Source organism: Natronoarchaeum rubrum, from assembly GCF_024494695.1.
This window is the reverse complement of the sequence record NZ_JANHDP010000001.1, coordinates 612,928-723,020: the sequence shown is the minus strand read 5'-3', so window position 1 is coordinate 723,020 and position 110,093 is coordinate 612,928. Positions and strand designations below refer to the sequence as shown.

The following is a 110,093-nucleotide window of genomic DNA, read 5'->3' as shown; positions in this document are numbered from 1 at the left end:
CGACGTCAGCGACGACCCGAACGCCGAGGAGAAGTTCAAGAAAGCCCAGAAAGCCAAGGAGGTACTGACCGACGAGGAGAAGCGCAACGCCTACGACCGCCTCGGCCACGAGCGCTTCCAGGAAGCCGAGAAGCACGGCGGCTTCGACGGCGGTCGCGGCGGCGGTGGCGCGGGCGGCCCGTTCGGCGGCGGTGCGGGGGGACCGTTCGGCGGCGGCGGTGGCGGTGCCGGCGGTCCCTTCGGCGGCGCGGGCGGCGGAGGCGGCGGCATGGGCGACATCTTCGACCAGATTTTCGGCGGCGGTGGCGGCGGTCGCGGCCGCGGCGACTCCGGCCGGGGCGCCGACCTCCGGACGACACTGGAACTCGACCTCGAGGAAGCCTACGAGGGCGTCCAGAAGGAAGTGACCGTGCGCCGCCCCGAGAACTGCGACACCTGCGACGGCGCCGGCCACCCGCCGGACGCCGACGCACGAACCTGCCCGGAGTGTGAGGGCCGCGGGCAGGTCACGCAGGTCCAGCAGACGCCGCTCGGGCGCGTCCAGCAGACCCAGACCTGTCGGCGCTGCTCGGGACAGGGCGAACTGTACGAGGAAACCTGCAGCGACTGCGGCGGCGACGGACAGGTGACCAAGACGTCGACGCTGACCGTCGACATCCCCGCCGGCATCCAGGACGGTCAGACGCTCCGGATGGAGAACGAGGGCGAACCCGGCGACACCCGCCGACAGAACGGCGACCTGCTGATCGAGGTGTCGGTCGCGGACCACCCCGACTTCGAGCGCGACGGCGACGACCTCCAGCACCGCGAGCCGATCTCGTTCCCGCAGGCGACCTTCGGCGACACGATCGAGGTGCCGACGCTCGACGGCCCCGTCGAGATGGACGTTCCCGAGGGCACCCAGAGCGGGGAGACGTTCCGCCTGGAGAACAAGGGGATGCCGCGGCTCCGCGGTCGAGGCCAGGGCGATCTCTACGTGCAGGTCCAGATCGTCACGCCCGACTCGCTCAACGAGGACCAGCGCGAGGCGCTGGAGCAGTTCGCCGAAGCCGGCGGCGAGGAGATCGAGGTCGAGACCGGGTTCTTCGAGAAGATCAAGAACTCCTTCTGAGCGGGTTTCGGCCGTCGCAGTTCCCGTTTTTCGGTCTCCGACGTTTGCGGTAGCGACGGGTCCGCGACCGCCGGGTCGAGCGCCCGTAAACGGTAATTAACCGGCAAGTAGCCGGCGAGTAACTATGGGGAAACCGGGTGTTCCGACGGACGAGGGAACACGCGACATGACCGATACCGACCCCGATGCCGCAGGCGCCCCGACCGGCAGCGTTCTCGTGACCGGCCCGGCGCCGGAGCGATTCGAGCGCGCGACCGAACTCGTGACCGACGAGGTCGTCGTCGTCCCGGGGGTCGACGACCGCCTCGACGAGTCGCTCGCGACGGCGGACGCCGACGTCGCTGTCGTGCCCGAGAGCGGCGGCGCAGAGCCGCTCTCCGAGCTCGGTATTTCGGTCTCGGACCGGGTCGCTCGTCGGAGCGAGCCGGACGTCCTGGTGAGCGGCGACGCGCTCGCCGACGCGGGATCGGTCTGCCCGTTCACGCTGTTCCGCTTCCTCCACTTGCTACGGTGGCGCGTGGCGGGCACCGGCGGTCGGCTCGTGTGTACCCTCGGGGATGCGGTCGATCCGATCACGATCGAGACGATCGACGAGGTGTTCGACGAGCGCGTCCGGCTGGAGTCGATCCGGGACCGCCGACGCGTCGGCGGACTCCTGCCGTGACGCCCGCTCGTCGCTGACCGGTGCGTGCCGCCGGGGACACGGGGGTGGCCCCGGCGGGAATCTGCGCTCTTTTGACGGCGGCGTCCGAACGACCGCGCATGGAGAGTCTCGACGACGTCGTCGCGCGGGAGCGGCACTCGCAGGACCTCGCCGTCCGGGCCGCGGGTGAACCGGAGCGAACGTACACGTACCACCGATTCTGTACGACCGCCTGGAAGACGGGCAACTTCCTGCGACACCTCGGCGTCGGCGACGGCGTCGCCGTCGGCGTCGCGGCCGATCCGGTCCCCCAGTCGCTGCTGGCGTTCTTCGGCACGGCGCTGCTGGGCGGACGGACGCGATTCGATCCGCCGACCGAGTTCGACGGTCGCGCCGTGGTCGCCCGGAGTGAGGCCGTCGAGGCGTACGAACTGCCGGCAGGCGGTCAGCGCGTCGGCTACGGCGACGATCCGGCGGATCCCGCGACGCGGTACTTCGAGGAGGAGGTGTGGAGCGAGAATCCCTCTTTTCCGCCGGTCGATCGCGACCCGTCGACGCCGGCACTCGAAGACGCCGACCGCCGGTATTCCCACGCCGAACTCGTCGACGCCGCGGTCGAGGTGGCGTCGGAGTTCGGGCTCGACGCCGACGACGCAGTGGCGGTCCGCGCCTCGCTCGCCGATCCCCGGACGGTCGTCGCGGGCGCGCTGGCGCCGCTGATCGCCGGCGGTTCCGTGCTGTTCCCCGACGAGGACGCGCAGGGCGACGTCGCCGTCGCGCCGGTGGGCGACGCGGCGGACGCCCCCGAGTCGCGGTCGATCTCGCTCGACGACGTTTCGCTCTGAGCGGCGGCGTCCGGACGCCGCGGTGACGCCGAAACCGCTCAGCGCTTCGACCGGATCGCTTCCAGCGCCTCCGGATTCTCGATGCTGGAGAGGTCGCCCGGATCCTCGCCGGCGTAGGCCGCCGCCATCGCCCGGCGGATGATTTTCCCGCTCTGGGTTTTGGGGAACTCGTCGACGAACAGCACGTCGCGCGGGCGGAACGGTTTGCCCAGCTCGGTACCGACGTGCTCGCGGAGTTCGAGCCGGAGATCCTCGGTTCCTTGCCTATCGGATTCGAGTACCACGTAGGACACGACCGCTTGCCCGGTCGTCTCGTCGGGGACGCCGACGGCGGCGGCCTGGTTGACGGCGCCGTGGTCGATCAGCGCGCCCTCCACCTCGGCGGGGCCGACCTTGCGCCCGGCGACGTTGATCGCGTCGTCGGCCCGTCCGTGGAGGAACCAGAACCCGTCGTCGTCGACCTGCGCCCAGTCGCCGTGATCCCAGAGGCCATCCCAACTCGACCAGTACTCCTCGAGATAGCGCTCGTCGCCGCTCCACAGCGACTTCGTCATGGAGGGACAGGAGTCCCGGGCGACCAGAAAGCCCTGCTCGCCGTCGGCGGCGACCGATTCGCCCGACGAGTCGACCACGTCGACGGCCATCCCGAGCCCCGGCCCGCCGAGGGTGCAGGGCTTGAGCGACTGGGTCGGCATCGGCATCAGGAAACAGCCCATGATCTCGGTGCCGCCGGAGATGTTGATGATCGGGCACTCTCCGTTCCCCACGTGCTCGTAGAACCAGCGCCAGGACTCGGGATCCCAGGGTTCGCCGGTCGAGCCGAGCAGGCGCAGGCTGGAGAGGTCGTGGTCGTCCACCCAGTCCTCGCCGTGCTTGCGCAGCGCCCGGATCGCCGTCGGCGAGACGCCGAACGCCGTCACGTCGTGGTGATCGATCATCTCCCAGAAGCGGTCGGGATCGGGGTAGTCCGGCGCGCCCTCGTAGAGCACGACGGTGCCGCCGAAGGCGTGGTTGCCCAGCAGCGTCCAGGGGCCCATCATCCAGCCGATGTCAGACACCCAGAAAAAGCGGTCGTCGGGCTCGTGATCGAAGCCGAAGTAGATCTCCTTGGCGGCCTGCAGCAGCGCCCCGGCGTGCGTGTGGACGATCCCCTTCGGCTCGCCGGTCGTCCCCGACGAGTACAGCAGCATCGATTCCTGATCGCTCGGGAGCGACTTGGTTTCGTACTCGTCGTCCTGCGGGTCGACGGCGTGTTTCCACCACTGGTCGCGCTCGTCGCGCCACGGGATGTCGGCGGCGACGTCCGGGTCGCCCGATCCCAGCCGGTCGTAGACGATCGTGTCCTCGACGTGGCCCGCCTGTCCGATCGCCTCGTCGGCGGTGTCCTTGAGGAAGACGGGGTCGCCCCGGCGGTAGAACCCGTCCGCAGTAAATAGCACCGAGCACTCGGCGTCGTCGATCCGGGTCGCGACGGCGTCGACGCCGAAGCCCGAGAAGATCGGGACGGCGACCGCGCCGACTTTCAGGCAGCCGTAGAGAATCGGGACGACCGCGGGCACCATCGGCATGTAGATGCCAACGGTGTCGCCGGTGTCGATCCCGCGAGCCTCCAGCGCGTTGGCGACCCGGTTCGTCTCGGCGGCGAGGTCGGCGAAGGTGATCTCTCGAACCTCGCCGCCCTCGCCCTCCCAGAGCACGGCGACGTCGTCGCGCGCCTCGGCGTCGGCGGCGTGGCGGTCGACGACGTTGTGGGCCGCGTTGATCCGGCCGCCGGGGTACCAGTCGGTGAACTGCGGCCCCTCGGCGTCGTCGCGTACTTGATCGTACTCTTCGTAGAACTCGACGCCGAGGTAGTCGACGATCTCGTCCCAGAACCAGTCGATCCCCGACGCTTCCTCGCCCGCCACGTCGCCGGTCGTGCGGGCGATCAACTCGTCGTAGTCGTCGATGCCGTACTCCTGCATGAACTCGGAGACGTTCGTCGACTCGACGAACGCCTCGGTGGGCTCGTGGACGACCTCGTCGACGTCGCTGAGAGATGGCATGGCGTACGCGCAAATTTTGCACGAACGATTAAGAAGTTTCGCGCCGCCGATCGGTCCGCGGCCGCGCGGAGCGGATCGCCCCACGAACGGCCACCGCCGTCGGTAACGTCTTTGTCGCGGAGCGAGTAGTACCGGACATGTACGTCCGGGACGCGAAGAACCGCGAGGAGGTGTGGCTCTTGGATCACATCGAGGAGATGGGCCTCGACGCGACCGCGTTTCGCTCGCGCGACTACGTGATCGCGATCGACGAGCGGTCCGGGACGAAAGCCGGCTTCGGACGGATCCGCATCCACAAGCCCGACGACGGCGAACGCTGCGAGCTCACGAGCATCGGCGTCCTGACGGGCTGGCGCGAGCAGGGCGTCGGCGCGCACGTGCTCGAACGGCTGATCGAGCAGGCCCGCGATCAGGGGTTCGAGCGCGTCTACAGCCTCACCGACGAGCCGGGGTATCTCGCGCAGTTCGGGTTCCAGAGCGTCGCCGCCGAGGAACTGCCCGAGAAGCTACGAGAGCGTCTCGACGCCAAGCGCGAGGCGAGCGCGCCGGACGCGACGCCGGTCGTCGTCGACGTCGACGAGTTCGAGATGCCCGACCGGCTGCGCGAGCGGTTCAAGCACGCCGACGAGGAGGAGACCGAGTCCGACCCCGACGAGAACGCCGAGGACTTCGGCATCGATCCCGAATCGGCGACCTACAAGTACGACACCGGTCGCTGAGCGGGGAGGAGAGCGCAAAATCGCACGTCGGAGGGCCGCAGATCAGCGGTTGCGGAACGGCGTTTTCGACCCGGGTACGTCTTCGGTCCGGGGCGCGGCGTCGTGACGCCGCCGTTCAGGTCGAGAGAACGGCCGCGAGAACGGACGTGTCGTCGACGCCCGCGGTCGCTTCTTCTTTCTTCTCTTCTGCTCTGGTTCGGTTGCGGCGGTAGTTCCACGTCATACCAGAACCGAGGGGACGGGGAGTTAAGAATCAATTGTCGGGGTGACAAATTGGAGGATAGTTCACGACAGACGAGAGCGGGGCGCTGTAGTGGGTTGAGGGAAGATTTGGGATTACGAAAGCCGTCGGATCGGCGGATGTGGAAGATTCTAGTTGATAGTTTTTCCGGGAACCTGTCGGAATGCGAGTCGGTATCGACGGTCTGGATCGATCGCTCACCCTGCCTCGGGCTCCTCGCCGATGCCGTACTTGAACGCGATCCAGCCGATCACGCTGATAAAGAGGATCGGCGGCAGCATCACGAACACCCACAGCGGCTTGAGCCCCCATTGCAGGACGAGCGCGACGCTGGTCAGTCCGAGCACGAGGAACGGGAGGATCGCCAGCGTGGCGCGCAGGCGACTCGTTCCCGGCCCGTCCTCGGCGTCGTCGACGTCGGGAATGGGAGCGTCCATCAGTCGACCTTCGGTCGTCCGGCGGCAAAAACGAACCGGTCGGCGGCGTCCGGACGCCGCCGTCGGGTCGCGCGTCGCGACGAGTTCGGCGTCGACGGTCGCCAATCCTTAAGCCGGCACCATCCATCGTGATAAACAATGTTCGATTCCGACGACTTGGAGGAGATCCGTTCCAAGAAGGAGGAGTGGGAGGCCGAGCAGGTCGACCCCACCGTGGAACGGTTCGGCGAGCGCCAGGAGCAGTTCAGGACCGATACCGGGGGCCAGCCCGTCGACCGGCTGTACACGCCCGCCGACGTCGCCGAGCAGGACTACGACGAGGAGATTGGCTTCCCCGGCGAGGAGCCCTACACCCGCGGCGTCTACCCGACGGGCTATCGCGGGCGGCTCTGGACGATGCGCCAGTACGCGGGGATGGGCACCGCCGAGGAGACCAACGAGCGCTTCCGCTACCTGCTCGATCAGGGTCAGACCGGACTCTCGATGGCGTTCGATCTGCCGACCCAGATGGGGTACGACTCGGACGACCCGATGGCCAGCGGCGAGGTCGGCAAGTCCGGCGTCGCCATCGACTCGCTCCGGGACTTCGAGACCGTCTTCGAGGGCATCGACCTCTCGGAGGTTTCGACGAGCATGACGATCAACGCGCCCGCGTCGGTGCTGCTGGCGATGTACATCGCGCTCGGGGACCAGCAGGGCGTCGATCGCGAGGAACTGCGAGGGACCATCCAGAACGACGTGCTCAAGGAGTACGTCGCACGGAACACCTACATCTACCCGCCCGAGCAGTCGATGCGGATCATCACCGACGTGTTCGACTTCTGCGCCGCCGAGACGCCGAAGTTCAACACCATCTCGATCTCGGGGTACCACATCCGCGAAGCCGGCGCCACGGCCGCCCAGGAGATCGCGTTCACGCTCGCCAACGGCATCGAGTACGTCGAAGCGGCGCTGGAGGCCGGACTCGACGTCGACGAGTTCGCCCCGCAGCTCTCGTTCTTTTTCGCCTCGTACAACAACATCCTCGAGGAGGTCGCGAAGTTCCGCGCCGCCCGGCGGATGTGGGCGAAAATCATGGACGAACGGTTCGACGCCGAAGATCCCAAATCGAAGCAGCTGAAGTTCCACACCCAGACCGCCGGCTCGACGCTGACCGCCCAGCAGATCGAGAACAACGTCGTTCGCGTGGCGTATCAGGCGTTGGCGGCGGTGCTGGGGGGCACCCAGAGCCTCCACACCAACGGGAAAGACGAGGCGCTCGCGCTTCCCACGGAGGAATCGGTGCGGACCGCCCTCCGTACCCAGCAGATCCTCGCCCACGAGTCCGGTGCCGCCGACACGATCGACCCGCTGGGCGGGAGCTACTACGTCGAGTCGCTCACCGACGATCTGGAGGACGAAGCCTTCGAGCTCATCGACGAGGTCGACGAGCGCGGCGGGATGCTCCGGGCGATCGATCAGCAGTGGGTCCAGCGCGAGATCCAGGACGTCGCCTACGACCGCCAGCAGAACGTCGAGTCGGGCGACCGGATCATCGTCGGCGTCAACGAGTTCCAGATCGAAGAAGAAGAACAGGCGATGGACCTGGAAGAGGTCACCGAGGAGGACGAGCGCCGGCAAGTCGAACGGCTGGAGTCGGTGCGCGAAGAGCGCGACGACGAGGTCGTCGAGGACCGGCTGGCGGCCGTCCGCGACGCCGCTCAGAGCGAGCAGAACCTGATGCCGCCGCTGATCGACGCGGTGAAAGCCTACGCGACGGTCGGCGAGATCTGTAACGTGTTGCGCGACGAGTTCGGCGAGTATCAGGGCGGCGGGGCCGTTTGAGCGTCCCGCTTGTCTCCGGTCGGCGGCGTTCGGTCACCCACCCAGGGCCAGTGGCGCCACGACGTTGAGCACGAGATCGGTCGCGAGGTGGGCGGCGATCGCTCCGACGAGTCCTCGGCGCCAGTAGAGCCATCCGAAGACGACGCCTGCGAGCCCGTTCAGCGTCAACGTCCGGACGACGACGGCGGCGGTCATCTCGAAGGTCAGGGCGGCGGCCGAGAGGTGAAGCGCACCGAACCCAACCGCGCTCGCGACGATCGCACCCCAGACGATCGACTGCGATGCGTCGGTCCCGTCCGGCCGATTCCCCCGAAATATAGTCGTCGCGACCCACACCAGCCCGGTGAGCAGGCCGAACCGCAACAACAGCTCCTCCGTGATGCCGCCGTACAGCACGAGCAGCCAACTCCGCCACTGAGCGGGCGCTTCAACGTTCCCAGCCGTCGACACACGCGGTGCGAACACCCACGCGTCCAGCGCGATCAGCGCAACTCCCACGAGTGCGCCCGCTGTCGCCGGTACGAGCAACGGCTGCGAGCGCAGGCTGGGCTTCCACCTGTCGAACGTCGGCGCGTCGAATCCGATCGCCGGACCGGCGCGGAGCCCCACGATCACGGCGCCCGTGACCAGCAACCCGTTCGTGAACACGAACCCCGCGGCGACCGCGATCGGTTCGCCACCCGACTGAAGGGCCAGCACGTACGGAGCCCCGGCGAGCACGCCGAGGACGCCGACAGCTGTCAGGAGCGCGAACGGGCGTCGATCGACGGGAAAGGAACCGCCTGCGGACCGCGTCGCGACATCGCTTCTCCCTGCCGCTGCCGTCGCCGTCCTCGAGTCGTTTCTGCCGTGGATGTACAGAAACAGCGGGACGTAGATGATCCAGCTTCCGAGGACGACGGCGACCGTGGCCGACTGACTCGCCGGGACGTTCGTCGTCACGGTGTCGAGAGCGCCGACGATCGCCACGATCCCGAACAGGACGAGCGCCCCCGGACTGTCCAGCCAGTCGTAGACGACACCGACGAGCGATCCGACGATCGTTCCGATCGCCAGCCGGAACGCCGGTCCGACGATCGCCGTGATCCAGAACACGATCTCCGGGGAGAGATCTGTGCGACCGGCTGGCATCGCAGTCCGGAAATCCGCGATCACCTCGGCGCGGCCGAGCACGAGCGTCACCAGGACGAACGCCCCGGTCGCGACACCGACGGCGCTGCCAGCGACGACGCCCGCGCCAGCGGGATCGTTGTCGCTCATCGCCACTCAGTCCAGGCTGACGGCGGTCCCGTAGGCGATGATCTCGGCGCCCTTGCTGACGACCTCGGCGGAGTCGAACCGGACGTTGACCACCGCGTCCGCGCCGAGCTCTTCGGCGTCCTGTCGCATTCGGTCGAGAGCTTCCTCGCGCGCCTCCGACATCAGCGACGAGTAGGACTTGAGCTCCCCGCCAGTCACGTTCCGCAGCGACTGGGTGATGTCTCGACCGACGTTCCGGGCCTTGACAGTGTTGCCCCGCGCGACGCCGAGTACTTCCTCGATATCGCTGCCGGGGACCGTTTCGGTCGTGGTGATCTCCATACTATTATATGTATTTTGAAACTATATAACTTTTAATTGTCATTTCGGGGCAAAACGCCCGATCGCCGGATTGGGACCCGAACTGTGAACTTCCCTCGGGATGTCGGTTCTCGTATGCACTTCGACCACGCCGGGATCGCGACGAACGATCTCGACGCCGCGGCGGAGCTGTACGGCGAGCTACTGGGCGCCCCGGTCGCCCACGAGGAAGAACTCGACGGGCTTCGGATCGCGTTTCTCGATCTGGGCGACGGCTTCTTCGAGTTGCTCGAACCGATCAAACACGCCACCGTCGCGCGCTTTCTCGACAAGCACGGCCCCGGCGTTCACCATCTGGCGGTGGCGACCGACGACATCGAAGCGGCGCTGGAGACCGCACGAGAGATGGGCATCGACCTGATCGACGAGGAGCCGCGAGAAGGTGCTTGGGGGCACGACGTGGCGTTTCTGCATCCCGACGACACGGGCGGCGTGCTGATCGAGTTCGTCGAGCACTAGCAGCAGTTGGTACTACGATTTCCGTATTCAGAGGGCGGCGTGAAACTCGCGTTCAGTACAGGATGCAAACCGTTCGCTTACTCCGAGATCCTACTGTACAAAGCGCCAACGACGACGACACCAATCAGAACCGCACCAATCCATCGGACGAGGCTGCCATAGGCGAACAGTGGCAGCGCAACGAGTGAAATGAACGCCAGTGATAGTCGGATTAGTTCGGGACCTTCGACAGCGAGATAGACCACTCCAGCGACGACAAGGCCAATCCCTAGCGCAGCGAGAAGTGACATGAATCCGAACGAGTCTCGAAATGTGAGGCCGACAATAGCAAACACGAGACCAATAAGGACAATACTCGACTCGGAGAGCGTGGGGGAACTCCTGTGCTTTTGGAGGGCGTCCATAGAGTTCATGTCAACCATTATTGCTTAAATATCTGCCGTTCAGTAGGCACACGGGGCTCCCGAACCACGCGATCCATTTTCAACCGCATTTCCGAATACGGAACCGCGCTAGCCACTACTGCTGGGAGTACGCGATCACGTCTGAACGCCTCGAAAGCTCTTACTGCGCTTCTGGCGACTGCTGGTCCGGACGACTACTCCTCGAAAGCCCTCGGCACGCTCCGGTCGCGCGGCTCGCTTCGCTCCGCTTCGGTGCTACTTCGCCGATTTTCCCGGAGCGCGGCTCGCCCTTTTAGTCCGCCAGAAACCGACCGCAACCTCCACCTCCCCAACCTGTTCCGCGCCCACGGAGGGGCGCGAGAGCCCTCGCGCGCGTTGCTCACGCGCGCCGGGTGATCTGATCAGCCCTTGATGTTACACACCGGGAACGTCCGGGCGACCTTGTCGCCGATCCCCAGCGCGTCGGAGACGCGCACCACCTCGTCGACGTCTTTGTAGACGCCAGGCGCTTCCTCAGCCACCGTGGCGCCGCTCTGGGCCTTGACGTAGATCTGTTGCTGTTCTTCGAGATCGTCCTGCACGTCGCCGCCCCAGAACTCGTTTTTCGCCTGCGTCCGGGACATCAGTCGGCCGGCGCCGTGAGCCGTCGAGCCGAACGTCTCGGCCATCGACTGGTCGCCGCCCCGGAGGACGTAGCTGCCCGCGCCCATGCTGCCGGGGATGATGATCGGCTGGCCGACATCGCGGTACGCCGCGGGCACCTCGGGGTGGCCGGCGGGGAACGCCCGCGTCGCGCCCTTTCGGTGGACGTACAGGCTCTTCTCCTCGCCGTCGACCTCGTGGGTCTCCTTCTTGGCGATGTTGTGGGCGACGTCGTACAGCAGCTGCATCTCCATCTGCTCCCACGTCCGGTCGAACACCTTCTCGAACACCCGGCGCGTGCGGTGCATGATGAGCTGCCGGTTCACCCACGCGAAGTTGATCGCCGCGCACATCGCGCCGTAGTACTCCTCGGCGAGCTGCGAGCCGGCGGGCGCCGACGCGAGTTCCTTGTCGGGCAGCTGGTCCAGCAGTCCCGAGTGGGTCTTCTCGATCTCTCGGAGGTAGTCGTTGCAGGTCTGGTGCCCGAGACCTCGGCTCCCGCAGTGGATCAGCACGACGATCTGGTCCTCTTCGAGGTCGAACTCGTCGGCGACGTCCTGGCGGAACACGTCGGTGACGCGCTGGACTTCGAGGAAGTGGTTCCCGCTGCCGAGGCTTCCGAGCTGGTTTTTCCCGCGGTCCTTGGCCTTCTGGGAGATCGCGCTCGGATCGGCGTCGGGACGCCGCCCTTCGTCTTCGCAGGCCCGGAGGTCGTCCTCGACGCCGTACCCCTCCTCGACGGCCCACTCGACGCCGCGCTCCAGCACCGCTTCGACCGTGTCGATTCCGCTCTCGACGATGCCGCCGCCGCCGAGTCCCGACGGAACGTTCGCAAAGAGCGCGTCGACGAGCTCCTCTTCCTTGCCCTGCACGTCGTCGTACGTGAGGTTCGTCGTCATCATCCGGACGCCGCAGTTGATGTCGTAGCCGACCGCGCCCGGCGAGATGCAGCCGTCTTCGGCGTCGAGCGCGCCGACGCCGCCGACCGGGAAGCCGTACCCCTGGTGGCCGTCCGGCATGCAGATGGCGTACTTCGAGATCCCGGGCAGGTGGGTCGCGTTCTTGAGTTGCTGGAGCGTCTTGTCCTCAGAAATCTCGTCGAGCAACTGCTCGCTGGCGAGCACGCGCGCCGGCGCGCGCATCTCTCCCTCCTGTGGAATCTCCCAGACGTAGTCCCGCAGTTTGTGCAGGGTGATACCGTCGGCGTCGTAGGTGGTCATACCCGTATATCGCCTCGCAGCACCGGAATAGGTTTCGAGTCGTCGCCGCACCGACGTGTCGTCGGTCGGTGACGGACGGACAGACGCCGTCAGTCGTCTCCGGGCACGCCAGCGCGCCCGGACGCCTCGGCGTCCTCCGTGGGTTCGCGCAGCCAGTTGTCGACCGCCAGCGGGCCGCTCCCCGTGATAAGGAGCATCGACACCATGCCGTACAGGGTGACGTGGGCAAGCACCGGATCGTCCGGCAGTCCGAACAGCGTCAGCGTGAACATCAGAAATGCGACGGCGGCGCCGCCGCGCGTGAACACGCCGAGGAACAGCGCGACGCCGAGCGCGAGCTCGGTCAGACCCGCGCCGAGCACCCAGAGTCCGGCGTCGACGGGCACGACCGCCGTGAGGTCGTACTTCGCGACGACCGCCAGTCCCGTGCCGGGCGCGAGCAGCTTCTCGACGATCCCGAGGTACGCGAACGCGATCCCGAGACCGGCCCGGACCACCGTCGGCGCGTAGCGCTCGTAGGGCTCGATCACTCCGTCGAACCAGTCCGCAAGTCCGTAGACGGGGTCGAAGCGCCCGTAGATCGTCCCCGGCGTCCCGGCGACCTGCTTGAGCATGTGATCCGCGCTGGGCCGGCCGCTGCCGACCAGCACGATCGCGATGAACCCCGGAATGTACTCGAACGCGAGCAGCAGGTCGGGGGCGAACGGCAGCGCGACGAGGTAGGCGAGTAACCCGATCGCCGCCACGGCCCGCGTTGCGAGGCCGAAGAGGAGCAGGAAGCCGACCGCGACCTGGAACACGCGCACCGACCACATCACTTCGGGGCTGAAGAAGTAGCCCGCGAAGCCCGCGCCCACGAGGGGAAGCCCCAGCGAGAGCCGGAGCATCCACGGGACCAGATCGCGATACCCCGACAGCGTCTCGCGGAGCACGGCCAGATCAGTCCGGGCCGGGCGGAATCGCAGGTACGCGACCGCGCCGGCCAGCGTCGCGACGGCGCCGCCGCCGACCAGCGCCAGATTGAGCGGCTCGGAGAGCACGTCGACGGCGAACGCCAGCCCGGCCTGTCCCTCTTGCTCGTCGGAGACGTACCTGACGTGGGCCGCCGCGGGCTGAACGAGCAGCCACAGCGCCGCAACGATCGCTCCCGCGTACCCCGCCATATGACGGTTCATGGCCGGTACTTGGGGAGCCAGAGTAAAACGTGATCCGCTTCGGGACGCCCGAACGCGGACCCCGCGCCGAAACTCAGACGTCGAAGACGACGTACGCGCGCCAGCCGTCCGCCGTTTCCGCGATCTCCATCTCGGAGTAGGTGACGGCCTTGATCTCGCGGGCCGACACCACAGACAGCGGGACGCCGCGGGCCGATCCGTGCAGTTCGAACTCGCCGCTTCGCTCGGCGATCTCGACCTCGTTGTCGACCGGCAGCACGCCGCGCACGTCGCGCTGGTAGATCAGTTCGTCGAGATAGTCAAAGAGCAACGCCTCCCGGCTTTCGGCGTCGACGCGCACGTCGAAGCGCTCGCCCTCTCCGGGGACGTCGTCGCACATCGCCGCGGCCAGCCCGTCCGCGACGGCCCCGGCGACGGCGTCGAACGTCGGTCCCTCGGCCTCGACGGCCACGTCGGCCGTGTGATCGCGCAACTCGTAGCTCACTGCGCTAACGGACGGGAGTGGCGACCGTCAATCGGTCGGTTCGGCGGCGGCGCACCGGATCGTCAGTCAGCGGATCGCAGCGAGTCTGCCGGTGTGTTGCCGAGCGAAGCGAGGCAACGCCCGGCAATCGACCGGAGGGAGATTGCCGGTGGAATTATATTCGCGTCCCGAATACGTACCGGTAGTGAGCGTCAACGTCGACACGAGCGTCGTCGCCCCCGGCAGCGACGACCGCCTGGAGGACGCCTGGGACCTCAAGGAGACCATTCGCCAGTCCGACGGGGTGCTCAAGCAGCGCCGCAGCTTCTTCGCCGACGCCTACCGACGATCCACGGTCCACCTGCTGGTCGACGGCGACGACCTCGTGGGTTTCGCGGCGGTACGCCGGGACGGCTACATCCTGTTTCTCGCGGTCGCGCCCGGCTATCGCGGCGAGGGGTTCGGCAAGCGACTCGTCGCCACCGTGGCGGAGGAACACGACTCGGTGACCTGCCACGCCCGCGCGACGAACGACAGCGCCCTGCAGTTCTACGAGTCGCTGGGCTTCGAGATCAAGCGCCGCATCGACGCCTACTACGAGGACGGCGGCGACGCCTACTACCTCAAACTCGGCGACGACGCGGGCCTCGCGAGCAAGCTCAGCGATCTCGTCCGGCGCCGATAGTCTCGCGGCTCAGCGACTCGCTGTGCGCTGCCGTCGGGCGTCCTCGATCACGTCGATCGCAGTCTCGATGTCGTCGACGAAGAACAGTTCCGCGTCTCCGTCGTCGGTTTCGATGCGGAGTCGCGCCCGCAGGCCGCCGCCGAACAGCGCTTCGAGCGGACTGCGGAGGATGGCCCCGAGCGACCGGCGGGCTGGTTCGGTCGTAACGGTCTCGATCGCCTCCAGCGGCGCGTCGACGTGCTTGCCACCGAGCGTGTCGTCGAACGAGTGCGGGCGAAACCCCACGCGCCGGTCGGTTACGAACAGCTTCCCGCCGACCGCCCGGCGCCGGTTCTGGGTGTGGTTCGCGCGCGCCTCGAATCGCACCGCCTCGTCGTCGTCGAGATCGAACTCGTCCCGAGACGGCTCGCCCAGTAGCCGCATGAACACGTCGAGCGCCGACATGATCGCCACACCGGGCGCTTACAAGTTGAATTTATCGACGTTCCTCGGCAGGAATCCCCGTCGGAGCGCGCCGGTCATGGGCTTCACGCCTCCTGCGGTCGACATCGTTACTACTACCGAGTCGAAAGAGCGCCCGTGGACGAGACGATCGAGTGGCTGCGCGGGCGTCCGTACTACGAGGGCCAGATCGCGGACCGGCGCGTCGTCCCCGGAAGTGACGCCGACCTCGCAGCTCTCGACGTCGAGGATCGGCTGGCGGACGCGCTGGCCGACCGGGGTATCGAGTCGGCGTACGCGCATCAGGCCGATGCGATCGAGAAGATCCGCGACGGGCGCAACGCCGTGCTGGCGACGCCGACCGCGAGCGGCAAGAGCCTCGCGTACACCGTCCCGGCGTTCGAGCGGGCGCTGGACCGCCGGGCGACGACGCTGTATATCGCCCCGCAGGTCGCGCTGATCAACGATCAGGCCGAGACGCTGTCGGATCTGGCTCACGACCTGGGCTTCGCCAGCGGCGTCACCGTCGACCGGTACACCGGTCGGCTCTCGAAATCCGAGAAGGAAAGCGTCCGCGACCGGCAGCCCACCGTACTGCTGACGACGCCCGACATGCTCCACTACGGCATCCTGCCCCACGGCCACCGGCTGTGGGACTGGTTCTTCCAGCGCCTCGAAACCGTGGTGATCGACGAAGTTCACGAGTACCGCGGCGTGTTCGGCAGTCAGGTCGCGCTCGTGATGCGCCGACTCCAGCGCCTGTGCGAGCGGTTCGATTCGGATCCGCAGTTCGTCTGTTGCTCGGCGACGATCGCCAACCCCGCCGAGCACGCCGGGAACGTGACCGGCCAGCCCGCCGACTCGTTTTCGGTCGTCGACGAGGACGCTTCGGCGTCCGGCCCGACCCACTGGCTGCTGTGGAACCCGCCGGAGTACGAACGCGAGAATCAGGGTTCCGGTCATCGGCGCTCGAACCACGTCGAGGCCAAACGCCTGTTCGTCGACCTCGTCGGCAAGGGCTACCAGACGGTCGTATTCACGCGGGCGCGCCAGACCGCCGAGCGCTACGCGAGCGACAGCGCCGAGGAACTGCGAGACCGCGGCTTTTCGGACGAGGCCGCAGGCGTCACCGCGTATCAGGCAGCGCTCAGACGCGAGCGTCGCGACGAGATCGAGGCCGGGCTCCACGACGGCGACATTCGGGGCGCCTGGAGCACGAACGCGCTCGAACTCGGCGTCGACATCGGCGGGCTCGACGCCGTGATTCTGGACGGCTACCCCGGGACGAAGATGGCGACGTGGCAGCAGGCCGGGCGCGCGGGACGGGGAACAGATCCCTCGCTCGTCGCGCTGGTCGCCGGCGAGGACCAGCTCGACCAGTACGTGATGCGCACGCCCGAGGAGCTGTTTTCCGGCGATCCCGAGCACGCCGTCGCCAACCCCGAGAACGACCAGCTCGTCCCGCCGCACGTCCTCGCAGCGGCGCGCGAGAACTGGCTCTCGGCCGGCGACGAGCGCCACTTCGGCGCCCAGTTTCCGGACGTCGTCGCGGAGCTGGAGTCCGTCGGCGACCTCGAGCGCCGGACGACCAACGAGGGCGTCCGCTGGACGGCCGACGTCGACGGCAGCCCGCACCACGAGATGAGCCTGCGCTCGATCGACGATCGCGAGATCCAGCTCCTCGACGCGCGCTCGGGCGACGCCATCGCCAGTCTGCCGTTCGGCGACGCGCTCCGGGACGCCCATCCCGGCGCGATCTACCACCACCAGGGCCAGCGCTACGAGGTGACCGAACTCGATCTGGAGCGGGATCTCGCGGAGCTCTCGCCGACGTGGACGGACTACCATACGCGCGTCCTGCACGACAAGGAGATCACCGTTGAGCGCGACATCGACGAGCGACGGCTTTCCGACCGCGACACCGTTGAGCAAAGCTCAACGAGCCCTGACTCGGCTTCGCCTCGTCAGGATGACGTGACGGTTCGCTTCGCGGAGGTGACGATGCGCAAGCAGATCACCGGCTTCGAGCGCCGCGACGCCAAGCGCGGCGAGCCGATCGCCCGCGAGACGCTGAACCTACCGGAGACGACGCTCCGGACGCGCGCGCTGTACTTCACCCAGCCCGATTCGATGCAGGCCGATCTCCGGGCGACTGCGACGGATTTGGAGGACACGTTCGAGGGCGCGATCCACGCCGCCGAGCACGCGCTCATCTCGCTGTTCCCGCTGCAGGTGCTGTGTGACCGGCGCGACATCGGGGGCCTGTCGACGCCCCGGCATCCCCACACCGGCGAGAGCACGATCTTCGTCTACGACGGCTACCCCGGCGGGGTCGGGCTGACGCGCGAGGGGTACCAGCGCCTGCCGGAGATGCTCGGCCGCACGCGAGAGCTGCTCGCGGAGTGTCCCTGCGACGACGGCTGTCCGAGCTGCGTGCAGTCGCCCCACTGCGGGAACGCCAACGACCCGCTCTCGAAGGGGCTGGCGCTGGATCTGGTCGATCGGCTGCTCGATCCTCAGTAAGTTACGGCTTGCTCGAATACCTCGGGACCGGAACAGCGGCGACCAACACCGCGAAAGTCCCACCCGCGATGCCTGACTGATCAGCCGACACGGGCGGGACTGAAAGGGGCTGCCGGCTCCGGGAAGACGGGCGACCGTAGCACGCGAGCGAAGCGAGCACGCGCACGGAGCCCCTCGACCGAAGCCGGCGGGGGCTTTCGTGGTGGTCGTGACACTACCGGAAGGCGCATCTCACGATCAAACGCTTCGTACTGCTCCGGTCCTCGCAACTTCTTTCAACACCACGCTCCCTTTGACTGGTATGAATCCGCTGTGGGCCGCGCTGGTCGGCGGCGTCGTCGCGCTGCTCGCGGTGTCGGCGATCGCGATCGTTCGCGTCGACCGGCCCGGCGGGGCGTGGGGGCGCCGCCTCCGCTCTCGCCTCCTGCTCGGCGTCCCCTGGGGGACGCTCGTCTCCGTGGCGTTCGTCCTCGCGGTGTACCTGTTCCTCCAGCGAGGGTACTGGTACTGGTTCGACCCCGTGACGATCCCGTTCCGGTCGTGGTCGTATCTCTACCCGACGGGATGGCTCGCATCGGGCTTTTCCCACGCCGGCCCCGGCCATCTGCGGGGTAACCTCCGGGCGACGCTCGTGCTCGCGCCGATCGCCGAGTACGCGTGGGGGCACTTGCCCCAGGAGCGAGGCAGCAACTCGTTCGACTCGTGGCGCACGAACCCCTGGATCAGGGCGTTCGTGATCTTCCCGGCCGCGGTGCTCGGTCTCGGACTGCTGACCAGTCTGTTCGCGCTCGGCCCCGTCATCGGCTTTTCGGGCGTCGTGTTCGCGTTCGCCGGGTTCGCCCTGGTCCACTACCCCGTCGCGACGGTGGTCGCACTGCTGGTCTCCAGCGTCGTCTCGACGGTCGTCCCGGCGCTGCTCGACCCGGTCGTGTCGGTGACGGTCTCGGCGAGCCCGCCCTCGCCGCCGTCGTGGGCCGGGATCGCGATCCAGGGCCACGCGCTCGGGCTCTTTCTCGGGCTGGTGCTCGGGCTGGCGGTGCTGTACCGCCGCGAGGGGCGGCCGAGCGCCGCGCGCGTCTGGCTCGCCGCGCTCGTGTTCGCCGTCGTACAGGGGCTCTGGGCCGTCTACTGGTTCCGCGGCGGCGGGACGTACGTCCTGTACCGCGGCGTCGGCGTCGCGCTCGTGCTGTTGCTCGCGCTGCTGGTCACCGTCGCCGCCGTGGCGTCCGATCGGCCGCTGGTTTCCCGAAAGCGAACGCTGATCGATCCATTTTCGCCCTTGCAGACGGCGCTATCGATCGCGTTGATCACCGGACTGTCGCTCGTCGTGTACCTGGGCGTCGGTCCGGCGTTCGTCGGCAGCGTCAGCGTGGCTGTCGCGATAACAGTCGGGATACAGATACTATACACGATGGTCGTGTGGGTAGCTGGCTCCGACCGGTCGCCGTTCGGAGGGATCACCCGCCGCCACGTCGCCATCACTGCCGTCCTGATCGGTCTGGCGGTGCTGGCCGGGCCGGGGATCGTCCCAAACCTCGTCACCGTCGGCGACGACGCCGTCCCCGAGGGCGAAGCCGTCGACGTCGAGGACTACACCGTCACGTACGCCGAGAACGTCACCAATCAGATGGTGTCCGTGATCGAGATCGAGGCGGCCGGCGAGACGACCGCGGTCAAGACCAGCGGGGTGATCGTCACCAGCGAGCAGCGGCACCTCTGGTTGCGTCAGGCATCGAGCCAACGACTCGCCTACACCGGGGAGGTACGCTTCCGACTCGGCGGCGTCGGCTGGAGCGAGCGGGTCGTCGCCACCCGCCAGGGCTGGACCGCGGCGGGCAACGACACGGCCTATCAGGTGTGGCTCGATTCCGCCAGCGGTCCGAAGCGCCACGCGTTCGCGTCAGAAAGCTACACGGCCGAACCGCGGATCGACAACCGCTCGGTGTCGGTCGTCCCGGAGGAAGGGGAGTTCTACCTCCGGGTCGAGCGCGACAACGGGTCACTCGGTCGCGTCGCGATTCCGGACGCCGGCGCCGTTGCGGACGCGGGCGGGGTGACGTTCTCGACCGAGCGTCGCGACGGCCGACTCGTCGTCACGGCCGAGCGAGGCGGCACCAGCGTCGCCGTAGCCCGCGAGGAAGTGTACCGGTAGTCAGGACCACTCGATCCGGAAGACCTCGGCGTCGAGCGCCTCGCTGTCGGCGTCGTGGAACTCGAACTGGCGCTCGATGTCCAGCTCCGCGCGGAACGCGTGCGTGACCTCGCCCCCGTTGTCGTCGGCGAACGCCTCGACGAACTCGGCGCTGTCCTCGTTGTGGATCGAATACGACACCGCCGCAATCTCGCTGGCGGTCTCCAGAAACGCCCGGTCGGCGTGTTCGTTACCATCCTGAGCGCCGAAGGGCGGGTTCATCACGACGGTTGCGTCCTCGACCGCCAGCGGCGCTCGGGTGGCGTCGGCTTGCACCCACCCGATCTCGGCGGCCGTACCGACCCGCCGCTCGTTCTCCCTGGCGGTTCCCAGCGCGGCGCGGTCGACGTCGACGCCGACGACCCTGTGCGGGCCCCGGAGCGCGGCGCCGAGCGCGAGCATCCCCGTTCCCGTCCCGAGGTCGACGACCGTCCGATCCTCGACGTCGCCCTGCAGGTCCGCGACGTGGATCAGGTGGGCCGCCAGCTCCGGCGGCGTGGGGTACTGTTCGAGTTCGGCGCTCGGGCTCTCGAAGCCCGCCACGACCGCCAGCTGCTGGGCGAGCTGCCGCTTCGTACTCATGTCCGACGCTCGCACGCGGCCGTCGGTCCGTCGTCCTGTGCCTGCCCCGCGGCGGCGTCGGTTCGCACCGGCGCGACGCCGTCGCCGCGGCGTCGTACGATCGGTCGGTCGACGAGGGGCGTCCGCGTGATGGTCATACTGGACGACCATACACGGTGTGAATTCAAAAACGTTGGTACATGCTCAGGAGTCATTTTATTTCCGCTCCTCTGATCACAGAAGGCTGGTTGGAGACGGTCCCTGTGGCGCGTCTCCGGGGCGAGCGCGATCACGATGAACCAATTATTAAGAGGGTGCCACTCGATCGCACGTCCATGGACTGTCCGCGCTGTTCGGGTACGCTCGAGACGTACGCGCTGTTCGGTCGCGAGGCCGAAGGCTGCGAGAAGTGCGGCTACGTGGGGGTCGCCGTGAGCCACGAGAGCAAGCCTGATGAACTGGAATCCTGGCAGGAGGCGCTCGATCGCTTCAAAAAAAGTAACTGAGTGTCGTTCGTCGCGCCGACTGCTTACTCGTCTGCCGCCGCTTCGGCTTCCGCGCCGCCGCTCGTCGCCTGCTCTTCTTCGTCGGAGCGTGCGGCCACGAGGCCACCGCGCGCGACGCTGTAGAGGGGCTCGTCGGCGTGGCTGACGCCGCTGATCGAGAACGGAATGTTGGCGTCCTGCAGGTGGTCGCGGAACAGCGCCTCGAACCCGTCGGGGCTGGAGGTGCCGCCCGTGACGACGACCGGCACGTCGAGGCCCTCCTCGACGTCCTCGTCGTCGACTTCCTCGACGATCTTCTCGATGACGTAGTCGAGCAGGTTCTCGTAGTAGATCGACAGCGCGCCTTCGACGCCGCCGACGTCCGTCTCGAAGTCGAGTTCGAAGTCCTCCTCCTTGATGGAGGTGACCTTGTCGACCGGCGTGCCGGTCGCCTGCGCGGCCTGCTCGTCGACCCAGTCGCCGCCGCGGGCGACCGAGAACTTCATGACCGGCACCGCGTAGTACGCCAGACAGACGTTCGTCATCCCGGCGCCGAAGCTGATGCCCAGCCCGGTGAAGTCGTTGTCGGCGAGTTCGCTGTAGATGACGGACATCCCCTCGTTGATCGGCTCGGCGTCGTACCCCATGTCGTCGATGAACGACTCCAGAGTCTTCTGGTGATACAGGGTCGAGATGTCCGAGTCCATCGGGTCCGCGGGCGAGGAGAAGTACAGCTTCTCGTTGGGATGGTTCGGTTCGCCGACGACCTGCTCGATGATCAGTTTCATCATCGGGATCGCGGACTTCTCGTCGGACGACAGGATGCCGTGCTGCATCGGGCGGCGCGTCTCCCGATTGAAGATGTTCGCGAAGTTCAGGGCGTCGTCACCGACGACGTACACCTTGTCGTCCTTCCGGATGTGGAGGACTTCGCTCCGCGAAAGCATCTGTTCCGCCATGTCGGAGTAGTCAATCTCCACGAAGGAGTTACGCTGCTGGACGAATACTGTGTCGTTCCCATCCTGCTGTGCCGACAGGATGTTCATCGTGCCGACGTCTAGGCCTTTCGCCATATCCGGAACAACCTGTCCCACGTACAATAAAACTATGTGAAATAATTGCGTAACTTTCTGGTAAGAAAACATGTCCGAACGAAGGGAGCCGGCGTCGGGATGCCGGCGAGACCGCGGTCCAGTCAGCGACGGAGCGCGCTCCGGACCCGATCGAGCAGGCCCGAGCCGCCGATACCGGCGACGATCCCTTCGTCGTCGTCGGCCGCTTCCTCCTTGCGGCGCTTCTCGCGCAGTTCTTTGAGCTTGTTCGTCTGGTCGTCGACCGTCGACTCCGAGGTGGCGGTCTTCTTATCGCCGCCCTTGAGCTGGCGGAGTCCGCTGACCTGATCGTCGACGCTGCCTTCCTGTCGGGTGGTGGTCGCCTCGACGTCGACGCCGGAGGCGTCGAACTCCGGGCCGGTGGAGAACTCCAGGCGCTTGGACTCGTGTTTCTCGACGCCGCCCCACGAGAGGTCGACGCCCTCCATCGCGTCCTCGATGTCATCCTCGATCTGTTCGGTCGTGTAGGTGGTCTCCTCGTCCTCGTCGTCCTCGACGGGGTCGATGTCGGCCGGGCCGGGGCGGGCGCGCGCCAGTTGGTGAGCGATCAGCGCCGCGCCGGTCGAAGCCGTGATGACGGTCATCCCCAGCGCGTACACCGCAGTCACCTGGATGCTGTAGTCGGCCGCCTCGGCGACGTTCCAGTTGCTCGGGTACACCTGCCAGAACGCGACGACCGAAAGCAGCGTGATCGCCCAGCCGCCCGACGCGCTCAATGTCGCGCGCCGTTCGACCGGCAGCAGCACGACGAGGCTCAACATCAGCGTCGGCACCGACAGCATCCCGAGCGCGAACGACAGCGCTCGGCGGGACCAGAACGCGCCGGTCCCGTACTCGAACGCGCCCGACCACGCGAACAGGCCGAGCCCGGTCACCGCGAAGGCGATGCCGACGAAGAACAACCCGAACCCGAGATAGACGTCCGTCTCCGCGTCCGGTTCGCCGAGGTACTGTTCGTAGAGCTCGAACAGTTTGTTGTCGGGGAGCTCCCCCGTCGCGTCCTCTGTCATTGACGCCGATTACTTACCCCATGGTCATGACTGTTCTGCTAATTATTTCCTGTTTGGTAGGATGGACGAACGGCGTCGGGCGCGGCGGCTGGTGAAGAGCGGCGATCGGAGAAAAACGACGATGGAGAACGAACGGCGTCTGACTACCAGGTGCCGTGGAACGTGTCGAAGCTGAGTTCGTCCAGCGGCTTGTTGCCGACGGCGATCTCGTACTCGCCGGGTGTCAAGAGCGGCTTGTGGAACTGCGGGCCGTCGTCGGTCGTGATCCGCGGGCAGCCGGTGTTGACGAAGGCGTCGAAGCCGAAGTTGCGCAGCCGATCCGGCGTCACCTCGTCCATCGTGATGAGGTAGGCGTTCTCGTTCTCGTCGAGAATCTTCTCGGCTTGGTCCATGCGGCCCTGGCCGATCTTCGTGCAGAAGATGACGCCCCACGTCTCGGCGTCCATCGCCTTGTGGACGGTGGCGTAGCGCTGCTTGAGGAACTTCTCGGTGTCGGCGATCGTCACGACGTTGTTGACGGGGTCGCCGATGACGACTTTCTTGTCGGGGTGTTCCATCGCCAGCCCGAGCGGGTGGAACTTCCCGCCGCCGACGTACAGCACCTGGTCCGCGGGGACGTCCGCGGAGGCGTAGTTACAGCCCAGCACCTGCCCCTCGTGGGTGAGCCGCTCGTCGCCGCGGCGGGTCTGGACCTCGTAGCCACGGTCTTCGAGCCAGTCGGCCATGTCGTCGAACCGGTTCATGTGCTGGGCCGTGGTGACGAGGCCGACCTCGGGATCGTCTTCGGGGTCGGCGAGTTTCTCCTCGGCCTCCTCCATGATCGGCAGCACGTCGACGTTCGAGAACAGCGGCACGTAGATGATCTTCTCCGATTCCTTCATCGGGCTGTGCCCGAAGTGGACGAACACGTCGGTCCGCCGCATCAGGAACGTGTCGAGGTCGCAGGCGCCGTAACACGGCTGGCCCGACAGCATGATCGTCACGTCGTCGTCGACGAGCTCGCGCAGATCGTCGGCCACTCGCGGCCCGCGGCGCTTGAGCCCCTCGGGGAACTGCAAGCCGACCTTCTCGGCGTCGCGCTCCTCGACCGCCGTTACGATGCGGTCGAGTTCGTAGTCCCACTCCCGGTCGTGCTTGAGCGACATCCCCGTGTTCCGGAGGTCGCCCTCGCTGTACGTCTGCTCGCTCATTGCACCTTCGTAGCGACTCACGACGTATAACACGTACGTTACTGAAGCGAGGGTGACGACGCCTGGCGGACTCCCGCCTCGGCGAGCATGCGGCCAGCCCGGCCGCGGACGCCGGGATTCAAGCGCTTGGGACGCTTGCGTCCGTCCATGACGAAGTCCGACGTTCCGCTCGAACACAAGACGATCAGCCCGCCCGACGACGCCGACGGCCCGCATCCGGCCGTCTTCGTGTTTCACGGCCGCGGCGCCGACGAGACCGACTTGCTGCCGGTCGCCCAGCGGTTCCCCGACGAGCTGTTCGTCGTCAGCTTCCGCGCTCCCGACCGCCTTCAGGGCGGATACACCTGGTACGACCTCGACCTCTCCGCCGGGGGGCTCCACCAGAGCCAGCCCGACGCCGAGGAGTTCCGCCGGAGCCTCGATCTGATCGACGAGTCGATCGACGCCGCCGTCGAGGCGTACGACCTCGATCCCGATCGGCTGGGCCTGCTCGGCTTCAGCCAGGGGGCGATATCGACGTTCGCGCTGCTGCTCGAACATCCCGGCCGGTTCGCGTGGGCCGCCGGACTTCACGGCTACCTGCCCGAGTCTCACGCCGACCTGACGCCCGAGGGTATCGAGGGGACGCCGGTGTTCGTCGGCGCCGGGCAGCAGGATCAGATCATCCCGCCCGCCCGCGCCGAGAACGCCGCCATCCGGCTGAGCGAAGTGGGCTACGCCGTCGACTCGAACACCTACGACGTCGGCCACGGGATCGGGCCGGACGAACTCCAAGACCTGCTGGCGTGGCTCGACGACAGGCTGGCGTGATTTTCTCCGGCAGTCCACGCGTCGGCGTCACCCGGTCTGACCGTACTCCTCCCCCACGCGGACCCGCAACGCGCCCGGGACCACCGAGAACGCCACCGTATCGAACCGTCGGATCTCGCCGTCGAGGCTGAACGTCACCGGATCCCCGCCGAGGTGTTCGAACTCGATCGCGCTCGCTTTGAGCGTCGTGACGTGCTCGGTGTCCTGCCCGAGCAGTCGCTGGGCGACGGTCTCGGCGACGGCGTCGCTCGGCGGCATCCGCTCGCCGATCGTCACGTCGAGCAGCCCGTCTTCGGCGTCCGCCGGCGCGCCCTCGCTGCCGAACTCCCGGAGGTTGCCCACCAGCACGGTCAACGCTTCGCCGCGCCAGGTGATGCCGTCGTCGCCGGTCGCGTCCTCGACGGTCGACTCCTCGAGGGCCGCGTCGTCGGCGTCCGCCTCGACCGCGACGCGCAGCCCGTCGAACGCCAGCGTCTCCTGGACGCCGCCGATGACGAACGCGAGCGACCCGAACCGCCGCTTGAGATCGTGGGTGGCGGCCGCGCTGGCCTCCGCCGGCAGCCCGGCGATCGCCGACATCACGAACGGCTCGTCGCCCGCGACGCCGAGGTCGATGCGCCGCGTCTCGCCGGTCTCGGCGAGGTCGAACCCGTCGACGAGCGACTGGACGCCGAGGTGCTCGGCGACGATGTTCTCGGTCCCGGACGGGACCACGGACAGCGTCACGTCGTCGAGCGAGTCGGCGTCGTACAGCCCCTCCACGACCTCGTGGAGCGTCCCGTCGCCGCCACAGACCGCGAGCAGGTCGACGCCGTCGGCGGCCGCGCGCTCGGCGAGTTCGATCGCGTGGCCCGCCCGTTCGGTCTCGACGACGTCGAACCCGCGCTCGGCGGCGAGGTCGCGCACCCGCTCGACGTGGTCGGCGCGGCCGCTCGTCGGGTTCAGGATCGCGCGCCGATTCTCGGCGGAGCGGTCGCCATCCTCGTCCGGCGAGTCCTCACTCGACGTTGGGACCATCACGCGTACGCACGACGCCGCCGGACAAAAACGGCGGGCGGCGTCGCACCCCGGAACGGCGACTGCACCGTCGCGACCGCCCCGATCAGTCGCCGCGAAGCCGCCGCAGCGGCTTCAGCACGACCGGGACGTAGTCCTCGTGGGGGTCGTACTTCCGGAACAGCAGGCTGTTTGTCATCACCGAGACGCTGGAGCCGGTCATCGCCAGCCCCGCGAGCGCGGGATTGAGCAGGCCCAGCGAGGCGATCGGCAGCAGCGACGCGTTGTAGGCAAAGGCCCAGAACAGGTTCTGGCGCACCTTCTGCAGCGTCGCCTCGGAGATCCGGATCGCCTTCAGCACGTCGGCGGGATCGTCGCGCATCAGCGTCACGTCGGCGCTCTCGATGGCCACGTCGGTGCCGCTGCCGACCGCGATGCCGACGTGGGCCGCGGTGAGCGCGGGCGCGTCGTTGACGCCGTCGCCGACCATGATCGCTCGCGTGCCGTCCGCCTGGATCTCGTCGACGGCGTCGGCCTTGTCCTCGGGCAGCACCTCGGCGTACACGTTCTCGGGATCGATTCCGAGTTCCTCGGCGACCGCGTGGGCCGTCCGCTCGTTGTCGCCGGTGAGCATCACCGTCTCCAGCCCGCGCTCGTGCAGCTCGGCGACCGTCTCCTTCGCGCTGTCCCGAACCGTGTCGGCGGTCGCGATCACGCCGATGAGTTCTCCATCGAGCGCGACCAGCATCGCAGTCTTGCCCTCGCGCTCCAGGCGCTCCATCGTCTCCTCGGCGGGCTCGGGGTTGACGCCGTTGTCCCGCATGAGCTTGCGGTTGCCCACCAGCGCCTCGCCGCGGGGCGTCTCTGCGCGGACGCCGTGGCCCGGCACGTTCTCGAAGTTCTCGGGGTCGTCGACGTCGACGCCGCGGTCCTCGGCGCCCGCGACGATGGCTTCGGCGAGCGGGTGCTCGGAGCCGGACTCGACCGTCGCAGCGACCGAGAGCACGAGCGACTCGTCGGCTTCCTGCTCGACGAGCCCGCCATCTGCCGCCCGATCACCATCTCCCCCGTCCGCCGCAATGCCACCCCGAACCGACTCCACGTCCGTCAGGCGCATGTCGCCGTGGGTGAGCGTCCCGGTCTTGTCGAACACGACGACGTCGACGCCGCGCACGCGTTCGAGCACGTCCGCGCCTTTGAACAGGACGCCGTTGGTCGCGCTGATCGTCGAACCGACCATCGTCGCGGCGGGCGTCGCCAGCCCCAGCGCGCAGGGGCAGGCGATCAGGATCGCGCTCGCGAGCACGACCATCGAGAACTCCAGCGTCGAGATGCCGCCCGCGACGGGGCCGCCGCCGACGGGCTCCCAGAGGGGCAGCCAGTCGACGAAGCCGGTCAGCGCCTCGGGGAACGCGAACCAGACGAGCGCCCAGAAGATCGCGTTGGCGATCACCGCCGGGACGAAGTACGCCGAGACGGTGTCGACCAGCCGCTGGACGTCGGGCTGGCGCGCCTGGGCCTCCTTGACGCGCTGGACGATCTGCTGGATCGCGGTGTCCTCGCCGACCTGCGTGGCCTCGACGAGCAGGACGCCGTTCTCGTTGATCGTCGAGCCGACGACCTCGTCGCCCTCCTCCTTCTCGACGGGGACGGACTCGCCGGTGACCATCGACTCGTCGACCGCGCTCTGACCGTCGACGACGACGCCGTCCGTGGGAATCTTCTCGCCCGGTCGGACCTTCATCACGTCGCCGACCTCGATATCCTCGACGGGGACGGACTTCTCCTCGCCGTCCTCGACGAGCGTCGCCTCGTCGGCTTCGAGTTCGAGCAGCTTGCGCAGCGCGTCGCTAGCCTGGGCCTTCGAGCGCGCTTCGAGCCAGTTGCCCAGCGTGATGAACCAGAGGATCACCGCGACGGCCTCGAAGTACAGGCCGGCGTCGGCGATCAGGTCGAGCAGGACGGCCGTGCTGAACAGGTACGCCGTCGAGGAGCCGACCGCGACCAGCGTATCCATGTTCGCCCGACCGCTGTTCTTGGCGGCCTTGTACGCGCCGACGATGAACTCCCGACCGAGCGTCGCCATCAGGACGGTCGCGAGCGCGAACTCGATCCAGCCGACGCCGACGCCGGCGATCGTCTCGGGCACGACGTTGACGCCGAACATCTCGACCATCACCAGCAGGAACGGCGCCGCGAGCACGCCGCCGCCGATCACGAGGCGTCGCTGGCGGGCGAGTTCGCGCTGGGCGGCCGACTCGCGCTGTTCGCTGTCGGTGTCGCCCTCCGCGCCGGTCTGGGGGCGATCGGGCTCGTAGCCCGCCGCCTCGATCGCGTCGTACACCGCTTCGAGGTCGGCGTCGACGGGGTTGTACCGGACCTGCGCCTCGTCGGTCGCGAAGTTGACGCTGGCGTCGATCACGCCCGGCACGCCCTCGATGGCCTCCTCGTTGCTCTCCGCGCAGGAGGCACAGGACATGCCGGCGATTCCGACCGTCTCCGTCGCGCTGTCGGCCGAGTATCCCGCGTCGTCGATGGCGTCGTAGATCTCGGCCAGCGATACTGCCTCGGGATCGTACTCGACGGTGCCCTCGTCGGTCGCGAAGTTGGCGTTGACCGACTCGACGCCGTCGAGTCCGCCGACGGACTCCTCGATCGACGAGGAGCACGTCGCACACGACATCCCGGTTATCTCGAGGTGTGCTGTTTCCGTACTCATCACTTGTCTCTAGATACGGGCTATAGTTTGAAGCGGGTTTCCCCTAACGAACTTCGGTTCTCGTGGCGAACGAAGCTAACGAATTGGTCTTTCTCGCCGATCTGAACCCGCGGTGTCGCGGGAGGAACTGGGAATTTCGATATACTCGTCGGCGAGCGCCATCCCGAACGCCGGCTAGTCGGGCGTGTTCAGCTCTCGGCCCCGTCTTGCAGTTCGGCGTACCGTTCCCGAAACAGCGACTCGCAGGACTCGCAGCAGACGAAGTACTGCCGGTCGTCGAGTTCGAGCGAGAGCCCGTCGTCGTCGACCTCCTTCCCGCACTCCACGCAGGAGATGGCGAACTCGCCCCTGCGGAGATCCGGGTTCCACGACGACTCGACGACGCCGCCGACGTCGTAGGACAGCACGTCCTGGCCCTCCAGCAGGTCAGAGAACAGGCGCCGGACCTCGGGCTCGCCGGCGTGGACGTGGGTCAGCACTCGCCCGCTCTCCGTCCGGATGACGTGCTCGACGACGTCGATATCCCGGAGCTCGTCGGCCAGCGCTTCGGCGTCGCCGGGCGCGAGCTGGACCTCGACGAGCCGGGCGTCCTGGGTCGCCAGCATCGACTGGTCGACGGCGACGGTGAACCGTTCGAGGATGCCGAGTTCGCGCATGCGCTCGACGCGCTCGGAGACGGTCGGCGCCGTCAGCCCGACGCGGTCGGCGATCTCGCGGTACGATCGGCTGGCGTCTTCGATCAGCAGTTCCAGTATCTCGGCGTCGGTCTCGTCGAGCGCCACGGTTGCTTCGAGGTTGCGGATCGAGCGCGAAACGTGTTTGGGTCCGTGCGGAGCCGTCCCGCGGCCATCGTAGCGGTCACGCCAGCAGGTGCTCGACGTTCGCGTACCGCCCGGCCTGCCAGCCGGTGACGAGCGCGACGACGCCCCCGAGCACGATCGCGAGCGCGAGCCCGGCGGCGTAGATCAGCGGCGACGGCTGGAGGAGCGCCTCGAATCCGACGACCCGCTCGGCGAGGCGATTCAGTCCGACGGCGAGCGGGCGCGTCGCGGCGGCGCCGACGAGCCCGCCGAGGACGCCGATGACCAGTCCCTGAGCGCCGATCGTCCCCGCGAGCACGCCGCGCGAGAGCCCGATCGCGCGGAGCGCGGCGAGTTCGTCGCGCTGCTGGTAGGCCACGAGCGCGAACAGGTTGATCGTCAGGACGGCGCCGCCGAGGATGGCGAAGCCGACCAGCGTGACGCCGCTGGCGAGCACGAGCGTGCGCTCCTGAAGTAGTTTCTCGACCTGCTCGTCGCCCGTCCGGACGTCGTAGGCGGGGTACTCGGCCGCGAGCTCGTCCCGAACCGCGGCGGGGTCGGCGCCCTCCACCGTATCGGCCATGACGAACGTCGCCCGATCCGTCCCGGCGGTCCCGGTCATCGCCTGGAGGTCGGTGATCGGGACGGTGGCGGCGGGCGAGCCCAGGAACTGCGAGTAATGCGAGGAGAGTCCGACGACGGTGACCTCGTGGAGGCTCGCCCTGGTGGAGCCGACGTAGACGGCGTCGCCGACGCCGACGCCCAGCGTCTCGGCGGTCCGCGGGTCGAGAACGATCTCCTCTCGCGTCGGCTCGTAGGGGCTCGCCGCGGCGTAGTCCTCGTCGTCGAGCACGAACCCGCTGCCGCGCTCGAAGGCGAAGCCCTCGTGCGTTCGCCGCGTGCCGACGGCCGGAACGCGCCGGAGGTCCGACCGCTCGGCCCCGACGTACAGCCCGTGCAACGCAACCGGTTCGGCGACGCGGACGTCCTCGCGCGCCTGCACGTTCGACGCCACTTCGTGGGCGTCGACGATCGGGTTCTCGGTGCCGCTCGCGGCCGGATCGATCGGGTCGTTCGACACCCAGAGATCGCGGTCGGCCTGCTCTAACCCCTCCTCGCCCTTGTCGACGACGCCGGCGCCGAGGCTGGCCAGCAGCGTCACCGAGAGCACCGCGAGCGCGACGGCCAGCACGGTGAGCGCGGTGCGTCCCGGCGCCCGGCGGAGCTGCGCGAACGCCAGTCCGAGGACCGCGCGCATTCGGACGAGAGCGCCGCGGACGCTCACCGTCCCACCTCGTCGAGCACGCTCGTTCGCGCGGCCACCACGAGCGGGTACGGGACGGCGACCAGTCCCGAGACGAGGGCGACGGCGAAGGCGTAGGGAACGAACAGCGGGTGGATCACGGCGACGGTTCTGGTGGCGACGGTCGCCCCGGCGACGGCGTCGACGGCGAGGACGCCCAGCACGCCGCCGACGATCCCCAGAACGGCGCCCAGCAGCGTCGTCACCAGCGTCGAGACGCCGACGACGGCGAGTCGGCTGTGGGTCGGGAAGCCGACTGCCTCCAGCACGGCGAGCATTCGGCGATCCTCGTTGACCGTGATCCCCATCGTCGTCGCGACGAACGCCGCGCAGATCGCGACGCCGACGACCAGCGCGATCAGGCTGGTGGCGAAGGCCAGCCCGTCGTCGAACAGCTGCGAGGGGTCGGTGCCGTCGGCGGTCTCGACGGTGGCGTTCGGATAGGCGTCTCCGGCGGCCGCTTCGGTCGCCTCGGCGTCGCCCCACACCAGCACTCTGTCGGCGAGCTCGCCCGCGCTCGCGCCGGAGATCGACTGAAGCTCGCTCAAGTGGACCAGCGCCACGGGCACGTCGGCGTCGCGCTCGTTGCCCGTCGCGGCGTCGACGCCGGCGACCGTAAACGTCGTCCGATCGGTCGCGGTCCTGTTCCCGACGACGCGAAACGCCTCGCCTTCGGCGGCGTCGAGCCGATCCGCCGCAGCCCGCGAGAGTACAATCTCGCCCGTCCGCTGGCCGTCGTAGGTCCCGTTCGCGTACTGTGGATCGCCGGGTTCGAGTCCGGCCGTCGACAGCCCCGCGACGGTGCGCTCCTCGTCGTCGGGGACGACGCCCACGAGGGCGACGAGTCCCGATGATCGACTCTCGGCGGCGGACTCCCCGCTCTCGGCGTCGGACACCTCGCTATCGGCGCCCTCCAGTCGCACCGTCTCGACGAGCACGGGCGACGCGTGGTCGACGCCCCCACGGTTGCGGATCGCGGCGGCGCGCTCGTTGGCGGCGCCGAGCTGCACCGGCTCGACGCCGCCGACGTCCGAGAGCGTCTCGCCCTGCTGGGGGACCACGGTGGCGTCGGCGTCGGTCTCGGTTACGACGCCGGCGGTCGCCAGCGCCAGCGCGATTCCGGTCACGACCAGCAGGATCGAGATCGTCAGCGCGACCGCGCCGGTCGACGCCGCCATCCGGCCGGTCCTGGTCGTCGTCGCCTGCTTCCAGAGCCGCGTCGCCGAGAGCCCGACGAGCCCCCGCCAGCGCGAGCGCCGCCTGTCGCCGGCGTCATCCCGCATCGTCGATCACCATGCCGTCGCGGAGCCGGACGACGTCGTCGGCGATCGCCAGCGTCGCGCTGTCGTGAGAGGCGACCAGCACGGCCCGGTCGTCGCCCAGCGAGGTCAGCAGTTCGAGCACTTCGGCGCCCGTCGCGGTGTCGAGTTCGCCGGTCGGCTCGTCGGCGACGATCACGTCGGGATCGGTCGACAGCGACCGCGCGATCGCGACGCGCTGGCGCTCCCCGCCGCTCAGTTCGCCGGGGAGGTGCGTCGTCCGGTCGCCGAGACCGACCTGCTCCAGCAGCCGCTCGGCCCGCTCGCGGCGCTTCGACCGCGGGACGCCGGCCTGCACGAGCGGGAGCGCGACGTTCGCCCGCGCCGTCAGCGACGGGAGCAGGTGGAACCGCTGGAACACGATCCCGACGTGATCACGCCGGATCTGGACGCGCTCGCGGGCCGAGAGAGCGGTGAGGTCGGTCCCCAGCAGCTCGACGGTCCCTGAGGTCGGGACCAGCAGCCCCGACACGGCGTGCAGGATCGTGGACTTGCCGCTGCCGCTCGGGCCCTTCAGCCCGACGATCGTCCCGGGCTGGACGTCCAGCGAGACGTCTCGGAGCGCCGTCAGTGTCCGCTCGTTGCCGGAGCCGAACCGGCTGCTGTCGGTCCCGTACTCGTGGGTGACGTCGTCGAGCCGGACGGCGGCAGTCGATTCGCCCTCGTCCGGCGACGCGGACTGGCCGCGCCCCGAGCGATCGAGTATTCTCACGGAGTCACTCACTGCAGCGGAGAGCGACGCCGTACATTGTATCTCTGCGCTTATCCGGACGGCGGCGGGGTTAACCTCTCTCTCCTCGGCGCTCGGGACGTCGGTTCGAGGTTGTTCACTCCGCTAGAGCGTGCTTACCCCGATCAAACGGTTGGAAACGAAACAGGTCGAACGGGCACTCGTACCGTTCCAACTGGTCACAAACGCGTACCCATCCGTGGACCACGTCCGATCGGGACGCAACCGAACGTCGGGGTCGCGGTACTATCTGCAGCAGAGTTCGGCGTCGAGGCCGCGACTCGGTGGTCGCACGACTTCTCCTCCTTGCGCGCTCAGACGTGCCGATCGAGCGCCCGCACGGCGGCCGAAAGCAGCTTCTCGACGGTCAGGTCCTCGTCGGTGATCGTCGTCCGGAGCGGCTCCCTGTCGGGGTACTCGATCACGGCGCTGCAGACGATGTCCTCGGAGAGATCGCAGTCGCAGTCGCGGCCCAGCAGCGGAACGGCGTCGCCGCCGCAGGTCGGGCAGTAGGTGTCTACGGTGACGGTTCCGTCGTCGGATTCGATGGAGGTCGGCATCGGTGTGCTGGTGCCGACCGGGTAGGCAACTGGTACATACCTTGTGGCCAGTGAGCGATCGCGGACATCGTGCTCGCCGTCCCAACCGCTAGTAAAAGAGGTGTCTACTGCCGTCCCTCACACCGAGGGCCGCTCGACGGCATCGAGTTGCTCCATCAGGCCGAGCGTGTCGAGCTGGAGCCAGCGCTCCGCGATTTTCCCGTCCTCGACGCGCGTGAACACCATGTTCTGCACCTCGATAGAGTTCCCCGTCGGCTCGATCCCCTGGAACGGCCCCTCGTGAGTTCCGCGGAGCGTCACGCGCATCGCGACCGTGTCTCCCTCGGTGACGGTATCCTCGACCGTCGCCTCGAAGTTCTCGAAGGCGTTCAGGAACTCCCGCATCTTCTCGACGTCGGCGTCTCGGCCCCGAACATCCTCGCCGAACGGGCCGTGCTCGACGTAGTCGTCCGCTAGCAGGTCTTCCAGGTGGTCGAGATTCCCCTTCGTCGCCACCTCCTCGGGGTACTGTCGCGCGATCTGTTCGATATCGTCTGTAGTTCTTTGAGACATGATTCTCTCCCGCGCCCGTTCGGATCCCCTCAGCACCGGCGGGCGTCGTGTAACGATAGGTCGTGTGGGGCGTTAACAGTTATCGAGGATCCCGGACAGGACATCACCGTCGATTCCGCTGTTCGATCGCTCGAAGCGGGCGTCGGTCCCGTTCAGGACTGCCGGTAGATCAGGTTGCGCTGGATCTCGTTGGCGCCCTCGTAGATCACCGGGATGCGAACGTCGCGGTACACCCGCGCGATCCGGCGGTCGGTCAGCACCGAGCGACCGCCGTGGAACTGCATCCCCTGCTCGGCGCAGTCGGTCGCCACTTCGGTCGTTTTCGTCTTGGCCATCGCGGCCCAGAGGCCGGGGTCCTCACCCTGCTCGACCTTCTCGGCGGCGCGCCACGCGAGCGCGCGGGCGCTCTCGAACTCCAGTCGCATGTCCGCGAGGCCGTGCTGGACGGCCTGGAAGTCGCTGATCGATCGGCCGAACTGCTCGCGGCCCTCCGCGAACTCCCAGGCCTCCTCGATCGCTGCGGCGGCCAGCCCGAGGCCGTGGCCCGACACGACGACGCGGCCGTGGTTGAAGAACTCCGCGAGCATCCAGAAGCCGGCGCCCTCGGCGCCGACGAGGTTCTCCTCGGGGATGCGGCAGTCGTCGAAGACGATGTGGGCCTGCTTGCTCGCTCGGAAGCCCATCTTCTCGGGGATGTGCTCGGCCTCGTACCCCTCGGCGTCGGTCGGGACGATGAACATCGAGTGGTTGCCGTAGCGGTTCTCTTCGTCGTCGCCGGTCCGGGCGTAGACGGTGAGCCAGTCGCCCTCGACGCCGTTGCCGATCCAGTACTTCTCGCCGTTGAGCACGTACTCGTCGCCGTCTTTCTCGGCGCGGGTCTGCATCCCCGCGAGGTCGCTGCCGGTTTCGGGCTCCGACACGGCGAGGCCGGTGATCTGGTCGCCCTCGGCGACCGGGCGGAGATACTCCTCGTGCTGTTCCTCGTTGCCGTACTCCTCGACGATCTCGGCGCCGAAGCTCGCGAGCTGGAGCGTCAGCGCGATGCCGGCGTCCGCCCGATAAAACTCCTCGGCGATCGCGAGCACTTCGGTCAGCGAGAGGCCCCGCCCGCCCAGGTCTTCGCTGATGTCCTGGGCCACCAGCCCGGCCTCCTGCCCGGCTTCGAGGATGTCGTGAGGGTACTCACCCTTGCGGAAGTACTCCTCGGCGTTGGGGGCGATGTGTTCCTCGGCGAACTCGCGGGCTTCCTGTTTGACGTCGTGCGCGTGTTCCGGCACGATGGTCTCGTCCAGCAGTTCCATGTCTCCGACGAAGGGAGCGACCCCGATATATCTCAGGGAACGCATAGCACGGTGCGAACGATTTGTTTTCCGGTCCGGCGGTCGGTTTCGAGTGCCCCCGCAGTCGCCAGCTCTCGAATCCAGCCTACGGAGCGGCGTCTTGACGCCGCGTCACTCCCGCAGCAACGACTCTTCGTCGCGGCGTCCGGACGCCGCAGTGAAGGTTCGATGCGACGGCGTCGGGACGCCGCGGCAGCCGCGGCGTCGACGCCACGTCCTGACGGTGTTCAGGGACTGTACTCGCGCTGGCCGCCGGCGTCGCCGCCAGAGTTGCCGCGGCTGAACAGGAACAGCGCGAACAGTAGCGGCGAGAGGAACGCCACGATGAACGCCGCGCCGATCATCTGGAGCATCGGCGGGATGCCGCCCGAGCCGCCGGACTCCTCGCCGCCGTCGCCACCGCCGCCGCCGCCAGCCTGCTCGGAGACATCGCCGACCGCGACGCCGCCTTTCATTCCGGCACCGACGTGGGGTTCACAGATGTACCGGTACTGTCCGTCCTCCTCGAACGTGTGCTCGAACGTCGCCCCCTCCTCGCTCAGCAGGTCGCTGCCGAACGCGTCGCCGCCTTCGTGGACGACGTTGTGGGGGACGCCCTCGCCGGTCCACTCCCAGGTGACGGTTGTACCGGGATCGACCCAGATCGCCGGCGGATCGAACAGGAACCCGTTGCCGGCGCCGACCGCGACGGTGACCGAGTCCTGCCCGCGCAGGTCCTGCGTGCTCTGGTAGTTGCTGACGTCCGAGAACCAGTCGCCCCAGTCGGGACCCTCCCCGGCGTCGCCGCCGGACTCGTTGCCGGACTCGTTTTGCTGTGCGAGCGCCGAGCCGCTGCCGGCGACGCTCGCAGCGCCGAGTGCGGTGCCGGCACCGAGCGTCCGCCGGAGTGCGCTGCGACGAGTAAACCGAGGACCGCCGTCCCTATCGCTGTCGTCCATAGCTGAGGTTTGTCGGCCCACGGCTAATACATTTTTAAATTCTCCCGCGCCGTTCGCCTCCCGTTCCCCCGCTTCCGGAGTCACAACGACCAACTACGTTCCCACGTTACCGACCGATATGGTTCTGAAAGAATCCGATCCGGCGCTGGAGGCCGGCGACGCGGCGCCCGAGTTCGAGTTGCCCGGCGTCGACGGCGGCACGTACTCTCCCTCGTCGTTCGACGACTCCGAGGCGCTGCTGGTAGTGTTCACCTGCAACCACTGCCCGTACGCGCAGGCGAAGTTCGAGCACCTCAACGAACTGGCGGCGTCGTACGACGACCTCGCCGTGGTCGGAATCAACTCCAACGACGCCGAGGAGTATCCCGACGACTCCTTCGACGCGATGCAGGAGTACGTCGAGGAGGGCCGGGTCGCCTACGACGCCTATCTCCGGGACGAGAGTCAGGAGGTCGCCCGCGCGTACGGCGCCGTCTGTACGCCCGATCCGTTCCTGTTCCGCAAGGACGAGGGAGAGTTCCGACTCGTCTACCAGGGCCGACTCGACGACGCGATGAATCCCGACGAGGAGGCGACCGAGTTCTACGTCCGCGACGCGGTCGAGTCGATCCTCGCCGGCGAGCCCGTCGAGCAGGAGTGGCTCCGGTCCCAGGGCTGCTCGATCAAGTGGCGAGACTGAGCGCGGGTGAGTTGTCGCGCCGTCTCAAACCCCAGCTAGGACGCCGATCCGGCGGTTCGACCGGCAAACCGAGCGTGACGTTGGCGTCGGTCGGAAGTTCCCACCCGCGAATCCTTTTTAGTGGGGCCGCTCCAACTACGGACGATGACGGTAGACGAACGTGCCGAGGAGCTCGCCTCCGACCTCGGTGTCGACAAAGAGGAGGTCAAAGAGGACCTGGAGAATCTGGTCGAGTACAGCGTGCCGATCGACGAGGCCGTTCAGAGCCTCCGTCGAAAGTACGGCGACGGAGGCGACGGCTCCGGCGGCACGCGCTCCAAGGACAGCATCGACGAGATCACAACCGCCGACGGCAACGTCACGGTCACCGCGCGCGTGCTCAACGTCGGCAAGCGGTCGATCCGCTATCAGGGATCGGATCAGGTGATCTTCGAGGGCGTCCTCGCCGACGCGTCGGGGACGATCGACTACACGGCCTGGCAGGACTTCGGCCTCTCGCCGGGCGACACGATCACCGCCGGGAACGCCGGCGTCCGCGAGTGGGACGGTAGCCCCGAGCTCAACCTCGGCGAGTCGACCAGCGTCGCCTTCGAGGAGGAAACTCTCGAAGTGCCCTACGAGATCGGCGGCGACGCCGAACTGGTCGATATCGAGACGGGCGACCGCGGCGTCGACGTGGAGGTGCGCGTCTCGGAGGTCGAGCGCCGGACGATCGACGGCCGCGACGGCGAGACGGAGATCCTCAGCGGCGTGCTCGCCGACGAGACCGCCAAGCTGCCGTTCACCGACTGGGATCCCCATCCCGAGATCGAGGAGGGCGCCTCGGTCCGGATCGAGAACACGTACGTCCGCGAGTACCGCGGCGTCCCCTCGATCAACGTCTCGGAGTTCTCGACGGTCGAGGCGCTCGCCGACGACGTGCCGGTCAGCGAGAGCGGCACCCGACTGCCGATTCGCGAGGCCGTCGAGGCCGGCGGCGTCTACGACGTCGAGGCGGTGGGGCACATCATCTCGATCCGCGACGGGTCGGGGCTGATCCAGCGCTGTCCCGAGTGCGGCCGGGTCATCCAGAAGGGTCAGTGCCGAACCCACGGCGACGTGGACGGCGAGGACGACCTGCGCGTCAAGGCGATCCTCGACGACGGCACCGGCACCGTCACCGCCGTGCTCGACGACGAGATCACCGAGCAGGTCTACGGCGGCGACCTGGAGGACGCCCGCGAGCAGGCCCGAGAGGCGATGGACCAGACCGTGGTCGCGGACACGATCCGCGAGCGCGTCGTCGGCCGGGAGTACCGCGTCCGCGGCCACCTCTCGGTCGACGAGTACGGCGCGAACTTGGACGCCAGCAGCTTCGCCGAGGTCGAGGACGACCCCGCGGATCGCGCTGCCGACCTGCTCAGCGAGGTGGACGCATGAGCGCGAACGGCGAGGACGGCGACGACCAGAGCGGCGCGGGCCGCCGCGAGGTCGCTTACCGGCTGTTCGCCGCGGAGTACGACGACGCGACGCTCGACCACTCCGAGAGCGACGAGGAGCGCGCCCCCAACTACGTCGTGACGCCGACGGGCGCTCGCGTGAACCGGCTGTTCGCCGTCGGCGTCCTCACCGAGATCGAGGAAGTCAACGAGGAGGTGCTGCGCGCCCGGATCGTCGACCCGACGGGCGCCTTCGTCGTCTACGCCGGGCAGTACCAGCCCGACGAGATGGCCTTTCTCGAACGGACCGACCCGCCGGCGTTCCTCGCCGTGACGGGGAAAGCCCGAACCTTCCAGCCCGACGACTCCGATCGCGTGTACACGTCGGTCCGCCCGGAAAGCATCAACGAGGTCGACGCCGAGACGCGCGACCGCTGGGCGGTTCAGGCCGCCGAGCAGACTCTCGAACGCGTCGCCACGATGGCGACCGCGCTGGAGCAGCCCGAGCGCGGCGACGAGCTGGCCGAGCACCTGCGCGACCGCGGCGTCGACGCCGGCCTCGCCAGCGGCGTCGCACTCGCGATCGATCACTACGGGACGACGCCGGAGTACCTCGCGGCCGTCCGCGATCTCGCGATCGAGGCCGCCGAGGTCGTCGCCGGCGACCGCGACGAGGCCGGCCAGCTCGGCGTGCGGCCGGGCGACGGCGACGGTAGCGTCGATCCCGGCGATCTGATCGACCTCGTCGACGCCGTTCCCGAGGTGGGGACGACCGGTTCGGCAGCCGCGAGCGGCGAGGCTGCGGCGACTGACGCCGAAGCGGAGTCGGCATCGACCGACGTGGGAACGGAATCCGTGTCGACCGACACGGAAGCCGAACCGGCATCGACCGACGCGGAAGCGGACTCCGCGCCGACGGATGCGCAAACGGAATCGACCGCGACCGACGCCGACGCGGCGACGGCGTCCACCGGATCCGACTCCGGGGCGTCGGCGTCGGCCGACTCGACTGCCGAGGAGTCCACCGCCGCCGACCCCGCGGCTGCGACCGCCCCGACTTCCGAGGCCGAAACGACCGGCGACGCCGAAACCAGCGCCGAGGACGAGCCGGACGACGAGGACGCGGACCGCCTCGACGACTTCGAGCCCGGCGGCATCGGTGAGGCAGACGACGAGTCGGATGCGGGCGCCGACGTCGAAGCTGACGACGCATCTCTCGAGACGGGCGATGCGTCCGTCGAGACGAACGGCACAACTGCGGACGCCGATCAGGCGGCCGAAACGCCGGTCGGCGGCGACGAGATGTACGAGTTCTCCGAGGAGGAACGTGCGGAGATCGAGGAGGAGTACGGCACCGAGTTCTCGACCGGCACGGAGGTCGCCGAACCCGGCGAAGCAGACATCGAGACGCCCGATCCTGACGAGGCGGCCGAAAGCGAGGTCGACGTCTCGGAAACCGACGAAACCGTCGCCGAGGGCGAAGCGGTCGCCGAGGAGGCGGCCGAACCGGTGTCGGAAGCCGAAACCGCCCAGAAGTCTGAGGACGCCGGCGCGGCGTCCGGCGAGGTCGAACCGGACGAGGAACCGGCCGACGACGCCGAACCGACGGACGACGCCGAACCGACGGACGAATCGGCGGACCCCGCCGAGCCGTCGATTCCGGACGATGTCTCGCTGACCGACGTGGTCGTCGAGACGATGCGGGAGATGGACGACGGCGACGGCGTCGAGCGCGGCGACCTGATCGACGAAGTGATCGGCGACACCGGCATGACCGAGCCCGACGTCGAGGACGCCATCGAGGAGGCCCTGATGGGCGGGCGCTGCTACGAGCCGACCGACGACACGCTCAAGCCCATCTGATGGCGCTCGTCGAGCCGATTCCCGGGGCACCGGCCGCGACCGCCGACCTCGGCGAGGAGCGCGGGCTCGTGATCGCGGACGTTCACGCCGGCGTCGAGGCCGCCTTTCGATCGGAGCGGGGCATCAACCTGGAGAGCCGCGCCGAGGAGCGCCGCGAGCGCGTGCTCGACCTCGTCGAACGGACCGACGCCGATCGGCTCGTGGTGCTGGGCGACTTTATGCACTCGATCGGCGGCCCCGGCGGCGCCGAGCGCGGCGAAATCGAGGTGCTCGTCGAGTCGCTGCCCGACGGCGTCGCCGTCACCCTGGTAAAGGGGAACCACGACGGCGACATCGAGTCGTGGATCGAGGGCGTCGACGTCACCGACGGCGCCGGGGTGCGCATCGGCGCCGTCGGCTTCGTCCACGGCCACACCTGGCCGGCCCCGGAGGTGCTCTCGGCCGACGTAGTCTGTATCGGCCACGAGCACCCCTGCGTCCGCCTCGAAGACGAGGTCGGCGGCAGTCGCGTCGAGCGCGTCTGGCTGCGCGGCCCGCTCGACCGCACCGCCGTCGCGGACCGACTCGACGGCGTCGAGTGGACCGATCCGGAGCTGATCGCGTTCCCGGCGTACAACGACCTCGTGGGCGGGACGTGGGTCAACGTCGCCGGGGACGACTTTCTGGCGCCGTTCTTGCCGCAGGGGTTGGCTGACGGGCAGGCGTACCTGCTCGACGGGACGCGGCTCGGGGCGTACGGCGATATCTGACGGCCCGCGAGAACCGTACGTCCGGGCAAAATATGAGGGACTATTAGTTCGATTGTTCTGATTATGGGCAATCCTTAACCGTTGTTGTTCGTCAACTTCCCACATGGTGTTCACAGATCCGCACACGCCGTCGGAGAAACGCTACGAGTGTACCGAGTGTCTCAACAGGACGACCGGCGAAGCGGTCGGCGAGTGTCCCGAGTGCGGCGGCACGGTCCGAAACGTGGCCGTCGGGCGGTGGTGAGCGCCAGCGGCGCTTCACGACGCCGCTGATCTGTTCTCTCCATCTAACCGTTTTCTCGGAATCATGTGTACGAATGCCCTGTATTTTCGAAAGTAGTTGCATAATCGACGAACTGCTAGGAACAGATATAGCCGCTCGTCGCGAACTGGTATTCGAGTACCATGCGCGGAGATCCGTACACCCCCGTCCGACCGACCTACGAGTGCACCCGCTGCGAAATGCGGACGACGACGGACACCAGCGGCGTCTGTCCTCGCTGTGGCGCCCAGACGATCAATATCGCGGTCGCTCGCGAGTGATCGGACTGTCGATCCCCTCGAACGTTCTTACAGCGTCCATCCGCGACAGAAGTTGTGGGTGGCAAGCACCTTCCCGTCGTCGGTGATGTAGACGCCGACGCCGCCGCTCTCCCAGCGCTCCCGGAGCATGTTCTCGCGGTGGCCCGTGGAGTTCATCCACTGGCCGACCAGCGCCGTCGCCAGTTCCTCGTCGCTCTCGTAGGTCTCGACGGCGCCGCTGTCGGTCTCGACCGGTCGCCCCGCCCACGAGAGCGCGATGTTCTCGCCGTAGGCGCGACAGCCCGACGCGACCTCCCGGTACCGATCGAACGGCCCCTGCCCGTCGGGATTAGTGTGCGAGAAGTAGTCCCGGTCGGCCATGTCCTCGCTGTGGGCGCGCGAGACCGACGCCGCCGTCGGATTCCACTCCAGCGGGTCGAGCCCCCGCTCGGTTCGGCGCTCGTTGACCTTCTCGTGGACCAGTCGCTCGACGGTTCCGCTGTCGATCTCGACGCTCCCGTCGGTGTAGCCGGATTCGTTCGGATCGCCCGGTGCCATCTCGGCGCCGTCGTCGAGCGGGTCGGGAAGGCCGACGGCGCCGGGATCGACTCCGACGCCGACGGCCTGGAGCACGAACGCGGACGCGACGACGAACAGCGCCGCCACGACGACGAGTTTCACCAGTCCGAGAGCGACCGCCACCAGCGAGGTCACCAGTCGGTACGCGATCCGGAGCGGCGCGGCGAGCAGTCGGACGAACGTCGAGTCGGAGGTCATAGGGCGGGTAGCGGACGGCGGGGCGCTGATGTCGATCGGCGGCGCTGGCGGTCGTCGCGGCCGGTAGCGGTCCGTCGCCGCCGCCGATACCGGGCCGGCGTTGCGCCCCGGAATCCCGAATCGCTCTACGAGAAAACCGGCCTTGAGTATGTGGTCGTTACTCGCCCGCTGACCGAGATTCGCCTCGAACGACGAGCGCGAGAAGACGCCGCTCGACGGGGTAACGCGCCGCCGAGCGCCGAACAAATGGCTTAACCGCGTCCCGACCCTACTCGCCCGCGATGACGGAGGGGGAGATCGCACCCGATCCGGCGGCGTTCGCGCGCCTCGGACCGGACGTTCGCGCGGCGCTGTCCGAGCGGGGATTCGAGACGCCGACCGAGCCCCAGCGTCGGGCGATCCCGCCGCTTGCGGCCGGCGAGAACGCGCTGGTGATCGCGCCCACGGGGACCGGCAAGACCGAGACCGCGATGTTGCCGGTGTTCGACGCCATCGCGGAGCGGCGGAGGGCGGCCGCTGCCGAGACCGAAGCTGAAGCCGATCCCTACGAGGGGTTCGCCGCGCTGTATATCACGCCGCTGCGCGCGCTGAACCGTGATATGCGCGAGCGACTGGAGTGGTGGGGCAAGCAGTTGGACGTCGAGGTCGACGTGCGTCACGGCGACACGACCGACTACCAGCGCCAGAAGCAGGCGTCGGACCCGCCGGACGTGCTCGTCACGACGCCGGAGACGCTGCAGGCGATGTTTACCGGGTCGAAACTCCGCAAAGCGCTGTCGACGATCGACCACGTCGTGATCGACGAGGTCCACGAACTGGCGGCGTCGAAGCGCGGCGCCCAGCTCTCGATCGCGCTGGAGCGCCTGCGCGAGGTGGCGGGACCGTTCCAGCGGATCGGCCTCTCGGCGACGGTGGGTGATCCTCAGGAGGTCGCCGACTTCCTCACGGGCGGCCGGCCCTGCGCGATTCGGGAGGTCGACGTCGGGAGCCGGATCGACCTCGCGGTCAGAGAGCCCGAGATCACCGACGCCGACGAGACGCTTTCGGGGCAGCTGATGACCTCGGCCGAGATCGCCAGCCACGTCCGGGCGATCGCCGAGATCGTCGACGAGAACGAGTCGACCCTGATCTTCGTCAACACCCGACAAACTGCAGAGGCGCTGGGATCGCGGTTCAAAGCGATCGGACCGGACGGCTCGGCAGACGCTCCCGGCGCCGAGGTCTCGGTCGGCGTTCACCACGGCTCGCTCTCGAAGGAGGCCCGGATCGACGTCGAGGACCGGTTCAAGGCCGGCGAGATCGACGCCTTGCTGTGTACCTCCTCGATGGAGTTGGGGATCGACGTGGGCCACGTCGACCACGTCGTCCAGTACTCCAGCCCCCGGCAGGTCACCCGAATCCTCCAGCGCGTCGGGCGCGCGGGCCACCGCAGCGACCAGATCTCGCGCGGGACGATCCTCACGACCCGACCGGACGACACGTTCGAGGCGCTGGCGATCGCCCGCCGCGCGAAGGCCGGCGAGGTCGAGCGCCTGCCGATCCACGAGGGCAGTCTCGACGCCGTCGCGAACCAGATCGTCGCGCTGGCGATGGGCCACGAGGAGATCGGCGCCCGCGAAGCCTACGATATCGTCACCGCGGCGTACCCGTTCCGGAACCTTCCGGAGGAGACGTTCCGCGAAGTCGTCCGCGAACTGGCGGACAACCGGGTGATCTGGCTCGAAGAGGAGTACGACCGGATCGAGAAGACCGGCGGCACCTGGCAGTACGTGTACGCCAACCTCTCGATGATCCCCGACGAGGAGACCTACGAGGTCCACGACGTCGCCAGCGGCCGCCAGATCGGCACGTTAGACGAGCGGTTCGTCGTCAACTTCGCCCAGCCCGGCGAGGTGTTCATCCAGCGCGGCGAGATGTGGCGGATCACGACGATCGACGACGAGGAAAGCGAGGTGAAGGTCTCGCCGATCGAGGATCCCGCCGGCGAGGTGCCGTCCTGGATCGGCCAGGAGATCCCGGTCCCCGAGGCAGTTGCCGGCGAGGTGGGCGAGATGCGCCGCGTCGCAGGACCGCAGTTTTCCCGGGGTCCGTCTGAGAGCGGAATTGTGGACGCCGCCGCGGTCGCGGGTGAGTTCACCGGGCGCTATCCGACCGACCAGTTCACCGCGAGCGAAGCCTTAGAGCAGGTTCGGCGTCACGTCGAGGCGGGGTCGCCGTTGCCGACCGACGACCGAATTCTGATCGAGCGTCAGGGCCGGACCGTCGTGGTGAACGCCTGTCTGGGCCACACTGTCAACGAGACGCTGGGCCGGCTGCTGTCGTCGATGCTGGGCCAGCGTAGCGGGTCGTCGGTCGGGCTGGAGGTCGACCCGTACCGGATCGAACTCGAAGTGCCGACCAGCATCTCGACGCCGGAGATCGTCGAGGTATTGGAGGAGACCGACCCCGACCACGTCAGGGCGATCATCGAGCTGAGCCTCAAGAACTCCGACGCGCTGAAGTTCCGGCTCGCGCAGGTCGCCGAGCAGTTCGGCCGAATCAAGCGCTGGCAGGGCGACGCGAGCGTCTCCCAGAACCGCCTGCTGGCGGCGCTCGAAGATACCCCCGTCTACGAGGAGGCCGTCCGCGAGGTGTTCCACGAGGACTTGGCGGTCGACGCCGCCGGCGAGGTGCTGGACGCGATCCAGTCGAGCGAACTCGTCGTCGAGACCGTCGGCGGCCACACGCCGATCGGTGCCGGCGGGCGCTCGTCGGGCCAAGAGTTGCTCTCCCCGGAGAACGCCGACGCGAGCGTCATCGAGACGGTCCGCGAGCGCATCCAGAACGATCGGGTGATCCTGCTGTGTCTCCACTGCACCGACTGGAAGACCTCGAAGCCGGTGCGCAGGGTGCGCGACCGGCCGACGTGTCCCGAGTGCGGCTCGACCCGGATCGCCGCGCTGAATCCGTGGGCCGACGAGGTGGTACAGGCGGTCCGCTCGCAGGATAAAAACGAGGAGCAAGAGGAGATGACCGAGCGGGCGTTTCGGTCCGGGAGTCTCGTTCAGAGCCACGGCAAGCAAGCCGTCATCGCGCTGGCGGCCCGCGGCGTCGGGCCGCACAACGCCGCCCGGATCATCAACAAGCTCCGGGAGGACGAGGACGCGTTCTACCGGGACATTCTGGAGCAGGAACGGCAGTACGCGCGGACGCAGTCGTTCTGGGACTGACCGACCGCGAGCGGTTCGCCCGATTGGAAATTCGTCGTCGGTGTTCGTGCTCGCGCGCGGATCGATCAGTCAACTATGATCCGTCCGCGAGAACGACCAGCTACGTGTCGTGTGGCGATCCGAGTCCGAGAGCGTTTATCTACCCGTGCTAACGAATCTCGAGACAATGGACCTCCTCTTCATCGACGAGAACGGCGATCGGGGAGTCGTGCGGCGAGATCGGTCGGTAGAGTACGACGGCGATATCGCGGGTGAGGTGCAGACAGTGGTCTCGAACGTCGAAACGGCGATCGATAGTCCCGATCCCTCACCGGAGAAGGTCTACGAGGAGTTGGTTATCGAGCTTCCTCGAAGATGCCACGTCGTCGAAACGCGGATTCGAGAGCATTGATCGGTGCTCGTGGCGATCAGCTGTTCCGCCGCTGAACGCAGGTCTCGCGACGGTCCCGGAGAAGAATCCGCGTTACTACCGCCCGTTACTGCAGATAGCCCAGTTCCTCCAGTTGCTGCTTCCGCGCGCCGCTGATGTCGACCTCTTCGCTCGTCTCGGCGCGCTCGAACGAGTCGAGCCACTCGTCGAGTTGCTCTTCCATCTCCGTCACCATCTCGGGGCGCTCGTTCTCCAGACTCGACCGCTCGGCCGAGTCCTCGGCGACGTGATACAGCTCTCTGGTGCCGTCAGAGCCGCGGATGAACTTGTACTCCTCCGTGCGCACAGCTCGGAGCGACCGGTCGAAGCGGTAGACGTACTCGGGCAGCTCGCCCACCTGACGCTCCAGCGCGGCCATCGTCGGCTGAGGGTTCATGTACTCGGCGTAAAGTTCCTCGCGCGGTTCGGCGTCGGCGTCCGGATGGACCGACCGGCCCTGGAACCGCTCGCGGGCGTCGGGTGCGTCGACGCCGGCGGCGTCAAGCAGCGTCGGCACGAGATCGACGAGGCTCGTCAGGTCGTCGACCTCGTCGCCGTCCTCGAAGCCGGGGCCGCAGATCACGAGCGGGACGTGCAACAGTGTGTCGTACAGGCAGTACTGGTGGTCCATCATCCCGTGGTCGCCGACGTTCTCGCCGTGGTCGCCGACGACGACGAGGATCGTGTCTTCCCACTCGCCCGCGGCGACGAGCGCGTCGCGAAGCGCGGCGATCTGATCGTCGAGCGATGCGATCTCGGCGCGGTACAGCGCCCGGAGCACGTCGAACTCCTCGCTGGAGTGGTTGACGTTGCCGACGAGGTACTCCCAGGGATCCTGTTCGAGCGCCGTCGCGTCGGCGTAGTCGACGTCGTCGGGCAGGAACGTCTCGGCGTACTCGCGGGCCGGTTCGTACTCCAGGTGCGGTTCGATGCAGTTCGCGAACAGGAAGAACGGGCGGTCGTCGTTTCGGCCGCCGAGCCAGTCGTCGATCAGGTCGACCGTTCGCCCGGCACCGCTGTCGCGCCGAGCGTACGCCAGGCGAGCGTACGCCGCGTTGACGGCGTTACGTATCGGATTGCCGGACATCGCGCGTTCGAGAAGCCCTTGCGAGCGCTCCTCGTCTTGCACCTGGACCATCTCCCAGAGCATGTTGCCGTCGCCGGGGAGCAGCTGCCAGGCCTTCCGCAACCGGTCGAAGCCGCGTCCGAACCCGAACTCGTCGGTGATCCAGGTGTTGTTGGTGACGCCGAACGTCTCGTAGCCGGCGTCTCCGAGCAGTTCGGGGAGCGTCGGCAGCGCGCCGTCGAGGTGTTCGTGGCCCGAGTACGCCCCGTGCTTGGAGGGGTAACAGCCCGTGAACATCGATCCGTGCGAGGGTAGCGTCCACGGCGCCGCCGAAAACGCCCGAGTGTAGCGGGTGCCGGCCTCCCCGAGTTCCGCGACCGTCGGGGCGGTAGAAGATGTCACGTCGCTGTCCCGTGCAGTATCCATCACGACGACCGCGATATTCGGTGAGTCTCGCATAGGTTACAGGTGCGCTACGACGGATGCCCTGTAAGCCGTTATTGGGCTAAAAGTAGGTTCGCACCCCGTTCTATAATATATACTGACGCTTGTAGCCGATTGGTTTCGGTGCCGTCCGGCGTGGCGAGGATTGGTTCCCGTGGTGTGGTGCCGTGGAGCACGTCACGCGGGCGGGTCCAAGTTCAGCCGGTCGAGCTGATGCTCGGGCGCGTCGAGGGCCTCGAGGCCCGCGACCAGTTCCGCCCGTAGTCGCTCGCGCTCCTCGGTGCGCTCGTCGGCGAGGTTCGTCTCCTGGGTCGGATCGTCGCGAACGTCGAACAGCAACGGCTCGTCGAGCTGAGCGTAGCTGTCGGCCGCGAACCGCCAGACTGGACCGTCGGCGTGGGCGACGAACCCGCCGGCCTCGGCGTCGGTCTTCGGCGTCGTCGGCAGCGGGAACCCCCGGGCGTTCATCATCGTCGTCGAGTGGCAGTAGCTCTCGACCGACGGGTCACAGGGGTGGAGGTACGTGTACTCGCCGTCGGTGACGTTGACCGCCGATCCCCAGTAGCCGTACAGCGCCCGATCGCGGTGGGCGTGGAGATCATCGGCGTCGGCATCACCCGCGAGCAAGGGCAGGAGACTCCGGCTGTGGACGCGATCGGCGGCCTCGGCGTCGATACCGAGCAGATCCAGCACGGTCGCGTACAGGTCGACCGCCGAGGTGAGCGACGCGATCCGCTCGCCGTTGTGCGCGCCCTCGGGATGCCAGACGAACAGCGGCGTCCGCGCGAGCACGTCGTACACCGGCGGCTCGTTCTTCCCGACCCAGCCGTGCTCGCCGAGCAGGAAGCCGTGATCGCTCGTGACGATAACCGCGGTGTCGTCCCACAGCTCCTCGTCGTCTAACGCGTCGAGCACGCGCCCGAACCACTCGTCGGCCATGGTGACCTTGCCGGCGAACTGGGAGCGGACGAATTCGAGCTGGCGGTCGGAGAGTTGGCTTTGCCCTTCGTCGACCGGGCCGTAGTACGGCCAGACGTCGAGGTCGGGGTCGCGCGGGTCCTCGTCGGTGTACATGGAGGCGTACGGCTCCGGACAGTGGAACGGCTCGTGGACGTCGAAGCTGTCGACGTAGCAGAGCCACCGGTCCCACTCCCGGTTTGCGCGAAGCCACTCCGCGGCCCGCGAGAACAGCCGCGGTGCGAACGCGTTGCGCTCGTCGTCCTCGACGCCGCGCCGGGCGGCGTTCCGGGCGTACACCGACCGGTTGACGTAGCCGACGCCGCCGGGCGGGTCGGTCTCGCGATCGAGGGTCTGGTCGAGCAGGCGATCGTCGGGCTGTCTGGGGGCGGTCTGCCAGGCGTCGTACTCGTGGCCCCGCACGAACTCGAAGCCCGTGTAGTCCTCGTAGTAGCCGTGGGCGCCGTGCTGGAAGTAGTGGAAGTGATCGGTGATCAACTGGGTCAGGACGCCGTCGTCGCGCGCGACCCGTGCGAGGTGGTCGTCGGAGGGCTCGATCGGCCCCCAGGAGCGCCAGAGGAACTCCTGGACGCCGGCGTGCCACTCGCGCCGGGCGGGCATGCACGGCAGGCTCCCGGCGTAGTGAGTGTCGAACGTCGCGGCGCGCTCGGCGAACCGGTCGAGGTTCGGCGTCTCGACGCCGTAGTCGACGCAGTGGGGCTCGTCGGCGTACGCGCCGAGGAAGTCCCGGCGTAAGCTGTCGATCGAGAGCAGGAGGACGTTCGTCACGGTTCGTCCTCCGGAGGGATCTCGGTGTCGTCGCTCGACGCCGTTTCGACGCCGTCGAGCACCGTCGCGAACTCCGCGCCGGTCCGCAGGTCGCCGTCGACGAGCACGAACGGCCCGGCCCGGCAGGCGTCGCAGCGCTCCCGACAGGGTGCGATCGAGAGCTCGATCCCTCGCCGGCGCGCGGCGGTTCGACACTCCGCGGTGACGTTTCGCAGGCAGCACTCGACCGTCGGTACCATGGTCGACAGTTCGACGCCGCGGCTGTTAAACGGCCGCCGCGGAATCGCCGATTTCACCGCGTTGACCTGTCGGTAAGCTCTATACGTGGCGGTTGGCTTTTTGCCCGCTCGCGTCGGGGCCTCCCACGGGGGAGACCAATGGACGACGATACACGCACGCGACCGACCGGCGACGACGAAGGAAAGGACGTGATCGACGCCAGCGGCGAGCTCATCGGCGAGGTGTCCGAGCACCGCGGCGACACGCTCGTCGTCGACGCCGATCCGTCGATCACCGACCAGATCAAGTCGGTGCTGGGCTGGGGCGAGACGGACGACGTCTACCGCATCGACGAGACGGAGATCGACCGGATCTCGGACAACGCGGTCCACGTCCGGACGACCGAGCACGAGGATCCCGGCGGACGCGCGGGCGCCTCGGACGCCGGCGCCACCGAGACCAGCCCCGGCGGCGCGGCGACCGAGGCAGGCAGAACCACGACCGACGACGATCGGTCGCCGACGGGCAGGCAGACGGTCGACGATCGCTCGGACGACGAGCCGATGCCCGGCGAGACGACGGAGGGCGACGACGTGACCGGGACGGGAGACAGGACGATGGACGAAGGGTCCCACGGCGACGCCGGACACGACGACAGGGAGGGGCTCACAGACGACGAACTCCGGGAGGCCGGCGAGAGCGACACCGCCGAGGGTGTGCCCGACGACGAGCGCCGCCTGACGGACGACGACGCCGACGATTCGGATGACGGGCATCTGAGCGGCGACGATGACGACGACTCCGACGATGGCGTCCTGAGCGACGACGATGACGACGACTCTAGCAGGCACTGACCCCCTCGGCGCGCGCTCGCCGCTGGTCGATCCGCAACCTCCTTACTTCGGGTCGCCGTACGGTGGCACATGAACTTCGCGCCCGGGGCCTGGAAGTACGCCCTGTTCCCGCTGCTCGGTGCGTTTCCCGCGCTGTTTATCACTCCGGGCGCGACCGTCGGACTGCTCGCGATCGGCGGCGCCGTGCTGTTTTTCTACCGCGATCCCGAGCGGACGGCGCCACTCTCCGGCGTCGCAGCGCCGGCCGACGGCAAGGTATCGGTGCTCCGCGAAGAAGGCGACCGTGTTCGCGTCGGCGTGTTCATGAACGTCTGGGACGTCCACGTCAATCGCGCACCCATCGGCGGGACGGTCGAGACCGTCGAGCACGTTCCCGGCGCACACAGGCCGGCGTTCGCCAAGGAATCCGACCGCAACGAGCGCGTCCGGATCGAGTTCGAGGAGCACGAGGTTACGCTGGTCGCGGGGGCGTTCGCCCGCCGCATTCACCCCTATCTGGAGGCGGGCGAGACGGTCGAGCGCGGCGACCGGATCGGCCACATCTCCTTCGGCAGTCGCGCGGACATCCTACTGCCGCCGGCGTTCGATCGCGACGACCTGGCCGTCGAGCGCGGCGAGAAAGTGACCGCGGGCGAGACGGTGCTCGCGCGCCGCGGCGGCTTCGAGCTGGCTGAGGGCGCCGAACAGGCTGACGCCGACGCGGCGGCTGCCGACACGCCGGCTGCCGACGCCGACGGTGAGACCGACGCCGACGACGGGGCCGACGACCAGTCGGGCGAGCAACACGGCCTCGTCGACGACCGGTCGGCGACGGCCGACGCAGACGACGAGGGCGGAGACGACGACAGCCGGATCGAGGCGTCGGAACGGACCGGGATCGGGATGGTCGACGAACGGGAGTAAGGAGAGCAAAGGCGGTCGAAAAACGGCGTCAGCACTCGGCCTGCGATGTCGCTAGTAGCTCGCGAGCGTCGGCTCGACGCTCTCGATGGCGCGTTCGAAGTGGTCGGCGCCGATCACGATCTCGTCTGCGCGCTCGTCGGCTTCCTCCGGCCCCAGCTCCTCGGCCATCTCGCGGATCGCCAGCATCGACGCCTCGCGAACGACCGCTTCGAGGTCGGCGCCGGTGTACCCCTCCAGATCGTCGGCGAGGGCGTCCAGATCCACGTCGTCGGCGAACGGCTTCCCGCGGCCGTGGACCTCGACGATCGCGCGGCGGCCATCCTCGTCGGGTTCGGGCACCTCGACGTGCGTGTCGAGGCGACCGGGGCGGAGCAGCGCGGGGTCGATGGCGTCTTTGCGGTTCGTCGCCGCGAGCACGACGAGGTTCGGGTTCTCGACGAGCCCGTCGAGCTCCGTCAGCAGCTGCGAGACGACGCGCTCGGTCACCTCGTGGCTGTCCTCGCGCTGGGCCGCGATGGCGTCGATCTCGTCGAAGAAGACGATCGAGGGCGCCGACGTGCGAGCGCGCTCGAACACCTCGCGGACGGCCTTCTCGGACTCGCCGACGTAGCGATCGAGTAGTTCGGGGCCGTTGACGTGGACGAAGTTCACCTCGCTCTCGCCGGCGAGCGCGCGGGCCAGCAGCGTCTTGCCGGTGCCCGGCGGGCCGTACAGCAGGACGCCGCTGGGCGGTTCGGTGTTGGTCTCGGCAAAGAGGCGTTCGTACGCCAGCGGCCACTCGACGGCCTCGCGCAGGGTCTGCTTGGCGTCGTCGAGCCCGCCCACGTCGTCGTAGCCGACGTCCGGCGTCTCGGCGACGAACTCGCGCATCGCGGAGGGGTCGATCGCGGCCATCGCGGCGTCGAAGTCGGCTTTCGTCACTTCGAGGTCGGCCTCCGCGAGATCGTCGGCCTCGCCGCGGATCCGCCGGAGCGCGAGCATCGCCGCCTCCGAAACGAGCGCGTCGACGTCGGCGCCGACGAAGCCGTGGGTGCGCTCGGCCAGCGTGTCGACCGAGACGTCTTCCGCCAGCGGCATCCCACGAGTGTGAACCTGGAAGATCTCGCGGCGCCCCTCGACGCCGGGGACGCCGATCTCGATCTCGCGGTCGAAGCGGCCGCCGCGGCGCAGCGCCGGGTCGATAGCGTCGACGCGGTTCGTCGCGCCGATGACGATCACGTCGCCACGCGAGTCGAGCCCGTCCATCAGCGAGAGCAGTTGGGCGACGACGCGGTTCTCGACGTCGCCGGCGTCGTCGCGCTCGCCGGCGATCGAGTCGATCTCGTCGAAGAAGATGATCGTCGGCGCGTTCTCCGCGGCGGTCTCGAAGATCTCGCGGATGCGCTCCTCGCTCTCACCCTTGTACTTCGACATGATCTCCGGGCCGGAGACGTTGATGAACTGCGCGTTCACCTCGTTGGCGACGGCCTTGGCGATCAGCGTCTTGCCGGTGCCTGGCGGCCCGTACAGCAGGACGCCCTTGGGCGGGTCGACGCCGAGCCGGCGGAACAGATCCGGCTGGTCCAGCGGTAGCTCGATCATCTCGCGGACCTGCTCTAGCTCGTCGTCGAGCCCGCCGATGTCCTCGTAGCTGACCGCGGTGGGCGCCGTCGCCGCCGGCTCGTCGGCGTCGCCGGACGCCCCGTCCGGTTTGCCACCGCTCGCCGAACTGTCGGCCGACTGGCCGTCGGACGACCCGTCGTTCGACCGCGTGCCGTCGCTCGACGCCGACACGCCGCCGCTGTCGCTCGTCGCGTCGTTGTCCACCGATACGACCGTGTGGTCGGTCACGCGAACCGGCTCGTGGGGCGTGGTCGACTCGACGGTGAAGGGTTGGTCGGCGATCCGCTCCAGTCGAACCTGCTCGCCCTCGCTCACCGGCCGGTCGTGGAGCGTCTTCGTCGCGACGCGCTGGATCACTTGCTCGTCGACGTCGGACAGCGACGCCGGCGGCGACAGCGTCACCGACACCGCCTCCTCCAGCGAACCGTGCCGGACCGAGACGGTGTCGCCGATGCTGACGCCCGCATTGGCCCGCGTGTCGGCGTCGATCAGTACGGCGTCGACCGGAACGTCGTCGCCGGCGGGCCACACCTTCGTCGCGGTGACGCGGTCGCCCTCGATCACGACGGTGTCGCCGCTGAGCACGCTCAACTCGTTCCGCGCGGCGTCCGAGAGCCGCGCGACCCCGCGCCCGGCGTCGCGCTTCTGGGCGCCTTTCACCGTCAGCGAGATCCCGCCGCCGTCCTGCTCGCTCATGGCCCAGTTTTGCCGCCGGGCGGCCTTGAAGGATTCCCCTCGCCGTCCGGGCGTCGCGGTCGGGATCGTGCGCCGGTTGCGCGCCGCGGCGACGCCGACGCTCGGCTACTCCTCGCCGTCCCAGTAGTCGACGGCGTCCTCCTGCCGGTAGTAGCCTTCGAGCGTCCGCTCGTCGGTGCCGCCGGGCGCGGCGCCGTCGAGCACGCCGACTTTCTCGGAGTCCGGATAGACGAGCACCTCGGGCGTCGCCATCGTCGAGATCATCAGGTACCGGAGCGGCTCCTCGGAGTCGTTGATGATCCTGTGGGCGCCGTCCTCGCCGGCCGGCAGCGCGACGTAGTCGCCCGCGTCCAGCGACAGCTCCTTGTCGTCCCCGCGAAGCCGGCCCGTCCCGTCGAGCACGTAGAGCGCCTCTTCGTTGGCCGTGTGGTAGTGGTAGGGCCAGGATTTCTTTCCCGGCGGGAGCTCGTAGAGGCTACAGCCCAGTTCGTCACCGCCCGCCGCGTCGGCGAGGCGTTTGCGCCTGTACTCGGCGTCGCCGCGGTCGACCGAGGCCCAGTCGAGCTCCGACTCGTTTACCTTTCCCATGATGGTTGCTGGTACCGAGTTGTAAAATCTCTGTCCGAATCGGCAGTCGTGAGCGTACCGATCGAGTTCGCCGCCGGGGCAGTCGTGAGCTTACCGATCGACCCCGCCCATGATCGTATCGAGACTTCCCAGCGACGCGATCAGGTCGGCGACGTAGCCGCCGGTGCCGAACTCCGGCAGGGATTGCAGGTTCGAGAAGGAGGGGCCGCGGATCTTGAACCGAGCAGGCTTGTCGGTGCCGTCGGCGCGGATGTAGATGCCGAGTTCGCCCTTCGCGGCCTCCACGGCGCGGTAGATTTCGGTGTCGGGGTCGGGCTTGATCGTCCGCGGGACGTTGCTCTGGATGTTGCGCTCGTCCTCGGGCCAGTCCTCAAGCAGATCGACGCACTGTTCGATGATCTTGGCCGATTCTGCGACCTCGTCCAGTCGGACCAGCAGTCGGGAGTAGTTATCACAGCCCTCGCGGACGACGACGTCCCAGTCGAGTTCGTCGTAGTAGCCGTAGGGGTCGTCGCGCCGAAGATCGTAGTCGATTCCCGAGCCGCGGGCGACCGGTCCGGTGACGCCGTAGTTCTTCGCGGTCTCGGGGTCGAAGATTCCGGTATCGACGGCCCGCGCCTGGAGGATCTCGTTGTTCGACAACAGGTTGTGGTACTCCTCCATCCGTCGGGGCAGCTCGTCGAGGAACTCGCGGACCTTCTCGAAGAACTCCTCGCGGGGCTCGGGCAGGTCCCAGGCGACCCCGCCGAGTCGGAAGTAGTTGAACATCAGGCGCTGGCCGGTCAGATCTTCGAGAATGTTCTGGACGACCTCCCGATCGTTGATTGCGTACATGAACGTCGCGGTGAAGTCGCCGACGATGTCGAGCGCGTACGCGGCGGTCGCCAACAGGTGGCTGAGCGTCCGGCTCAACTCGGCGCTCATCGTCCGGATCACCTGCGCGTACTCGGGGACCTCGAGGTCGGCGAGATCCTCGGCGACGCGGGCGTAGGCCCACTCGTTGCAGAGCCCGGCGCCGCCCCAGTCCCAGCGGTCGGGGTAGGGCATGATCTGGTGGCGGTAGGTACCCTGCTGGCACATCTGCTCCTCGCAGCGGTGGATGTAGCCGATGTCGGGTTCGACGTCGACCACCTGCTCGCCGTCGAGCACCGTTTCGAGGTGCATCACGCCGTGCGTCGCGGGGTGGTGGGGACCGATGTTGAGCAGCATCGTCTCGGTCCCCTCGTCCCCGCCCTCGACGCGGCGATCTTCCTCCAGCGGGTTGGCGTTCTCGCTGTACGCGACCAGCTGCGGGCGATCCTGCGCGTAGTCCTCGCGCAGCGGGTGGCCCTGCCAGGTTTCGGGCAGGAGGATCCGCCGGAGGTCGGGGTGGTCGTCGTACTCGATGCCCAGAAGATCGTACGCCTCGCGCTCGTGCCAGTCGGCGGTTCGGAAGACGGGTTCGGCGCTCTCGCTGACGGGGGCGTCCGTCGGCGTCGGGACGACCACGCTGACCTCTCTGGTGGGATCGTCGTAGCTCCGGAGGTGATAGATCGTCTCGAACCGGTCCCCGTACTGCTGGGCCGTCGCACAGGCGAGGTGGTCGAAACCGGCCTCCTCTTTGAGCGTCGAAAGCACCGCCTGCACTTCGTCGGGGCGGATCACGAACCCCTCGGCGTTGACGTGGGTCTCGCGGTCGAGGACGTGCTCGTCCAGCAGGCTCTCCAGATCGTCGTAGTCGACGCCCCGTCGGTCCGCCGCGGCCGCGCTGGCGTCGTGTTCGAGACTCATGTTCGGATCACGCTCGGTCGATACGCTGACCTACGCGACGATACGGGTTCGTCTTGCTGCCTCAAAGGCGAGGTTATTTTAAAAGAGACGACCATGAGACGGCCGTGAGATACGTCAGGCTGGCGCTGGCGCTGCCGCCGGAGCGGCGTCACCCGATGCACCAGTTCGTCGTCGAGAGCGACGAGCACGGCGCCTCCCGGCAGCTCTCTTGGAGCGTCTCGGTCGACGGAACGATCTCGACGGTGTTCCGCGTCGAGGGGAGTCCCGACCGCTACGTCGACGCGCTGGAGACGGTCGATTCGATCCGCACCTACCACGTCGCGGCGTCCACGAGCGGCTTTTATCTCTACGTTCGCGAGGATCTTCCCGAGAGCGAGTTCGAACTCGCGACCGCGCTGGACCGCGACGGCCTGCTGATCGTCCCGCCGATCACGTACCGCGAGGACGGCTGCGCGGAGTTCTCGCTGGCAGGGGGTTCGGCCGCGGTGCAGGAGGCCGTCGACGCCGTGCCGGAGTCGATCGACGTCGACGTGCTCGAAATCGGCCAGTACAGGGGGCAGCCGTTCGACCGCGGCGGCGGCCTGACCGACCGGCAGCGCGAGGCCGTCCGCGCCGCCGTCGACTCCGGCTACTACGAGTCGCCACGCGAGGGAACCGTCGAGGACGTCGCCGCGGCGCTGTCGTGTTCGCCCGGTACCGCCGCAGAACACCTCCGGAAGGCCGAGGCGGCCGTGATGAGCGCAGTCGCCGGCGATCGCCCGGACCTGCCGGGACTGTGATACCTCGTCGTCGAACGAGCGACGAGACGTCGCCGATCGGACGACGACGCCGGAGAAACGACTTTACGGACTGCGATTCGAACGTGTGACATGGTGGTTCAGACCGAGCGCGACGAGATTACCTGGTACGAGTGCGAGGAGTGTGGCCTGCTGTTCGACGACGAGGGCGACGCGGGCAAACACGAGGAACACTGCAACGCAGAGGAGCCCTCGTACCTGCAGTAGCGGCGCGACGCCTCCGGCAGCGAGCAGTTACTCCGCCAGCCGCTCGCGGTGCTCGTCGGCCAGGTCCGCGGCCTGCGCTTTGGTCTGGGTCGTCTCCCAGCGTACGTTCGGGTCGGATCGGTACGACAGCGCGCTCTTGACGACGTCCCTGAGCATCCCCGTCTCGACGGCGACGGCCTCCCCGTCGGCGTCGCCGAACTCCGCGACGCCGTAGCGGTTCGGCGCGTCGCGGACCGCCGACCGATCGAGGTCGCGCCACTGTTTTCGGAGCGGCATCACTCGTCCTCGACGTATTCGGAGTCGATCCAGCCGTCGGACGCACCGCCGTCGTCATCATCGTCGGAGTCCTCGACAGACGCCGCTTCAGCATCGCCGGACGCCGCTGCGGCATCGCTGTCGTCCGGCGCCGCGTCGGCGTCGCGCTCGTGGGATGCGGCGCCGTCACCGTCCTCTGTCTCTGCAGCGGCGTCGTCGCCGTCGACGGCGTCCTCGCCGACGATCTCGTAGGACTGCTCGGAGAGTTCGTCCTCGGCGAACACGAACACCCGGCCGCGCGCGACCTCGGGATCGGCGTCGACGATGACCGAGTGACCGTCGGCGCGGGTGGTGACGCCGGGAAACAGCTCTTCTTCCTCGCCGGGGTCGACGAACACGCGGCCGACGCCGGTCGTCTCCAGGATGTCGTCGTGGGTGTTCCGGTCGTTGACGTAGGTCAGCACGCCCTCGGTGCCATCGGGATCGGTGACGAGGATCTGGACCAGCTTTCCGGGAGCCGTCTTGACCGTCCCCGCGGCTTTCTTCGGCGGGCCGTGGTAGAACACCTCCCGTCCGTCGAGGTACTCGACGGCGATGCCGTCCTCCGAAAGCTCCACCCCGATCGTCGACGGGGCGACCGTGTTGCGCGCGCTCATGTCGTCGCATTCGGCCGGGGCCGGGAAAAGCGCCGCGTTCGGCGGCGGCATCGCCGCGGACGCCACGGCGTCGTGATGCGCGCCGACCGCCAGCGGTAAATATTCGCTTCGGCGAGTAGAGGTATGAACGGACGAGCGGAGGCCCCGGCGGCGGGGACGGTGCTGAACGCCCTGGCCTGCGGGAAGGGCTCGGCGTTCGCGATCGACGCGTACACGACGGCCGAGGTGACGCTCGCCGACGAGTCGGGCGTCGAGGGCGAGATCGACGGCGCGCCCGACGCCGACACCCGGCTGATCGAGCGTTGCGTCGAACTCGCGACCGAGCGCTACGGCGACGGGCAGGGCGGGACCGTGCGCACCGAGAGCGAGGTGCCGATGGCGTCGGGACTCAAGAGTTCGAGCGCGGCCGCGAACGCGACCGTGCTCGCGACGCTCGACGCGCTCGGCGTCGCCGACGAGATCGAACGCGAGGAGGCCTGTCTGCTCGGCGTCGAGGCGGCCCGCGACGTCGGCGTCACCGTCACGGGAGCGTTCGACGACGCCTCGGCGTCGATGCTCGGCGGCGTCACCGTCACCGACAACGGGAGCGACGAACTGCTCGCCCGCGAGACCGTCGACTGGGACGTGCTGGTGTACACGCCGCCCGAGCAGGCGTTCAGCGCCGACGCCGACGTCGAGCGCTGCAAGCGGATCGCCCCGATCGCCGAGTTGGTCGCCGACCTCGCGCTCGACGGCCGGTACGGCCTCGCGATGACGGTCAACGGGTTCGCGTTCAGCGCTGCACTGGAGTTTCCCACCGCGCCGGCAGTCGAGGCGCTGCCCGACGCCGACGGCGTCTCGCTGTCCGGCACCGGCCCCAGCGTCGTCGCGGTGGGCGACCGAAAGGCACTCCAAGGAGTACGGGAGAGATGGGACAACAGGCGTGGGACAACATGGCTAACGACGACACAATCCACGGGCGCGCGGACGAGATGAGCTTAGAGGAGCTCCGCGAGGAGATCAGAGACATCGACCAAGGGATCGTCGAGTTGATCGCGCGACGCACCTACGTCGCCGACACGATCGCGCAGGTCAAAGAGGATCAGGGCCTCCCGACGACCGACGAGTCCCAGGAGGCCGCGGTGATGGAGCGGGCCGGCGAGAACGCCGACCAGTTCGACGTCGATCGCAACCTCGTCAAGGCGATCTTCCGGCTGTTGATCGAGTTGAACAAGGCCGAGCAGCGCGAATCCCGCTGAGGAACCGCCCCGGACGGTGGTGTTCTCGATGGTCGTCCGACGAACCTCGTCGGCGCGCTACCCGAACTGCACAACACTTCTGTGGCTCGGTGTCGACGGTATCGACGACAATGACCGACCCGGAACTCGACGCGTTCGATCACGAACGACACATGCGACGAGCCTTCGACCTCGCGCGCGAAGCCGCGGACCGCGGCGACGAGCCGTTCGGTTCCGTACTGGTGCGCGACGACGAGGTCGTCGCGACGGCGTCGAACCGCATCGTGACCGAATCGGACCTGCGGCGCCACCCGGAACTCGATCTCGCGAAGACGGCCCACCGCGATTTCTCGCCCGACGAGCGCGCTCGCACGGTGATGTACACGAGCACCGAACCGTGTCCGATGTGCGCGGGCGGGCTTCGGACGGCCGGCCTGGCTCGCGTCGTCTACGGCGTCGGCGCCGACGAGATCGTCGAGTTTGCGGGCGGCGAACCGTCAGTCCGCACAGCGACGATCCTCGACGGCGAGACAGACGTGACCGGGCCGCTGCTCAACGAGGAAGCGCGCGCGATCCACGAGGAGTTCGACTGGTAGGCCGTTCAGAGCACCTGTCGACTCAGACGGCGTGCTGGGGGATCTCGCCCCACTCGTCGAGCAGGTAGCCCAGCGCGAGCCCGTAGAACACGTGGTACAGCATCGAGACGACGAGGAACACTCCGATGCCGAGCGGCCCGGTGCTCGGCAGGAACACCATCACGAACGCGATCCAGTAGATCAGCGCGTACGTCACGCCGCGGGCGTACCGCGGCTCTTCTGGCGGGAGGTAGGCGCCGACGACGAGGAACTGGATCGGCAGGAACAGCGTGCCGCCCATGACGAACAGCGCGATGCCCAGCGCCAGGCTCGGTCCCAGCCCGAGGAACGAGCCGAACGTCGAAAACCGGACGATCGGGGCGGTGCTAAACAGATCCAGCAGCGCGGGGAGTCCCACGAGCACCGGGAGCATCGCCACCATCCCAACGAAGCCGCTGAGCATTGCGATCCCGATCAGGCGGAGCGTGATGGGGACCTCCGCCGCCCTCGCGGCCTCTCCGGCCGATACCGACCCGACGTTGGACTGTTCCGAACTCATGCGTGTAACAGATTTGCACTCCATAACGATAAATCAGGATGGTCGTGCGAGCGGCCGACGAACGCCCGGCGGTCCGCCGGCGCGCTTTCACCCGATCGGCGGCGTCGACTACCGGACATCCGAAACGTCGCCCTCGTCACCGCCGCCGGCGTCGTCGCCGGTCATCTCGTCGGTTTCCTCGCCGGCCGCGGACGCCACCTCGTCGGCGTCGATGACCGAGCTGAGCTGACTCTCGTCGACGGCGTCGTTCAGCGTTCCCGGATCGGTCACGGCGCTCAGGCCCCGCTCGTCGACCGCCGATTTGACCGCCCCGGCGTCGATCGCCGACTCGACGTTCTCCTCGTTCGCGGACGATTTTAGCGCTCGCCGGACCGCGACGTAGCCGACCAGCGCGGCGCCGCCGGTCGCCACCGCGCCGGGGACGCCGTAGCGCTTGTACCCGAACTTGACCGCCTTCTTTCCGATCGTGTAGGCGCCGATCATACTCACACGTCGGGTCCATGCGGGCAAGAGTTCGGGGCCACAGTGTGTAGGTCTGGTGCGGGCCCCCGATCGCTCGTCGCGGCGTGACGCCGCGTCGTCGGCCGATCGCGCACCTAGCCATATTGCAGAGCGCCTCGATAGCTTCCGTATGGACCTGTCATCACCGGGCAACCTCGACCAGATCGAGCCGGGCGTGTTGATCCTCGTGGGATTCGTGCTGTTCATCATCCCGGAGCCCGCGACGTCGGCGCTCGGCGCGGGACTGCTGTTGCTGGGCGCCAGCTGGTGGGTCTACGAGTGGGGCCGCTAGTAGAAGCGCTCGACCGACCGCCCGGTCACTCGCCCGGCGACGGCGTCCCGTCGAACGTCGTGTCGGGCGCGGCGTCGACGTCGAACAACCGATCCTCGGCGGGCGTCCGCTCGGCCAGCGAGTCCTGGAGACGCGAAGCGACCTCCTCGCGTAGCTCGGCCGCCAGTCCGACGTCGATGTCGACCGCCTGGGCGTCCTGTCCGGTGAGGCTGCGCGAGCCGGCGGTGTCGATCGTCAGCGTCGCGAGGTCGCGCCGGCGCTGGAAGATCGTCTGGCTGTCCAGCACCGTCTGCACACGGTAGTACGGCACGACGGTCGTCGTCCGGTTCCAGAAGCCCGCTCGGGTCACGACGTGATCGTCGCCGAGCGCGTAGCCGAGGTTGCGCCACTTGAGGTGGGCGGCGACGGGGATCAGCGGAACGGCGGCGAACAGCGCGTACCAGTACAGCTGGGTCGTCGTCGCGCGATCGGCGAGGAACGCCGCGCCGATCAGCACCGCGAGAACGATGCTGTACCGGGCGACGTACCGCATCCGGGCGCGCTTGGGCGGGCGCTCGAACGACGGGTCGCCGAAGCGCTCGACCGACTGGGCCAGGTCGATCACCCGCTCGCGCCTGGCCAGCGGGACCGCCGACTGCGAGCCGCCGGCCTGACCGGGCGAGGAACCCGCCGTCTCGATCGAGAGCGACGCGTAGCCGACGAGCCGCTGGAGGACGTTCTCGGCCATCGACACCGTCTGGACCTTACCGAGCGGGATCGTCCCGCTGTAGCGCTCGATCAGTCCCCGGTCGTACCTGAGTTCGTCGCCCCGCCGGACGAGCGTGAACCCGTAGTAGTTCAGCACCGCGACGACGCCGCTGGCCAGCGCCGTCACGGCGTAGAGCGCGATCGCGGCCAGCGGCGCGACGACGAACGCGGGCCCGGCTACCAACATCTGCTCGGCGACTGCCGGCCCGAACAGCGGCGCCAGCACCGTCACGAGCGGCAGGAATCGCAGGTCGATCGACACCAGCCCCAGCATCGTCAGCTCGCGGTCCGAGATCGCGAACAGCTGTTCGACATCCGCTTTCTCGTCCGCGCGCTCGTCGTCGGACGCCGCGTCGCGGTCGGCTTTGCCCGTCTCGTCCCGAGCGACGAGGCGCTTTCGGCGGCCGATCTCGTTCTGTAGGCGATCGGCCTCGTCGACGTCGACGTACCGGAGCTGGGCCTCCGCCGAGCTCCCGCCGGCGGTCTCGACTGTCACTTCGGCGAGCCCCAGCACGCGCTGGATCACGTTCCGGCTGATCGAGACGTTCTGAACGCGGCGGTAGGGAATCTCCCGGTCGCGCGTCGAGAGCACGCCCGACCGGAGGTCGAACGTCGTCTCGGTCAGGTCGTACTCGAAGCGCTGGTAGTACAGCACCTCCCAGACGACGACGGCGACGAGGAGCGTTCCGACGATCCCCAGCAGCCCCGCGGCCTGCAGCCCGTCGCCCGAGAGGAGCGTCCCCGAGAACGCGAAGATGACGAGAAAGCCCACGAACTGCCAGACGCGCTGGGCCGCCCGATAGGGGATCGACAGCGGGTGCAGCGTCGTCATACGGCGTCGTCACCGTCCGCGAGGATCGCCAACTGCTTGAGCCGCTCCTGCATGTCGTCGGCCCGCTCGGACGTCAACCCGGGGATCGTCACGTCGGCGCCGCGCGTCCCCGCGGTGTAGACGACCGACGACGCGAGTCCCACCGACCGCTCGACGGGGCCGCGGCTGGCGTCGACGTGCTGGATCCGGACGTAGGGGACGACCGTTCGCACGCGCGTCAGGACGCCGCGTTCCAGGTACAGCGCGTCCTCGCGGACCTCGTAGGTCCAGATCCGGTAGCGAAGGATCGAGTGGATCATCACGAGCGTTCCGACGATCGCGAACGTCGCCGCCCCGATCCAGCCGGCGCCCGCGACGAAGAACGACGCGACCGCGCCGACGATGACCGAGAGGATCGCCGCCGACAGCAGTCCCTGGAGCACCCAGACGATCCGGACGCGGGAGTCCAGCCCCCGCGGCTCGATCGTCAGATCCGACGCCGTCACGTCGTTCGCGACCCGCTCGTCCGGGACGATCGAGTCCCTCGGTTCGGCGTCGTCGTGCACGTCGCCGGAGGCGTCGAAATCGGATGCTTCGGCTCCGCTCGTCGACGGTTCGTCGACTACCTCGTCGTCGGCCGGCGCCGCTTCCTCGGACGTCTGGGACGATCCGTCCGCCGAATCGTCGTCGGTCGGCGTTTCGTCGTCCCGGCCGCTCGACGCCGTCTCCGACGGTTCGTTGCCGCTCATGTCGGATTCTGGGGGTGCCTGCCGTAAATATCCCCGCCGTCGGGCACCGGTTGACCCGTGGCTTTTTGTTCGCCTCGCGAGACCGCGAAGCCATGCCGGGCGAGTTGTTCCCCGACAGGATCGAGACCGAGCGCCTCGTACTCGAACCGCTGACGACCGAGCACGTCGACACCGTCGAGTTCTACGAGCTCTGCTCGTCCGATCCGGGGATCGAGGACGTGACCGAGTATCTCACCTGGGACCCCCACGAGACGGTCCGTGAGACGCTCGGATTCCTCGAATCGGTCGAGGAGCGGATCGCCGAAGCCGGGGGGATCGACTACGTGATTCGACCGGCTGCAGGCGAGGACGGTGCGGGCGAGATCGCGGGCGCTGCAGCGATCCTGATCGACTGGGACCGACGAACGGCGACCCTCGGAACCTGGCTCCGAAAGCGGTTCTGGGGCAGGGGCTACTCGGGCGAGCGTGCCGCCGCGATGATGGAACTGGCCTTCGACCGGCTGGATCTCGACGTCGTCGAGGTCACACACTGGGCTGACAACGACAAGTCACGCCGTGCCATCGAGAAATACGTCGAGCGCCACGGCGGCCGTCACGAAGGCAAACTTCGGAACCACGACGCGTTTAACGGCGAGCCGATCACCCAGCACCGGTACACCGTCACGCAGGCCGAGTACGAGGCCTCCGGCGGCGGCCCAGGCGTGCTCGACGCATAGCGCCGCCGATCACACCGCCGCGTCGCCGGTCACGTGCTCGAATAGCCGCCGTCGGCCGTGAGTGCGTGGCCCGTGACGAACGACGCCGCGTCGCTGGCGAGGAAGGCGACGCAGTCCGCGATCTCCTCGGGCTCGCCGAGCCGCCGGAGCGGGTAGTCCTCGATCATCTCCTCGCGTGCGGCCTCGGGATCCTCGCGCCCCGCGAAGAACGCCTCCGTGAGCTGCGTGTCGACGAACCCGGGACAGACCGCGTTGGCGCGCACGCCCGCCGGACCAGCCTCCGCGGCGACGGCCCGGGTGAAGTTGATCACGGCCGCCTTCGTCAGCGCGTACACCGACTGGTAGGGGAAGCCGAGCATCCCGCCGACCGACGCCATGTTGATGATCGAGCCCGATCCCTGTTCTTTCATCACCGGCAGCGCGGCGTGACAGCCGTTCCACGTCCCGTTGATGTTCACGTCGACGACGTAGTCCCGAACCGAAGCGTCGGTGTCCTCGACCGACGACGGCGGGTGGCCGATACCGGCGTTGTTGACCAGCACGTCGAGTCCGCGCTCCGCGGCGACCTCGTCGACGACCTCGTGGAACCGGTCGCCGTCGGTCACGTCGAGCTCGAAGCTCGTCGCCTCACCGTCGTCGTCGCGGATCGACACCGCCGTCGCCTCGGCCGCGTCGGCGTCGACGTCCGTCGAGACGACCGTCGCTCCCGCCTCGGCGCAGCGCAGCGCGGTCGACTCGCCGATTCCCGTCCCCGATCCCGTGATCAGCACCGTCTTGTCATCGAGTCGCATACGTCGGCGTCACGCCGAAGCACAATAAACTTTGAACCGGTGGCAAAGAGAAAGGCAACGGGGTTCTTCGAGGGTGGTTAAACATATTACACCTATGGTTTCTACGCGTGAAGAAGTCCTTATCGCAACATCAATCTTAACGTACCAAGAAAGGACATTATTGAAATAGACGTTATGATTTGGAGTGATAATGGATCATATGGATTGGCTAATACTTGCGCACCAACAAATGCGGCAGAGAGAATAGAACATATTTGGACTATGTTAAGTGAGGAATTTGTATTAGCCGTGTCCGGTGAGGTTGTAGACTTTACCAGTAGAGGATTTTCTATCTCCTTTTTATCACTCACTTTGACAATCATGACTGATCCCTCATGGCTTTCTGGATTTCTTTCCTCTTGAGAATTGTCTGTCATCTTGCTCATTCTCCTGCCATGGAGTGGAATTGATTAATTGAGTGAACTATAAACAGATTGATGCTACACTGACCAATACCATCACATTCTGTTGATAGCCTCACTACACTGTCCTCACTAACAAAACTAGGCCACAAACACGCTTCTATATTCATTTTGCCATTTCTATGATATTTAATAGAGATACTACATGAATGCTTCTCATAGTAGTTCTTATCATCGGGGAAGACTGCATATGCCTCAGTACAATCCCAGTCATTAGTAAGGGAGATTGCATCATCCTCTTTTGAATTCCTATTGAGGTCTTTCTCGATTATACTAAGTATTTTCTTCCAAGTTCTGCCAAATTCTATGTCATAACCCGTGATATCTTTAGGCTTGATGGACACACGATTATGAAACTGGCAGTATTCATCAAGCGATTTAAGCGATTTCAATACCTCAGGGGATTGAACAAGGTGGAGATCATTAGCTTTAGACAAGTCTTCATAGGTAATCTCGTCTAAGGAGATATCCGAGGCTTCTATATCTAAGAAACTCTCCAAGGTATTCTTAATCTTCTGACAGCAGTTCCTGATTGCCCTCTGGTCCTTTGAGAAGGACTGTAGTCGAGCTTCCCAAACCCTCTCTAGATCGTCCTCGAAAGCGCTAAGCGGTTCATTCTGATCATAAAGATCATATATGTGTGCCTGGATACTTTGCCAAGTTACCTCAAAGTCACGAGCAGTTTGCTTTTCAGCACGTATCCTACTCGGAGACGGATCAAAGAGGTACTTTCTGTAAGTCAAATACTTATCTACAACCTCTTTTATGGTTTTTCGCCTTTTTATAGCATGGAGATTATTAATAGCATCTGGAAAGTACTTTAGGCGATACTGATCAAATTCTATTGGAACTATCTCATCACTCACATCAGAAGTGTCTGGGTCTGCCCAGCTTCCACAAGGAGAGGATATGTACGTTTGAGCTGTTGGTGGCATACGTCATCGTTAGCACTGGTATAATAAAATCCCTAAGCCAGAATTTTAATTGGGTTCTATCACTTCCTCCTGCTGTGTTCCTGATTAAAGTTGATCGGGACTTTTAAATAGTAGATGTCCCCCTCAGCTACAGTACAGTACCGTGCTTCTTGTCGGGCAGATCCTTCTCGACGTCCTCGTAGAACGCGAAACGGGCGGCCAGCTCTGCCCGCAGCTCGCTCGGCGGGACGATCTCGTCGATCACCACCTCGCTGGCCATGCGGTGGACGTCGATGTCCTCGCGATACTCCTCCCGGAGTTCGGCTTCCCGCTCCGCGCGCTCGTCCTCGTCGTCGATCTCGGCGAGTTTGTTGGCGTAGACGGCGTTGATCGCCGCCTCGGGACCCATAATCCCGATCTCCCCCGACGGGAGCGCGATCACGCTCTCGGGATCGTACGCCGGGCCGCCCATCGCGTAGATGCCGGCGCCGTAGGCCTTGCGCGTGACGACCGTCTGCTGGGGCACCGTCGCAGACGACGTGGCGTAGATGAACCGTTTGCCCTGTTCGAGGATACCCTCCTTCTCGACCTGCGAGCCGGCCATAAAGCCCGGCGTGTCACAGAGGTAGAGCAGCGGAACGTTGTACGCGTCGGCGGTCCAGATGAACTGTGCAGCCTTCTCGGCGGCGTCGGGGAAGATCGCGCCGGCGCGCTCGGCGGGCTGGTTGGCGACGATCCCGATCGGTCGGCCGTCGATCCGGGCGAACCCGGTGACGATCTCGGCGCCGTAGCCCGATCGCAACTCGAAGAAGGAGTCGCCGTCGACGAGGCGCTCGATCACCCGGTTCACGTCGTACCCCTCGTTGGGTCGGTCGGGGACGACGGCGTCGATCCCGTCCGGCGACTTTACGGGCGCGACCGTCTCGGACTTCGGCGGTCGCTCGTCGGCGTTGTCCGGGAGATACGTGAGCAGTTGCGCGACCAGTTCGCGGGCGTGCTCCTCGTCTTCCGCGATCAGGTCGGCGCTGCCCGACTCCTCCATGTGGACGCGCGGTCCCCCGAGCTCGTTTAGATCGATCTGCTCGCCGGTGACCATCTCGACCATCCGCGGGCTGGCGATCGCCATCGCGCTCATTCCCTCGACCATCACGGTGAAGTCGGCGAACACCGGCGTGTACGCCGCCCCGGCGATGCAGGGACCGTACAGCACGCAGATCTGTGGGACTCGACCGGAGAGCATCGAGTGGTTGTAGTAGTACTTCCCGATCCCCTCGCGGTTGGCGAAGAAGCCGGTCTGCTGGTCGATCCGGCCGCCCGAGGAGTCCATCAGGTAGAGGACCGGGCGGCCGCTTTTGAGCGCGCGCTGTTGCATCCGCAGGAACTTCTCGACGCCGCGCTCGGCCATCGAGCCGGCCTTCACGGTGAAGTCGTTGGCCATGAAGTGGAGCGACCGGCCCTCGAACTCGGCGGCGCCGGTCAACAGCCCGTCGGCGGGCAGTCGATCGTTCGGATCGTACTCCTCGACGTCCGGGCTGTCGGGATGCCAGGCATCGAAGTTAGCGAACTGTCCGTCCTCGAACCCGACGCCCTCCTCGCCGAACCAGAGATCGAGCCGATCCCGAACGAACAGCTTCCCCTGTTCGTCGAGGCGCTCGCGGTACTTCTCCGGCCCGCCGGCTTCGATCTCTTCGATCTCTTCGAGGAGCTGTCGCTCGCGCTCCGTCGGGCCGAGTTCCTCGCCGCCGTCGCTCCCCGTCGCCGTCGCCGAGCCCGGCGAATCCGATGGCTCGTCCGGCGAGCGCGTCGCTGACGGCGACGCCGCGTCGTCGACGTACACCTCCACCGATTCCTCGACGTGGCTCGACAGCGCCGCGGCGATGGCCGCGGCCTCGTCGTCGGTCGCGTCCGCCCCGATGCGAACTTTCACGTCACCGTGTGCGCGGAGAGCCGGTAAAACAGTTTTCCCGGTCGCGTTACTCCGGCGGCTCCTGATCTTGCTGCTCGGGTTTCCAGCCCAGTTCGATCTCGACCGACTCGTGGTCGCCGCGCAGTAGCGACGAGCGCTCGACGATGTCGATCTGGTAGTTGATCGAGTCCGGCGGGGACAGATGCACCGACTTGTTGCCGGCATGAACGGTCGTGTCGCTGGATTCGAACGCGTCCGCGAGCTCCCGGAGCCGGTCGGCGATATCGTCCCGAGTCTTGGTGTCCGTGTAGGAAGTCCGATCCGCCATAGTGGGAACGGGGGACGTGGGCCAGATTGTAATACGCGGGCTAGGGCTCCGAAAGCAACGCCGATATCGCTCGGACGGATGGCACCGAGAACGGTAGCATATCAAAGACGGAACGAAAATTCCGGGCCGGTCCCGGCGTCCTGTTCCGCCCCACATCAGCGGGTCGCGCGGACGTCCTCTCTCCGAACAGTGCGGCTCCCGAATCCCCCGATTCGGGCGGACGCACCCGGCGTCCGGCTTCGAGATAGCGCCTGATTCGACATTGTAATAGAGCGTCTACGCTCCGGTAGGGACTGATTTCCCAGTCGACGAGCGGGGTCGGTTTCGTGACAGTTCATTCCGCCTATTCAATGTAGGTTGTTTTATAAGTCTGGACGAAGATGCTCCGACCGACGAATGAGTCCTCCAGCAATCGAAACCCAAAACCTGACGCGGCAGTTCGGCGACGTGCTCGCGGTGGACAGCCTCGATCTCACCGTCCGATCGGGTGAGATCTACGGCTTCCTCGGGCCCAACGGGGCCGGAAAGTCGACGACGATCAACATGCTGCTCGATTACATTCGCCCGACGGATGGGACGGCGACGGTGCTCGGCCTGGACGCCCAGTCCGACATCAAGGAGATCCACCAGCGCGTCGGCGTCCTGCCGGACGACGTCGGGCTGTACGACCGGCTCACTGCGCGCAAGCACGTCGAGTTCGCGATCGACGTGAAAGAGACCGACGACGATCCCCAGGCCCTCCTCGAACGCGTCGGGCTCGCCGACGCCGCCGACCGGAAGGCCGGCGGGTTCTCGAAAGGGATGGGCCAGCGCCTTCGTCTCGCGATGGCGCTGGTCGGCGATCCTGAACTGTTGATCCTCGACGAGCCGACCTCCGGGCTCGACCCGAACGGCGCGCGCGAGCTCCGCGAGATCGTTCGCGAGGAGAACGAGCGCGGCACCACCGTGTTCTTCTCCAGTCACATCCTCGGGCAGGTCGAGGCGGTCTGTGACCGCGTCGGTATCATGAACGAGGGACAGATGGTCGTCGAGGACTCGATCGAAGGCCTCCGTGACGAAGTCGGGTCGGACACCCAGCTCACGGTTCAGGTCGGCGGCCAGCCCGACGGCGTCGCCGGCTCGCTGCGCGACCTCGACGCCGTCACCAGCGTCTCGATCGAGGGCTCGACGATCCGGGTCGGCCTCTCGGAGCGCGGGAGCAAGACGGCGGTGCTCTCGGCGATCGAGGACGCCGGTCTCACGGTCGACGACTTCTCGACCGAACAGGCCAGTCTCGACGACCTGTTCGCGAGCTACACGTCCAAGGGCGTAGACACCAGCGCGGAGCCCGCGGAGGTGGACGCATGAGCGGAGCTAACGCCTGGATCGACGTCGCGAAGAAGGACTTCGCCGACGCCGCGCGCTCGAAGATGCTGTGGGTGCTGTCGGCGCTGATGATCGTGTTCGTCGGAATCGCTTCGTACGCGCCGAAGGCGCTCGGCGGCGATCCGGACATCGCGGCGGCGCTGAACTTCATGAGTACGCCGATGCTGCTGTTGATCCCGATTCTCGCCATGATCGTCGGCTACATGTCGATCGTCGGCGAACGTGATACGGGTAGCATTCGGATGTTGCTCTCGCTTCCCATCGTCAGAGGCGAAGTCGTTCTCGGGAAGGTTCTGGGCCGGCTCGGCGTCCTCGCGGTGCCGACGCTGCTCGGCTTCGGCGTCGGCGCCGTCGTGATGTTCGCCGTGTACGGCGAACTCCCCGCAGGATCGTTCTTCGAGTTCCTCGTGTTCACGCTACTGGTCGCCATGCTGTACACCGTCTTCGCGGTCAGCATTTCGGCCAGTGTCAACTCCCGTGGCAAGGCGATGGGGCTGGCCGCGGGCACCATCATCCTCTTCCAGTATCTCTGGTCTGCCATCCCGATCGGCATTTATTATCTCCTGAACGGGACAGTCAGAATCACCGGCGGTGTGCCCGATTGGTTCCAGTTCCTTTCGACGGCGACGCCCTCGGCGTCGCTCCAGAAGTTCCTGCTCATGTTCTTCGACTTCGGCTTCGGGGGCTCGCTGGGGTCCCTGCAGGCTGGTAGCGAGGCACCGATCTACCTGCAAAACTGGTTCAGCGGCATCATCGCCCTGCTGTGGATCGTCGTCCCGCTGGCGATCGGCTACGTGCGGTTCCAGCGCACGACGATCAGTTAAGCTCCTCCGGAAGCTCCCGGATCAATTTCTCGTTACCGACGTACAGCGGCGTCCGCTGGTGAAGCCGTGCAGCGGTCACGTCGAGAATCGACCGCTCGCCGTCGGACGCCGCACCGCCCGCGGCGCGCGCGACGTACGCGATCGGGTTCGCCTCGAACTGCAGGCGGAGCTTTCCTTCCTCGCGCGACTCCAGGGTTGGGTAGGCGAACACGCCGCCGTAGCGCAGCACCTGGTTGACGTCGCCGACGAGCGCGCCGCCGTAGCGCAGTTTCAGCTCCTCGCGGGCGTCGTCGGCGTACCGCTGGAACGCCGGGGGCCACTCGTCGTCGCCGCCGCCGAACCCGAACACGGTCGGATCGTCGGGCAGCTCGAAGCCCTCGCGGAGCGGTTCACGCTCGCCGTCGACGATCTCGTACTCCGCGACCGTCTCACCGCGAGCCTGGATCATCGTGATCGTCGGTCCGTAGACGACGAAGCCGGCGCCGATCATGTCTCGTCCCGCCGCGGGGAGCTCGTCGTCGTAGACGCCGACGATCGTCCCCACGAGGTTGTTCGAGACGAGGTTCGAAGAGCCATCCAGCGGGTCGACCGTGAGGCTCACGCCCGAGCCGCAGTCGATCGGCTCGGCGCGCTCCTCGCTGGCGTAGGCGCCGACGCCGTCGATAGCGCCGAGACGGTCGGCCAGAAGGCGGTCGAACCACCGGTCGGCTTCGAGTTGCTGGTCGCCGCTCGGGTTCTCGGCATCTGTTTCGCCGCGGCGTCCGCGGATCGCGTCGCGGAGTTCCGGCGTGGCGTCGGCGACCGTCGCGAACACCTCGTCGACGATCCGGTCGTAGCGGTCGGCGTCGGTCGGCGCGAGCTGCTCGCTCACGATTCCACCTCCGAGAGCGCCGCTTCTGCGGTCTGTTCCTCGAAGATCACCTTTTCGAGCGCGTCGAGGATGCGCTCGGGATTCTCGCGCTGCCAGACGTTGCGGCCGACCGCGAGCCCGGCGCCGCCGGCGTCGATCACCGACTCGACGCTCTCCAGGAACTGGTAGTCGTCGACCTTCGAGCCGCCGCTCATCACGACTTTGGTGTCGCCCGCGGCGTCGACAGCCCACTCCATGCCCGTCTTGCTACCCGGGTACTTCACCTTCGCCACGTCGGCGCCGAGTTCGAGACCGATCCGCGAGGCGTAGGCGATCACCTCGTCTTTGGTGTCGTTCTTGAGGCCCTGACCGCGGGCGTACGACCACATCACGACCGGGAGGTCGTGGTCGCGCGCGGACTCCTGGGCGTCGCGGAACTCCTCGAACATTTCCGGCTCGCGGTTCGACCCCGGATAGACTGTGTAGCCGACCGCGTCGGCCCCGAGCTCGGCGGCGTACTCGACCGACCAGTTCTTCGGAGAGTAGGGCTCGCCCATCCAGAGGTTACTCGTCCCGTTGAGCTTCGCGAGGAGAGCCACGTCGTCTTCGTAGGAGGGGTAGTACGTCTCCGCGACGCCCTTCTGGACCGCCATCGCCGTCACCGCGTCGTGGGTCGCAGCCTCGAACACCGTCTCGGGGTCGAGCGTCTCGGGAACGGCCTCGAAGTCGGTCGGCCCGTGCTCTAACCCGTGGTCCATCGCGAGGATCAGTACCTTCCCGTCGCGCGCGATCGCCTCGTCGGTCAGCGGGAACATCTATTTCGAAATCCAATCATGCAGTATATATAGATGCCGGTCGAACCGCAAAACCATAATACGGTGTAGGAGGCGGTTAGAATCTTTATAGAGGATTCTAATTGCGCAATATCGCCTAAACTCGCATTACTACGAACGTAGTTAATAACCGGTCTGACTACCCGTCGACGTAGTTCGACGCGGCGTCGACCCACTCACGAACCGTCTCGGTCGGCAGGTCGAGTACTTTGCCGACGTGCTCCGGATCGGCGGTCGCCAGCCGCCGCGCGCTCGTCACGCTGGCGTCGACCAGCGTCGCGGCGACGTCCTCGTCGAGTCCGGGAATCGCGGTGACGGGATCGGCTCGCGCTTCGCGGCGCCACGCGGACTCCCGGGCCCGTGCGGAGCCGCTCCCGTCGGTCTCCGCGGCGTCGCCGACGTCGTCGGGCGTCCAGTCCCCGTCGGTGAGGGGGTCGTCAGACGCCGCGTCTGCCGATGCGTTCGCGTCGTCGCGTGTGTCGTCACCCGCGGGTTGCCAGTCACCCGCGGTTAGGACGGGGCGATCGTCGTCCCGAGACGCGTTCTCGTCCCGCGCCGCAGCGTCGTCGCGCTCCCAGTCGTCGTCCGTGAGCGCCGTCTCGTCGCCATCGTCGCTCTCGGTGCCGCTCGACGCCGCGTCGTCCTCGCGCCAGTCGCTGCTGGCGGCGACCCACTCGCGCTCGTCGTCCTGAAGGTGCCGAACGTTCTGCGAGCGCCGGTCGAGGTGGTGCTCCTCGCCGTCGAACGTCCACGGCAGCGAGTGCCACCGCCGGATCTTCGTCGCCACGCCAGCGTTGATGCCGGCGTCGACGAGTAGCTGATAGGACACCCGCTTCTCGCGGACGTCGGCGACCGTCACCGACTCCGCTGCGAGCGTGGACGCCGTCGCCGGGCCGACGTACCGGAGTTCGAGCAACTCCTCGTCGGCGTCTTCCGTTCGTGTCACGGCCCTCACCGGGTTGTGGAACGATGTTTCCCCGGGTTCTTGAAACTTTCTCCAGCCGTTCCGGGGACGGGACGGCGTCTGACACCGATTCGTTGCGTTACCGGTCAGCGGGAACAAACGTTTATCGCACTCGCGTCACACGTTCACGCATGGTCCGGACACTCGATTCGGTCTCGCGCGTCGGCGTCGTCGGCGCGGGCACGATGGGCAGTGGCATCGCACAGGTCGCGGCGACCGCCGGTTACGACGTGGTGATGCGCGACGTCGAGCGAGCGTACGTCGACGGCGGATTCGACTCGATCGACGACAGCCTCGGCCGTCTGGTCGACAGGGGCGCGCTCGGCGAAAGCGACGCCGAGGCGGCGCGCGAGCGCATCGAGGGGACGACGGAGCTCGCCGATCTCGCGGACTGCGATCTCGTCGTCGAGGCCGTCGTCGAGGACATGGACGTCAAGCAGGACGTGTTCGACGACCTCGAAGAACACGTCGACGAGGACGTGCTGCTCGGGACGAACACCAGCACGCTCTCGATCACTCGGATCGCGAGCGCGACCCACAGCCCCGAGCGGGTCGTCGGCCTGCACTTCATGAACCCCGTTCCGGTGATGGACGGCGTCGAGGTCGTGGTCGGCGAGAAGACGAGCGACGGCGCGGTCGACCTGGCGCACGCGTTCTCCGAGGATCTGGACAAGGAGACGTGGGAAGCCGACGACAAGCCCGGGTTCGTCACCAACCGCATCCTGATGCCGTGGCTCAACGAGGGCATCCGCGCGTTCGACGAAGGCGTCGCGACCAAGGACGACATCGACCGCGGGATGAAACTCGGAACCAACGTCCCGATGGGTCCCTTGGAGCTGGCCGACCACATCGGGCTGGACGTCGTGCTCCACGCCTCCGAGACGCTGCAGGAGGAACTGGGCGATCGATACCGCCCGGCGTATCTCCTCCGGCGCAAGGTCGACGCCGGCGACCTCGGCAAAAAGACCGGTGAGGGGTTTTACGTCTACGACGGCTGACGGCGCGGTCACTGCAGGCGGCGCCGCCGCAAGTATATAAAAAGACCCGCCATTCTCAGGGTCGTAGAATCGCGTCCAGGTTTATCGCCGTACTGGTCCCTCCTGGTAACTAGGAGACGTGTCCACATGGTACCAGTATCTGCAATACTGCTTTCGACAGTACTCGAGGCGATACCGGCCGCCCCGCTCCTGTCGGCGGAGGTCGCGAGCCGAGTCCAGTTCGGCTGGACGATCAGCGTCCACATACTGTTCGCCTCGCTGTCGATCGGACTGGCACCGTTCATCGTATACTTCACCTGGAAAGACGTCAGGACTGGCGACCCGCGGTACGCCCGCCTTCGGGAGTTCTGGGTGAAGCTGTTCGGCATCGGGTTCGTCATGGGGACGGTCACCGGGATCCCGATGAGTTTCCAGTTCGGCACGAACTTCCCCGTGTTCGCCGAGGCAGCGGGCGAGATGATCGGCGGGCCGCTCGCGTTCGAGGCCAAGATGGCCTTCTTCCTCGAAGCCGTCTTCCTCGGCGTCCTGCTGTTCGGCCGCGAGCGCGTTTCCGATCGGACCTTCGTGCTGTCGTCGGTGCTGACCGGCGTCGGCGCGTGGCTCTCGGGCTTCTGGATCCTCGTCGTCAACGCCTGGATGCAGACGCCGCAGGGCTTCGAACTCGTCGAGCGCAACGGGATGGAGGTCGCTCAGCTGACCGATCCGGTCGCCGCCTTCCTGACGCCGCGGCTCCCGTGGATGTACGTCCACATGATCAACGCCTCGGTGATCTCCGTCACGCTGCTGGTCGCCGGCGTCTCGGCGTACTTCGTCTGGCGGAAGCGAAACTCCGAGGCGTGGAACACGGCGCTGCGCGCCGCCGTCGTCCTCCTGTTGCTCACCGCGCCGCTACAGGCGGTCCACGGCGACGCCTACGGCCGGCACGTCGCCGACACTCAAGAACAGAAGTTCGCCGCGATGGAGGCTCACTACGATACGGGACAGGCGGACCTCCACCTCATCGCCATCCCGAAGAGCGTCGACTCGCTGACTGACCCGCGGACCGACAACCTCTGGACGATCAGCCTCCCGGCGATGGGATCGTTCCTCGCGAGCGGCGGCGACTTCTCCGAGGAGGTGGTCGGATTACACGAGTACGACGACAACCCGCCCGTCGCCCTGGTGTTCTGGTCGTTCCGCTTCATGGTCGGGCTCGGGTTCCTCTTTATCGGGCTCGCCCTCTGGGGCGGCAATCTCCTGCGCAAGGGGCGGTTGTCCGAGAGCGACCGCTACTTGCGAGCGATGACGTTGGCGACGCCGCTGGGGTTCGCAGCACTCCTGACCGGGTGGTACGTCACGGAGATCGGGAGACAACCGTGGGTGATACAGGGCGTCCTCAAGACGCAAGACGCCGCCTCGACGACGCTCACCGGGGCCGAGGCGACCACGACACTCGTGGCGTTCGTGGCGCTCTACATCGTCTTGCTCGCCGCGTTCGGCTTCGCATTCAAGTGGCTGATTGAGGGCGAACTCGTTCGGCTGGGCGTGCGCGAGGAGTCGGACACCGACCGGCCGCGGCTTCCCCTGGTGAGTTCCGATGATTAGCCCGCTGATGCTCTCGACCGAGCAGTACCTGGTCCCGTCGCTCCCGACGATCTGGTTCGGCGTCGTCATGTTCACGCTCGCGATGTACGTCGCCCTCGACGGGTTCGACTTCGGGATCGGGATGCTCTACGCGACACGCGACGAGCACGACCGCGAGACCCTGCTCGCGGCGTTCGGGCCTGTCTGGGACGCCAACGAGGTGTGGCTGGTCGCTTTCGGGACGACCCTGCTCGCGGCGTTTCCGCCGATCTACTCGCGACTGCTCAGCGAGCACTACCTGCTCGCCATCGCCGTCGTGATGGGGCTGGTGTTCCGCGGCGTCTCGCCCGAACTCCGGGAACAGCGCGAGGACGAGCTCTGGCAGCAAACGTGCGATCGACTGTTCGTCTTCGGGAGCACGATCACGCCGCTCCTGCTCGGGACGCTCGTCGGGAGCTGGATCTTCGGGACGCCCGCCCTCAGCGCACCGAGTCTCCTGACGGGGATCGGCCTGGTCGCGCTCTCGCTGGCGAGCGGCGCGGCCTTCGTCGCCGCGAAGACGCGAGGCTCGCTCGCCGCCGAGATGGCACGGTACGGGACGGTGTCGACGCTCGCGTATCTCGGCGGCGTCGTCGTCCTCCTCGCGGTCGTTCTCTGGACGGACCCCGTCGGCGTACGGGGCCTACTACTGACGCCGTCGGCAGTTGCCGTGGTGATCGGGAGCGTCGCACTGGGTCTCGGCGGTATCGTCCTCGCCCGACTGGGCCGTCATCGGCTCTGGTTCGCCAGCACGTTGGGGCTCTCTGCCTTGCTGGTCGCTCTCGTCGCCCGGTTGCTGTATCCGACGATCTACCCGGCCAGCGGGCTCACGGTAGAGGCCGCCGTGGTGTCGCCGCTCGCACTCAACCTCGTCACCGTGCTCGGCCTGCCGGTGCTGTTGCTCGTGCTGTGGTACTTCAAGTTCCTCTACGGCGTCTTCGCTGGGCCGATCGACGAACAGGGGGCCGAGGGCGGCTACTAGCTGAAGCCTACCGAAGTCGTTCTCCGGGGAATCTCGGCAGAAACACCGGCGAGGTGTTTTGCGAGCACGAGTAACGATCCGGCGCGCCAACGGTCAGCATCCCCTGTGGACAGTGATTATCACCGTCCCGCCACGATACGGTAGTATGGATGCCGAGCGGTCGTCCGACGATGGCTTCGTCGCGTTCTTCAGAAGCTACACGCAGACGTGGGTCCACGCGGTCGCGACCGCGGGGTTGACCGCGTTCGGACTGTTGACGTTCGTCAACCGATGGTTCGTCGCGCTCGCGCTGGCGTCCTATCTCCTCCCGCCCGCGGCGCTGTACCTCGCCCACGGGGCTGCGGCGGCAGACGTGGTCGAAGGCCGTCGCGACGCCGGCTCGACCGCCGACGAGAGCGATCCCGCGAACCGGGTCGATCGGCACCGGGCGGAATCAGGGCCGGCCGAACCGGGCGGAGGTGACGCCGAGCCGGCGGACGAAGATGCCAGGGAAACGAGTGAGGACGCCGATCCGACGACCGACGATGCCGAACCGCAGCGCCAGTGGACGCGGACGAACGGCCCCACCGACGCCGACCTCGAGGCTGTCGCGATCACCGACGGCGGCGCCTGTGCCGTCGGCGACGGCGGCGTCGTCCTCGCCGAGCGGGAGGATGAGTGGACCGTCGTGCTGGCGGACGGCCCCGCGGCGCAGGGCGAGGACCTCGTCGGCGCCGCCGCTACCGACGACGGCGCCGCGGTCTGGATCGCGGGGGACAGCGGCGCGCTCGGGCGGATCGTCGCCGACGGCTGGCAACACGTCGACTACACGGCCCCCGCAGGCATCACGGACAACTGGTCGGGCGTCGCCGTCGGTGGGTCCGCGGGCGAGGAGACGATCCTACTGATCAACGGCTCCGGAGAAGTGCTCCGCGGCGAGTTCGGTGACGACGGCCCGTCGTGGGCGTCGCCGGTGACGCCGGGGAGCGGGTCGAGCCTGAGCGGCGTCGAACTGGTCGACGCCGCGCTGGCCTACTGCTGTGACACGAACGACGGCGTCTTCGAGACGACCGACGCCGGCAGGTCGTTCGAGCGCGTCGGCGTGGACGGCGCGGGCGGGACGCTGACGGATCTGGCGGCGAGCGAGCGAGACGACTGCTTGGTCGCGGCCGACGACGGCGTCGTCCACCGCTACGACGGCCGCACGTGGACGCCGGATCGGCTCTTCGACGACGAGTTGACCGGGATCGCCCGGGACGGGGAGTACGCCGTGACCTGCGGCGAGGACGCCGTCTTCGAGCGATCGGTACCGGACGCCGATTGGGAGCGCCGCACGTTCGAGAACGACGCGTTCGAGGGCGTCGACAGCCGTGGCGGCCGCGCTGTCGCGGTCGGCGAGGACGGCGTCGTCGTCAGCAGGTGAGGAGCGATCGGCGGCGCCGATTTGGCCCGACGCTTTTCACTCGGCGCGTGGGAGTTCCGGTATGGTCCTCAAACGACTCTTCGGATCGAAGACGAGCCGCTCGGTCACCGTCATCTCGGCGCTCGCACAGGCCGCGCGGGAGTTCAGGCGGGGCGACAGCAAGGCCGGCGCGCTGCTGGTCGCGCTCGGAGCGCTCGCGTACCGATCGACCGTGGCCAGCATCCTCGCGCAGGGCTTTCTCTGGTGGTACCGACGCCGCGGCAGCGCCGCCGAGAGCGCGGGCGCGTCGGAGGAGATAGAGTCCGTGATGCCCTGACGCCGGCGCCGGCCGCAACGCCGCTCAGTCGCCGCCGTTCTCGCCCGCGAGCGCCTCTTCGCGGAGCCGCTCTGCGCGGTCGGTTTCGACGCGCAGGTCCGGAACCTCGACGGTGTTCCGGTCCTCGTCGACCGCGACGTAGACGATGTACGAATCCGCGGTCGGCTCCGTCTCGCCGGTCGTCGGGTTCTCGCGGTACGTCTTGACTCGCACCCGGACGCTCGACGTCCCGGCGGCGTAGACGTACGCCTCGATCAGTGCGGTGTCGCCGACCTGGATCGGGCGCTCGAAGTCGACCTGACTCATCCGCGCGGTGACGCAGGTCTCGCCCGCGAAGCGCATCGCCGACATCGCGCCGACCTCGTCCATCCACTTCATCACGTTCCCGCCGTGGGCCGTATCGAGCATGTTGGCGTGGTTGGGCTGGACCATCGACCGGTTCTCGATGTACGTCTCCGTCAGCCTCGTCGTCATGTACGCTCGTTCCCTGCGGGCACGAAAGACTGCACCGGATCGGGGCGACGACGCGCCGGATTAGGGACGGCGACGGTGCCGAAACACTGCAGCGGCGTCGGGGTCGAGGCTCGTCACACGACGCCGCAGGCGAGTTGGCGTTTCGGCGTTCGACAAGCGTAAAACCCCGCCGAGTGTACGACGCAGTAGATGACAGAGCCTGCGGAGTCGGATCCCGCGTCGCCGGACGCCGACGCGCCCGGCAGCGTGAGCGTGGTCGGCACCGCCCACGTGTCGGCCGAGAGCGCCGAGCGGGTCGAATCGGAGATCCGCGAGCGCCGGCCCGACGTCGTCGCCGTGGAACTCGACGAGGGGCGCTACCGCCAGATGAAAGGCGAGGCGCCCGAGGACATCGAGGCCAAGGACCTGCTGGGCGGCAACACCGTGTTCCAGTTTCTCGCCTACTGGATGCTCTCCTACGTCCAGACGCAGATGGGCGATCGCTTCGATATCGAACCCGGCGCCGACATGAAGGCCGCCATCGAGACGGCCGAGGAGTTCGGACTCGGCGTCGCGCTGGTCGACCGGGACATTCAGGTGACGATGCAGCGGTTCTGGACCAGACTCTCGCTCGGCGAGAAGTTCAAGCTCGTCGGCGGGCTCGCTGTCGGCATCACCGACCCGCTGACGCTCGGGATCGTCGGCGGTGCCGGCATCGGGATGATACTGGGCGCCGTGTTCGGTCAGTTCCTCGCGCCGGCGCTGGGGCTGGGCGGCCTGTTCGCGCTCGGCGTGACGAGCGCCGCGGCCCTCCAGATCCTCGGTGGCCTCGTCGGCGGCGCGGCGGTCGGCCTCGGCGTCGGCCTGTTCGCGTTGCCCTCGATCCGCCCGCCGGGGTCGCTCGCGGACACGTTCGACGCGTTCACCTTTCGCCTGCTCGTCGGCGCCGTCGGCGGCGCCGTCGCGGGGCTCGCACTCGCGGTTGCGGACCCGCTTCCCGCGGGCATCCTCGGGTCGGGAACGTTCCTGACCGTCGGCGAGACGGTGATTCGGCTGCTTTCGGGCGCAGCGCTGGGCGGCCTCGTCGGGCTCGCGGTCGGCGCCGTCGCCGGCTTCGTACTTTCGACCGGCGTCGAGGACGCCGACGATATGGATCTCGACGACGACTTCGACATCGAGGATCTGACCGACGGCGACGTCGTCACCGCGATGATGGAGGAGTTCCGTCGCTTCAGCCCGCGGGGCGCCGAGGCGCTGATCGACGAGCGCGACGCATTCATCGCCCACAAGCTCCACGCGCTACGGGAGCAGGGTCACACCGTCGTCGCGGTCGTCGGCGCCGGCCACCGCGCCGGCATCGAGCGCTACCTCGACCATCCCGAGGAGCTGCCCGAAATCGAGTCGATATCGGAAACGGCGTCCGGACGCCGCTTCTCGATCGGCAAGATCGTCGGCTACCTGTTCACGCTGGGCTTCGCGGCCTTTTTCGTCCTCCTGTTGATGGCCGGCGTTCAGGACACGTTCCTGCTGAAGCTGTTCGGCGCGTGGTTCCTGATCAACGGCGTCTTCGCGTTCGGGATGGCCCGGCTCGCCGGCGCGCGCTGGTCGAGCGCGGGCGTCGGCGGCGCGGTCGCCTGGCTCACCAGCATCAACCCGCTGCTCGCGCCGGGCTGGTTCGCGGGCTACGTCGAACTGCGACATCGCCCCGTGAACGTCGGCGACATCCAGCAGCTCAATCAGATCCTCGACGACACCGAGAGTCCGATCCCCGACCTGATCGGGCGAATGTTCGACGTGCCGCTGTTCCGGCTGATCATGATCGTCGCGATGACGAACATCGGCAGCATCGTCGCCAGCTTCCTGTTCCTGACCGTCGTCATCCCGGCGATGGCGCCGGAGATCGGCGGCGTCAGCGGCGTCATGTCCGAACTGGTCGCAGGCGCGCGCAACAGCGCCGAACTGATCGCGGAGCTGGTGACCTGAGATGGCGGGCGCACGCAGATCCGGACGACGCGGCGGCCAGTCGCTGTCCTTTAGCAACCGCGAACTGCGGGATCTCGCAGTCGCGTGGACCGTGCTCTCGGCCGCGTTCGCCGTCTTCCTGACCGGGCCGTCGGCGATCGGCGCCGCCGGGTTCGTCGACGTTGTCGTCCTCTGTATCGTGACGGTCGGCGTCGGCTTCATGCTCCACGAGCTCGCCCACAAGGTCGTCGCGGTCCGGTTCGGCCAGCTCGCCGAGTTCCGGGCCGACTACAGCATGCTATTCCTGGCGCTGATGGGCGCGTTCATCGGGTTCATCTTCGCCGCGCCGGGCGCCGTCTACCACCGCGGCCGGATCACGCCCCGCGAGAACGGGCTGATCGCCGTCGCCGGGCCGGTGACGAACCTGCTACTGGCGGCGATCTTCCTTCCTCTCGCGTTCGCGCCGATCGAGTTCCTCGCGAGCGTCGGCGCGTTCGGCGTGTTCATCAACGTCTTTCTCGCCGCGTTCAACATGATCCCGTTCGGCCCGCTCGACGGGAAAACGGTGATCGCGTGGAGCAAGCTGGTCTTTGTTGCGGTGTTCGGCGTGTCCGCCGTCGCGGCGTACTTAGCGTTCACGCGACTCGGCTGGCTGCCGGTGTAAAAGAGACGCGGCGGCGTCCTGCCGTTTTTTCGACTGACGGCTCAGTAGTTCTTGAACAGCAGCGCGCGCACGTCGTCTTTCGTGTTGGCCGTCTCGGTCGAGCCGTCCGGGAGATCGACCTCGTAGCGCGCGTCGCCCGACCCCTCGCGCCACTTCTCCTCGTGGGTGTCGAGCAGTTGCATCATCGTGTTCAGGCGATCGCCGCCGCCGCCCGGCGTCGGCGCCGCGGCCGGTTCGGCGTCTTCGTCTTCGGTATCGTCGGCGTCCGCATCCTCGTCTTCGGCATCCTCGGCGTCTTCGGCGTCCTCGTCGGTGTCTTCGGCGTCGGATTCTGCATCGGACTCCTCGTCGACTGGCGCGCCGGCTTCGTCACCGGTTTCGGGGTCGGCGTCCTCCGCGTTCTCTTCGTCCGATTCGTCGGCGGTGTCGGTGCCCTCGGTTGCGTCCCCGGGATCGTCCGCAGATCCGTCGTCGGCCGAGCCCTCGTCGACGCTGTCACCGATTTCTTGGGTAGCCGGTGCGCCCGAATCGGCGGCGTCGAGATCGGCCGCCGCTCCCTCTCTGCTGTCGATCAGGAACTGGAGCGCGTCTGTTAGGCGCACGTGTCCGTAGACGACGTCTTCCTCTAGCTCCCCGCGCAGATCCTCGAGATACTCGCGTTGGTCGTCCGTGATTTCTATCTCCGGCATGCACGTCTCTCCGGATCGGACCTATAAATAATCTAGCGGGAGTTCGACGGTTCTGCGACCGCGGCGCGTTACTCGTGGGACGAACGGCCCGTTCGGATCAGATGTGACCGTTCTCCTCGAGTTCTTCGAGGACGTCGTCGACGAACCCGTCGGCCGAGTCGTAGGGGAAGTCCCCGCCGGAGAGCTTGGTGTTCAGCTCCATGGCGGTCATCGAGAAGTCGCCCGACTCGAACTTGGTGCCCGGACCGTTCGGCAGCGCGGGGACCAGGTCCATCGGACTGGAGATCGGGTAGTCAGCGCCCTCGAAGGCGTCGATCATCTGCTCTCGGAGTTCGGCTTTGTCTGCCATGTGAAAACAGTCGTACCGCGATAAATATTAAACTTTGGTGTAGTTGGGCGGTCGGCGGGTCGCGCCCGCGCGAGGCGGGCCTTTATGCTACCGCCGGGACAAGCGGGCGCCATGAAACGTCAGCAGGCGTTCCTGCTCGGCTGTATCGCGGTGGCGGCGGTCGTCTCGCTGGCGGTCGTCCTCCCCTTTATCGAGTACGTGCTCGGTGCGGTCGTGCTCGCGTATCTGTTGATGCCGCTGCACGGGCGGCTGTCGGACCGCGTCGGCGGCCGGCTCTCAGCGGTGCTGTTGATCCTGTCGTCGGTCGTCGCCGTGGTCGTCCCGCTGCTGTTCGTCGCGCTGCGGCTGTACCGCGACATGCGGGCGCTGGCGAGGGGCAACATCGATCTCCAGATCGCCGCCGTCGAGGCCACGCTCGCGGAGGAGTTCGGCATCGAGGTGAAGGTCGAACCGCTGCTCCAGACGGCGGGGCAGGATGCGCTTGACCTGCTGAGCGGAAGCGTGGGAGACGTGTTCGCCACCGCGATGCACACCGGGATGGGCTTCGGACTGCTCTTTTTCCTCGTCTACTACACGCTCCGCGACGGTCCCGCGCTCGTCGAGTGGACCAAGGAACACTCGCCGCTCTCGCGGGAAATCTCCGACGAGCTGTACGGGCAGATCGAGCAGACGACCTGGGGCGTCGTGATCGGGCACCTCGTCGTCGCGGTGATTCAGGGGCTCATCGGCGGTCTCGGGCTGTGGCTGGCGGGCATCCCGAAAGTGGTCTTCTGGACGTTCGTGATGATCATCCTCGGCCTCCTGCCGCTGATCGGCGCCTTCGCCGTCTGGGGCGCGGCGTCCGCCTATCTCGTCGCGATCGGCGACACCGCGAACGGCCTGCTGCTGGCGGCCTACGGCCTGCTGGTGGTCAGCTCGGTCGACAACTTCGTCCGGCCGATCGTGATCGATCGCCGCGCGAATCTCAATCCCGGGCTGATCCTGCTGGGCGTGTTCGGCGGCGTCTACGTGCTCGGGTTCGTCGGGCTGTTCGTCGGCCCGGTCGTACTGGGCGTCCTCACCGCCACCGTCAAGACGTACGTCGAAGGGTACGAGAAAGTGATCGAGCCAGTTCCGGACGACGACGCCGCGGACGACGAGTCGGTGTCGCCGGACGCCGCCCCCCGGTCGAGCGAGAGCACGGACGGAACCGGCGGGATGCCGGAGACGGACGGACTAACCGACGGCGTCGACTCCGTCGAGTGATGGGCCGTCGCCGCTGACCGGACTCCCGGCGCTCAGGCGTCCGGTGCGAGATCCTCGGCCCACTCCAGCGCGTCCGCGATGTCGTGGACCGGCGGCGAGCAGGTAAAGGAGCGACAGGCGTACAGCGTCGGCCGGTCGTCGACGTGCTCGCGCTCGGCCCAGATCGGCGGCGCTTCGTCGAGATCGAGCCGTTCGAGCCACTCCTCCAGTTCGTCGTCTGTCGCGGGCCGGGGCGCAATCAGTCGATCGGGGAGGTACGTCTCGGCGAGTCGCTCGCGCCACTCTTCGGGGAATCGTTCGCCGGCGGCGGTCAGTTCGAGCGAACCAGTGTCGAGCCGGTCGGCACAGAGCAGGAGCGACGTGTACTCCATCGGACTGGAGGTCGCGCGCTGGCCGTGGGTTTCGACGACCGTCTCGGCGATCTCGCCGAACCGGTCGTGGCCGACGAACTGATCGAGCGAGAGCAACACGTCGACGGCGACGCCGAGACTCGACGGCGTCGACTGGTCGCGCAGCTCCTGCGGGCGGGTCACGAGCGACTCGCCGCTCGCGGGCGTGTAGTAGATCGTCCCCTCGTCGGCGTCCCAGAACTCCCGCTCGATCGCGCGCGCAAGCTTCAGGGCGAACGCGAGGTGATCGACGTCGCCGGAGGTCTGGAACAGGTCGAACGCGCCCCGTGCGAGGAAGGCGTAGTCCTCCAGGTAGCCGTCGATCTTGACGTCGCCGTCCTTGAACCGGCGCGATAGCCGCTGGGATTCGGCGTCCCACAGTTTTCCGCGGACGAACGCCAGCGCGTCGTCGGCCAGCGACGACCAGCGATCGTCGAGCACGAACCCGCCCTCCGCGAGCGCCGAAATGAGAAGACCGTTCCAGCCGGCGAGCACCTTCTCGTCGCGGCGCGGCCGGACGCGCTCTTCCCGGGCGTCGTAGAGCTGTTCGCGGGCGCGTTCCAGCCGGTCGCGGACCTCGCCCTCGTCGAGGTCGTGCTCGTCGGCCAGCGTCTCGACGCTCTCCGAGAGAGTCAGCACCGTCCGGCCGCCCTCGAAGTTGCCCGAGTCGGTGACGCCGAAGCGATCGATCGCGAGGTCGGCGAGTTCGTCGTCGACGGCGTCGCGCACCTCTGCGGGCGTCCAGACGTAGAACTTCCCTTCCTCGCCCTCGCTCTGGGCGTCGAGCGTGCTGTAGAACCCGCCCCGATCACGCCCGCCGACGCCGTCGGGGTGGGTCAGTTCGCGCTCGACGAACTCGAACGTGTCCTCGGCGACGCGGGCGTAGCGCTCCTCGCCCGTGGCCTGATACCCCGCGAGGTACGCTCGCGGGAGTTCGGCGTTGTCGTACAGCATCTTCTCGAAGTGCGGCACGATCCACTCGCGGTCGGTCGCGTACCGGTGGAAGCCGCCGCCGACGTGGTCGTACATCCCCCGATCGGCCATCGCGTCGAGCGTCTCGCGGGCGACCTCGCGGTACGCGTCCTCGCCGGTCCGGTCGTACGCTCGCAGGAGAAGGTGGATTCGCGAGGGATGGGGGAACTTCGGGCCGTCCGAGCCGAACCCGCCGTGGTCGCGGTCGGCCGCCCTGACCGCGGTGCTGGCCGCGTCGGTCAGGGCGCTCTCGTCGGGGCGTTCGCCGGGCTGGTCTGGCGTCTCCTCGAGTTGGCCCTTCGCGGCCTGGGTCCACTGCTCGGCGCGGTTCTCCATCTCCTCGCGGTCCTCGCCCCAGGAGTTCGCGATGTTGTCGAGCAGGTTGGTGAAGCCGGGCGCGCCGCGCTTGGGCTCCTTGGGGAAGTAGGTCCCGACGTAGAACGGCTTCCCCTCGGGCGTCAGCCACGCCGAGAGCGGCCAGCCGCCGCGGCCGCTGACCAGCTGGCAAACCGTCTGGTACACCGAGTCCAGATCGGGGCGCTCCTCGCGGTCGACCTTGATCGGGACGAAGTTCTCGTTGAGCTGCTCGGCGACGGCTTCGTCCTCGAAGCTCTCCTCCTCCATGACGTGACACCAGTGACACGCCGAGTAGCCGACCGACAGGAAGATCGGGACGTCGCGCTCGCGGGCGGCTTCGAGCGCCTGCTCGTCCCAGGGCTGCCAGTTGACCGGGTTGTCGGCGTGCTGCCGGAGGTACGGGCTCTCCTCCTCGTCGAGCCGATTGCGATCGGTGGGGGCGTCGCTCATGGCTCCACGTACGGCGTTTGACGGTAAAAGGCCGTCCTCATCGGACGCGACGGCGTCAGCGAGACGCCGCTTTCGCCGCGGCGCCGGGTCCCGCACAGCGGCGCCTCCGCCGCGGCGTCACGACGCCGATGCGAAGCGACCCACCGCTCAGTCGACGAACGCCGACTCGGCGTCGGCGTCGCGCGCGTACTCGACGAACGCGAACCCGTCGCGCTCGTCGCGTTCGAGTTCGACCCACAGCCCGCGGTCCCAGTCCGGGAAGTACGTGTCACCGTCGTACCGTTCGTGGACCTCGGTCAGCATCAGTCGGTCGGCGTCGGGCAGGAACTGCTCGTACACCGTCGCGCCGCCGATCACGAAGGCGCGCTCGTCGGGACTCTCATCGGCATCCTCGTCGGCGGCGTCGTTCCGCCGGTCGAGCGCGTTCTCCGCCGCGGCGAGCGCGGCATCGGTGTCGTCGACGACGATCACGTCCTCGGGCGCGTCGACGCCGCTCCGACTGAGCACGACGTTCGTCCGGTCGGGCAGCGGCCCGCCGAGATCCTCGGCGATGCTCTCGTAGGTCACGCGGCCCATGATCACCGGGTGGCCCGTCGTCGCGCGCTTGAAGTGCGCCAGATCCTCGGGGATGTGCCAGGCCATCTCCCCCTCGACGCCGATGACGCCGTTCTCCGCGACCGCCGCGATGACGACCAGCTCCATCTACTCGGCCACCTTGAACGAGATGCCGGGGTGTGAGTCGTAGTCCCGCAGTTCGACGTCCTCGTACGCCAACTCGTCCAGCGGCTTGTCGGCGACGTGGATCTCGGGGCGATCGAGCGGCTCGCGGGCGAGCTGTTCGAGCAGGCCCGGAACGTGGTCGTACCCCTCGCCCTCGGGCGCCGTCGCTTCGAGCCATGACTTCACGTCGCGGTACTCCTCGTCGGACTCGACGGCGGCGAGGCGCTCCTTGAGCGCCGAGAGGTTCTCCTCGTACCACGCGCCCCGGTCGCCCTTCCCGCAGTAGATGTGGGAGTCGACGACGGTGTGGGCGAACTTGCCGACCTCGAAGCCGGTGCGCTGGGCGATCGCGGTCGCCAGCAGCGAGTACGCCGCGATGTTGAACGGAACCCCGAGCGCGACGTCGCCCGAGCGCTGCGTGAGGTGGACGTTCAGGCGGTCTCCCTGCACGTTGAACACGAACGAGTAGTGACACGGCGGCAGCGTCGAGACGGCCGCGTTCGCAGGGTGCCACGCGTTGACGACGATCCGGCGCGAGCGGGGGTTCTCCCGCAACTGGTCGAGCGCGTACTGGATCTGGTCGAACGTCCGCTCGTCCTCGTTGACCCAGCGGTGGTCCTCGTCGGGCCACGTCTCGCCGTCCAGACCCTCCTCGGGGTAGGGGAAGCGGCGCCAGAATCGTCCGTAGGCGGTGTCGAGGCGCCCCTCGTCGTCGGCCCACGCGTCCCAGATGCCGGTCTCCTCGCGGAGCGATCGGATGTGTTCCTCGCCGGAGAGATACCAGAGGAACTCGTGAATCAGCGAGTTCCACCGGTAGCCGTCCATCTGCTTGGTCGTCAGGAGGGGAAAGCCCTCCCGAAGGTCGACCTCGTAGTGACGGCTGAACGCCGAGACGGTGTCGACCCCCGTCCGGTTGGGCTTGTACGCGCCCTCCGTGAGGACGGAGTCGACGAGATCCAGGTACTCCTGCATTAGCGACTAGGTGCCGGTCGGGCCTCAAAGTAGGTGTCGGTCGGCGCGCGCGAAACGAGTTCCGCGATCGCGCCGCGCGGCTCGATCGCTTCGGACCTGTCACGGATCGAGCGGCTCGCAGGCAACAGTTGATGCCCTCTGCGAGCGTATACTCACCATGGTATCGACCACAACGACCACCGAATTCGACGAGACCATCGCAAGTGCCTGCCGGACCGCAGTCGGCGACTCCCTGCGGACGGTGATCTACTTCACGCCTGACAGCTTCGACGTGCTGTACGTTCGGGACGACCTCTACGACGGGGAAGAGGAGGCCGTCCGGCGCGTCAAGGAGTTGTTCGTCGAGAACGAGCGGATCGGGTTCGGCGACGCCGAGACCTACCGGAAGCTGACCCCCGAACCGAACGTCGAACCCGACGTCGGCGAGTACCAGTTCACGATGCGCATCTTCGAGTACGGTTTCCTCAGCCGCGTGATCGAGGGTGACCGGGGAGTGCTCACTACCACGGACGGCCTCCAGATCGACGCGTTCAAAGAACTCGCCGTCACGCTCCGGAAACTCCTCGCGGAGGCGTGATCCGCCCCGCGGCATCGGCCTTTGCCCGCTCAGGCTGTCGGCGGATGTTCGAGGTCGAACCGCTCTTTCAGCGCCACGGTGACGCCGTTGGTCCAGCCGAACCCGTCCTGCAGGGGGTACTCCCCGCCGCCGGCGCGAAGCGTCGTGTCGCAGACGTTGTACTTCTCGACTAACTTTCCGGTCCGATCGAACACGTCCTCGACCAGCCGAACCCAGCGCGTCGCGATCTCTCGTGCGAGGTCGTCGTGCCCGTACCGCTCCAGTCCGATCACGGCGAGCCAGTGGAGGGGCGCCCAACCGTTCGGCGCGTCCCACTGTTGGCCAGTCTCGGAGAGCGTCGTGACCAACCCGCCCTCGCGGAGGAACTTCGACTCGAGCGCGTCCGCGACCGCGTCGGCCTGCTCGTCGTCTGCGAGGCCGAAGAAAAGTGGCGAGATGGCCGCGAGCGTCCACGTTTCGGATCGCCGGTCCGCGGACACGTCGTAGTCGAAGTAGAAACCCGCGTCCGCGTCCCAGCAGTGCTCGTTGACGGCGTCGGCCCTGGAAGTGGCCGCCGCCGCGTAGCGGCCGGCCCTGTCGTCGTCGCCCGCGGCGTCGAACCACCGCGCGAGCGACGACTCGACGCCGTACAACGTCGCGTTGAGATCGACGGGGACCAGATCCGTAGTGCGAATCGTCGTCAAGTCGTCGCCGCGACACCACCGCCCGCTGAAGTCCCAGCCAGATTCGCAGGCGGCTCGTACGTCTCTAAAGAGGTCCGCGTCGTCGCGGTCGGTCGCCCGCTCGGCGAGCGCCACGTCTTCCCGGTAGGACTCGGGGCGCGGCGTCGCGGCGTCGTCCCAGTAGCGGTTGAGCGTCCCGTCGGCCAGGGTAACGACTCGCCGAGTCGACGACGAGGGAGCGCTCAGAGATTCCCGGCCGTCCATCCAGAACTCGTACTCGCGTTCGAGCACCCGGAGGTGCGGTTCGACGGCGTCGAACCCGCACTCGCGTTCGAGCACCCCCAGTAGCGAGGCGAACATCGGCGGCTGGGAGCGCGTTCGGTAGTACTCGCGGTTCGCGTTGGGGACGTGCCCGTACTCCTCGATCAGCCACGCGAAGTTCTCGACGAGGTCTTCGACTCTTTCGAGGTTCCCGCAGGCCGCGAGCCCCTCCGCGGTGAAATAGCTGTCCCAGTAGTACAGTTCGCGAAATCGCCCGCCGGGCGTGACGTACGGTTCCGGGACCCGGATCAGAGATCCGCGCTTGGCGGCGATCGAGGCCGGCTCTACGACGAGCAGCGGCCAGAGTCGACGGACGTGTTCCTCGACGGTGTCGGCATCCGTCGGAACCCCCGACGCTGCGGTCTGGGGCTGCCTGAAGTGGTCCTCGACGAAGGACTCTAGATCGAACCCGGAGTCGTCGCGTCGCACCTCGAACCGACGGCGGATCTCCTCCGGGTCCGTCAGAGGAACGCTGTCGACGAAGGTCTTCGAGTCATCGAACGTGCCGCCGCGCTGCACCGCCTCGAAGAGGGCGCCGTCGAGGTGAGCGGGTACATCCATCGTTCGGTATAGTTGCGGGGTGGTAGTTCATACTTTCGGCTAGTTACTAACACCTGTTGTAAACTAATCTGCCTCGGAAGTCGGATCCGGGTCGTCCGATCACCAGCACGATCTTGTACACTCCGAACCGGTGAAACAGCAACCTTTACACTACCGTGCGTACCCGTTCCGGGTATGACAGAGACCGTACTGCTGGTCGGCGGCGGCGGCCGGGAGCACGCGATCGCGCGCGCACTGTCCGAGTCCGACGCAGCCCTGTACGCTTGCGCCGGCAACCGGAACCCCGGCATCGCCGAGATCGCCGCGGGCGTCGAGACGCTCGACACGACCGATCCCGAAGCGGTCGTCGAGTACGCCGAATCGGTCGACGCGACGCTCGCCGTGGTCGGTCCCGAGGCGCCGCTGGCCGCGGGCGTGGCCGACGCGCTCGACGACGCCGGCGTCTACGCCTTCGGCCCGCAGGAAGCCGAAGCCCGGATCGAGACGGACAAGTCGTTCCAGCGCGAATTCATGGCCGAGAACGACGTCTCGGGCTGTCCGGACTTCGAGGTCTTCGAGGACGGCGAGGCCGCCTGCGAGTATATCGACGAGTACGACGGCGACCTCGTGATCAAACCCGCCGGCCTCACCGGCGGGAAGGGCGTGAAAGTCATCGGCGATCAGGTCACCGCCGAGGAAGGGAAAGAGTACATCCGCGAGTCCGAGTACGATCGGATCGTCCTCGAGGAGCGGCTAGTCGGCGAGGAGTTCACGGTTCAGGGCTTCGTCGCCAACGGTTCCCTGCGGATCACGCCGGCCGTGCAGGACCACAAGCGCGCCTACGAGGGTGACGAAGGGCCCAACACCGGCGGGATGGGCAGTTACAGCGACGCCTCGTTCCAGTTGCCGTTCATGCACGAGGGCGACTCCGCCGAGGCGCTGGCGATCATGCGCGAGGTCGTCGACGCGCTCGATGGCTACAAGGGCGTCCTCTACGGCCAGTTCATGCTCACCGCGGACGGCATCAAGGTCGTCGAGTTCAACGCGCGCTTCGGCGACCCCGAGGCGATGAACACGCTGCCGGTGCTGGAGACGGACTTCCTCGACGTGCTGGTCGCGGCCCGCGAGGGCGAGGCGCTGCCCGAACTCGACTTCGCCGAGCACGCGACCGTCTGCAAGTACGCCGTCCCCGACGGCTATCCAACCGATCCCGACGCCGGAGCGAAGGTCACGATCAGCGACGAGAACGCCGGCGACGCGATCCTCTACTACGCCAGCGTGGACGCCCGCGAGGACGGTATCTACACCACGACCTCCCGATCCTACGCCGTCGTGGGCGTCGCCGATTCGATCACCGAAGCCGAGGAGATCGCCGAGGACGCGCTCGAACGCGCCGGCACCGACGGGCTACGCGTCCGCCACGACATCGGCAAACCCGATCTGGTTCAACAGCGGATCGACCACATCGAGCAACTCCGCGAGTAGGTGCCGTATACTCGCCATTTAGTTGCGTTAATTTAGTTTTACTTTCTAGTTACTTGTAGCATAACTAAACATCATCTCCGCGGAATGATGGTGTAGATGAGCAAACCGACAACGTCGGACAGCGGGTCGAAGCCGACCGCCTCGTCCGAGCAGGCGATGCAGGGGCGCGCCGGGCGCACGGAACCGGGGTCGGTCCAGGGCGACGCGACGACGAGCGACGGGTACGTGGTTCGCCCGTATCGGCCGGGCGACCGGGCACAGTTCCTCGAACTGTACGACGACGTGTTCGACGCCTCCCGAAGCGAGGAGTGGTTCTCGTGGCGGTACGGCGGCCCGTACGCCGACCGACCGCGGATGTTCGTCGCCGAGCGAAACGGCGAACTCGTGGGCGCCGAGCCGTTCATTTCGTTTTCGATGCGAGCCGGTGACGGGGCTGAGCTGGCGATCCAGCCGGCCGACGCGATGGTCCACCCGGACCACCGTCGGAACGGGCTCCTCACCCGGATGACCGAGCAGGCGCTCGACTACTTCGAGGATCGAGAGCCGTCGTTCGTGTTCAACTTCCCCAACGAGGAAGCGAAGAGCGCCTACCTCAAGCTCGGCTGGGTCGAGGTCGGAACCGTCGCCACGGCGTACCGCATCCACAACCCCTCGGCGTTCTTCGAGGCGTTCGGCGACCGCGTCGACGGCGTCGCGGGGCCCGCCGCCGATTCCGTCGTGGGCTCGGCCGCCGACGCCGGCGCGAGCGCGTTCAACCGCCTCCGGGAGGTCGTCGCGGCGACCGGCGACGGCGACGCCGCGTCGGCAATCGACGTTCGGCGTCGCGACGGCGTCCCGGCGGATCGGTTGGCGTCGCTGTACGAATCGGCGGTCCCGGGTCGCATCCACACGCCTCGTACCGAGGCGTTTCTCGACTGGCGCTACGCGAACCCGAACTGGTCGGTTCGCACGTACACCGCCGGGCGCGACGGCGACCTCGACGCGGCGATCGTCACGGCCGTAGAGCGGAGCGGAGATATGACGTGTCTCAAACTGCTCGACGCGTTCCCGCTGGTCGGGCAGAACGAACGGTCGGACGCGTTCGACGCGCTCGTCGCAGCTGCGGTGAGCGATCACGCCGACGCCGACGTCGTGGCCACCGCCGAGGATACGCTTCCGTCGCCGGTGCTCGACGCCCACGGGTTCTTCCGGGACGACCACCCACCGCTGTCGCTGTTCGGCTCGCTGACCGCGGTCGTCGCGCGGCCGCTGTCGCTCCGCGAGCCGGCGTCGTGGACCGTCGGCGACCGCACCCTCCCGGAGCGGCGAGACTGGCGGCTGCCGTTCGCCGAACAGGACTGCTCGTAGCGCCCCGGGAACGCCGAATTCACCTCGCCGCCGGACGCCGACCAGTTTAAATATCGAGTGCCCGAACTGATTGATAGTGAGCGACGACCCGCGCCACGAACGGCTCGCCCGCCACGGGACGGCCGGCCCGCTGAACTCGCTGCGCCACTGGCCCGAGGCTCGCCACCCGCTGCGGGTGATGCTCAACTACGTAGTGATCGTGATCTGCCGGATCTCCCCGAGCCTGCGGCTCAAGAGCTGGTTGCTGCGTCGCATCGGCGTCACGGTCGGCGAGGGCGTCTCGTGGGGGCTCGAATCGACGCCGGACGTGTTCTGGCCCGATCGGATCACCGTCGAGGATCACGCGATCATCGGCTACGACGCCACGCTCCTGTGCCACGAGTTCCTGCAGGACGAGTACCGGCTGGGCGACGTCGTCGTCGGCGAGCGCGCGATGATCGGCGCCGGCGCGATCGTGCTTCCCGGCGTCGAGATCGGCGCCGGAGCGCAGGTCGCGGCCAACTCGCTGGTCGTCGAGGACGTCCCGCCCGGCGAGACGGTTGCGGGCGTACCGGCTCGGCCGCTCTCGGAATCTCGCGATTCGACGTCCGACGACGGCAACGCGCCGCCGGAGGACTAGATTCGAGGCGCGCTGCAACGCTTTTCGAGGCGCGCTGCAACGCCCGTGAGTCCGGGACGCCCACCCGTCGTTTCCGCTGTTCTGCAGCGGCCGAAGGGCCCGAGTGCTGGGAGACGCACCCGTCGTTTCCGCTGTTCTACAGCAGTTGAGAGATCGCCGAGAGTGCGGAGCGTTCGGCTGTCGCCGAGGTCACGGAGCGTTTTGGTTCGGCTGTCGCCGAGAGTACAGAGCGTTTTGGTTCGGCTGTCACCGAGGGCACGGAGCATTCTGGATTCGGATGTCGCCGAGAGGTCCCCGCGGAACCCGCTCGTCGCGGCCCGGGGAACAGCGGAAACGACGGGTAGCCAACAATATATACTTGACGGAACATCGGAAACAGCGGAACGGAGGTTTTATAATAGATTCGCCCTTCCGATCGCACGTGTCGCGGAAGTCGCCTTTCAACACGACTCAGAACATATTCACTGACCGCGACGTCTTCGACGTCGAAGGGTTCCAGCCCGAGGAACTCATCGAACGGGACGAGCAGATCAACGAGTACGCCTCGGCGCTCGAACCCGTCCTCAACGGCTGGCGGCCCAACAACATCTTCATTTACGGCAAGACGGGGACAGGAAAGACCGCCACCACGAGGTACATGCTCGACTGGCTTCGACGGGACGTCCGGAGCCACAACGAGGATCGCGACGGCGACGAGATCGACCTCTCGATCGTCTATCTCAACTGCGAGGCGCTGACGTCGTCGTATCAAGTCGCCGTCGAACTCCTGAACGAGCTGCGCGACGATCACAATCAGGTTGCCACGCGCGGACACGCCCCCAGCGACATCTACAACTGGCTGTTCGAGGAACTGGACGAGATCGGCGGCGTCGTCCTGACGGTGCTCGACGAGGTCGACAACGTCGGCGACGACGACACGATCCTCTACAAGCTCTCCCGTCCCGAGATCGAGAACGCGACTCTCGGCGTCGTCGGGATCAGCAACGACTTCTCGTTTCGGGACGACCTCTCCGCGAAGGTCAAAGATTCGCTGTGCGAGAAGGAGATCCTCTTTCCCGCTTACGAGTCCGAGGAACTGCGGGAGATCCTGTTCCAGCGCGCCGAAAAGGGCCTCCACGCCGACGCGTACGACACGGCGCCGGTGGCGCTGTCGGCCGCGTACGCCGCACAGGACAAGGGAAGCGCCCGACAGGCTATCGACATCCTGCGCGAGGCCGGCGACATCGCCCGCCGCGAGGACGCCGACGAGATCACCGAAGAGCACGTCGAGGAGGCGAAAGGCGTCGTCGAGCGCGGGCGCGTCTCGGAGATGATCCAGGGGCTGTCGCCACACGGCCAGTACGCCCTCCACGCGCTGGCGATCGCCGAGCGCCGGGACGAGACCCCGATCCGTACGAAGGATCTCTACGAGTTCTACGGCTCGATCTGCAACCAGCACGCGACCGATCCGCTCTCTGCCCGCGCGCTGCGGGACCACATGTCCGAGATCGACCTGATCGGGCTGGCGACGGTCGACAAGAAAAACGCCGGACGCGCCGGCGGGAAGTACAAGCAGTACGAACTCGACGTCAAAGTCGACCGCGTCGTCGAGGCATTCGCGGAAACCGACGCCGTCGAGGTCGACGAGAACTCCTACCAGTCGACGCTGTGAGAATCGCCCGGATCGTTGACGGAGACCAACGGAACGTTGACCGAGAACAGCGGAAATGACGGGTGGGTGTCCCCCCGCTGTCCGAGGGGCGAAAACTGCGCGGTCGTCGCCTTACAGCAGGTCCTCGACGGCTTCCGCGACTTCCTCGGGCGTGTCGCCGACCTCAACGCCGGCGTCGTTGAGCGCGCTGATCTTCGATTCGGCGGTGCCGGTCCCGCTGCCGGAGACGATGGCGCCCGCGTGGCCCATGCGCTTGCCCGGCGGCGCCGTGCGGCCGGCGATGAAGCCGACGACCGGCGTGTCCATGTTCTCGGCGATGTAGCGGGCGGCCTTCTCCTCGTCCTCGCCGCCGATCTCGCCGCACATCGCGATCGCGTGGGTGTCCGGATCGTTCTCGAACTCCTCTAAGGCGTCGACGAACGTCGTCCCGATGATCGGGTCGCCGCCGATGCCGATCGCGGTCGACTGGCCCAGCCCGCGGTCGGTGAGGTTGTCGACGACCTGGTAGGTCAGCGTGCCCGATCGCGAGACCAGACCGACGTTACCCGACGAGAAGATGTTGCCGGGCAGGATGCCGAGTTTGGCCTCGCCGGGTGTGATGATCCCGGGGCAGTTCGGACCGATGAGCTTGGTGTCGACCTCCGAGAGGCGCTTGTTGACCCGGGCCATGTCCTGGGTCGGGACGCCCTCGGTGATCGCGACCGCGAGATCGAGCGGCGAGTCCAGCGACTCCATGATGGCGTCGCCCGCGAACGCCGGCGGGACGAAGATCACGGAGGCGTCGGCGTCGGTCTGACGCGCGGCCTCGTCGACGGTGTCGAACACCGGGACGCCGGCGACTTCCTGGCCGCCGCGGCCGGGCACCGCGCCGCCGACGACGTTGGTGCCGTACTCGATCATCTGTTCGGCGTGGAACTTGCCTTCCCCGCCGGTGATACCCTGCACGATGACTCTGGTGTCGTCGTCTACGAGAACACTCATGCTTCCACCTCGTCAGCGTACTCGACGGCACGCTGTACCGCGTCTTCCAGCGTCTGTTCGACCGTCACGAGGTCCTCGTTGAGGATCTCCATGCCCTCCTCCCAGTTGGTGCCCGCGAGGCGCACCGTCACGGGCTTGGGGATCTCGTCGAACTGCTCTAAGGCCTCGTTGATCCCCTTGGCGACCTCGTCGCCGCGGGTGATCCCGCCGAAGATGTTGAACACGACCGAGTCGACGTTGTCGTCGGAGAACACCATATCGAGCGCGTTGGCGATCCGTTCTGCCTTCGCGCCGCCCCCGACGTCGAGGAAGTTGGCGGGCTCGCCGCCGTAGTGGTCCACGAGGTCCAGCGTCGTCATCACGAGGCCGGCGCCGTTGCCGATGATGCCGACGTTGCCCGAGAGGCGGACGTAGTCGAAGCCGTACTCATCGGCCTTCTGTTCGAGCTCGTCGCCGCCCGCGGAGTCCTCTTCCATCTCGGCGAGTTCGGGCTGGCGGAACAGCGCGTCCTCGTCGATGTTCATCACGGCGTCGGCCGCGACGACCTCACCGTCGCTGGTGACCATCAGCGGGTTGATCTCGGCCTCGCTGGCGTCGCGGTCGTCCCAGAGCTGATAGAGCGTCTGCAGGATCGAGGCGGCGTCGATGGCGACCTCGCGGTCGACGCCGGCCTCGAAGACGGCGCGTCGAGCCTCGTAGGGCTGCATGCCGAACGCGGGGTCGACGTGCTCGCGGACGATCGCGTCGGGATCCTCCTCGGCGACCTCCTCGATGTCGACGCCGCCCTTCGTCGAGACCATCGCGACGGGCTCGCCCTCGCCGCGGTCCATCGTTACGCCGACGTACAGCTCGTTGACGAAGTCGACCGCTTCCTCGACGAGCACGCGGTCGACGTGGATCCCCTTGAGGTCCATCCCGAGGATCGACTCGGCGGCGTCGCGGGCCTCGCCCTCGCTCTCGACGAGCTCGATTCCGCCGGCCTTGCCGCGTCCCCCGACCTGCACCTGCGCCTTGATGGCGACAGGGTAGCCGATCTCCTCGGCGGCAGCAACGACTTCGTCGACGCTCTCGGCCAACTGGGACGCTGGCGTCGGAATTCCGGCGTCGGCGAAGACCTGCTTCGCCTGGTATTCGTGGAGTTTCATGCAGTTATACGAGCCGTTCCGCCACGCTTAAAGCCCAGCGATTTCGGCTCTTGCTACCGGCTGCCGTGGGTCGCCGACTCTCGGTCCCGATTTCCGCTCGCCTGTCGCTCGCTACCCGCCTTTCGCGCGCCGTCCATCCGCGACTTTCCGCCTACCCGTCGCCTCCTGTTTTTACACCGCGGCGTCGTAGATGCCCCCATGGTCGGCCTCCCGGACGCCGTCGACGCCGCCGTCCGACGCCGACGGGCAATCGCGGTGGACCTGCTCGTGGTGCTGGGGCTCGTCGGGGGACTGTGGTGGCTGTTCGACGCGCGGAACTTCGACAACTGGCTCTACTACGTCGTGCTGTTCGGCGCCGTCGTGGTGTACGCGACGCTCGTCCCGTTCGGCGCGCTCGGCGCAGACGACGCGACGGGGTCGGACGACGAGTGAGCGGCCGGGATGCCCAATGGGGACGGCGGCGTCACTCGGCGTCGACGAGCAGATCTCGGATGCTCTCTGCGGCGTCGGTAAAGGAGTCGACGGTCAGCGCGTCGGCGGCGACGTAGACGCCCTGGTCCCCTGCGATCACCCGGCCGATGTAGCCGTCCTCGAACGCGCGGATCGTGAACACGTACTCGCCCATGTCCGACCAGCCGTACGTGCGCTGGGAGGCGAAGCCCCGCTGTTCGGCCTCGATGAACCCCGTCGACTCGGTGTCGGCGTCGACGTCGTCGCGGACGTAGTGGACGTCGTAGTCGTCTTCGGTGATGAACGTCACGTTGCGCACCTCGTCGCCGATCGCCGCGCGACAGGTTCTGACGATCTCCTCGGCAGTCTCGTCCGATAGGGTCTCAACCATACGCGTGATTCGGGCGACGCGCCAATCAAGCGACTGCCGATGTGTTTGGGCGATTCCCTGCAGCGGACGTTCGCACCGCTCGCTCGGACCTAAACCCGGCGCTCGCGTCTCCTCCGGACCCCGTCGCCCTTGCGTGGTAATGCGTCCCGTTCGAACGGATAAACGAAAGCCCTTTTATCCACCCGTTGATTAGGAGTGAGTGCAGCAAGACACCGCGAGCGTGGGTAGCCAAGCTAGGCCAACGGCGCAGCGTTGAGGGCGCTGTCCCGTAGGGGTCCGCCGGTTCAAATCCGGTCCCACGCATCGCAAGGGCGGCTCAGCCGCCGACGATGCATACGGTGCACTCCCTTGGGACTGCACCCACGCACCATCCTACTGAAGCTAACTCGAAAAGAGGTTTCTGTGGCTCGACAGCAGCATCCATCGTCTAGTCGGAATCCCTGGTGAGTCCCCAGACGGCGAGCGACGCTCCGAGGACGAAAACGACGGCGCCAACCACCCGCGAGAACGCGACGCCCGGGATCGGGCCGATCACCGGGCTGAGCGCGATCCCGAGGGCTCCGTAGACGGCGATCGTCGTCCCGAGAATCGTCAGTGCGTGGGCGGCGGCGTAGGAAACGCTTGCCGATCCGACGGTCATCGCGTACCGAACTTCGGCCGCGCGTGCCATAGTCGTTCGTCCCCGCCGTGACGTAGCCGCCTCCTGCCAACCTTCTTCGGAACAGCGGTTTTTACCGTGGGTGTCGTTGACTCACACGGATCGAATGTATCCGATCGGGCACCTCGGCGTCGCGCTGGTACTGTCCGCGCCGTTCGTCGCCGTCTTACGCCCGCGCATCGCGACGCGGTTCACCGTCCTCGCACTACTGGCTTCGACGATTCCCGACCTCGACCTGTTCGTCCCCGGCGTCGCCCACCACGGCGTCACGCACACGCTCGGGTTCGCCGTCGCCGTCGGTCTCGTCGGCCTCACGTCGCTCGCCTGCGCGTCGACACTGACTTCGACGAACAACTCCGTCTCGAACTTATCGGTGCCGCCGACGGCCGTGTACTACGCGTTCGCACTCTCCCTGGGCGTCTTCGGCCACGTGGTGGGAGACGTGCTGATGCTGTTGCCCGCGACTCAGCCCGTGAGTCCGCTGTGGCCGATCAGTCACGCGCCGCTCAGAGTCGAGACGCTCCACTACGGAAACACGGTCAGGAACCTCGGGACGTTCTGCGCGGGCCTCGGGGCGCACGTCGTCGCCGTAGGCTGGTCCGGAAGAGGCGTCCGCGTCCGATCGGTGGGATCCCGCGGCGTCGACGAGGAGGACTGACGCCACGGCGTCACGATCTGGCAATTGACGTCACGGCGTGACGACGAGCATCTCGGAGACGCCGTCCTGAAACTCGTAGGGAACGTTCCGAATCTCGACGCGACGTCCCTCGCTCCGGAGCGCGTCGAGCGCGTCGTCCAGTCGGTCGTACGGTTCGGTGTCGAGCCCCGCGAGCGGAAAGATGCGGATCTCCTCGCTCGTCACCCGGCACAGTTCGCGCAGGGCGTCGAGGTGAAACTCGTAGTCGAGGCGGTCGCCGTAGAGAAACAGGAAGTTTGCCGAGAGCGTCAGCGAGAACGCGTCGTCCGCGAAGGGCAGCTCCGGGAGCGTCGCGGGAACGTACCTATCGCCGTTCGTGGAGAAATCGCGGAGAAACCGCTCGTGCGCCACCTTCAGGTACCCGATCCGATTCTCGATGGTGCCGTAGTACTCCCAGTCGAACAGCGCCGGTTTCTCACGGATCTGGTCGGCGGTCGCGCGGAAATCGGACCGACATTCGCGAGCCAGGGCGTCCGGAGCGCGCTCGTACGCCGGATCGACGCCGACCGCCGACGCGCCGCGGTTCCGCGCCTCCGCGACGAACGAGGCCACGCCGGCCGGGCAGTCGAGGATCGCCCGACCCTCGAAATCGGCCGGATCGAGGTCGAACATGTCGCGATACTCCTCGAACGTCCGGCCGATCACGGCGAACTCCTCGACCTGGAACGTGTCCGCGTTCGTCATAGCCAACATATTGGAACAATATTGTATAAATTTGTTTATTATTGTGCCTCTAAACACGTCGTAGTGGCGATCGAACCATCGGCTCGCGAAAGTCGTTTGACTCCCCGCCACCCTAGAACCGGCAGTGACAGACGACGAGGTTCGCGCTTCAGGCGACGAGAGCAGTCCCGAAACGGGCGAAGGCGACGCTGCTGGGGACGACGCAACGGCGGAGGACGACGTTGCCGCCGCGGCGTCGTCAGAGAACGACGCCGAGGAGTCGACCGTCGCGCTCGACGAGTTCCACGACGCGCTGGAGGACGCCGGACGGCCGGTCGTCACCGCCAGCGAGGTCGGCCGGACGCTCGACCGCGACCAGTCCGACGCCGTCGACGCGCTTGAGGGGTTGGTCGAGCGGGGCGACGTCCGGCGCGTCGACGTCGAAACCGATCCGGTGGTCTGGTACCCGACCGAGTGGGGCGAGATTGCCGACCGCGAGCGGGTCGTCCCGTTCCCGAAGCGCCGCGAGATCGTCGTCGACCAGCCCACGCAGTTCACCCGGGCCCAGCTCTCGCAGTTCGCCCACCTCGCGGACGTCTCCGGATCGGAGGCGTACCGCTACGATATCCGGAAGGAGGACGTCTGGCAGGCGCCGTACGACTCGTTCGAGCGACTTCTCAAGACCGTTCGGCAGGTGCTCCCAGAGCGTCTGGGCGGACTGGAAGAGTGGATCGAAGACCAGTGGGACCGGGCGCGCCAGTTCCGCCTGTTCACCCACGAGGACGGCTACACCGTGCTCGAAGCCCGGAACGCCGAGCTGATGGGCAACGTCGCGCGCCAGAAGCTAGACGAGGCCCAGCTTCGCGCTCCCATCTCGGACACCGAGAGCTGGGTCGCCGAAGGATCCGAGGCGTCGATCAAGCGGACGCTGTACGAGGCGGGTTACCCGGTGCAGGACCAGCGCGACCTCGATGAGGGCGACCCGATCGACATCTCGCTCGATCTCGATCTGCGCGGCTACCAGTCCGACTGGGTGACTCGCTTCGTCGACTCGGGATCGGGCGTGCTGGTCGGCCCGCCGGGCAGCGGGAAGACCGTCGCCGCGATGGGGATCATGGCGGCGATCGGCGGCGAGACGCTGATCCTCGTCCCGACCCGGGAACTCGCGAGCCAGTGGCGCGACACGCTGCTGGCCCACACCGATCTCGCCCCCGACCAGATCGGCGAGTACCACGGCGGGACGAAGAACGTCCGCCCCGTCACGATCGCGACCTACCAGACCGCCGGGATGGATCGCCACCGCCAACTGTTCGACGAGCGCCGCTGGGGACTGATCGTCTACGACGAGGTTCACCACGTCCCCGCGGACGTCCACCGGCGCAGTGCCGACCTCCAGACGAGCGCCCGGCTCGGGCTCTCGGCGACGCCGATCCGCGAGGACGACCGCGAGAAGGAGATCTACACGCTGATCGGCCCGCCGATCGGCACCGACTGGGACGCGCTGTTCGACGCCGGCTACGTGCAAGAGCCCGAAGTAGAGATCCGGTACGTCCCGTGGGATCAGGACACCTACCAGGACGAGTACGCTACGGCCGAGCGCCACGAGAAGCGCCAGCTCGCGGCGTCGAATCCCACGAAGATCGAGGAGGTCCGCGAGATCCTCGCCGACCATCCGGGATCGAAAGCGCTGATCTTCGCCGATTACATCGATCAGGGCGACGAGCTCGCCGAAGCCCTCAATATTCCGTTCGTGAGCGGCGAGATGCCTCACGCCCGCCGGGAACGACTCTTCAGTCAGTTCCGGCGGAACGAGCGCGACGTGCTGATCGTCTCCCGGGTCGGCGACGAGGGGATCGACCTGCCCGACGCCGACCTCGCGATCATGGCGTCGGGGCTGGGCGGATCGCGCCGGCAGGGCTCCCAACGCGCCGGCCGGACCATGCGACCCTCGGGCAAAGCGCGAGTGTTCGTGCTCGCGACGCGCGGGACGACCGAGGAGGAGTTCGCGCGTCGCCAGCTCCAGCACCTCCAGTCGAAGGGCGTGCGCGTCAGCGAGGTCGACAGCGAACTCGACGACGGCGTCTGATCGCGGTTGCGACGCACGTGGCGACGCCGCTGTTCGTCGCCCGGTGAGAACAGTTAGTTGGTGTAGTACTCCCGCCGTTGGTCGGTCTGCTGGACATCCAGGCCCGGTTCGAGCGGGCCGATGTCGCCGGTCAGTTCGACGGTGCGCTCGTCTCCCTGCGAGCACTCTATCAGCCCGGCGCTCTCTAACTTCGGCAGGTGGACGTGGTGGAGCGAGAGCTGGATCTGACGGAGTCGGTCCTCGTCGACGTCCGCGGGATCGACGTCGTTCTCGCGCGCCGCGACGGCCGCCGCAAGTTCGTCGGCGTGTACTTCCCGATCACGGCGACGCAGATAGGAAAGTACGTGCCGACGCCGCTGACTCTCCAGAATCTCGAACACGCGATTCGGCGTCAACTCCGGACTTCTGGACTGTTCGCCCCGTATTCGCTGATTCCCCCCACTCATGGGTAGATACACGCCGTAGCCGGGGTTACCTCCAGAGCTTCCATGTGAAAGCAGTTCATAACGGGTCGCGGATAGCCCCGATGCAGTACGACAGTTCCTCGTAGCCAACCCCTAAAACAGCACGTGCAACAGCAGGTAGACGACGACGCCGAGCGCGAAGGAGACGAGCCACAGCGACGCCGCCACTCGGCCGACCCGCGCGTGGTTCGTCGACGGCAGCTCGGCGGCCGGCCGCGTTAGCGCGAGCAACAGCGCGTAGTACACCGGCGGCAGCGACGCGATCGCGAGCAGAATGTGGATCGCGAGCACCGGGTAGTAGACGAACCGCTCGACGACCGCCGGGCCAGCGAACGACGACGGCCCGAGCAGGGAGACGCGGTAGAGGTACATCGCGAGAAACGCGACGAACAGGCCGAACGAAGTCATCATGAGCTTCCGGTGGCGGTCCACGTCGCCGCGTCGGATCGCTCTGACGCCGGCGGTGATGGTGCCGATCGCGGCCAGGCTGACGACGGCGTTGAGCGTCGGGATGGCGTCCAGCACGGCGTCGGGCGCCGTCGGCAGCGCGTCCGTCGGCACGGCCTGCAGCGCCGCCGCGAACACGATCGCCAGCGAGACGATCGACAGCACGCCCGTCAGCAGCGGTACGTGGTCCTCGACTCGTGTTTGCATCGCCCGTCAGTTGGGACTGGTCCCTCTTACCGGTTAGCATAGACGTCGCGGCCGCCGCGGCGCGGTCGACGCCGCGTCGCCGTACCCCAATGCGGAGAAAACAGCGAGGATCGACTCCGATCAGAGATACGACGCGTCCCAGCGCGACGGCTTTCGCGCGTTGCCGCAGTCGCCGCACTCGATCCGCCCCATCGAGTCCATCGCGGTCGCCAGCGACTCGCAGTTATCGCAGTAGTAGCCGTACTTGCGCTCGGCGTCGCGGTCGGCGTAGGTGACGAAGAAGGGTGCCATCGATCCCTTGTCCGGGTCCGACCGGTCGGCGTACACCGTCCGACCGTCGTCGGTCGTCGCCTCGATCAGCCGGTCCCCCGACTCCTCGGCCGTGGCGTCCTCCGCCTCGCCGGCCGGGACGGCCGCGGCCAGCCCCGACGCGCGCTGCTCGACGTAGACGTTCTCGACGTGCCGTCGCCCGTCGATCTCGATCTCGCGCTCGTCTACCGTCTCGAAGCCGTGGTGACGGTAGAAAGAGTTGCCCTCGCTGTTGTCCGACAGCACCATCCCCCGGAGCACGTCGACGCTGCGCTCGGCGAGCGCGTCGCGGGTCTCGTCGAGCAGCGTCTTCGCGACGCCCTCGCCCCGGTAGTCCGGGTGAACGTGCAGCCAGTGGAGGTCTCCCGTCTCGTCGTCGCCCACTACGACGGCGTCGGCGAACGCCACGATCTCCTCGTCGCGCTCGCCGACGAGGAACTGCCGATCGTCGTCCTCGGTCGCGTCCTCGATCGCGGCGTCGTCGTACCACTCCTCGACTGCGGCGTCGATCGTGTCCGGACTCATCGAGTACGACGCGTACATCGACTGGCGGGCGACGGTTCTGATCGCCGCGCCGTCGTCCGGGCGTGCCTGACGTACGTCCATGCCATCAGATAGCACACAACTGGAGTTAAAACTTCGTGCGCAAAAGACGGGCATTTGTATTCCGTCACCCGAGAACCACCGCCATCACGAGCAGGCGTCGAGACGAGACCGCGTCATTCGGTCGCGCCTCCGTCGATCAAGCGCCCAGTCGGTCGGTCCAGCGATCGACCGCCCGGCGGTACGCCAGTTCGCCGACCGCCAGCATCAGGACGCCCGCACCAGCAAGCGCCGCCAGCGCCGTCCCCGACAGCGGCGCCAGCACCAGCCCGACGATCAGCAGCGGGACCAGCGTCGCCGCGACGGCGACGGTAAACACCGCGAACAGCACGGTGTCGAACAGGAATTCTCCGGGATCGAAGCCGGCCAGATACGTCGTCACACCCAGCAGGTACTGGTGGAAGCCGACGAGCAAGACGAGTCCCGCGACGGCGTCGACCGGGCGGGCGTCGAACGCGACCGCGGCGATCGCGAAGTACGCGACTGCGGTCGGCAGCCCGACGAACGCGGCGACGCGACGCTTGGCTTCAAATAGCGCGTCGAGCGAGAGCGGGTACTGCAGGTACGATTCGGCGTCGTCGTACTGGGTGACCCAGTTGTACGTCGTGAACGCCGACAGCCCCAGTAAGGCGCCGAACGTCGCGCCGGTCGAGGCCTCGACGCCGGTGATCCGGCCGGCGAGTTCGACCAGCCCGACGCAGACGCCGAAGATCACGCCGCCGGAAAACGGTACCTTCCAGAGGCCGCCCTCCGAGCGCGCGACGTCCAAGAACGTCTTGGTCGTCAGCCCCGTCTCGTCGCCGAACCGGGCGCGCCAGCGCTCGAACGCCGGGTCGACCGAGCGCGTCGGCGTCGACGTCGAGGGGTCGAACGCGACGAGGCCGATCGCCGCGGCGACGCCGACGGAACCGATCGTGCCGGCGACCGCCAGCGGCGAGGGCGACGCGAACAGCGCGTACGGCGTCGCGCTCACCCAGTCGACGCCGGCGACGTGCGCGCCGCCGACGGCCGCCGCCAGCGCGCCGGCCGCCAGCCAGCCCGCGACGCCGCGCGACGACAGCCCCAGTAACGCGAGCGTAACGACGAGTCCGAGCACGAACGTCGCCGTCAGCGAGAGGTACAGGAGTGGGAGCTGCGCGATGCCGAACTCGCCGCCGCTACCGCCGACGGCGGGCAGGAACGCCAGGGCGACGGGCAGGATGAACAGCGCCGAGTAGTACAGCGCGTCCTTCGCGAGGAAGTGCACGAGAAGACGCCGGCGCGAGATGGGCAGCGTCCGCGCCGAGAACACGAGCAGGTTCACCTCGCCGAGCAGGTTGTCCATGGCGTCGCGGCCGACCAGCCCGATCGAGCCGGTGTGGAGGCCGAACGCGAACACCAGCGCGTGGAGGCCGGCGACGACCGCCGCCACCGAGGTCCCGGTTTCGGTCAGCGCGACGACGGCCGCGCCGGCGACCAGCGCGACGAACAGGGGAAAGGCGGCGAAGCGCCGCCCGCCGAACAGTTCGGCGTGGAGCCGCCACTCCTCGCGGACCATCCCGGCGAACAGCGTCCGGTCGAGCTTACGGCTCATGATCGTGCGGTCGGTTTCGACGAGCGCTCGTCGGCGTCCCGCCCGTCGCGTCGGTCGTCGTCGTTCCGGTCGACCTCGTCGACGAACACGTCGAGCAGCGACTCCTCAGTCCCCATCTCGGCGGGCTTGCGCTCGGAGACGAGCCGGCCGTCCGCGACGACGCCGACGCGCGTGCAGATCTCCTCGGCGACCTCGATGTGATGCGTCGAGAGGAACAGGGCGTTGCCGGCCGATCGGTACTCCTCGAAGAACTCCTTGACGCGGGCCTGAACGATCGGGTCCAGGTTGGCCAGCGGCTCGTCGATGAACACCAGGTCGGGGTCGTGGAGGAACGCCTGCGAGAGCATCACCTTCTGTTGTTGCCCGCGCGAGAGGTCCGTCGACATGGCGTCGAGTTTGTCCGCAAAAGAGAGGCGCTCGGCCCACTCGTCGACGCGCTCGGCCAGCACGTCGGAGTCGATGCCGCGCACGCGACCGACGAACTGGAAGTACTCGCGCGGGCTCTGGAAGCTCGGCGGCGACTCCTTCTCGGGAACGATGCCGACCTTTCGTCGGGTTTCGATCGGCTCGGTCGCCGGATCGGTGCCCAGCACCGACAGCGTCCCGCTGTCGGGCCGCACCTGACCGGTCAGTAACTGGATCGTCGTCGTCTTGCCCGCGCCGTTCGGTCCGAGTAGGCCGAACGTTTCGCCGCGCTCGACTGCCAGCGAGAGGCCGTCGAGGGCGCGAAAATTGCCGTACGTCTTGGTTACGTCGGCGACGTCTACGACGCTCATGTCCCACGTATCTCAGTCCACCGATAAGAAACTCTCGGCGGAACGATCTTATCGCCCCGTAACATTCCCGGTACAACCGTCGCCGCCCGTCGTCGCCCGTCGCCGCCCGCTCCCGAGCGATCAGCGGCCGGGAGCAAGAGCTTTAACGATACGGCGGGCAAAGAGGGCGATATGACGGGAGCGGGGGACGGAACGCTGCCGGGCGTCGACGCCGGCGCGCCCGACCAGATCGTCCTCCACGTCGACATGGACTGTTTCTACGCGGCCTGCGAGCGGCTGCGCGAGCCGGAACTGGAGGGCGAGCCGCTCGTCGTCGGGATGGGGTACGAACCGGACGACGACATCGGCGCCGTCGCGACCGCCAGCTACGAGGCCCGCGAGTACGGCGTCGAGAGCGCACAGGCGATATCGACGGCGCTGGAGCGGCTGCCCCGGCAGGTCGACGCCGAGGACGACGAGGATGCCGCCGACGAACCGGCCGGCTACTATCGCCCGGTCGATCTGGACTATTACTCGGAGATCGCCGGCGAGGTCAAGGAGATCCTCCACGACTGCGCGGACGTGGTCCGCGAAGTCAGCATCGACGAGGCCTACCTCGACGTCACCGACCGCACGGCGTGGACCGTCGTCGACGGGTTCGCCCGCCACGTCAAGAACCGCATCGAGCGGGAGGTCGGCGTCGTCGCGAGCGTCGGCGTCGCGCCGACCCTGAGCGCCGCGAAGGTCGCCAGCGACCGCGACAAGCCCGACGGGCTCGTCGTGGTCGAGCCCGGCGAGGTCGCGGACTTCTTCGCGCCGCTCGACGTCGAGGAGGTCCACGGCGTGGGGCCGGTGACCGCCCGGACGCTCCGCGAACTCGGCATCGAGACGGCCGGCGATCTGGCCGACGCCGACCCCCACGAGCTGGAGTCCCGGTTCGGCGAGCGCGGCCGCGAACTGTACGATCGCGCTCGCGGCGCCGACGACCGCGAGGTGACGCCGACGGGCGATCCCAAGAGCCTCTCGCGGGAGTCGGCGTTCGCCGAGGCCGTCGAGGCGGCCGACCGCAAGCGCGACCAGCTCCGGGCGCTCGCCGAGGCGGTGGCGGACCGCGCCGAGCGCGAGGGCGCCCAGTACCGTACGATCGGCGTCAAGGCCGTGACGCCGCCGTACGACATCAACACGCGCGAACGGTCGCTTCCGGGACCCGTCGAGGACGCCGACCTCGTCGAGGAGATCGCGCTGGACCTGTTCGCGGAGTTCGCCGAGGAGCCGGTGCGGAAAGTCGGCGTCAGGGTCTCGAACCTCTCGTTCGCCGGCGGGGAGCAGTCCCGGCTGACGGGCTGGGACGGGCCCGATTCCGGCGACGACGATGCCGCGACGCCGGAGAGCAACGCCGGCGGAGCGCCTGACAGTTCTCAGGACGACGCCGATGACGCGGCTGCCAACACCGACCCTGAGAATGCCGACGCCGATCCCGGGGAGACCGACGCCGATCCCGGGGAGACCGACGCCGATCCCGAGGACGCCGAGATCGACGGGGCGGGGCAGGCGTCGCTCGCGGACTTTTAGCTTCTTCCTTGCAATTATATACTTGCGTTTCCTTTGCGTCGACAAACGGGTCTCTATGACGAACGATTTCTACGATCTGCTCGGCGTCGACGAGGATGCCTCGAAAGAGGAAATCCGCGACGCGTTCCGGGAGATGGTCCAGGAGTACCATCCCGACCGGAACGACGACCCCCGTGCGACCGCCCAGTTCACCGCGATCAAGAAGGCCTACGACACCCTCAAAAGCTCCTCCGAGCGACAGTCCTACGACCGCCTCGGCCACTCGACGTACGTCGCGAAGCGGATGGACGGCATGCCCGACCCCGATAGCTGGCCGTCCGAGGACGAGGACGAAGACGACGCCGACGCCGACGCGTCGTCGTCGAGTGCCACGAGTAGCACCGCCAGCTCCGGAACGACGGGGAGTAGCTCGAAAACGACGAGCAACAGCACTACGAGTCGCAGCTCGCGGACCACGAGCACCAGTTCCGGGACGACAGGGAGCGACGCCGGAACGAGTCGCTCGGGATCGTCCAGTAGCGGCCCCGGTTCCAGCGGCTCCGGTCGCGCCAGTACGCGGAGCTCCGCCGGATCGACGTCCCGGTCGTCGTCGAGTTCGTCGTCCGGGTCGACCCCGAACTCCTCGACCAGTTCGCGGACGAGTTCCGCCTCGCGTTCGGGAAGCGGCTCCGCGGGCGGATCGAGTTCCTCCTCGCGCTCGTCGAGGTCCGGATCATCCCGATCGACGACGTCGGGGTCGTCGGGAGCCTCGACCGCATCGACCTCGAACGCGGGTTCGACCGACGCGTCCGCCGCCGGATCGACGGTCGGCGACGGCGGCACGGCACAGGCCGGCGCCGCCGACGCGGCCGCGAACGCCGCAGCGGGCGGCACGGCATCGGGCGGCACGGCATCGGGCGGCACGACCTCCGGCGGGAGTTCGGCGTCGAGCGACGCCGCCGGCGGCGTCACGGGGCTGCTGTTCGACAACGCCGTGGCGAACTGGTTCAAGACGGCGTCGCTCGGCTGGCCGCTGATCTTCCTCTCGATCGCGCTGTACGTCGCGGGCGTCGGCTACTACGGCTACGCCAACCGCAACGGGCTGACGACGCTCGGCGGCGAACTCGGGGCGGCCGGCGCGGACGCCGCGGCGCTGCGTGGCGCGCTCGTCGGCGACCGCTACGGCGTCACGACCGGCTGGGAGTACGCCAGCGGCGTCGTCGCGGGCGACGCGGTCGGCGCGGCGGCCGGGCTGTTCGTCGCGGGAGCGGTGCTGATGCCCGTCGTCTTCCTCGTGGTCATCCGGAAGACGCGACAGTACTACGGGTGGGACCCCTCCTACCTCTACGTTCTCGGCGTCGCGACGCCGGCGGTCGGCCTGCTCGCGAACGTCGCGATCGCGACTGGCGCCGCCGGGTCGGTCGCGACGATGCCGCTGGCGGCCGAGCTCGTCTGTTACGGCGTCCTGCCGGGACTGGCGATCGCCACGCTGCTCGGGCGCGGGTTCGTGTGGCCGCGGGTCAAGGCGATCGGCAGCTGACGGCGATCGGTAGCCCCTGCGGCTCGCGCGTCGCTCTTACTCCGACGAGAAGTCGTCGAACGGCGTCGTCTCGTGGCTGCGGACGAGCACTTCGTCGGCGACGGTCAAGTCCATGTCGAGCAGCTCCTGAGCGACCGGCGTGATGTCGTCGTCGGTCTCTCCCACGGCGGTCACCAGCAGGTTCTGCTCGCCCGTCACGAGCTCCTGAACCGAGACGACGCCCGGGATGTCCAGCACGTCCTCGATGAGATCGCCGCGCTCGGTGATCGACGCCGTGCAAAAGAGGAGCATCCGGAGCGGGTAGCCCGACGCCTGGTAGTCGATGTCGGCGCTGTACCCCTTGAGGACGCCCTCGGACTCCAGGCGCTGGATCCGCTTGCGCACCGTGCTGGAGGACGCCTCGGTCCGCTCGGCGATCTCGCCGGACGACAGCCCGCGGGCGTCCTCCTGGAGCGCGTGGAGGATCTCCCGGTCGACGTCGTCGAGTTCCGTGTCGGACATACGTCACGATTTACCGCGCAGGGTCTAAGGTACTTCGCTGCCCGCGCGTCGCCGCTCGACGACGCCCAGTCGTGACGGCTCCGGGAGTTTCGGCCGCATCGAATCGCTCCACAATCTATTGGGTCCCGGCCCGCGTGTGCCCGACCATGGCCGAGAATACGCACGTCGTCGCGATCTGCGGGAGCCTCAGAGACGAGAGTCACACGCGAACCGCCCTCGCCGTCGCGCTCGACGCCGCGGAGCGGGTTGGTGCGTCGACGGAGCTGATCGACCTCCGGGAGCTGGAGCTACCGGTGTTCGACGCCGATGCCCCGGACGCCGGCGACGCGCCGGAGCTGGCCCGCAGGGTTCGCGAAGCCGACGCCGTCCTGCTCGGGACGCCGATGTACCACGGCTCGTACTC

Annotated in this window: 110 protein-coding genes, 1 tRNA gene and 3 pseudogenes (2 of these 114 only partly in view); 51 read left to right on the top strand and 63 right to left on the bottom strand. The window is 67.5% G+C overall.

All coding sequences use genetic code 11. From position 1 onward, the window contains the following. The 3 genes from dnaJ to NO931_RS03775 form a co-directional block, all read left to right on the top strand. Window positions 1–1,111, top strand: the 3' portion of a protein-coding gene (gene dnaJ / locus NO931_RS03785; RefSeq protein WP_256391289.1) for a molecular chaperone DnaJ. It extends 98 nt beyond the left edge of the window; 1,111 of the gene's 1,209 nt are visible here — the last part of the coding sequence; its start codon lies beyond the left edge, outside the window; its stop codon occupies window positions 1,109–1,111. A gap of 166 nt (window positions 1,112–1,277) precedes the next feature. Continuing rightward, a complete protein-coding gene (locus NO931_RS03780) occupies window positions 1,278–1,775 on the top strand; it encodes a DUF7504 family protein (protein ID WP_256391288.1) in 498 nt (165 codons plus the stop codon). A gap of 98 nt (window positions 1,776–1,873) precedes the next feature. Then, the gene (locus NO931_RS03775; protein WP_256391287.1) at window positions 1,874–2,599 is read left to right on the top strand and encodes a hypothetical protein; all 726 of its coding nucleotides are present in this window, start codon (window positions 1,874–1,876) and stop codon (window positions 2,597–2,599) included. A 38-nt stretch (window positions 2,600–2,637) separates the two neighbouring features. Here the strand turns inward: NO931_RS03775 and NO931_RS03770 are convergent, their stop codons facing one another. After that, the gene (locus NO931_RS03770) at window positions 2,638–4,644 is read right to left on the bottom strand and encodes an AMP-binding protein (RefSeq protein WP_256391286.1); all 2,007 of its coding nucleotides are present in this window, start codon (window positions 4,642–4,644) and stop codon (window positions 2,638–2,640) included. A 137-nt stretch (window positions 4,645–4,781) separates the two neighbouring features. Here NO931_RS03770 and NO931_RS03765 point away from each other — a divergent pair, with 137 nt between their 5' ends. After that, on the top strand, window positions 4,782–5,363 hold the full coding sequence (locus NO931_RS03765; RefSeq protein WP_256391285.1) for a GNAT family N-acetyltransferase: 582 nt from the start codon (window positions 4,782–4,784) through the stop codon (window positions 5,361–5,363). Window positions 5,364–5,801: 438 nt separating this feature from the next. On the opposite strand, the gene NO931_RS03760 is transcribed toward NO931_RS03765, so the two are convergent. Continuing rightward, window positions 5,802–6,041, bottom strand: coding sequence for a DUF8142 family protein (locus tag NO931_RS03760; protein WP_256391284.1), 240 nt, complete (start codon window positions 6,039–6,041; stop codon window positions 5,802–5,804). A gap of 138 nt (window positions 6,042–6,179) precedes the next feature. Between NO931_RS03760 and NO931_RS03755 the strand changes: the two genes are divergently transcribed. After that, window positions 6,180–7,865 (top strand): acyl-CoA mutase large subunit family protein, encoded by a 1,686-nt coding sequence (locus NO931_RS03755; protein WP_256391283.1) that lies wholly within the window; start codon window positions 6,180–6,182, stop codon window positions 7,863–7,865. A gap of 33 nt (window positions 7,866–7,898) precedes the next feature. On the opposite strand, the gene NO931_RS03750 is transcribed toward NO931_RS03755, so the two are convergent. Beyond that, on the bottom strand, window positions 7,899–9,125 hold the full coding sequence (locus tag NO931_RS03750; RefSeq protein ID WP_256391282.1) for a CPBP family intramembrane glutamic endopeptidase: 1,227 nt from the start codon (window positions 9,123–9,125) through the stop codon (window positions 7,899–7,901). Between the two features lie 6 nt (window positions 9,126–9,131). Then, window positions 9,132–9,446, bottom strand: a complete 315-nt coding sequence (locus NO931_RS03745; protein ID WP_256391281.1) for a YbjQ family protein — start codon at window positions 9,444–9,446, stop codon at window positions 9,132–9,134. 114 nt (window positions 9,447–9,560) lie between these two features. On the opposite strand from NO931_RS03745, the gene mce reads away from it, so the two are divergent. Next, window positions 9,561–9,944, top strand: coding sequence for a methylmalonyl-CoA epimerase (mce, locus tag NO931_RS03740; RefSeq protein ID WP_256391280.1), 384 nt, complete (start codon window positions 9,561–9,563; stop codon window positions 9,942–9,944). A gap of 77 nt (window positions 9,945–10,021) precedes the next feature. On the opposite strand, the gene NO931_RS03735 is transcribed toward mce, so the two are convergent. The 4 genes from NO931_RS03735 to NO931_RS03720 form a co-directional block, all read right to left on the bottom strand. Next, window positions 10,022–10,348, bottom strand: coding sequence for a hypothetical protein (locus NO931_RS03735; protein WP_256391279.1), 327 nt, complete (start codon window positions 10,346–10,348; stop codon window positions 10,022–10,024). Window positions 10,349–10,749: 401 nt separating this feature from the next. After that, entirely contained in the window at window positions 10,750–12,210 is a 1,461-nt protein-coding gene (locus NO931_RS03730) for an RtcB family protein (protein WP_256391278.1), read from the bottom strand. Window positions 12,211–12,299: 89 nt separating this feature from the next. Then, window positions 12,300–13,385, bottom strand: a complete 1,086-nt coding sequence (locus NO931_RS03725) for a DoxX family protein (protein WP_256391277.1) — start codon at window positions 13,383–13,385, stop codon at window positions 12,300–12,302. Window positions 13,386–13,458: 73 nt separating this feature from the next. Further along, on the bottom strand, window positions 13,459–13,869 hold the full coding sequence (locus NO931_RS03720; RefSeq protein WP_256391276.1) for an archease: 411 nt from the start codon (window positions 13,867–13,869) through the stop codon (window positions 13,459–13,461). A 184-nt stretch (window positions 13,870–14,053) separates the two neighbouring features. Between NO931_RS03720 and NO931_RS03715 the strand changes: the two genes are divergently transcribed. Then, a complete protein-coding gene (locus tag NO931_RS03715; RefSeq protein WP_256391275.1) occupies window positions 14,054–14,533 on the top strand; it encodes a GNAT family N-acetyltransferase in 480 nt (159 codons plus the stop codon). Between the two features lie 9 nt (window positions 14,534–14,542). On the opposite strand, the gene NO931_RS03710 is transcribed toward NO931_RS03715, so the two are convergent. Further along, window positions 14,543–14,986 (bottom strand): PH domain-containing protein, encoded by a 444-nt coding sequence (locus NO931_RS03710; RefSeq protein WP_256391274.1) that lies wholly within the window; start codon window positions 14,984–14,986, stop codon window positions 14,543–14,545. A 126-nt stretch (window positions 14,987–15,112) separates the two neighbouring features. Here NO931_RS03710 and NO931_RS03705 point away from each other — a divergent pair, with 126 nt between their 5' ends. After that, on the top strand, window positions 15,113–17,497 hold the full coding sequence (locus tag NO931_RS03705) for a DEAD/DEAH box helicase (RefSeq protein ID WP_256391273.1): 2,385 nt from the start codon (window positions 15,113–15,115) through the stop codon (window positions 17,495–17,497). A 301-nt stretch (window positions 17,498–17,798) separates the two neighbouring features. Beyond that, window positions 17,799–19,649, top strand: a complete 1,851-nt coding sequence (locus tag NO931_RS03700; RefSeq protein WP_256391272.1) for a rhomboid family intramembrane serine protease — start codon at window positions 17,799–17,801, stop codon at window positions 19,647–19,649. Here the strand turns inward: NO931_RS03700 and NO931_RS03695 are convergent, their stop codons facing one another. Both NO931_RS03695 and NO931_RS03690 read right to left on the bottom strand, forming a co-directional pair. After that, entirely contained in the window at window positions 19,650–20,270 is a 621-nt protein-coding gene (locus NO931_RS03695) for an METTL5 family protein (RefSeq protein WP_256391271.1), read from the bottom strand. Beyond that, on the bottom strand, window positions 20,267–20,407 hold the full coding sequence (locus tag NO931_RS03690) for a hypothetical protein (protein ID WP_256391270.1): 141 nt from the start codon (window positions 20,405–20,407) through the stop codon (window positions 20,267–20,269). The genes NO931_RS03695 and NO931_RS03690 overlap by 4 nt, the downstream gene beginning before the upstream one ends. Before the next feature lie 177 nt (window positions 20,408–20,584). Here NO931_RS03690 and NO931_RS03685 point away from each other — a divergent pair, with 177 nt between their 5' ends. Continuing rightward, window positions 20,585–20,755 (top strand): zf-TFIIB domain-containing protein, encoded by a 171-nt coding sequence (locus NO931_RS03685; protein ID WP_256391269.1) that lies wholly within the window; start codon window positions 20,585–20,587, stop codon window positions 20,753–20,755. A 23-nt stretch (window positions 20,756–20,778) separates the two neighbouring features. Here the strand turns inward: NO931_RS03685 and NO931_RS03680 are convergent, their stop codons facing one another. The 3 genes from NO931_RS03680 to dph2 form a co-directional block, all read right to left on the bottom strand. Then, window positions 20,779–21,807 carry a disk-shape morphogenesis protein volactin gene (locus NO931_RS03680; RefSeq protein ID WP_256391268.1) on the bottom strand — a complete coding sequence of 343 codons (1,029 nt, stop codon included), beginning with the start codon at window positions 21,805–21,807 and terminating at the stop codon, window positions 20,779–20,781. 122 nt (window positions 21,808–21,929) lie between these two features. After that, a complete protein-coding gene (locus NO931_RS03675; protein WP_256391267.1) occupies window positions 21,930–22,856 on the bottom strand; it encodes a cell division protein CdpA domain-containing protein in 927 nt (308 codons plus the stop codon). A gap of 143 nt (window positions 22,857–22,999) precedes the next feature. Next, a complete protein-coding gene (dph2, locus tag NO931_RS03670) occupies window positions 23,000–24,046 on the bottom strand; it encodes a diphthamide biosynthesis enzyme Dph2 (RefSeq protein WP_256391266.1) in 1,047 nt (348 codons plus the stop codon). Window positions 24,047–24,193: 147 nt separating this feature from the next. On the opposite strand from dph2, the gene NO931_RS03665 reads away from it, so the two are divergent. Further along, on the top strand, window positions 24,194–24,856 hold the full coding sequence (locus NO931_RS03665) for an alpha/beta hydrolase (protein WP_256391265.1): 663 nt from the start codon (window positions 24,194–24,196) through the stop codon (window positions 24,854–24,856). 27 nt (window positions 24,857–24,883) lie between these two features. Here NO931_RS03665 and NO931_RS03660 read toward each other — a convergent pair whose 3' ends face one another. The 10 genes from NO931_RS03660 to NO931_RS03615 form a co-directional block, all read right to left on the bottom strand. Continuing rightward, window positions 24,884–25,873, bottom strand: coding sequence for a diacylglycerol/lipid kinase family protein (locus tag NO931_RS03660; RefSeq protein ID WP_256391264.1), 990 nt, complete (start codon window positions 25,871–25,873; stop codon window positions 24,884–24,886). A gap of 85 nt (window positions 25,874–25,958) precedes the next feature. After that, complete coding sequence (locus NO931_RS03655; RefSeq protein WP_256391263.1) at window positions 25,959–28,571, bottom strand: heavy metal translocating P-type ATPase; 2,613 nt, start codon at window positions 28,569–28,571, stop codon at window positions 25,959–25,961. Between the two features lie 188 nt (window positions 28,572–28,759). Beyond that, window positions 28,760–29,353 (bottom strand): AsnC family transcriptional regulator, encoded by a 594-nt coding sequence (locus NO931_RS03650; RefSeq protein ID WP_256391262.1) that lies wholly within the window; start codon window positions 29,351–29,353, stop codon window positions 28,760–28,762. 76 nt (window positions 29,354–29,429) lie between these two features. Beyond that, window positions 29,430–30,656 (bottom strand): ABC transporter permease, encoded by a 1,227-nt coding sequence (locus tag NO931_RS03645; RefSeq protein ID WP_256391261.1) that lies wholly within the window; start codon window positions 30,654–30,656, stop codon window positions 29,430–29,432. Then, window positions 30,653–31,957 (bottom strand): ABC transporter permease, encoded by a 1,305-nt coding sequence (locus NO931_RS03640; RefSeq protein WP_256391260.1) that lies wholly within the window; start codon window positions 31,955–31,957, stop codon window positions 30,653–30,655. The genes NO931_RS03645 and NO931_RS03640 overlap by 4 nt, the downstream gene beginning before the upstream one ends. Then, entirely contained in the window at window positions 31,947–32,717 is a 771-nt protein-coding gene (locus NO931_RS03635; protein ID WP_256391259.1) for an ABC transporter ATP-binding protein, read from the bottom strand. Before NO931_RS03635 ends, NO931_RS03640 begins: the two co-directional genes overlap by 11 nt. 320 nt (window positions 32,718–33,037) lie before the next feature. Then, on the bottom strand, window positions 33,038–33,283 hold the full coding sequence (locus NO931_RS03630; protein WP_256391258.1) for a hypothetical protein: 246 nt from the start codon (window positions 33,281–33,283) through the stop codon (window positions 33,038–33,040). 117 nt (window positions 33,284–33,400) lie between these two features. Next, complete coding sequence (locus tag NO931_RS03625) at window positions 33,401–33,835, bottom strand: ester cyclase (RefSeq protein WP_256391257.1); 435 nt, start codon at window positions 33,833–33,835, stop codon at window positions 33,401–33,403. Window positions 33,836–33,987: 152 nt separating this feature from the next. Continuing rightward, complete coding sequence (locus NO931_RS03620; protein ID WP_256391256.1) at window positions 33,988–35,136, bottom strand: acyl-CoA dehydrogenase family protein; 1,149 nt, start codon at window positions 35,134–35,136, stop codon at window positions 33,988–33,990. 266 nt (window positions 35,137–35,402) lie between these two features. Further along, complete coding sequence (locus tag NO931_RS03615) at window positions 35,403–36,113, bottom strand: halocyanin domain-containing protein (RefSeq protein ID WP_256391255.1); 711 nt, start codon at window positions 36,111–36,113, stop codon at window positions 35,403–35,405. A gap of 118 nt (window positions 36,114–36,231) precedes the next feature. Between NO931_RS03615 and NO931_RS03610 the strand changes: the two genes are divergently transcribed. The 6 genes from NO931_RS03610 (at window position 36,232) to NO931_RS03585 (ending at window position 41,365) form a co-directional block, all read left to right on the top strand. Then, a complete protein-coding gene (locus NO931_RS03610) occupies window positions 36,232–36,792 on the top strand; it encodes a thioredoxin family protein (RefSeq protein WP_256391254.1) in 561 nt (186 codons plus the stop codon). Between the two features lie 144 nt (window positions 36,793–36,936). Beyond that, window positions 36,937–38,211, top strand: a complete 1,275-nt coding sequence (locus tag NO931_RS03605) for a Single-stranded DNA binding protein (protein ID WP_256391253.1) — start codon at window positions 36,937–36,939, stop codon at window positions 38,209–38,211. Further along, complete coding sequence (locus tag NO931_RS03600) at window positions 38,208–40,073, top strand: hypothetical protein (protein ID WP_256391252.1); 1,866 nt, start codon at window positions 38,208–38,210, stop codon at window positions 40,071–40,073. The genes NO931_RS03605 and NO931_RS03600 overlap by 4 nt, the downstream gene beginning before the upstream one ends. Then, complete coding sequence (locus NO931_RS03595) at window positions 40,073–40,822, top strand: metallophosphoesterase (protein WP_256391251.1); 750 nt, start codon at window positions 40,073–40,075, stop codon at window positions 40,820–40,822. The genes NO931_RS03600 and NO931_RS03595 overlap by 1 nt, the downstream gene beginning before the upstream one ends. A gap of 103 nt (window positions 40,823–40,925) precedes the next feature. Beyond that, window positions 40,926–41,066: a rubrerythrin-like domain-containing protein gene (locus NO931_RS03590; protein ID WP_256391250.1), complete on the top strand. Its 141-nt coding sequence runs from the start codon at window positions 40,926–40,928 to the stop codon at window positions 41,064–41,066. A 161-nt stretch (window positions 41,067–41,227) separates the two neighbouring features. Continuing rightward, window positions 41,228–41,365, top strand: coding sequence for a rubrerythrin-like domain-containing protein (locus tag NO931_RS03585; protein WP_256391249.1), 138 nt, complete (start codon window positions 41,228–41,230; stop codon window positions 41,363–41,365). 27 nt (window positions 41,366–41,392) lie between these two features. Here the strand turns inward: NO931_RS03585 and NO931_RS03580 are convergent, their stop codons facing one another. Continuing rightward, on the bottom strand, window positions 41,393–42,121 hold the full coding sequence (locus NO931_RS03580; RefSeq protein ID WP_256391248.1) for a CAP domain-containing protein: 729 nt from the start codon (window positions 42,119–42,121) through the stop codon (window positions 41,393–41,395). Window positions 42,122–42,402: 281 nt separating this feature from the next. On the opposite strand from NO931_RS03580, the gene NO931_RS03575 reads away from it, so the two are divergent. Further along, complete coding sequence (locus tag NO931_RS03575; protein WP_256391247.1) at window positions 42,403–45,330, top strand: DEAD/DEAH box helicase; 2,928 nt, start codon at window positions 42,403–42,405, stop codon at window positions 45,328–45,330. 166 nt (window positions 45,331–45,496) lie between these two features. Then, window positions 45,497–45,721, top strand: coding sequence for a hypothetical protein (locus tag NO931_RS03570; protein WP_256391246.1), 225 nt, complete (start codon window positions 45,497–45,499; stop codon window positions 45,719–45,721). An 85-nt stretch (window positions 45,722–45,806) separates the two neighbouring features. Here the strand turns inward: NO931_RS03570 and NO931_RS03565 are convergent, their stop codons facing one another. The 3 genes from NO931_RS03565 to NO931_RS03555 all read right to left on the bottom strand — a co-directional run bounded on the left by NO931_RS03565 (window position 45,807) and on the right by NO931_RS03555 (window position 49,234). After that, a complete protein-coding gene (locus NO931_RS03565; protein ID WP_256391245.1) occupies window positions 45,807–47,264 on the bottom strand; it encodes a sulfatase family protein in 1,458 nt (485 codons plus the stop codon). A 162-nt stretch (window positions 47,265–47,426) separates the two neighbouring features. Further along, a complete protein-coding gene (locus NO931_RS03560; RefSeq protein WP_256391244.1) occupies window positions 47,427–48,995 on the bottom strand; it encodes a sulfatase family protein in 1,569 nt (522 codons plus the stop codon). Further along, window positions 48,992–49,234 (bottom strand): YuzB family protein, encoded by a 243-nt coding sequence (locus NO931_RS03555; RefSeq protein WP_256391243.1) that lies wholly within the window; start codon window positions 49,232–49,234, stop codon window positions 48,992–48,994. The genes NO931_RS03560 and NO931_RS03555 overlap by 4 nt, the downstream gene beginning before the upstream one ends. Before the next feature lie 138 nt (window positions 49,235–49,372). Here NO931_RS03555 and NO931_RS03550 point away from each other — a divergent pair, with 138 nt between their 5' ends. Continuing rightward, on the top strand, window positions 49,373–50,068 hold the full coding sequence (locus NO931_RS03550; RefSeq protein ID WP_256391242.1) for a DUF8593 domain-containing protein: 696 nt from the start codon (window positions 49,373–49,375) through the stop codon (window positions 50,066–50,068). Window positions 50,069–50,137: 69 nt separating this feature from the next. Beyond that, window positions 50,138–50,734, top strand: a pseudogene (locus NO931_RS03545) (protein sorting system archaetidylserine decarboxylase); the annotation flags it as partial. Window positions 50,735–51,022: 288 nt separating this feature from the next. Here NO931_RS03545 and NO931_RS03540 read toward each other — a convergent pair. From NO931_RS03540 to NO931_RS03530, 3 genes are all read right to left on the bottom strand, one after another. After that, entirely contained in the window at window positions 51,023–53,269 is a 2,247-nt protein-coding gene (locus NO931_RS03540; RefSeq protein ID WP_256391241.1) for an AAA family ATPase, read from the bottom strand. 105 nt (window positions 53,270–53,374) lie between these two features. Beyond that, on the bottom strand, window positions 53,375–53,857 hold the full coding sequence (locus NO931_RS03535) for a cupin domain-containing protein (protein WP_256391240.1): 483 nt from the start codon (window positions 53,855–53,857) through the stop codon (window positions 53,375–53,377). 90 nt (window positions 53,858–53,947) lie between these two features. Further along, the gene (locus NO931_RS03530; RefSeq protein WP_256391239.1) at window positions 53,948–55,627 is read right to left on the bottom strand and encodes an NADH-quinone oxidoreductase subunit D; all 1,680 of its coding nucleotides are present in this window, start codon (window positions 55,625–55,627) and stop codon (window positions 53,948–53,950) included. Window positions 55,628–55,731: 104 nt separating this feature from the next. Here NO931_RS03530 and NO931_RS03525 point away from each other — a divergent pair, with 104 nt between their 5' ends. After that, the gene (locus NO931_RS03525; RefSeq protein WP_256391238.1) at window positions 55,732–56,406 is read left to right on the top strand and encodes a helix-turn-helix domain-containing protein; all 675 of its coding nucleotides are present in this window, start codon (window positions 55,732–55,734) and stop codon (window positions 56,404–56,406) included. Window positions 56,407–56,496: 90 nt separating this feature from the next. Next, window positions 56,497–56,631 carry a DUF7128 family protein gene (locus NO931_RS03520; protein ID WP_256391237.1) on the top strand — a complete coding sequence of 45 codons (135 nt, stop codon included), beginning with the start codon at window positions 56,497–56,499 and terminating at the stop codon, window positions 56,629–56,631. A 27-nt stretch (window positions 56,632–56,658) separates the two neighbouring features. Here the strand turns inward: NO931_RS03520 and NO931_RS03515 are convergent, their stop codons facing one another. Both NO931_RS03515 and NO931_RS03510 read right to left on the bottom strand, forming a co-directional pair. Then, the gene (locus NO931_RS03515) at window positions 56,659–56,907 is read right to left on the bottom strand and encodes a DUF7508 domain-containing protein (RefSeq protein ID WP_256391236.1); all 249 of its coding nucleotides are present in this window, start codon (window positions 56,905–56,907) and stop codon (window positions 56,659–56,661) included. 212 nt (window positions 56,908–57,119) lie between these two features. Continuing rightward, a pseudogene (locus NO931_RS03510) lies at window positions 57,120–57,542 on the bottom strand (DUF5796 family protein); the annotation flags it as partial. Between the two features lie 123 nt (window positions 57,543–57,665). On the opposite strand from NO931_RS03510, the gene NO931_RS03505 reads away from it, so the two are divergent. From NO931_RS03505 to NO931_RS03495, 3 genes are all read left to right on the top strand, one after another. Beyond that, window positions 57,666–58,517, top strand: a complete 852-nt coding sequence (locus tag NO931_RS03505) for a shikimate kinase (protein WP_256391235.1) — start codon at window positions 57,666–57,668, stop codon at window positions 58,515–58,517. Continuing rightward, window positions 58,475–58,780, top strand: coding sequence for a chorismate mutase (locus tag NO931_RS03500; protein ID WP_256391234.1), 306 nt, complete (start codon window positions 58,475–58,477; stop codon window positions 58,778–58,780). The genes NO931_RS03505 and NO931_RS03500 overlap by 43 nt, the downstream gene beginning before the upstream one ends. Window positions 58,781–58,890: 110 nt before the next feature. Next, the gene (locus NO931_RS03495; protein WP_256391233.1) at window positions 58,891–59,355 is read left to right on the top strand and encodes a nucleoside deaminase; all 465 of its coding nucleotides are present in this window, start codon (window positions 58,891–58,893) and stop codon (window positions 59,353–59,355) included. A gap of 22 nt (window positions 59,356–59,377) precedes the next feature. Here the strand turns inward: NO931_RS03495 and NO931_RS03490 are convergent, their stop codons facing one another. Both NO931_RS03490 and NO931_RS03485 read right to left on the bottom strand, forming a co-directional pair. Beyond that, the gene (locus NO931_RS03490; protein WP_256391232.1) at window positions 59,378–59,893 is read right to left on the bottom strand and encodes a DUF6789 family protein; all 516 of its coding nucleotides are present in this window, start codon (window positions 59,891–59,893) and stop codon (window positions 59,378–59,380) included. Between the two features lie 108 nt (window positions 59,894–60,001). Beyond that, window positions 60,002–60,376: a hypothetical protein gene (locus NO931_RS03485; protein ID WP_256391231.1), complete on the bottom strand. Its 375-nt coding sequence runs from the start codon at window positions 60,374–60,376 to the stop codon at window positions 60,002–60,004. A gap of 148 nt (window positions 60,377–60,524) precedes the next feature. Here NO931_RS03485 and NO931_RS03480 point away from each other — a divergent pair, with 148 nt between their 5' ends. After that, window positions 60,525–60,686 (top strand): hypothetical protein, encoded by a 162-nt coding sequence (locus tag NO931_RS03480; protein ID WP_256391230.1) that lies wholly within the window; start codon window positions 60,525–60,527, stop codon window positions 60,684–60,686. Window positions 60,687–60,711: 25 nt separating this feature from the next. On the opposite strand, the gene NO931_RS03475 is transcribed toward NO931_RS03480, so the two are convergent. Next, window positions 60,712–62,265, bottom strand: coding sequence for a PH domain-containing protein (locus NO931_RS03475; RefSeq protein WP_256391229.1), 1,554 nt, complete (start codon window positions 62,263–62,265; stop codon window positions 60,712–60,714). Further along, window positions 62,262–62,648 (bottom strand): PH domain-containing protein, encoded by a 387-nt coding sequence (locus NO931_RS20805; RefSeq protein ID WP_375142029.1) that lies wholly within the window; start codon window positions 62,646–62,648, stop codon window positions 62,262–62,264. Before NO931_RS20805 ends, NO931_RS03475 begins: the two co-directional genes overlap by 4 nt. Window positions 62,649–63,097: 449 nt before the next feature. Between NO931_RS20805 and NO931_RS03465 the strand changes: the two genes are divergently transcribed. After that, on the top strand, window positions 63,098–63,709 hold the full coding sequence (locus tag NO931_RS03465; RefSeq protein WP_256391389.1) for a GNAT family N-acetyltransferase: 612 nt from the start codon (window positions 63,098–63,100) through the stop codon (window positions 63,707–63,709). A gap of 29 nt (window positions 63,710–63,738) precedes the next feature. Here the strand turns inward: NO931_RS03465 and NO931_RS03460 are convergent, their stop codons facing one another. From NO931_RS03460 to NO931_RS03445, 4 genes are all read right to left on the bottom strand, one after another. Next, complete coding sequence (locus tag NO931_RS03460) at window positions 63,739–64,500, bottom strand: SDR family NAD(P)-dependent oxidoreductase (RefSeq protein WP_256391228.1); 762 nt, start codon at window positions 64,498–64,500, stop codon at window positions 63,739–63,741. Between the two features lie 421 nt (window positions 64,501–64,921). Then, entirely contained in the window at window positions 64,922–65,896 is a 975-nt protein-coding gene (locus NO931_RS03455) for a hypothetical protein (RefSeq protein ID WP_256391227.1), read from the bottom strand. A 127-nt stretch (window positions 65,897–66,023) separates the two neighbouring features. Continuing rightward, window positions 66,024–67,802 (bottom strand): acyl-CoA carboxylase subunit beta, encoded by a 1,779-nt coding sequence (locus tag NO931_RS03450; RefSeq protein ID WP_256391226.1) that lies wholly within the window; start codon window positions 67,800–67,802, stop codon window positions 66,024–66,026. Between the two features lie 46 nt (window positions 67,803–67,848). Further along, window positions 67,849–68,109 carry an amphi-Trp domain-containing protein gene (locus NO931_RS03445; protein ID WP_256391225.1) on the bottom strand — a complete coding sequence of 87 codons (261 nt, stop codon included), beginning with the start codon at window positions 68,107–68,109 and terminating at the stop codon, window positions 67,849–67,851. Between the two features lie 396 nt (window positions 68,110–68,505). Here NO931_RS03445 and NO931_RS03440 point away from each other — a divergent pair, with 396 nt between their 5' ends. Both NO931_RS03440 and NO931_RS03435 read left to right on the top strand, forming a co-directional pair. Further along, window positions 68,506–69,456 carry an ABC transporter ATP-binding protein gene (locus NO931_RS03440; RefSeq protein ID WP_256391224.1) on the top strand — a complete coding sequence of 317 codons (951 nt, stop codon included), beginning with the start codon at window positions 68,506–68,508 and terminating at the stop codon, window positions 69,454–69,456. Next, window positions 69,453–70,298: an ABC transporter permease subunit gene (locus NO931_RS03435; protein ID WP_256391223.1), complete on the top strand. Its 846-nt coding sequence runs from the start codon at window positions 69,453–69,455 to the stop codon at window positions 70,296–70,298. Before NO931_RS03440 ends, NO931_RS03435 begins: the two co-directional genes overlap by 4 nt. Here NO931_RS03435 and NO931_RS03430 read toward each other — a convergent pair. The 3 genes from NO931_RS03430 to NO931_RS03420 form a co-directional block, all read right to left on the bottom strand. Continuing rightward, window positions 70,291–71,169 (bottom strand): class 1 fructose-bisphosphatase, encoded by an 879-nt coding sequence (locus NO931_RS03430; protein WP_256391222.1) that lies wholly within the window; start codon window positions 71,167–71,169, stop codon window positions 70,291–70,293. The two genes, NO931_RS03435 and NO931_RS03430, sit on opposite strands and share 8 nt — an antisense overlap. Next, window positions 71,166–71,963 (bottom strand): class I fructose-bisphosphate aldolase, encoded by a 798-nt coding sequence (locus tag NO931_RS03425; protein ID WP_256391221.1) that lies wholly within the window; start codon window positions 71,961–71,963, stop codon window positions 71,166–71,168. Before NO931_RS03425 ends, NO931_RS03430 begins: the two co-directional genes overlap by 4 nt. A gap of 157 nt (window positions 71,964–72,120) precedes the next feature. Further along, entirely contained in the window at window positions 72,121–72,927 is an 807-nt protein-coding gene (locus NO931_RS03420; protein ID WP_256391220.1) for a DUF7409 domain-containing protein, read from the bottom strand. Window positions 72,928–73,076: 149 nt separating this feature from the next. Between NO931_RS03420 and NO931_RS03415 the strand changes: the two genes are divergently transcribed. From NO931_RS03415 to NO931_RS03395, 5 genes are all read left to right on the top strand, one after another. Further along, on the top strand, window positions 73,077–73,943 hold the full coding sequence (locus NO931_RS03415; RefSeq protein WP_256391219.1) for a 3-hydroxyacyl-CoA dehydrogenase family protein: 867 nt from the start codon (window positions 73,077–73,079) through the stop codon (window positions 73,941–73,943). A gap of 126 nt (window positions 73,944–74,069) precedes the next feature. Then, window positions 74,070–75,527 carry a cytochrome ubiquinol oxidase subunit I gene (locus tag NO931_RS03410; RefSeq protein ID WP_256391218.1) on the top strand — a complete coding sequence of 486 codons (1,458 nt, stop codon included), beginning with the start codon at window positions 74,070–74,072 and terminating at the stop codon, window positions 75,525–75,527. Further along, window positions 75,520–76,527 (top strand): cytochrome d ubiquinol oxidase subunit II, encoded by a 1,008-nt coding sequence (locus NO931_RS03405; RefSeq protein WP_256391217.1) that lies wholly within the window; start codon window positions 75,520–75,522, stop codon window positions 76,525–76,527. Before NO931_RS03410 ends, NO931_RS03405 begins: the two co-directional genes overlap by 8 nt. Before the next feature lie 145 nt (window positions 76,528–76,672). Beyond that, entirely contained in the window at window positions 76,673–77,929 is a 1,257-nt protein-coding gene (locus NO931_RS03400) for a WD40/YVTN/BNR-like repeat-containing protein (RefSeq protein WP_256391216.1), read from the top strand. Between the two features lie 61 nt (window positions 77,930–77,990). After that, a complete protein-coding gene (locus tag NO931_RS03395; RefSeq protein WP_256391215.1) occupies window positions 77,991–78,245 on the top strand; it encodes a hypothetical protein in 255 nt (84 codons plus the stop codon). A 24-nt stretch (window positions 78,246–78,269) separates the two neighbouring features. Here the strand turns inward: NO931_RS03395 and NO931_RS03390 are convergent, their stop codons facing one another. Then, window positions 78,270–78,719: an acyl-CoA thioesterase gene (locus NO931_RS03390; RefSeq protein ID WP_256391214.1), complete on the bottom strand. Its 450-nt coding sequence runs from the start codon at window positions 78,717–78,719 to the stop codon at window positions 78,270–78,272. 189 nt (window positions 78,720–78,908) lie between these two features. Here NO931_RS03390 and NO931_RS03385 point away from each other — a divergent pair, with 189 nt between their 5' ends. Continuing rightward, window positions 78,909–80,681, top strand: coding sequence for a TraB/GumN family protein (locus NO931_RS03385; protein ID WP_256391213.1), 1,773 nt, complete (start codon window positions 78,909–78,911; stop codon window positions 80,679–80,681). A gap of 1 nt (window position 80,682) precedes the next feature. Beyond that, window positions 80,683–81,324 (top strand): zinc metalloprotease, encoded by a 642-nt coding sequence (locus NO931_RS03380; protein WP_256391212.1) that lies wholly within the window; start codon window positions 80,683–80,685, stop codon window positions 81,322–81,324. Between the two features lie 41 nt (window positions 81,325–81,365). Here NO931_RS03380 and NO931_RS03375 read toward each other — a convergent pair whose 3' ends face one another. Together NO931_RS03375 and NO931_RS03370 are read right to left on the bottom strand one after the other, a co-directional pair. Beyond that, on the bottom strand, window positions 81,366–82,013 hold the full coding sequence (locus NO931_RS03375) for a hypothetical protein (protein ID WP_256391211.1): 648 nt from the start codon (window positions 82,011–82,013) through the stop codon (window positions 81,366–81,368). 97 nt (window positions 82,014–82,110) lie between these two features. Next, window positions 82,111–82,362 carry an MTH865 family protein gene (locus NO931_RS03370; RefSeq protein WP_256391210.1) on the bottom strand — a complete coding sequence of 84 codons (252 nt, stop codon included), beginning with the start codon at window positions 82,360–82,362 and terminating at the stop codon, window positions 82,111–82,113. Window positions 82,363–82,473: 111 nt separating this feature from the next. Between NO931_RS03370 and NO931_RS03365 the strand changes: the two genes are divergently transcribed. Then, window positions 82,474–83,607: an AI-2E family transporter gene (locus NO931_RS03365; protein ID WP_256391209.1), complete on the top strand. Its 1,134-nt coding sequence runs from the start codon at window positions 82,474–82,476 to the stop codon at window positions 83,605–83,607. A gap of 32 nt (window positions 83,608–83,639) precedes the next feature. On the opposite strand, the gene NO931_RS03360 is transcribed toward NO931_RS03365, so the two are convergent. The 3 genes from NO931_RS03360 to thyA all read right to left on the bottom strand — a co-directional run bounded on the left by NO931_RS03360 (window position 83,640) and on the right by thyA (window position 87,467). Next, complete coding sequence (locus tag NO931_RS03360) at window positions 83,640–85,775, bottom strand: thioredoxin domain-containing protein (RefSeq protein WP_256391208.1); 2,136 nt, start codon at window positions 85,773–85,775, stop codon at window positions 83,640–83,642. Between the two features lie 147 nt (window positions 85,776–85,922). Further along, complete coding sequence (locus NO931_RS03355) at window positions 85,923–86,477, bottom strand: dihydrofolate reductase (RefSeq protein WP_256391207.1); 555 nt, start codon at window positions 86,475–86,477, stop codon at window positions 85,923–85,925. Further along, complete coding sequence (gene thyA, locus NO931_RS03350; RefSeq protein ID WP_256391206.1) at window positions 86,478–87,467, bottom strand: thymidylate synthase; 990 nt, start codon at window positions 87,465–87,467, stop codon at window positions 86,478–86,480. It abuts the gene before it with no gap. Between the two features lie 157 nt (window positions 87,468–87,624). Between thyA and NO931_RS03345 the strand changes: the two genes are divergently transcribed. After that, complete coding sequence (locus NO931_RS03345; protein ID WP_256391205.1) at window positions 87,625–88,044, top strand: DUF7522 family protein; 420 nt, start codon at window positions 87,625–87,627, stop codon at window positions 88,042–88,044. Window positions 88,045–88,073: 29 nt separating this feature from the next. On the opposite strand, the gene treF is transcribed toward NO931_RS03345, so the two are convergent. Continuing rightward, window positions 88,074–89,588 carry an alpha,alpha-trehalase TreF gene (gene treF, locus NO931_RS03340; RefSeq protein WP_256391204.1) on the bottom strand — a complete coding sequence of 505 codons (1,515 nt, stop codon included), beginning with the start codon at window positions 89,586–89,588 and terminating at the stop codon, window positions 88,074–88,076. A 174-nt stretch (window positions 89,589–89,762) separates the two neighbouring features. Between treF and purD the strand changes: the two genes are divergently transcribed. The 4 genes from purD (at window position 89,763) to NO931_RS03320 (ending at window position 94,669) form a co-directional block, all read left to right on the top strand. Next, window positions 89,763–91,052 carry a phosphoribosylamine--glycine ligase gene (gene purD / locus NO931_RS03335; protein WP_256391203.1) on the top strand — a complete coding sequence of 430 codons (1,290 nt, stop codon included), beginning with the start codon at window positions 89,763–89,765 and terminating at the stop codon, window positions 91,050–91,052. A 96-nt stretch (window positions 91,053–91,148) separates the two neighbouring features. After that, window positions 91,149–92,399 (top strand): GNAT family N-acetyltransferase, encoded by a 1,251-nt coding sequence (locus tag NO931_RS03330; protein ID WP_256391202.1) that lies wholly within the window; start codon window positions 91,149–91,151, stop codon window positions 92,397–92,399. A gap of 70 nt (window positions 92,400–92,469) precedes the next feature. Then, complete coding sequence (locus NO931_RS03325) at window positions 92,470–93,018, top strand: acyltransferase (RefSeq protein ID WP_375142021.1); 549 nt, start codon at window positions 92,470–92,472, stop codon at window positions 93,016–93,018. A 421-nt stretch (window positions 93,019–93,439) separates the two neighbouring features. Then, window positions 93,440–94,669, top strand: coding sequence for an orc1/cdc6 family replication initiation protein (locus NO931_RS03320; RefSeq protein WP_256391200.1), 1,230 nt, complete (start codon window positions 93,440–93,442; stop codon window positions 94,667–94,669). Between the two features lie 111 nt (window positions 94,670–94,780). Here NO931_RS03320 and sucD read toward each other — a convergent pair whose 3' ends face one another. Both sucD and sucC read right to left on the bottom strand, forming a co-directional pair. Continuing rightward, complete coding sequence (gene sucD, locus NO931_RS03315; RefSeq protein ID WP_256391199.1) at window positions 94,781–95,650, bottom strand: succinate--CoA ligase subunit alpha; 870 nt, start codon at window positions 95,648–95,650, stop codon at window positions 94,781–94,783. Continuing rightward, complete coding sequence (gene sucC, locus NO931_RS03310; protein WP_256391198.1) at window positions 95,647–96,795, bottom strand: ADP-forming succinate--CoA ligase subunit beta; 1,149 nt, start codon at window positions 96,793–96,795, stop codon at window positions 95,647–95,649. Before sucC ends, sucD begins: the two co-directional genes overlap by 4 nt. 198 nt (window positions 96,796–96,993) lie before the next feature. On the opposite strand from sucC, the gene NO931_RS03305 reads away from it, so the two are divergent. Beyond that, complete coding sequence (locus NO931_RS03305; RefSeq protein WP_256391197.1) at window positions 96,994–97,227, top strand: DUF8119 family protein; 234 nt, start codon at window positions 96,994–96,996, stop codon at window positions 97,225–97,227. Window positions 97,228–97,258: 31 nt separating this feature from the next. Here the strand turns inward: NO931_RS03305 and NO931_RS03300 are convergent, their stop codons facing one another. Continuing rightward, window positions 97,259–97,636: a DUF7522 family protein gene (locus NO931_RS03300; RefSeq protein ID WP_256391196.1), complete on the bottom strand. Its 378-nt coding sequence runs from the start codon at window positions 97,634–97,636 to the stop codon at window positions 97,259–97,261. A gap of 218 nt (window positions 97,637–97,854) precedes the next feature. On the opposite strand from NO931_RS03300, the gene NO931_RS03295 reads away from it, so the two are divergent. Beyond that, window positions 97,855–97,939: transfer RNA gene (locus NO931_RS03295), tRNA-Leu, on the top strand. 124 nt (window positions 97,940–98,063) lie between these two features. On the opposite strand, the gene NO931_RS03290 is transcribed toward NO931_RS03295, so the two are convergent. After that, window positions 98,064–98,306, bottom strand: a complete 243-nt coding sequence (locus NO931_RS03290; RefSeq protein WP_256391195.1) for a hypothetical protein — start codon at window positions 98,304–98,306, stop codon at window positions 98,064–98,066. A gap of 94 nt (window positions 98,307–98,400) precedes the next feature. Here NO931_RS03290 and NO931_RS03285 point away from each other — a divergent pair, with 94 nt between their 5' ends. After that, window positions 98,401–98,952 carry a metal-dependent hydrolase gene (locus NO931_RS03285; protein WP_256391194.1) on the top strand — a complete coding sequence of 184 codons (552 nt, stop codon included), beginning with the start codon at window positions 98,401–98,403 and terminating at the stop codon, window positions 98,950–98,952. A gap of 30 nt (window positions 98,953–98,982) precedes the next feature. Here NO931_RS03285 and NO931_RS03280 read toward each other — a convergent pair whose 3' ends face one another. Further along, complete coding sequence (locus NO931_RS03280; RefSeq protein WP_256391193.1) at window positions 98,983–99,675, bottom strand: hypothetical protein; 693 nt, start codon at window positions 99,673–99,675, stop codon at window positions 98,983–98,985. Between the two features lie 124 nt (window positions 99,676–99,799). Here NO931_RS03280 and NO931_RS03275 point away from each other — a divergent pair, with 124 nt between their 5' ends. Continuing rightward, the gene (locus NO931_RS03275; protein WP_375142020.1) at window positions 99,800–101,740 is read left to right on the top strand and encodes a DEAD/DEAH box helicase; all 1,941 of its coding nucleotides are present in this window, start codon (window positions 99,800–99,802) and stop codon (window positions 101,738–101,740) included. Between the two features lie 53 nt (window positions 101,741–101,793). On the opposite strand, the gene NO931_RS03270 is transcribed toward NO931_RS03275, so the two are convergent. The 5 genes from NO931_RS03270 to NO931_RS03250 form a co-directional block, all read right to left on the bottom strand. After that, window positions 101,794–102,186: a DUF7344 domain-containing protein gene (locus tag NO931_RS03270; RefSeq protein WP_256391192.1), complete on the bottom strand. Its 393-nt coding sequence runs from the start codon at window positions 102,184–102,186 to the stop codon at window positions 101,794–101,796. Window positions 102,187–102,297: 111 nt separating this feature from the next. After that, window positions 102,298–102,858: a DUF420 domain-containing protein gene (locus NO931_RS03265; protein ID WP_256391191.1), complete on the bottom strand. Its 561-nt coding sequence runs from the start codon at window positions 102,856–102,858 to the stop codon at window positions 102,298–102,300. Window positions 102,859–102,978: 120 nt separating this feature from the next. Continuing rightward, window positions 102,979–103,773, bottom strand: coding sequence for a GNAT family N-acetyltransferase (locus NO931_RS03260; protein ID WP_256391190.1), 795 nt, complete (start codon window positions 103,771–103,773; stop codon window positions 102,979–102,981). A 136-nt stretch (window positions 103,774–103,909) separates the two neighbouring features. Then, window positions 103,910–105,343 (bottom strand): hypothetical protein, encoded by a 1,434-nt coding sequence (locus NO931_RS03255; RefSeq protein WP_256391189.1) that lies wholly within the window; start codon window positions 105,341–105,343, stop codon window positions 103,910–103,912. Beyond that, window positions 105,340–106,119 (bottom strand): ABC transporter ATP-binding protein, encoded by a 780-nt coding sequence (locus NO931_RS03250; RefSeq protein WP_256391188.1) that lies wholly within the window; start codon window positions 106,117–106,119, stop codon window positions 105,340–105,342. Before NO931_RS03250 ends, NO931_RS03255 begins: the two co-directional genes overlap by 4 nt. A gap of 171 nt (window positions 106,120–106,290) precedes the next feature. Between NO931_RS03250 and dinB the strand changes: the two genes are divergently transcribed. Both dinB and NO931_RS20800 read left to right on the top strand, forming a co-directional pair. Continuing rightward, complete coding sequence (dinB, locus tag NO931_RS03245; RefSeq protein WP_256391187.1) at window positions 106,291–107,670, top strand: DNA polymerase IV; 1,380 nt, start codon at window positions 106,291–106,293, stop codon at window positions 107,668–107,670. Next, window positions 107,561–107,860 (top strand): annotated as a pseudogene (locus NO931_RS20800) (J domain-containing protein); the annotation flags it as partial. The gene dinB and the pseudogene NO931_RS20800, both read left to right, overlap by 110 nt. A 53-nt stretch (window positions 107,861–107,913) precedes the next feature. On the opposite strand, the gene NO931_RS03240 reads toward NO931_RS20800, so the two are convergent. Then, the gene (locus NO931_RS03240) at window positions 107,914–108,660 is read right to left on the bottom strand and encodes a hypothetical protein (RefSeq protein ID WP_256391186.1); all 747 of its coding nucleotides are present in this window, start codon (window positions 108,658–108,660) and stop codon (window positions 107,914–107,916) included. Here NO931_RS03240 and NO931_RS03235 point away from each other — a divergent pair. Continuing rightward, a complete protein-coding gene (locus tag NO931_RS03235) occupies window positions 108,644–109,189 on the top strand; it encodes a hypothetical protein (protein WP_256391185.1) in 546 nt (181 codons plus the stop codon). The genes NO931_RS03240 and NO931_RS03235 overlap by 17 nt on opposite strands. Before the next feature lie 36 nt (window positions 109,190–109,225). Here the strand turns inward: NO931_RS03235 and NO931_RS03230 are convergent, their stop codons facing one another. After that, complete coding sequence (locus NO931_RS03230) at window positions 109,226–109,690, bottom strand: Lrp/AsnC family transcriptional regulator (RefSeq protein ID WP_256391184.1); 465 nt, start codon at window positions 109,688–109,690, stop codon at window positions 109,226–109,228. Window positions 109,691–109,836: 146 nt separating this feature from the next. On the opposite strand from NO931_RS03230, the gene NO931_RS03225 reads away from it, so the two are divergent. Beyond that, on the top strand, window positions 109,837–110,093 hold the 5' end (the start) of the coding sequence (locus NO931_RS03225) for an NADPH-dependent FMN reductase (RefSeq protein WP_256391183.1). The gene runs 319 nt beyond the window's last position; the window shows 257 of its 576 coding nt (coding positions 1–257); the start codon lies at window positions 109,837–109,839; its stop codon lies beyond the right edge, outside the window.

What these genes read in the sequence shown, in the direction of transcription:
- NO931_RS03780 (WP_256391288.1), top strand. Translation starts at nt 1,278, where the DNA reads ATGACCGATACCGACCCCGATGCCGCAGGCGCCCCGACCGGCAGCGTT.
- NO931_RS03775 (WP_256391287.1), top strand. Translation starts at nt 1,874, where the DNA reads ATGGAGAGTCTCGACGACGTCGTCGCGCGGGAGCGGCACTCGCAGGAC.
- NO931_RS03770 (WP_256391286.1), bottom strand. Translation starts at nt 4,644, where the DNA reads ATGCCATCTCTCAGCGACGTCGACGAGGTCGTCCACGAGCCCACCGAG.
- NO931_RS03765 (WP_256391285.1), top strand. Translation starts at nt 4,782, where the DNA reads ATGTACGTCCGGGACGCGAAGAACCGCGAGGAGGTGTGGCTCTTGGAT.
- NO931_RS03760 (WP_256391284.1), bottom strand. Translation starts at nt 6,041, where the DNA reads ATGGACGCTCCCATTCCCGACGTCGACGACGCCGAGGACGGGCCGGGA.
- NO931_RS03755 (WP_256391283.1), top strand. Translation starts at nt 6,180, where the DNA reads ATGTTCGATTCCGACGACTTGGAGGAGATCCGTTCCAAGAAGGAGGAG.
- NO931_RS03750 (WP_256391282.1), bottom strand. Translation starts at nt 9,125, where the DNA reads ATGAGCGACAACGATCCCGCTGGCGCGGGCGTCGTCGCTGGCAGCGCC.
- NO931_RS03745 (WP_256391281.1), bottom strand. Translation starts at nt 9,446, where the DNA reads ATGGAGATCACCACGACCGAAACGGTCCCCGGCAGCGATATCGAGGAA.
- mce (WP_256391280.1), top strand. Translation starts at nt 9,561, where the DNA reads ATGCACTTCGACCACGCCGGGATCGCGACGAACGATCTCGACGCCGCG.
- NO931_RS03735 (WP_256391279.1), bottom strand. Translation starts at nt 10,348, where the DNA reads ATGGACGCCCTCCAAAAGCACAGGAGTTCCCCCACGCTCTCCGAGTCG.
- NO931_RS03730 (WP_256391278.1), bottom strand. Translation starts at nt 12,210, where the DNA reads ATGACCACCTACGACGCCGACGGTATCACCCTGCACAAACTGCGGGAC.
- NO931_RS03725 (WP_256391277.1), bottom strand. Translation starts at nt 13,385, where the DNA reads ATGAACCGTCATATGGCGGGGTACGCGGGAGCGATCGTTGCGGCGCTG.
- NO931_RS03700 (WP_256391272.1), top strand. Translation starts at nt 17,799, where the DNA reads ATGAATCCGCTGTGGGCCGCGCTGGTCGGCGGCGTCGTCGCGCTGCTC.
- NO931_RS03695 (WP_256391271.1), bottom strand. Translation starts at nt 20,270, where the DNA reads ATGAGTACGAAGCGGCAGCTCGCCCAGCAGCTGGCGGTCGTGGCGGGC.
- NO931_RS03690 (WP_256391270.1), bottom strand. Translation starts at nt 20,407, where the DNA reads ATGACCATCACGCGGACGCCCCTCGTCGACCGACCGATCGTACGACGC.
- NO931_RS03685 (WP_256391269.1), top strand. Translation starts at nt 20,585, where the DNA reads ATGGACTGTCCGCGCTGTTCGGGTACGCTCGAGACGTACGCGCTGTTC.
- NO931_RS03680 (WP_256391268.1), bottom strand. Translation starts at nt 21,807, where the DNA reads ATGGCGAAAGGCCTAGACGTCGGCACGATGAACATCCTGTCGGCACAG.
- NO931_RS03675 (WP_256391267.1), bottom strand. Translation starts at nt 22,856, where the DNA reads ATGACAGAGGACGCGACGGGGGAGCTCCCCGACAACAAACTGTTCGAG.
- dph2 (WP_256391266.1), bottom strand. Translation starts at nt 24,046, where the DNA reads ATGAGCGAGCAGACGTACAGCGAGGGCGACCTCCGGAACACGGGGATG.
- NO931_RS03665 (WP_256391265.1), top strand. Translation starts at nt 24,194, where the DNA reads ATGACGAAGTCCGACGTTCCGCTCGAACACAAGACGATCAGCCCGCCC.
- NO931_RS03660 (WP_256391264.1), bottom strand. Translation starts at nt 25,873, where the DNA reads ATGGTCCCAACGTCGAGTGAGGACTCGCCGGACGAGGATGGCGACCGC.
- NO931_RS03655 (WP_256391263.1), bottom strand. Translation starts at nt 28,571, where the DNA reads ATGAGTACGGAAACAGCACACCTCGAGATAACCGGGATGTCGTGTGCG.
- NO931_RS03640 (WP_256391260.1), bottom strand. Translation starts at nt 31,957, where the DNA reads ATGCGGGATGACGCCGGCGACAGGCGGCGCTCGCGCTGGCGGGGGCTC.
- NO931_RS03630 (WP_256391258.1), bottom strand. Translation starts at nt 33,283, where the DNA reads ATGCCGACCTCCATCGAATCCGACGACGGAACCGTCACCGTAGACACC.
- NO931_RS03625 (WP_256391257.1), bottom strand. Translation starts at nt 33,835, where the DNA reads ATGTCTCAAAGAACTACAGACGATATCGAACAGATCGCGCGACAGTAC.
- NO931_RS03620 (WP_256391256.1), bottom strand. Translation starts at nt 35,136, where the DNA reads ATGGAACTGCTGGACGAGACCATCGTGCCGGAACACGCGCACGACGTC.
- NO931_RS03615 (WP_256391255.1), bottom strand. Translation starts at nt 36,113, where the DNA reads ATGGACGACAGCGATAGGGACGGCGGTCCTCGGTTTACTCGTCGCAGC.
- NO931_RS03610 (WP_256391254.1), top strand. Translation starts at nt 36,232, where the DNA reads ATGGTTCTGAAAGAATCCGATCCGGCGCTGGAGGCCGGCGACGCGGCG.
- NO931_RS03605 (WP_256391253.1), top strand. Translation starts at nt 36,937, where the DNA reads ATGACGGTAGACGAACGTGCCGAGGAGCTCGCCTCCGACCTCGGTGTC.
- NO931_RS03600 (WP_256391252.1), top strand. Translation starts at nt 38,208, where the DNA reads ATGAGCGCGAACGGCGAGGACGGCGACGACCAGAGCGGCGCGGGCCGC.
- NO931_RS03595 (WP_256391251.1), top strand. Translation starts at nt 40,073, where the DNA reads ATGGCGCTCGTCGAGCCGATTCCCGGGGCACCGGCCGCGACCGCCGAC.
- NO931_RS03590 (WP_256391250.1), top strand. Translation starts at nt 40,926, where the DNA reads ATGGTGTTCACAGATCCGCACACGCCGTCGGAGAAACGCTACGAGTGT.
- NO931_RS03585 (WP_256391249.1), top strand. Translation starts at nt 41,228, where the DNA reads ATGCGCGGAGATCCGTACACCCCCGTCCGACCGACCTACGAGTGCACC.
- NO931_RS03580 (WP_256391248.1), bottom strand. Translation starts at nt 42,121, where the DNA reads ATGACCTCCGACTCGACGTTCGTCCGACTGCTCGCCGCGCCGCTCCGG.
- NO931_RS03575 (WP_256391247.1), top strand. Translation starts at nt 42,403, where the DNA reads ATGACGGAGGGGGAGATCGCACCCGATCCGGCGGCGTTCGCGCGCCTC.
- NO931_RS03570 (WP_256391246.1), top strand. Translation starts at nt 45,497, where the DNA reads ATGGACCTCCTCTTCATCGACGAGAACGGCGATCGGGGAGTCGTGCGG.
- NO931_RS03565 (WP_256391245.1), bottom strand. Translation starts at nt 47,264, where the DNA reads ATGCGAGACTCACCGAATATCGCGGTCGTCGTGATGGATACTGCACGG.
- NO931_RS03555 (WP_256391243.1), bottom strand. Translation starts at nt 49,234, where the DNA reads ATGGTACCGACGGTCGAGTGCTGCCTGCGAAACGTCACCGCGGAGTGT.
- NO931_RS03550 (WP_256391242.1), top strand. Translation starts at nt 49,373, where the DNA reads ATGGACGACGATACACGCACGCGACCGACCGGCGACGACGAAGGAAAG.
- NO931_RS03540 (WP_256391241.1), bottom strand. Translation starts at nt 53,269, where the DNA reads ATGAGCGAGCAGGACGGCGGCGGGATCTCGCTGACGGTGAAAGGCGCC.
- NO931_RS03535 (WP_256391240.1), bottom strand. Translation starts at nt 53,857, where the DNA reads ATGGGAAAGGTAAACGAGTCGGAGCTCGACTGGGCCTCGGTCGACCGC.
- NO931_RS03530 (WP_256391239.1), bottom strand. Translation starts at nt 55,627, where the DNA reads ATGAGTCTCGAACACGACGCCAGCGCGGCCGCGGCGGACCGACGGGGC.
- NO931_RS03520 (WP_256391237.1), top strand. Translation starts at nt 56,497, where the DNA reads ATGGTGGTTCAGACCGAGCGCGACGAGATTACCTGGTACGAGTGCGAG.
- NO931_RS03515 (WP_256391236.1), bottom strand. Translation starts at nt 56,907, where the DNA reads ATGCCGCTCCGAAAACAGTGGCGCGACCTCGATCGGTCGGCGGTCCGC.
- NO931_RS03505 (WP_256391235.1), top strand. Translation starts at nt 57,666, where the DNA reads ATGAACGGACGAGCGGAGGCCCCGGCGGCGGGGACGGTGCTGAACGCC.
- NO931_RS03500 (WP_256391234.1), top strand. Translation starts at nt 58,475, where the DNA reads ATGGCTAACGACGACACAATCCACGGGCGCGCGGACGAGATGAGCTTA.
- NO931_RS03495 (WP_256391233.1), top strand. Translation starts at nt 58,891, where the DNA reads ATGACCGACCCGGAACTCGACGCGTTCGATCACGAACGACACATGCGA.
- NO931_RS03490 (WP_256391232.1), bottom strand. Translation starts at nt 59,893, where the DNA reads ATGAGTTCGGAACAGTCCAACGTCGGGTCGGTATCGGCCGGAGAGGCC.
- NO931_RS03485 (WP_256391231.1), bottom strand. Translation starts at nt 60,376, where the DNA reads ATGATCGGCGCCTACACGATCGGAAAGAAGGCGGTCAAGTTCGGGTAC.
- NO931_RS03480 (WP_256391230.1), top strand. Translation starts at nt 60,525, where the DNA reads ATGGACCTGTCATCACCGGGCAACCTCGACCAGATCGAGCCGGGCGTG.
- NO931_RS03475 (WP_256391229.1), bottom strand. Translation starts at nt 62,265, where the DNA reads ATGACGACGCTGCACCCGCTGTCGATCCCCTATCGGGCGGCCCAGCGC.
- NO931_RS03460 (WP_256391228.1), bottom strand. Translation starts at nt 64,500, where the DNA reads ATGCGACTCGATGACAAGACGGTGCTGATCACGGGATCGGGGACGGGA.
- NO931_RS03455 (WP_256391227.1), bottom strand. Translation starts at nt 65,896, where the DNA reads ATGCCACCAACAGCTCAAACGTACATATCCTCTCCTTGTGGAAGCTGG.
- NO931_RS03445 (WP_256391225.1), bottom strand. Translation starts at nt 68,109, where the DNA reads ATGGCGGATCGGACTTCCTACACGGACACCAAGACTCGGGACGATATC.
- NO931_RS03440 (WP_256391224.1), top strand. Translation starts at nt 68,506, where the DNA reads ATGAGTCCTCCAGCAATCGAAACCCAAAACCTGACGCGGCAGTTCGGC.
- NO931_RS03435 (WP_256391223.1), top strand. Translation starts at nt 69,453, where the DNA reads ATGAGCGGAGCTAACGCCTGGATCGACGTCGCGAAGAAGGACTTCGCC.
- NO931_RS03425 (WP_256391221.1), bottom strand. Translation starts at nt 71,963, where the DNA reads ATGTTCCCGCTGACCGACGAGGCGATCGCGCGCGACGGGAAGGTACTG.
- NO931_RS03415 (WP_256391219.1), top strand. Translation starts at nt 73,077, where the DNA reads ATGGTCCGGACACTCGATTCGGTCTCGCGCGTCGGCGTCGTCGGCGCG.
- NO931_RS03410 (WP_256391218.1), top strand. Translation starts at nt 74,070, where the DNA reads ATGGTACCAGTATCTGCAATACTGCTTTCGACAGTACTCGAGGCGATA.
- NO931_RS03405 (WP_256391217.1), top strand. Translation starts at nt 75,520, where the DNA reads ATGATTAGCCCGCTGATGCTCTCGACCGAGCAGTACCTGGTCCCGTCG.
- NO931_RS03400 (WP_256391216.1), top strand. Translation starts at nt 76,673, where the DNA reads ATGGATGCCGAGCGGTCGTCCGACGATGGCTTCGTCGCGTTCTTCAGA.
- NO931_RS03395 (WP_256391215.1), top strand. Translation starts at nt 77,991, where the DNA reads ATGGTCCTCAAACGACTCTTCGGATCGAAGACGAGCCGCTCGGTCACC.
- NO931_RS03390 (WP_256391214.1), bottom strand. Translation starts at nt 78,719, where the DNA reads ATGACGACGAGGCTGACGGAGACGTACATCGAGAACCGGTCGATGGTC.
- NO931_RS03385 (WP_256391213.1), top strand. Translation starts at nt 78,909, where the DNA reads ATGACAGAGCCTGCGGAGTCGGATCCCGCGTCGCCGGACGCCGACGCG.
- NO931_RS03380 (WP_256391212.1), top strand. Translation starts at nt 80,683, where the DNA reads ATGGCGGGCGCACGCAGATCCGGACGACGCGGCGGCCAGTCGCTGTCC.
- NO931_RS03375 (WP_256391211.1), bottom strand. Translation starts at nt 82,013, where the DNA reads ATGCCGGAGATAGAAATCACGGACGACCAACGCGAGTATCTCGAGGAT.
- NO931_RS03370 (WP_256391210.1), bottom strand. Translation starts at nt 82,362, where the DNA reads ATGGCAGACAAAGCCGAACTCCGAGAGCAGATGATCGACGCCTTCGAG.
- NO931_RS03365 (WP_256391209.1), top strand. Translation starts at nt 82,474, where the DNA reads ATGAAACGTCAGCAGGCGTTCCTGCTCGGCTGTATCGCGGTGGCGGCG.
- NO931_RS03360 (WP_256391208.1), bottom strand. Translation starts at nt 85,775, where the DNA reads ATGAGCGACGCCCCCACCGATCGCAATCGGCTCGACGAGGAGGAGAGC.
- NO931_RS03355 (WP_256391207.1), bottom strand. Translation starts at nt 86,477, where the DNA reads ATGGAGCTGGTCGTCATCGCGGCGGTCGCGGAGAACGGCGTCATCGGC.
- thyA (WP_256391206.1), bottom strand. Translation starts at nt 87,467, where the DNA reads ATGCAGGAGTACCTGGATCTCGTCGACTCCGTCCTCACGGAGGGCGCG.
- NO931_RS03345 (WP_256391205.1), top strand. Translation starts at nt 87,625, where the DNA reads ATGGTATCGACCACAACGACCACCGAATTCGACGAGACCATCGCAAGT.
- treF (WP_256391204.1), bottom strand. Translation starts at nt 89,588, where the DNA reads ATGGATGTACCCGCTCACCTCGACGGCGCCCTCTTCGAGGCGGTGCAG.
- purD (WP_256391203.1), top strand. Translation starts at nt 89,763, where the DNA reads ATGACAGAGACCGTACTGCTGGTCGGCGGCGGCGGCCGGGAGCACGCG.
- NO931_RS03330 (WP_256391202.1), top strand. Translation starts at nt 91,149, where the DNA reads ATGAGCAAACCGACAACGTCGGACAGCGGGTCGAAGCCGACCGCCTCG.
- sucD (WP_256391199.1), bottom strand. Translation starts at nt 95,650, where the DNA reads ATGAGTGTTCTCGTAGACGACGACACCAGAGTCATCGTGCAGGGTATC.
- sucC (WP_256391198.1), bottom strand. Translation starts at nt 96,795, where the DNA reads ATGAAACTCCACGAATACCAGGCGAAGCAGGTCTTCGCCGACGCCGGA.
- NO931_RS03305 (WP_256391197.1), top strand. Translation starts at nt 96,994, where the DNA reads ATGGTCGGCCTCCCGGACGCCGTCGACGCCGCCGTCCGACGCCGACGG.
- NO931_RS03300 (WP_256391196.1), bottom strand. Translation starts at nt 97,636, where the DNA reads ATGGTTGAGACCCTATCGGACGAGACTGCCGAGGAGATCGTCAGAACC.
- NO931_RS03290 (WP_256391195.1), bottom strand. Translation starts at nt 98,306, where the DNA reads ATGGCACGCGCGGCCGAAGTTCGGTACGCGATGACCGTCGGATCGGCA.
- NO931_RS03285 (WP_256391194.1), top strand. Translation starts at nt 98,401, where the DNA reads ATGTATCCGATCGGGCACCTCGGCGTCGCGCTGGTACTGTCCGCGCCG.
- NO931_RS03280 (WP_256391193.1), bottom strand. Translation starts at nt 99,675, where the DNA reads ATGACGAACGCGGACACGTTCCAGGTCGAGGAGTTCGCCGTGATCGGC.
- NO931_RS03270 (WP_256391192.1), bottom strand. Translation starts at nt 102,186, where the DNA reads ATGAGTGGGGGGAATCAGCGAATACGGGGCGAACAGTCCAGAAGTCCG.
- NO931_RS03265 (WP_256391191.1), bottom strand. Translation starts at nt 102,858, where the DNA reads ATGCAAACACGAGTCGAGGACCACGTACCGCTGCTGACGGGCGTGCTG.
- NO931_RS03260 (WP_256391190.1), bottom strand. Translation starts at nt 103,773, where the DNA reads ATGGACGTACGTCAGGCACGCCCGGACGACGGCGCGGCGATCAGAACC.
- NO931_RS03255 (WP_256391189.1), bottom strand. Translation starts at nt 105,343, where the DNA reads ATGAGCCGTAAGCTCGACCGGACGCTGTTCGCCGGGATGGTCCGCGAG.
- NO931_RS03250 (WP_256391188.1), bottom strand. Translation starts at nt 106,119, where the DNA reads ATGAGCGTCGTAGACGTCGCCGACGTAACCAAGACGTACGGCAATTTT.
- dinB (WP_256391187.1), top strand. Translation starts at nt 106,291, where the DNA reads ATGACGGGAGCGGGGGACGGAACGCTGCCGGGCGTCGACGCCGGCGCG.
- NO931_RS03230 (WP_256391184.1), bottom strand. Translation starts at nt 109,690, where the DNA reads ATGTCCGACACGGAACTCGACGACGTCGACCGGGAGATCCTCCACGCG.